The organism is Shewanella ulleungensis, from assembly GCF_014648315.1.
Classification (GTDB): domain Bacteria; phylum Pseudomonadota; class Gammaproteobacteria; order Enterobacterales; family Shewanellaceae; genus Shewanella; species Shewanella ulleungensis.
Genome location: NZ_BMQW01000001.1, coordinates 173014 through 288356, shown reverse-complemented (window position 1 = coordinate 288356; position 115343 = coordinate 173014). Strand labels below are relative to the sequence as shown.

Genomic DNA, 115343 nt, shown 5'->3' with positions numbered 1-115343 from the left:
TTAATCTGGGTTCCAACTCTTTAAGCATAGCTTCGTGAGAAGAACCACTGACGATACCAATTTGATATGGAATTAAATCATTAATGCTTTTTTTACTATTAATGGACTTATGAATATAAAGGTAAGCATTTATCGTAGTAAGAGGTTGTGCAAAATCAAAAACACTAAGACGGTCTGTTGTTTCTGACATACCAATATGAACATCGGCATGCTTTTGCTCAAGTTGTGTTAAGGATGATTGCCAGTCTCGAGCAACAAAACGTATTTTGGTATTGGTCACTGTTGACCACTCACGCCACATATCAACTAATATTCCGGCGGCATTCCCGTGCTCATCTAGATACTCAAAAGGATAAGTGTCTTCTCCCATGACAATCAATAGCGGCTCAGAAGAATACTGCTTTGTATTTTCATCGGTATGTACTGCAAATGCAGGTAAGCACAGCGACATCAACATGAATGTCAGCACCCAAGATATCAATTTCAAGTTTTTTCCCTAATACTTTCAGTTTTGATGATTAACCAAGCTTATCTGTTGTTACTTGCTAAATTTTTTTGTTACTGAGTACATTAAAGTAGCCTATTAACCAAACCAGATCCGATGCCAGATACCCAATTATCTTATTTGAACACTACTGCAACAATCCGATTGTTATTTTTATGTAATACTTAACAAATAATACCATTATTTATTAAGTGTTCGCGCTAGTTTTATCGCGTTATCATGCCCTGCTGTTGCTTTTATAGGCAACAGAGTGTTCAACACAAGCCTTTTTGAAACAACTATGTTGGCAGTTTTGTTGGCTAATAATCAATATTGTTCATATTAACAGCAATATATGTCTGCCTAAACTAAAAGTATTAACACTCTGATGAACTATTTGAAAAAAAACTCACAAAATACCAGTATGATGCTTGCTGCCATTCACCATGATTAGCTAAAATACAGGCTGAATTTTTTCCACATAACAGCTCATGAACTCTCAACAAGATACGATTTACGCTCATGCCGCGGATCAGATAGCAGATTTTCAATTCGATCAGCGTGTTGCAGGTGTATTTAATGACATGATCCGTCGTTCTGTCCCGGGTTACGCACAAATAATCAATACTATTGGTGACTTTGCTGATCGCTTTGTGACCCCAAACAGTAATATCTATGATCTGGGAAGTTCCTTAGGATCTGCAACATTAAGTATTCGTCGACAAATTGATGGGCGAGAATGCCAAATTTACGCCGTTGATAATAGTCAATCGATGATAGATCGCTGTAAAGAAAATCTAGCGGCTTATGTTAGTGACACCCAAGTTAATTTATTATGCGCCGATATAAGAGATATCGACATTCAAAATGCGTCAATGGTGGTGCTTAATTTTACGTTACAATTTTTACCCATCAGCGATCGAGATGCCCTAATCAAGCGTATATATGACGGTATGCTACCGGGTGGCATTTTGGTGATTTCAGAAAAATTGTATTTTGAAGATGATAAAATTCACCGTTTGTTAGACAGCCAACATTTAAATTTTAAGCGTGCTAACGGATACAGTGAACTTGAAATTAGTCAAAAACGCAGTGCCCTTGAAAACGTCATGCGCCCTGACAGTCTAACAGTACATCAACACCGATTAACAAAAAACGGCTTTTCGCATTTTTCAGTATGGTTCCAATGCTTTAATTTTGCATCAATGGTAGCGATTAAATGATTAGTTTTAGCTCATTTTACAAAGACATCGCCGATTCTAACCTGCAGCATTGGTTAGAAAATTTGCCATCCATTCTTGGCCAATGGCAGCGCGACCATAAACACGGCAATTTACCCAAGTGGGAAAAAGTGCTTAATAAGCTCAATTACCCACAACCAGATGCAATTGAATTTACTAGTAGCGTAACCATAGGCACTGGTGAACAACTTAGCCCTGGACAAACAGAAAAGCTCAGTAACTTACTGGCGGTTTTTCAACCTTGGCGTAAAGGTCCGTTTACTGTCCATGGTATTGAAATTGATACAGAATGGCGAAGTGACTGGAAATGGGATAGAGTAAAAGGACATATATCGCCTTTGAAAAACCGCACCGTGCTAGATGTAGGTTGTGGCAGCGGTTATCATATGTGGCGTATGTTGGGACAAGGCGCGGCACGGGTGGTAGGTATTGACCCCTCACCACTATTTTTGTGCCAATTTGAGGCCATTAAACGTCTGGCCGGTAATCAACACCCTGTCCATCTTTTGCCATTAGGCATTGAAGAATTACCGCCACTGGATGCTTTTGATACGGTATTTTCAATGGGCGTGTTATATCATCGCCGTTCACCGATTGATCACTTATTACAACTTCGTGATCAATTAAGAATGGGCGGTGAATTAGTACTTGAAACACTGGTTATTGATGGCGATGAGAACGCAGTTCTTGTCCCCTTAAACAGATACGGCAAAATGAACAATGTGTGGTTTATCCCCTCTGTTGCGGCCTTAATGTTATGGTTAAAGAAATGTGAGTTTACCGATATCCGTTGTGTGGATATTGACGTTACCTCGCTAGATGAACAACGTAGCACCCAATGGATGAAAAATGAATCATTAGTCGATTATCTCGATCCCAATGATGCGAGTTTAACTGTTGAAGGTTATCCCGCTCCCAAACGGGCCATCATTATTGCTACTAAGAATCAACCGAATCACGATTTAGTTTAAATATTACTATTCAACAGGAATTGACATGTTAAAGCAGGTACTTGCTCTATCCGTTGCTGCAGCCTTAATATCAGGTTGTACCACAACTCAAAAACCAATGACCCCACCACTGACTAATGCTGAGTTGAATAGCAGTTTGGTTAACTCACAGACGGTAGTTATCGATGCCATTAACTCTCAATGCGCACAACAAAGTGTAGAGATAAGTGCACTTTCAGCTGAAATGAGAAAATTAAAAACACAAGTCAGTACCGCAATGGCTGAACGTCCAAAAACAGTTGTTATGCCCGCACCACCATTACCAAGACCTATTGCCATTCCAGATCAATGCTCTGAAGCCACAATCGGTGAGAAGTTTATATTAGGTGAAGTTGAAAGCGTCTATGTTGACGAAGTAAAAGCTAAGTTTGCTACCCGTATCGACACCGGTGCAGAGTCGTCTTCTTTAGATGCACGAAATATCGTATTATTTGAACGTGACGGCGTACAATGGGCTCGTTATGACGTAATGACTAATGGTATTGACCAACCAGGCAATACCTTTGAATCAAAAGTCGAAAAATTTGTTCGAATTAAACAAGACGTCGATTCAGAAGATGATCGTCGTCCAGTGATCCATGCGCATTTAAAAATAGGTAAATATTCAGCAGAAACAGACTTAAACCTTGTCGATCGAAGCCACCTAGATTATCCACTATTACTAGGTCGCAAGTTTATGAAAGATATTGCAGTCGTTGATGTAGGCCAAATCTATATCCACGGTAAAGCAAAAGACCAAATAACCACGTTAAATAAGTAGGATCAGTAATGCATTCTCGTAAACCGTTTTACATCTTTGTTGCGCTGCTATTTATCATCGGCATCAGCACAAGTATTTACCGTGGAATTGAGCACAACGTGCCTTTCTTACCTGGCGAACAGGTTCAAAGTTGGGCTGTTGACGCTAAAGTCAGTTTTGTTGGTAGCAATCAACCAGCTGAAGTCAACTTCTCGTTACCGAACGATCCAGCATTTGATGTGCTCGTTGAAAACGCAACATCACCAGGTTACGGCTTGACCATTTCTAACGATGTGGCTAACCGTCGCGCCGTATGGTCAATTCGTGAAGCTTCAGGCCCACAAGCTCTATATTACCGAGTGACACTCGTCCCTACGGGTAAATTAAGCATTGAAGCCACCGAAGAGCCGCTGGCACCTGATGCCTATTTATGGCCAGCAACTGAAAAGTCAGCTGCTGAGCAGATTACTGAAGAAGTGTGGGGCCGTAGCGCCACTAATCTGTCATTTGCCCAACAATTGATGAACTTAATCAATGACACACAACAAAGCCAGAACATGGCATTGTTATTGTCCGCAAACACTTCGACTGATTTGTTTTTACACATGTTGCACTCTAAAGGTGTACCTGCGCGTATAGTCAACGGCTTGCAACTAGAAGATCAACGTCGTCGTCAGCAATTAACGTCTTATGTGCAGGTATACAATAAAGGCGAATGGGTGTTATTTGATGTACCAAATAACAAACAAGGCCGTGACAATACTCTAGTGATTTGGGAATACTCTGGTCATTCAGTATTAGATGTGATGGGCGGTATTAACTCACAAGTTAACTTCTCTATGCTGCAAGACACACGTTCAGCATTAGCGACCTCAATAGACATGATGATGAATGATAACGCGTGGGACTTCTCGCTGTATCAATTACCTCTAGAAGAGCAAAGTCTATTCAAAGGCATTTTACTGATCCCTATCGGTGTCTTAGTCGTTGTGTTTTTACGGGTTATTGTTGGCATTAAAACATCGGGCACCTTTATGCCAGTGTTAATTGCCTTAGCCTTTATTCAAACTACACTGCTCACTGGTTTGATTGGTTTCTTATTAATTGTGGCATTTGGATTAATGATCCGTTCCTATCTGTCCACACTCAATTTACTGCTCATATCCCGAATATCCGCGGTCATTATTGTGGTGATTTTCATTATCGGCTTGTTCACACTGATTTCATTTAAATTAGGCTTAAGCGAAGGATTAACCATTACATTCTTCCCGATGATCATTCTTGCATGGACCATCGAGCGTATGTCCATTCTGTGGGAAGAAGAAGGTCCTAAAAAGGTTTTCGTTTCTGGTGGTGGCAGTTTATTTGTCGCAACCTTAGCCTACTTAGCTATGGATAACCAGTTAGTACAACATTGGGTATTTAACTTCTTAGGTATCCACTTAGTGATTTTGGCTCTTGTATTAGTAATGGGTCAATACACAGGTTATCGCCTAACTGAGTTAAAGCGCTTTAAACCATTGGTTGGAGAGAAATAATGAAGTACGCCTGGCCTTGGGAATTGAGCCGTAGCGGTGTACTGAATATGAACAGGCGCAATATTAGCTATATTGGTCGTTATAATCAGCGTAAATTCTACAAACGCGTTGATGATAAATTGATCACTAAACAACTTGCGCTTGCTAATAACATTGCGGTTCCTGACCTGATTGGTGTTGTTCACGAACAACATAAAATTCAAGAAATTCCAGCCATGGTCAGTGACCGTACTGGTTTTGTTATCAAACCAGCTAAAGGTTCTGGCGGTAAAGGTATCATGGTGATTACCAAAGTGAACAATGGCTGTTATTACAAGCCAAATGGTCACGAGGTCACTCACAGTGAAATTTACCGGCATGTGTCTAATATTCTCAGTGGCTTATTTTCACTGGGTGGCAAGCCTGATGTAGCGATTGTTGAAGGGTTAATTGAATTTGACCCGGTATTTGAAGGCTTCAGCTATGAAGGCGTACCTGACATTCGCTTAATCGTGTTTAAGGGCTTTCCTGTCATGGGGATGCTACGTTTATCGACGGCGGCATCTGACGGTAAAGCTAACTTGCACCAAGGTGCTGTTGGTGTCGGATTAGATATCGCTACGGGTAAAAGTTTACATGCAGTGCAGTTTGACTTACCCGTTGATAAGCATCCCGATACCCACTTTCCACTGTCGAACATGACAGTGCCACATTGGGAAACCTTACTTCATACGGCATCTAGTGCCTATGAAATGTGTGAGCTGGGATATCTTGGTACCGACATGGTATTAGACAAAAATAAAGGACCATTGTTACTTGAATTGAACGCCCGTCCAGGGTTAACCATTCAAATAGCCAATGGTAGAGGAATTTTACCTCGACTTAAACACGTAGAAGCCATGAAAGGTCCTGCGATGTCAGTTGAAGAACGCGTGGCTTATGCTAAAAAGCATTTCTCTAGTAATCCTAAGTTTTAGTTTATTGGCCACAGCAAATGCTGTGGCCAATCCGTTGGCACTGTTTGTAGAGCAGTGCCTTCAATATAAACCTGACTTAAGCAACCTTCAGCAAGATACTCTCTCATCAAGCGCGCACAACGCTGTCGAATTCGAAAAACAAACACTCGCACTGAATAACATTAATGATCGCATTCAATACTACCGCCCTTTTACGACAGACTCTTTAAGCAAACAAGGACTGTTATGGTGCCAATTACATTTAGCTGATGAGCTTTATGTATTAACCACTAACAGCCAAACTCTTCAACTTATTGACTCATTGCAACATCAATCAGCGCCATATAATCAATTGGCCGAACGCCTTGAACGAGTCGAACAAACACAGTGGAAACTAACTGAAAAATCAAAATTGCATAGCGCCCAAGCCACGGTTAATCAAGCCTTATCTGAGCGTGAATTAAATATGCAATTCAATGATGATCAATGCTTATTAAAAACTCAGCCTGTAGTCGATGAAAATAATCGGCAAGTCAGCACCAACATTGATATCCAAATTGCTAAATATTTACTTAAACAACCCAAAGCACAATGTCGTCAACAAGCTTGGTTTGCTTATCAATTGCGCGCTAAATCCAAATTACAAGCAGCTATAGCTTATATTCATGAATTACAACAGAAACGAGCAATAGAACAAGGTTATCAAAATGCGGCAGAACTTGCGTTAAAACCTTATGAACTTACACCATCAATGCTTAATCGATTTTTGGATACGCAGACAGATTCAATCGACATTGCACCATGGGATATAGCACAAGCTTTATTTCTCACTCAAAAAACTGCACCAATTGAACCCGTGTCGAGCCACGACTATTTATCGCAATTATTTGAGCAGTTAATGCCACTAGGCATTCGTAGTGAATATATTGCTCAACAAAACTCAAAAAGTGATGTTCTAGAGCAAGAAAACACCGCTAATAATGAACAAAAAGATAATATCAACATTATCAGAATATGGCATCAGCAGCGTTTATTAGGCGAGATATACACATACCCGCTATCTCAACAACAGTCTCAATCAAAATCAACATTCTCAGTTAATAGTCAGCTCATCAAGCAAACAGTAATAGGTCATCAATTTGGCCAATATGCCCTGAGTTTTCCTGCAACGTTAACTACGCAAAAACAACAACAAAAACTCATTGCTTCGCTAAGCCAAGCAATCGTGTCTTTAGCCCAAGGTGGACAATTTTATTTGCTCGCCCATAAAACTCAAAACAAACAACAGCACTCAATTGCAACTTTATGGTTAAGCAATTATCTGTCCCAATTACAACAATTTGCTTCCTCTTCACAAAGAGAGCAACTTGTAATGAAATATCAACGACAAATGAGAGTGTTTAGATCTAAAGTCACGCTCAACTATTTTCAATATTCAGGCAATCTAGATGATAACAATTGGCTAACATACAACACTGAGTTGTCAGCAGCGTTTCGTGACAGTTTTGGCCAATCTTGGCCGAACGCAACAGATGCAATATATAGCTACCAAGCTATTGCTAATGAAGGAATTAGCTATTATCTTCCTTTATGGCAACAAGCAGTCGCACAATTGATTATTAACCAAAGTACAAGCAGACATTCAAGCCAAGAAATTTTTAATCTTTTGATCGTTAATGAGGAATATTTACCTTTTAACGATCAACTTGAACAACTTATCGGACCACCAATAGACCCGCATTCACTTATCTGGAGATTTAAACATGCTAGAACTGCGCAAGAGTAAAACACTCTCGTATCTAATATTGTCAGCTAGCTTACTAAGTAGTGTGGCCTTTGCGAAACAATCGGTTGATACTATCCCGCATAATTTAAGCGCAGATCAAGTTTATCAAGGTATTAAAACAAACTTAGAAAGTAATCTTTATTCGTTACCTCCTCGAGTGCAAGGACACTATGCGATACGTCAATATCGTATGACCGGTGAAGATAAGTATGCCAATGGTTCATTGATTGACCTGCTTACCATTGCTGAACAACAAGCTTTTTACAATTGTAATTTAGATAAACCCGGTTTTAGTCGGGCTGAGTCTCAAAAAGAAGTGGCAAAAATCAAATCGGGTATACGAGGCGATGCGCGCAAGTTAGCTATTGCCCCCTACCCTGAATTTATGTTTTATAGCGACATTATCCTTCGCTACGCCAGCCGTGTTGATGAGTTTGGTTTCAAAGGACCTTGTCATGATTTAATGATAAAAACCTTGAAAAATGTAGATTTAGCGCCAGCATTAACAGACAAAAAAATGATCAAAGCCTGGGCTGCTCAATTAATTAATTATGTTTTTTGGGCTAAACAAATGGGCGTAGGCGACTATTACTCTGCCTATAAAAATGCCTTCATCAAAGCCTACCCAGATAGTGAAGACGCGACATTGGATAAGAGCCAGTATAAAAACAAAATATACGGCATGACCCACTTTATTTTTGCTGATAGTGGATATTATCAACGCCCAGTTGATGCAAAAAAATATCAATGGATTTTGACCTATTTTGAGCAAAATATTGACCGAATTTTGAAAGATACTACCGAAGATATTATTACTGAAGTGGGAATAGGTTTCTTAATCACAGGCAATGGTAATCACCCTGTCGTTGATAAGGTTAAAAAACACGTTATTGCTGCTTATAATCCGCAGTTTAAAATGATCCCATCACCAAAAGGTGAAGCCATTTTATCTTCTGGTGAGCATAGAAACGTACTAGCGATGATGCTTTTAGATTGGCCAGAGACCTTACACAAAGGACCGTATTTAAACGATATTTCGAGCACAAAACGCTATCTTCCTAAGCTTGTTACACCGAAATCAACTGCAAGCCTAACGAATGCTCATTAATTTGTTACTAACTAAATGGCTTTCTAGCTATTTAGAGTTAAAGAGTTAAGGGCAATAAATCAAAGGCAAATGCACTGCATTTGCCTTTTTTATATGCCAAAATAATCAATCTATTATTCAATTGGAATACACTAATGAGCCAAGCAAAATCAACATTAGAACAATGGCGGATCGTTCAAGCGGTCGTTGATTTTGGCGGTTACGCTCAAGCTGCTGAACAATTGAATAAAAGCCAATCTTCGCTTAACCATGCTGTGGCAAAGTTACAACATCAACTCGGCATTAATTTACTTGAGGTTAAGGGGCGTAAAGCTTATCTCACAGAACAAGGCGAGGTATTGCTTCGACGTTCACGCCACTTAACTCAGTCGGTTGAAGAACTAGAACAACTCGCGACCAATTTAGGTCAAGGCTGGGAACCAAACCTGACCATTGCTCGTGAGATTATCTATCCAATAGACACGCTCGTCGAAGCACTGAATGCATTTTTACCACACAGTCGCGGCACAAGAGTCACCATAATCGATTCGGTCATCACCGGAACCCAGGAACTGATCCAAAATAACCAAGTAGACATTGCTATTTGTGCAGCATTACCTAAAGGCCATATTGCTGAACCTTTATGTGAAGCGGTATTTGAATTGGTCTGTCATCCAGAACACCCTCTTGCTCAACTCGATTACATAGAAGATGACAAACAACTCGCGCAACACCTGCAAATAGTCATTAAAGATACAGGACTAAAATCAAGTAATGATATTGGGTGGCTAAAAGCCGAGCAGCGATGGACAGTGTCTAACTTTCACGAAGCGAAATCTATTTTAGCAAAAAATATCGGTTTTTGTTGGATGCCTAGTTTTGTGATTAAACAGGAACTGGTCAATAAACAACTGACTCGCTTACAATTACGCGGCAGCACTCAACGTAAAGCCATATTAAACCTTGTGGTCCCAAATAGAGATCAACAAGGCCCTGCTTCCAAGTTACTTGAAAATCTCATTTTACAGCAACATAAATTACCAATGAACTAGCTCAGCGATAACACATCTTGTTGTTCCGTTTAAAATCAACTATGTATATACGAGTGCCAGGAATAGACGTAATCACCTGAATTTAATGATTACTTTAGATGTTAGTTTGACATAATTATTGATAATTGAATGATAAGCGGTAAAACGGCTAACAGCACAAATCCATTCACGTCATTATTTGTTAATAATTGTTATTGAGAATTGTTTGCTTAAATTGCTAGGTGATAAAAATAAGTCAATATAAGCAATAGATAATTTTAAACGTAAAACGCAAAACCTTGGTACTTCGAATTGGAAGTATTCTGTTCAGATAGTTGATTTTGATATGGATTATAACGACTTGCTGAATTAGCTTGTTGATTCATATTGCCTGCCGAAACCGATTGGAATTCAACTCCACTCGCAGCAATCCCCGACTCGCGATCATTGGCGGTGAGTGTTGAACTAATAGTGACATTCGGATCAAAGGATGCAGTATTTGCAGACTCAATAGGTTTGGTTTCACTACTTGATATTATTGTTTGAGCTCTTAGTGTATCGTCACTATTAGAATCCTTTTGCATAAAGGAGGCTAATGGATCGCTGCTATCCGGCTGCTTAAAGATATTACCTAGTTCAGTCAAATGCTCACTGTCTTGTACACTCATTACCGACTGTTGGCGCTCTACAACCAAGGCTTGTTTAGCCTCGTTCATATACTGAACCGCTTGCGCAGCAACACGAATGTCGGCCATTGAGGGTTGTACTGGCGCCATTGCCGCTGCATAAACCTTTTGCATTTTACTTATCGTTGCTTGCGGGTCACCACTGATAGGTGCAACATCAATACTGACTTCACCATCAACAGCATAACGACGGCCATCTGGACCTTTCTCATATTCGTAGCTCGGACTTTGCGCAAAGCTTCCACCTACTGCTGCATGGGCTTGTTCGTGGGTTTTTACTTCGATATCACGTTTACTCAACTCGGAGATCTGCTGCGCTTCAGCTTGTTCTATTTGCTGTTGTTTCTGCTCAATTTGTTTATTAATTTGCTCTTTAGCGACTTCGGTATCTTGTTGAGCTTGTGCATTTACGGCTTGTTCTACTGCGGCATCCTCAGATGTTTCATCTGTATCAGTTGCCGAGGCTGAATTACTGAAAGTAGGCTGCTCACTAGCAGGCGTTTCATTTTGGCGGTCAACTGTGGATATAAAACGGTTTTGCGTACTTTGTTCAGTAGTAACATCGGTAAAGACTACAGGTTGAAATGGCGTCGTCTGCTGAGAGTTAGTAGGCTGATAAACGGTTTGTGGTTGAATAGCATTGGCCTTAACATTGGCCGTTTGAGCATTTGTTTGAGGAGACGCTTTCGGTGAATCATTATTTGATACAGACGTTTGTTGCAATACCGCAGCAATATTCATAGGACCACTTTTTAAGCTATAACTTCCAGCCACAGGTTGGATTGATGCGGCAGCAGAAATTGAAAGTGGTGTATCTGAAGTCGATGGGCTAGAAAGTGCAGTACTCGACTGTAATGAATTAACTGAATGAAATGACCGAGTACTTGTTGGAACATTAGCGGATACATGACTTGAGGTCGAATGTGAGCTTATTTGTGTACTGTTGCTATGGCTAATCACGGAAGTGTGGCCACTTCCGCTTTTGTGCGTCGCAGGTGTTGCGACGTTAATTGATGCGGGGCTGATTACCGCGTTCATTTTTACACTTCAATATCAATCAAACTACCAATCGTTTCAGATGCAGCTTCAATCACTTTGACAGAAGCTTGCCCTTGATTAACAGATTCAGTAGCCGAAATTAATGCAGAAGCCTGATCGTTAGGAGCCACCGCTTGAGAACTCAACGTGACAGTATCTTGAGTTGATGTAGGGACTGCTGGTTTTTGTTGATCGGGTATCGCCACTGACGTGGTTGCTTGCGCTAAACCTTGTTGTGCACTTTGCAATCCCTGCATACCTGATGCATACGCTGATTGAACTTGCATAATACGCTCCTGGCTATTAACCGTAATCTAAAGATATATTGCTATGTACAAACTTTAGCTTAAATCATAAATTAAACAGAAAGCTAAAATAAAAGTTAACATACCAAAATAAAGTGTAAAACTAACCTGAATTATTATGGCTTAAACACCCATAAATGTACAGTTTTTAAGCATTACATACCGCTATGGTTATTGATTTATCCAAGCCATTTCCCAATCTTTCCATAAGGGATTGAAACCAAGTTGTTTTAACCGAGAAACAACTTGATCAACTGAACGATCATCACTGATTTCAAATTGATCAAGTTGGGTGCTAGGGTTTAAATACCCTCCTGGCTGCGTTGAGCTTCCTGCACTTAAATGAGTGATCCCTAACGCCCATAAATTATCGCGTAAGCTCGCTAATTCTCTTGTCGACAAACTAATTTCCACTTGTGGATTAAATAATCTAAAGGCGCAGATCAATTGTACTAAGCCAGCATCATTGAGCTCTACTTTTGGGGTAATGCCGCCAGTGCATGGCCGAAGCCTTGGCAGTGAAATACTGTATCGAGTACGCCAATATGTTTTTTCAAGGTATTGTAAATGATGTCCCATAAACAATGCATCGAGTCGCCAATCATCTAATCCTAGTAACACTCCTAGACCAATTTTATCAATACCCGCCTTAGCAATTCGGTCGGCTGTAGCTAAGCGATAATTAAAATCTTGTTTTTTCCCACGAGTATGATGTTTAGCATAAGTGTGCGGCCGGTAAGTTTCTTGGTAAACCATGACCGCATCGAGTCCAAGTTTAGCTAAACGTTGATAGTGCATCGTTTCAAGCGGCTGTACTTCGATAGCTACATGGCTAAATTTGGACTTAACATGAGGTAAAATCGATTCAAAATAGTCGATACCTACTTTAGTTTCATGCTCACCAGATACTAACAATACCGAATCAAATCCCCGCTGTTTTATAATGGCAATCTCTTGATTTAATTCATCTTGATTAAGTGTTTTACGTTTAACTTTGTTACTCATGCTAAAACCGCAATAATCACATTCATTTGCACATAAGTTCGACACATACAGTGGTAAAAACAAACCAAGGTTAGCACCAAAGCGTTGCCGAGTTAACGCTGCTGATTGTTGTGCCATGGGTTCTAGATAGGCTATTGCGGCAGGCGATAACAGTGCCATTAGGCTTGATAAGTTACCGGTAGGGTTCAATAGTGCACGCTCTACATCTTGTGCTGTTGTTGAGTAAAGTTTCAGTGACATTACATCTGCACTCAGTTTTTCAAATTCATCAACAAATGATTTCATACACTCTGACCCAAAAAGCCTGTAAGAGGACTGGTTGCTAAAGCTTGACGATTTACAGGCCCAAGTCCTGCTTCGTATGCTTGTCTACCTGTAATAACGGCCTGAGCAAAGCATTGAGCCATTTTTTCAGGTTGCGCACTGCTTGCAATTGCGGTGTTAACCAACACAGCATCGGCGCCCATCTCCATTGCATGGCACGCCTGTGATGGCGAACCAATTCCAGCATCAATAATCACCGGTACTTGTGCCTGCTCAATAATGATTTTCAAAAAGGTTTCTGTTGCTAGCCCTTGATTACTACCAATCGGGCTACCCAATGGCATTACGGCTGCGCAACCAACATCCTCAAGACGTCTGCATAGCACCGGATCAGCATGAACATAAGGCATTACCACAAACCCTTCATCGCATAACTGCTTTGCTGCAAGTAATGTTTCGATAGGATCAGGCATCAAATATTTGTGATCTGGGTGGATTTCTAATTTAATCCATTTAGTCCCGAGCATTTCATAGGCTAAATGCGCGGCAAAAATGGCTTCTTTTGCATTGCGAGCTCCAGCTGTATTAGGCAGCAATTTTACCCCTAACGATTGCAATGGTGCTAACAGGTTGTCGTGGTTAGTATGTAAATCAATACGTTTCATCGCTAATGTCACCAACTGTGATTGCGACTGTTTGATTGCAGCTAACATCATATCTTGATCGCTAAATTTACCGGTTCCAGTAAATAAGCGTGATGTAAATTGATGATCGGAAATCGTTAACATGGTTACCCTCCTGCCACAGCAGAAAATACATTAATCCGGTCATATTGATGACAAATAACATGGTTCCAGCGACTTCGTGGTAACACTTCATCGTTGACCACGATAGCGATGGCGTTAATCGGCAGTTGCTTTAATATCAGCAGTTCAGATATTGTCACAGTACCCTTTAACGTTTCAGCTGCGCCGTTGAACACCACTTGGATTGATTGAGATGGGTGATTAGCATCCATGTGCGTACTCCTGCAATTGCGGCTGTTGGCATAATGTACATTGCTGATCGCGGTTCATTTTGGCTTGATGCCACTCTAGCGTTAACGCATCAAACCTCAGTAACATGCCGTACTGAGTAAAGGTGTTGCAGATATGCTGCAAACCGATTAATGCTTGCATACTGGCCATAACCCCAACCGCAGGCCCAAGTACACCTTGTTGTGAACAAGTTTGGTTAGTTTCGATGTCTAAAGGGTATAAACAGCGATAACAACCATGTTGCTTTTCATGCGTTATTTTAGCGCCAAAATCGATACAGAATAATTGCCCGTGATACGCACTGATGGCCGCGCTAATAAGGGTTAAGCCTTGGGTCACACAATGCTGATTAATAACATGGCGAGATGCGAAATTATCTGTACAATCAAATATTAATACGTCTTTACTTAACTCATCACTAAGCTCCGAAATGCTTGTTTCTGTTAACATTTCTGGAATTGCATCGAAATAGATATCTGAGTACAAACGCCTCAATGTGCGTTTGGCAGCAGTGACTTTATATTGGCCAATATCGGCCTCGTTGTATAACAATTGCCGTGGTAAATTATCAAGCGCCACCACATCATGGTCGAGTAAAATAAACTGCTTAACGCCTGCTGCAGCAAGATATTGCACTACCAACTGACCTAGTCCACCTAACCCTATAATCGCCACCTGACTATTTATAATTGCCAACTGCCCTGCTTCACCAATGTCGTTAAGTAGCATGGTCCGCGAGTACTGTATATATTGCTTAGCGCTTAAGGTATTCACACAGCCTCCTTAAGCACACCTGGTTCTTGTGATGCTTGACAGCCTCGAGTGAATTGCAACCACCGTTGATGCAATAAACGATATGCCTCACCGGGATCGTCCGCGTGAGTGATAGCTCTGACAACGGCAACATCCCCCACTTTGCTGCTGGCAAGCTGCTCAAGACGGCCAACGTCAACGCCGCCAATAGCTACTGTAGGATAAAATTTGCCCAGTAAACTCACATATTGAGTTAACTTAACCACTCCCTGAGGTGCTGATGGCATTTTCTTGGTAGTTGTTGGATAAATATGACCCAATGCGATATAAGACGGTTTACATTGGTGTGCTAACAATGCTTCAAAGTAGCTATGGCATGATATACCTAAGGCTAAACCGGCATCAGCTATTGCAGTTAGACTTGCACAGGCTAAATCTTCCTGACCAAGGTGCACCCCAAATGCACTGTGTTTTATCGCCAATTGCCAGTGGTCATTGATAAACAATTGCGCGTTAAAATCGCGCCCTATGGCAATAGCATCAATAATCTGTTGCTCCAGTGCCTGTAACGTTAAACCATTTACATGCTCAGAACATTTAACTCTAAACTGAACGGTACGACACCCTGCGGCTAAGACAGCGTTTAACTGTGGTAACGAGTCCAACACGGGATAAACACCTAACGGAGTCGCTACAGGGCGAAAGGCTTTGTTGCCACTATAAGCAGTATTACCCTCAATGCTTGTAATGGTGGGCATAGCACTTAACTCATTAGGCCAGCCTGAACGCGTCAACACACCAGGTCCTTCGCCAATAGGATAACTGCCGCTTAAGCCTTTATTGACATAAGCTTTTGCTAACACAATCGCGTCATGAAGCACAAATTGATGAGCGACAAAACACGCGATTGCCGATGACAAGGTACAACCACTTCCATGATTATTGTTGGTATTAACTCTTGGGCTGGTGAGTTTAAACACTTGATTATCATAAATGTGGCTTGCACCCAGTACACTTCGTGTCACATAAACATCAGTAGCTTGCTGCTGTTGCCAAAGCGCATCGCCGCCTTTAGCAAGCACATGACAATTAAAATGGTTAGCGACCCATTTAGCAGCCATGATCATGCCCAGCTCATCATTATCATTGTTGGTAAAGGTAGTTTGGTTACTTGAATGTGGATTGCCAGACTCTATATTACTAAATTCGGTGTTACTAGACTGGTCATTACTCAATAAGAGTTTCGGGCATAAACGAAACAATTCATGTTGATTTGGTGTAATCAAACTTATTAAGCCTGCTAACGGCTTAAAATCTATCGTTTGTTGACAAAACTGCGCGCCACTGCTGGCCACCATGACGGGGTCGAGTACCACAAAAGGTAATGTGGTAAGCCGGCTTACACGCGATAACCATTTTGCGACAATATCAACTTGTTGTTGATTAGCCAATAAGCCAATTTTAATCGCTATTGGCACTAAATCTGCCCATAAAGCATCTAACTGCCCAATTAACATCTGCTCAGATACTGGCTCAACTAGAGTAACATTCACCGTATTTTGCGCGGTAATACAGCTAATCACGCTGCAACCATGACATTGAAGATCGTTCATTGTCAGCAAGTCGGCTTGTATACCCGCTCCGCCGCTACTGTCGGAACCAGCAATGGTCCATACTATAGGTTTCTTATCGACTTGCGTGTGCATGCTTGTTGTCATAGCTCAAGCCCTTCTTCAGTCTTGGCTAGAGAAACCTCATGATAGATGGCCGAGCCTGATGCTTTAAATTCTGCCGACTTTTGCTTCATTGCTATGGCGTTATAATCATTTGCAGTGGTGAGTTCAATAGGTTGCACTTCGGTATGAATATGAGGATCGTCGAGAGATTTGGCGTATTCACGTACTTCTTGGGTGATTTTCATCGAACAAAATTTAGGCCCACACATAGAACAAAAATGAGCCACTTTTGCAGATTCTTGCGGTAAGGACTCATCGTGATATGCACGTGCAGTATCAGGGTCTAACCCAAGGTTATATTGATCTTCCCATCGAAACTCAAACCGCGCCTTAGATAACGCATTATCACGAACCTGTGCCCCCGGATGTCCTTTGGCAACATCAGCTGCATGCGCTGCAATTTTGTATGCGATTAACCCTTGCTTTACATCGTCTTTATTTGGCAAACCTAAATGCTCTTTTGGGGTGACATAACACAGCATCGCGACGCCATACCACGCCATCATTGCCGCGCCAATACCAGAAGTGAAATGATCGTAACCTGGCGCTATATCGGTAGTTTGCGGACCTAATGTGTAAAATGGCGCTTCATCGCATAGGCTAAGCTGTTTTTCCATATTGACTTTAATCAACTGCATCGGCACATGGCCGGGGCCCTCGATTATAGTTTGCACATCATATTGCCAGGCTATTTTGACTAACTCGCCCAGCGTTGCTAATTCTGCAAATTGTGCTTCATCATTGGCATCGGCAATACAGCCAGGACGCATACCATCACCAAGGGATAACGACACATCGTATTGCGCGCAAATTTGACAAATATCTTCAAAGTGTTCATACAAAAAGCTTTCTTTGTGATGACTTAAGCACCACTTTGCCATAATGGAACCACCACGAGAAACAATGCCTGTAAGACGCTTAGCCGTCATCGGTACATAACGCAATAACACGCCGGCATGGATGGTAAAATAATCAACGCCTTGTTCAGCTTGCTCTATAAGTGTATCTCTAAATATTTGCCAATTAAGATCTTCGGCAACGCCATTTACCTTCTCAAGCGCTTGATAAATCGGCACGGTACCAATCGGAACCGGAGAATTACGAATGATCCACTCGCGGGTTTCATGAATATAACGACCCGTGGATAAATCCATTACAGTGTCGGCCCCCCAACGTGTAGACCACACCAACTTTTCGACCTCTTCTTCAATCGATGAAGTAACCGCTGAATTACCAATATTGGCATTCACTTTTACCAAAAAGTTACGTCCAATAATCATGGGTTCAGCTTCAGGATGGTTAATATTGAGCGGAATGATTGCCCGGCCTCTTGCTACCTCATCTCGAACAAACTCTGGCGTAATGAGTTGGCCAATTTGAGCACCAAACGCTTCACCAGGGGCTTGTTGTGTGAGGACAGTATCATGCACATCTGCGCGGGCCATATTTTCACGAATGGCAATGTATTCCATTTCGGGAGTAATAATACCTTGTCTAGCGTAGTGCATTTGCGTAACTCGTTTACCGACGTTAGCACGTCGTGGTGCATTAAGACCGTCAAATCTCAAATGGTCTAAACCATCATCAGCTAAACGTTGCTGAGTAAAACCAGAACTTGCGTGAGTTAATTGCTCTGTGTCTTGGCGCTCTTCAATCCAAGCTCGACGTAATTGAGTTAAACCACGACGAACATCGATATCAGCATTGGGATCTGAATAAGGTCCTGCGCAGTCATATACCATTACTGCGGGGTTTTCCTCGGTGATAGGATGTTGATCAGTTCCACCAATTCGCGTGCTAGTTTGATGGATTTTCCTCATGGCCACCAGCAGATCGGATCGACTACCTTTGAGATAGACTTTTTCAGAATTAGGGTGTTGTAACGGTTTTAGAGTATCAATAAATTGTTGAGCTTTCGCTCGTGTCTGACGACGGTTTGAATTTGACATTAGCAACCTCATTTATAAGAGTAGAGTTGCTTGTCAGGAGAGGTGTTGATAAAAGCCATGAGCCACAAGTTAAATTGTGATTCATGTAATAATCAATACGTTAAAAATGACACTTTTGTATCTATTTAGGCTCAGATTAAGTTAATAAATTGATGTAACAAATCAATCAACCAGTGCGCTAAATTATCAACATGATGCCGTAATAACAATGATTATTACGCTTGTTTCCTTCGCAGGTTCTAGCCTGATCAGGTTCAACGGATCCCGAATAAACGGTCTCAGCCATAATGGCACTCCGACAAGATGTTAGGCAGTATAAGCAAGCTTACATGAGAAAAACAAGCACTAAATTTGACACACCTTCGACTTTATAATTCCTTAAACTGGAATCTCACACCCCAAATAAATACCCTTATTCTGTATTTGAACTGGTTCATTCATACTGTAAAAAAGAAATACCTTGAGGTGCGGCAATATGTCGCATTCCATCGATTTATTAGTAGGTTATAATTTTCTAATACAAATAAATTGAGATGAAATTTATTCATCCTAATTAATAAAAAAATAGATATGGTGAAAATTTTGACTACAAAAAATGCTCAAGGCATTAAATTTAATAACAATATCAACTTGACTTACTCATCAATTTCTTTGGCTATAATGGTTGCGTTATCGGCACCTGTTGCAGCACAGACCTCAACACAAAACAAAAGCTCTGACATTGAAAGGGTTGAAGTCCACGGTCAACAAAATGACAATAAAGACTTATTAGGTTCAGCAGAGCGCTTGCTATCGAAACAAGGAGTAGAGTTTTCACAGGCTGGTGGTCTATCAGCATTACCTATTTTGAATGGCATGATGGGCGATCGCATTAAAGTGCTTATCGACGGCAGTGACATTACTTCATCATGTGCAAATCACATGAATCCACCACTATCTTACGTGGCAGCAAGCCAAATCACCTCCGCCCAAGTTGTAGCAGGCGTGTCGCCAGTCAGTGCCGGTGGAGACAACATTGCTGGTGTAATTAAAATCGATAGTTTAAATCCAGAATTTACCTTAACTGACCAACTAACATGGTATAGCGGGAATGTGTCCGCGGGTTATAGAAGTGTCAGCGATACGACCTTAGCCAGTGTCAATGCCACTGTGGCCCGTGACAAGTTAAGTTTTAGTTATCAAGGCTCTTTTGAAGATGCTAACAGCTATAAAGATGGCAATGGGGATACCGTTTTAGATACCCTATATCAAGCACAAAATCATGCATTAATTGCAGCCTGGAAAGACGATACGCAACAACTTGCCGTCAAATTGGCTCATCAACATATTCCATATCAGGGTTTCGCTAATCAATATATGGATATGACCAACAATGACAGTTATGGCGCAATACTGCGTTATCAATTAGCTCTTGAAGATGAAGGTCAATTTACTGCACAAACGAATTGGCATAGTGTCGAACATGATATGGGGTTCTTCACGCCAGAAAAAACCGGCATGATGCCGATGAAAACCTCAGGTAAAGATTTTAGCTACCAGTTACATTGGCAACTTCCAATGAGCAATGACAGCACGTTATTGCTTGGACAAGAATATTACCTGTATCAACTTGATGATACCTGGCCTGCTATAGAAGGCTCATCTATGATGGGTCCAAATGATTACGTCAACATTAACGACGGTAAACGTAAACGTGCTGCGGTATACAGCGAATGGCAACAAACGGTAAATGCACGGTGGTGGATATCTGCTGGGGTTCGTTATGAATATGTAACAATCAGTACTGGAGAGGTGCAGCCCTATAACACCATGAGTATGATGGGCATGAGTAACGTCAATGCGTTAGCAGCAGATCAATTTAATCAACTTTATCGCCCACGTCATGATCATATTATTGATGCGACCCTATTAGCTCGATATCAATTAAGCGATAACGAAATCATTGAACTTGGTTTAGCTCAGAAAGGCCGGGCTCCTAATTTATATGAGCGTTATAGCTGGGGCCAAAGTACAATGGCGACAACCATGATAGGTTGGTATGGCGACGCAAATGGCTATGTGGGTAATCCAGATTTAAATCATGAAACCGCACGTACTCTGAGTGCGGCATATACACTAGTGCAAAATGAATTTACAGCCTCTGCTACAGCTTGGTATAGCGATATCAATGACTATATTGATGGAAATGTTATTGGTAGCTTTAACAGCACTAGCAGCGAGCTAAACCGTCGTAATATTTTACAATTTACCAATGTTGACGCGACAATATTTGGCACGCGTTTGGATGCAAGTTACCAGTTAACAGAAAACGATAATGGTAAATGGTCAATTGCAGCTAATGTCAGTGCTACTCATGGCGAAAGAAACGATACCAATACGCCTCTATATCAAATAAAGCCATTACAGAGTGAATTAACACTTCAACATCAACTTGGTGATTGGAACAATAGTATTAGCTGGCAATGGGTGGACACAAAAGACCGGGTCGACAATAATCGCCTAGAAAACAATACCGACAGTTACTCGCTACTGAACATCGCAAGCAGTATTGAATGGCAAGCTGCAACCATGACCGTAGCAGTAAACAACTTGCTTGATGAATATTATCAACTGCCTTTAGGTGGGGTTAATATTGCTCAATACAAGCAAGATAATACCCAAGGCTTTACTCAGATGAATGGCGCCGGCCGTTCCGTAGAACTGAGCGTAAACTATGCGTTTTAACGTAACCTATGCGACTTGGAGTTTGAACCTACACAGAAATTGTTGTTTAAATAGCGCCCTGTAAACCTTATTTGATACGTGTAAAACAATTCATAATCCAATTAAAAGCCTAATTCAAAGCCCTTACATTACTGTAAGGGCTATTTCTTTGGCATTGCCACTCAGAGAGTGATACTAATTCCACTCATTATCTGGTCATTCAGCGGGAGTTATCTGTCTTCTAGGCAAGTAATAGAATGGTAGTCATAGTTTTTCTAGATACTTATATGCCTTGATGCCTTGATGCCTTGATGCCTTGATGCCTTGATGCCTTGATGCCTTGATGCCTTGATGCCTTGGCAGTCTAACTTCCAAGCAATAAAAAAGCCCTTACATTGCTGTAAGGGCTTGTTTATTTGGCGGAGCGGACGGGACTCGAACCCGCGACCCCCGGCGTGACAGGCCGGTATTCTAACCAACTGAACTACCGCTCCAAAACGGTTTGTTTACACTTAATGAAATCAACATTATAACATTACGTTGTTATTGAATTTATTAAATGTAAACAGTCACTTGAATGGCGGAGCGGACGGGACTCGAACCCGCGACCCCCGGCGTGACAGGCCGGTATTCTAACCAACTGAACTACCGCTCCACACAAGTGCGATGAATAATAAAGTTGTGATAATTAATCGTCAACTACTTTTTAACTGTTTTAACTCGTTTAGCTAAAAAACACACAATTATTGTATTTAAGTACAAAATTCAAGCATTAATCGATTAAGTCATTTGCTAGTTAGCTTTTATCATCTGGCATTGTTAAATCAATATCGTCCAAATCTAAGCTTTCAAGCTCAGTTTCTTTTGGTTTTTCTTCCTGAGGTGGATTTTGCTTTAAGCGCTCTTCTGCCGCAGCCATAGCTTTAGCTAAGCTTTGTTTTTTACGCCATACAATTATGCCCACAATACCAAACAGAAACAAAACACCATTGACGGTTACAATCCAAAATATGGCATCATCTTTAGCTATCTGTTCTTCAATAGCCGCTTGAGCTGCTGCTTGCTCTGCGAGTTCTTCCGCTGATGGGCCGGGTTTTGGTGGCTCAATTAAATTGAAAAACATCTCGGGTAAATTGAGTACGATTTCACGCCCCCCCACCGCAGTAGAAACGACAGTCCCCTTGACTCGATAACTACCAAACTCAGTAACTTTAGGCAAATACAACACTTGTTCGGCACTAGTGAGGTCTTGCAAGATGATAGGTAATTGAAGTCCTGCTGGGCCAACGAGTTCAAATTCAAAATGAGTTTCAGCTAACAAGACTTGAGTTTCATCTACAGATAACTGGATTTGCCATATACCTTTTAACGGATCATTATTAGGGGCCATTTCAGCTTTAATGGGTTGTTTAGATAGCTCAAACGGCATCACATATTCACGCTCAAACACATTATTACGTGCAGTAACGTTTAAAATATAATGCCCACTTGGTTGTTCTAAGTTTTGAGCCCCTGTAAATATGCCATCATCAGGAGTTTCATCTAAATCTTCGCCATTATCTTTATAAGCACCAACAATAATGGTACCTGTGGCAAAGTTATCATCCCCCGCGATATGCTGGCTGGTAAAGCGAGATGTCCACTCGACCATGTATTCCAACCCTGGCATTCTCATCGTCAAGTTGTCACCCAACAGGCGTGCAGTCACTTTGAGGCGCTCCCCCTGAAACAGAGGTTGTGGTAAAGGTTGTACTTCAATGTCGAGTTTAGAGACTTTTTGAATAGTAGAGCCTTCGGTAACTTGCCCGAGTAACTGCCATGGACCCGCCATCGGCTTTTCTATATGGATCATGTCAGCAGCAATACCATCAACCCACTTGACGGTTTGTGGATGGCGATTTGAATACCATTTACTGCCATCTGGTAGTACAACGACTACTGGTGCTGAACCATAATCTCGTTGAATAACCAAGGTTAAGTTATCTACCATGTAATCAATACGAAATCGATTCTTAAGCTCTGCAGCTTGCGAGGCTTTAACAGGTGCCGCTAACGCAAAAGATTGCCAAGCCATCAAAGGGCTTAACAATAATAAACAGGTAAGGGCCGCGTAGCGTGAAAGGCTAACAATCATATAGGTGGGTTTACCCTCTCCAAAGACATTTTCCAGACTTGGCAATGAGGTCAAGTCGTTGTTCGTGTATTACTATTTCATCGGCCGATGCCCCGACGACTTTAAGATTAAACGCTGAAGTGTCGATTTTTTTTATGCCACCACCTTCTTGACCCGCTTTTTCATTAGACAAATTAAACTTAATTTGTCCGCCAGTCATAATTAAGTATACGTCGGCTAAGATTTCAGCATCGAGCAATGCGCCATGATAAGTTCGACGGCCATTATCAATACCATAACGACGACATAAGGCATCAAGGTTATTCTTTTGCCCTGGATGTAATCGCTTGGCAATTGCTAAACTGTCTAAAATACTACAAATATCTTTGGTTTTAGGCCCTATGGGGTTGAGCTTTGAAAACTCATGGTCCATGAAGCTCACGTCAAAGTTTGCGTTATGTGCAACAATCTCTGCGCCGTCAATAAAATCGATAAATTCTTGTGCTATTTGATGAAACCGTGGCTCATTTGCCACACGTTCATTCGTAATTCCGTGAACCTCGATGGCTTCAGGATCAATGGCTTGACCAGGATTGATGTATTGATGATAAGTTCGTCCAGTTAAACGGCGGTTAATCACCTCTACACAACCGATTTCGATAATCCTATGCCCAATATAAACAGGGCCACCTGCTTGGTTCATACCTGTGGTTTCGGTATCGAGAATGACTTGACGACTCGCACTTGAAATAATGTTCATAATTTTTACTCTTTAAGCCCTCGCCCCTATCTAAATTGAGTATACTGGCGCGAATATTTTGCTATGGTAACAACTTGATGGCCGAACTCAAACAGCTGTATATTTTTACTGATGGATCTTGTTTAGGCAATCCAGGTCCTGGAGGCTATGGCGTAGTGATGAAATACCAACATCAAACACATGAAATTGCCGATGGCTTTAGCCTCACCACCAATAACCGCATGGAATTACTTGCCCCAATAATCGCACTAGAAGCATTATTTGAACCTTGCAATATTATCTTAACCAGCGACAGCCAATATATGCGCCAAGGTATCACATCTTGGATCCATGGTTGGAAAAAGAAAGGTTGGATAACATCAGCCAAGCAACCGGTTAAAAATGTCGACTTATGGAAACGCTTAGATGCGGTAAGCCAAAAACACAATATCGATTGGCGTTGGGTTAAAGGTCATGCCGGGCATGTTGAGAATGAACGCTGCGATACCTTAGCCAGAAAAGCCGCGGAAGCAAAACCAAAACAAGTTGATGCAGGTTATCAAGCTGAATAAATAGCGAGTACGAATAGAGTCAGTATAAATACTGACTCTATATATCATTTGTTTTTTGACAAACCTGTACGTCCTGCACTAGGCGCTGTAGACCAATTAGGGGCGCTAATTTTAGATTTATCTTTTATAGGTGTTAACGGTACGGTAAGTTTACGAGCAACAATAACGTAGACACTGCCAGTACTCGGTAACCAATGTGCTAAACTTTTTTGCCACCAAGGTTGATGGTCGGCCTGACGACCAACGGGCCCTAATAATGAATGGTGCATTAAACGCTCATCTGCCAACACTTGATATCCTAATAAACCTAGCCAATCCTTTACCCGTGACGGCATAAAAAACTGCCCATTCCACGGCACTTTACTTTGATATTTAGGTAATATTTTACCTGCAAATACTGGACTCACTGGATTAAAACCGACAATAAACACATAGCCACTATTAATCAGAACACGATCAAACTCACGTAAAATTTGATAAGGATTTTGTTCAAACTCGAGTAAAAAGCAACTTACAACAGCGTCAATAGCATTTTGTTGTAATGGTAAATAATGAGGATCTGCTTGTATATTGGCATCAAGGCCATCAAACAATGAAAAGTGGCGAGCAATTGAACAATGCAAACTATTTATTTGGCTACTGAGCGCACCCACTTTTAACAAATGGTAGCCAAATATACGTGGCCACCAAGGAGCGAGTGCCGCTTCAATTTCTGCTTGCAATATTTCGCCAAACGGTAAGTCATGCCAATATTGTGGTACTAACTTTGAGTTTGCCACTTATAACTCCTGCTCCCAATAACCTTAACGACTTTCATGGTGTTGCACTTGATGTGATTCGGTTTTATCCGTTACCCTAACAGATAATTCAATATCACTCGAGTCAGAATATGCTTAGCGTCCATACCATTCCAGCCTTTAACGATAACTATCTTTGGTTAGTGCATCACACTGACAGCCTTGACGCTTATGTCGTTGATCCTGGTTGCGCAACCAGTGTTATTGATTATTTAGCGACCACACAGTTAAATCTGGTCGGTATTTTAATCACTCATCATCATAATGATCACACCGGCGGTATTAAACAACTGCAACAGTATTTTAATCATAAGCTCGATGTATTCGGTCCAAGTAATGAACGTATTGATGGGCTCACTATCCCATTAATCGTAGACTCTGTATCAACAATTAATATCCCTCACTTAGGCGAAACACAAGTGATGGCTGTACCCGGTCATACTTTAGGTCATGTCGCGTATTATATTGATAGCAAATTATTTTGCGGTGACACGTTATTTAGTGGTGGTTGTGGTCGATTATTTGAAGGTTCGCCAAGTCAAATGCTGCAATCATTGAAAATGCTGGCCACATTACCTGACATCACGCAGGTGTTTTGTGCTCACGAATATACCCGTGCAAATCTCGACTTTGCTCAACACGTGACCCCAAACAACCAAAAGTTAAATGAATATGCGGAAAAAGTAGACCAATTACGCTCACAAAACATCCCTACTATCCCTAGCACAATCGCAACAGAAAAAGCCATAAACCCATTCTTACGTTGTCATCTAAATGAGACTCAAGTCGCAATTTCGAATCATCACAACATCGCCAATGTTGATGAAATTCAAACATTTACTTTATTGAGAGAATGGAAAAACCAGTTTTAAATGAACATGAAAACACTTTAATAAGACAAGCCAAATGATTTAATCTACAATGCAAAACTGAACTAAAGCATGACCAAAAGAGTCTCATAGGCATTTGGTGTGTTCGATCCTTATTTTAAGGCCTGAGAACTTGAGGAAGTGTATCTTCAATGAAAGTAAATTTATTTATTATTGCCGGCAGCATATTGGCGGTAGCGGGGTGTCAGACGCTCCAAACTACTGAGCCGCAATCTGACAACGAGCAACACAGTGTTGCTATCAAAGCTAAAAGCAAAAAATCAGCAACGGTTACAATCGATGAAATAGAAGAGCAAGTTGCCGAAGTTAATAATTTGTGGCTGCGGATCAGCAATAAAATGCAGCTTCCCGTTACCGATAATGCTTTGGTTGCCCAATACCGACAATGGTATTTAGACAATCCAAAGCATTTAGAAATTGTTACCCAACGTGCTAGCCCTTTCCTATATTACATTGTTGAACAACTCGAAGCGCGCGACCTCCCTATTGAACTTGCTTTACTGCCTATAGTGGAAAGTGGTTTTGATCCCTTAGCCTATTCAAGCGGCCATGCTTCCGGGTTATGGCAATTAACACCGCCGACAGCAATGTCATTTGGGGTAAAAACCAACTGGTGGTATGACGGGCGTCAAGATGTTGCATCATCAACTAAAGCCGCGCTGGATTTATTACAATACTTATATCCTAAAATGGGCAACAACTGGTTTTATACAATAGCAGCCTACAACTCAGGTGAAGGACGTGTATTAAATGCCGTAAAGCATAATCAAAACCGAGGCAAACCCGAAGATTTTTGGTCTTTATCATTGCCGAAAGAAACAGCACATTATGTGCCGCAGCTACTTGCACTCGCGGATGTGATTAAGCATGCTGATAAGTATGGTATTACGTTAACCCCTATTGATAATTCACCACAAATTGAAGTAGTTAATATCGAAAGTCAGCTTGACATTAACTTAGCAGCAGACTTAGCTCAAATAGACATTGTCGATTTAAAAGCGATTAATCCAGGTTTAAAGCGCTGGGCTACCGCCCCGCAAGGCCCACATCAACTCGTTGTACCGAGTGATAAAGCCGCTAGCTTTAAACGTGCATTAGCCACTGTAGAGCCTGACTCACGGATTAACTGGGTTCGCTATAAAATTAAATCCGGCGACAGTATTAGTAGGATTGCTGATCAATTTGAAACGACAGCTACGTTAATTCGTAGCAGTAACGGCATTAAAGGAAACAATATTATTGCTGGTAGATTTCTTATTATCCCTGTTGCGGCAAAAGATCCTGATTTAGCTACTATGACGGCTGACCAAGTTCTTGCTCGTAAGGCTGTGGTAAAGTCGAGCCCAAATAAACAGGCTTATACCATAAAATCAGGTGATTCATTATGGAAAATAGCTCAATCTCAACAAGTGTCTGTTGCACAATTAATGAAGTGGAACAACCTTAAGCAGCAGTCAACATTGACCGTGGGCAAAAATTTGGTTATTTACCCTAACGAAGTGGCTGTCAACAATGCAAGCAAAGAGAAAACAGTCAACTACCGTGTAAAATCGGGCGACTCTTTAGCACGTATTGCAACGAAATATAATGTGACCGTTACTGAGTTAATTGAATGGAACAGTTTACAAAACAGTAAACTGATTCAACCTGGGCAAATCTTGAAACTGATTGTCACTAATAGTTAATTGCAATTAGCAATAAAAAACGGACAAGTTATTACTTGTCCGTTTTTGTTTGTAGCAATGGTTGTAGTTTAAAAACCTAGAATCCATTCCTCATTTTATCTAATACATTTAAATCACTGCGACTTAAGCATCACGCTTTGAATCACTGGATTAAATACCAAGCTTTTTAAATAAGCCATCTTTCAATTTCTCTTTGGCTTTATCTGCTTCATCTTTAAATTGGCCTTCCAATAACGCTTTAGTATCAATACCAAATTTAGGCTCTTGGAAAGTCCCTTTAATGGTTAATGGTATATCAACCCCTTTTAGTGATTCATCTACCGCTTTGCCTTGCCCCGCGAGCGAACCAACAACACTGGTCGTCAATGTGTAATCTAACGCTTCAGAGGCAATATTTGCAGTCCCCTTGCCTTTTAAACGGATCAAAGGTGCTGCCATAGCTAAATCAGGATTTGTTACTACGGCGTCTTTCATCGTGAAGCTACCCGTTAAACTGGTAAAATCGGTTTTCAGTTCTTCTTTAGTATCGGCAGACAAATCACCTTTCAACTTTTGTTGAGCGCTACGGATCATTTGCGGAATATTAACACCATAAAGTGAACCGTCGGCAACTTCAAATTTACCCACTGCATCAAGATTCTTTTTCAAGTTATCTGGGATCAAACTGGCGCCACTGCCTTTGACTTCAAAACTCGCTAGACCAGAGAGTAAATCAATTTCAGCGGCATCCATTAATAATGGTCTAATGTTTACCCCTATCAATTTTTTATCGAATTGGTAAGTGGGTAAAGCTTTACGACCATCAAGTTTCGCACTCAAAGCCAGCTTACCTTCATACAGATCTGCTGTTAATGACGATAGCGTTAGTAGCCCTTTATTGGCGGTCATGTTTAACTGCCAGTTTTGCGTGAGCATATTACTGACTTTGATCGACTTAGCCGTAAGATTTACGCTTAAATCAATTGTGCTAAGCGCAGATAAATCAGGTTCGGCACTAGGACCGGTTTCTGTGTCTTGCGGGGCGTTTTCTGCTTGTTCTTCTTGTTTTGGAAATAGCGCATCAACATCAATATCACCAACATCTAAGTTCATCGCAATCTTAGGGATACTGTTTGCATAATTGACCTTAATATCACCCGTGGCGGCGATATCCATTGCAGAAAGCGCAGTGAGTTGTAACTCAATGGTTTTAGCATCTAAGGCCATGAGCATTTGGGTCGTTATTTCCGCATTCACCGACTTATTCGGTAAACTGTCACCCTGCGCATTATGACTCATGGTAAAATCATTAATGGTGACAAGCTTTAAGTCCTGATCGATTTTAAGCTTTCCTTGACCCGACGAAGTCACTGTCATATCCGGTAAGGTAGCAGAAAACTCATAAGCAAAATCAGCAAATTTCCCTAAACTAAATTGTCCTAATGTAAAGCTTTTTAAACTGAACGTTTGAGTGGTATTGGTCGCTATATCAATTAAGTTGATATTGGTATTGGTTAATTCTATTCCACCGATATCGAGTGTTTGTAACGCCATTGCTTGTGCGTCACTGTTTTGAGTTGTTGCAGGTGTTTGTGCAGCAACATTAGCATCACCGATTAAGCCATCAAAACTGGTTTTACCATTTTTCTGCGTCACTAAATTTAACGTTAAGCCATCGAGTTTTAATAAATCAACTTCAATATGCTGGCTAAATAATGGCATTAACGCCACATTGGCAACCGCTTCATTGACATTTAACATCGATGCTGGAGCAAAATTTTCTGGGTTGGAAAGTGAAATACCGCCAAGCTTTATGCCTAATGATGGAAATACACTCCAGCTCAGGTCTTCGGTAATTTGTAAGTCACGCCCTGTTTGCTTTTTAACGGCATCGACAATTTGCGGCTTAAAATTATTAAGATCGAAAAACATTGTTAAGTAGACTGTTATGCCTACAACGAGTGTTAGCATAATTGCTAATAACCACTTTACTACTTTCATTTTTGCTTCCTTGTCTGTACTTTTTCTATTGTAAAATAGACAAATCTAACGACTGTTGGCTTAGGGCAATACCATTAAGGTCAGCATAAATCATCATGCCAGGTTTAACGCTTACACCAGCAATATCGATAGTAACATTGACTTCGCCAACATCTTTTTTGTCTGTTTTAATCGGATTGGTACCTAACGCCTGCACACCAATTTGCATTGCACTAATTGCACTCGCATCTCGTATGCATCCATTAATGATTATGCCTTCCCAGCCATTGTTATACGCATTAAGGGCTATCATGTCGCCCAGCAATGCACGCCGAGTTGAACCACCACCATCGACCACTAACACCTTGCCATGCCCGGGCTTTGCGAGCTCAGATTTAACCATTGAATTATCTTCAAAACACTTAACCGTTACTACCTCACCAAAAAAAATTGGCTTTGCCCCAAAGGAGCGCCATGGCGAAGACAATAAAGTCAATTTTTCAGGGTAATGATCAAATAAATCAGGTAATAAATCTAGCATGAGTCCTCCTTGAGAATCAAAATCTTAGGTTACTGATAATTATGCTATTCAACAAGTTTTGTTAATTATCGATAATCTAGTGAATGCTTTTTACACAAATTAACAATACGAAAGGTGACTTAATCGTCAAATATGAATATAATCCCAAAAAATAACGTAGACAATCATACTTATGAGCAACGATTTAAATTTACAACAAATGATGAATGCGTTTGACGAATTAGATTTTGAGCAACGCACAACCTCAAATCTTGAAAATGCCCGTAACAAGCAACAGATGACGGCATACATCAATTCGTTAGATTACAGCTTGCGCCGCTTATTGATTTTACAAGAATCAGTCAATGAGATTGTAGAGCAGAAACAATCCGATCTTGTTAAACAAGAACATATCCAAACCTATAAAACCAAAATCATTAATTTATCTCGTCAATATAATATTTCATATCAAGACGTCATTAATATTATGGTACAGATGTCTCAATAATATTTAACCATAGCTTATATTTGAGATTATTTAAGTCGTCAAATTAGCACCATTGACGACTTAAACCTTATGTTAATACGCAGATAACAACAGCTATCTTCAATATCGTTTTACACCTTAAATTGCTCAATAAGAGTATCAAGACGCTCTGAACCCTGTTCAATAGCCACACTACTTTTATTTATCTGTTCATTTTGAGTTCTGTTCTCTAACGACATATCACTGATGCGAGTTATATTCATATTGAGCTCTGCAATCACTGCATTTTGCTCTTCTGTAGCGGTCGCAATTTGAATGTTCATTTGTGAAATCTGTCCAATGGATAATTTTATATTATTTAAGGCACCAACAACTTGTTGAGTATCATTCACCGTCTCTGTTGATTTGGTTTTAGCACGCGCGACAGATGCATTAACCGTATCAACTGCAGAACGAATCGCATCGATAATTTGGTTAATTTCATTGGTGGATGCTTGGGTGCGACTAGCCAATGTACGGACCTCATCTGCAACAACAGCGAAACCTCGACCAGCTTCACCAGCTCTCGCAGCTTCAATTGCGGCATTTAAAGCCAATAAATTTGTTTGATCAGCAATACCCACTATCACATCTAATATCTGACCTATTTTACTAGAGCTGACTTGCAGCCCTTTTGCCACTTCCTCTGTTGAGATGAGTTCAGTAGAAAGCTCAGTAATTTTCTTCATTGCTTTATCGACGACTTCTGCTGATATATCAGCTTCACTGTCGGCTTCATGTGTGCTGTCTGCAGCTAATTTAGCATTGGATGCAACTTCTGCGGCCGTCATCGACATTTGGTTTATCGCTGTAGCAACATTCTCTGTCTCAGCTTGGACATTAACCGATATTTGATTAGCCTTTTCAGCAACAATAGACATGTCTTTTGCTAATCGACCAGACTCGTTGACTGACTCGCCAACTGATTTAATGACTTTTTGAATTTTGCTGGTAAATACGTTGAAGTGATGCGCTATTTGCTTTAACTCATCATCACCCTCTTCTGACAAACGTAACGTTAAGTCTCCTTCCCCTTTAGCGATGTTTTCAAATGCACTAATAGTTTCTCGCATTGGGACAGAAACACTGCGAACGATAAAATACAGCAGCGCAATAACAGGCAACCAAACCAACACAAGTAATAATAAATAGTCACTAATAAATTGTCGTTTGTCAGTTTGAATATCATCAACATAGATACCTGTACCAATAATCCATCCCCAAGGTCTAAAACGTTTAACTACTGACATTTTAGGACTTGGTTGTTCTTGTTGAGGTTTATTCCACATATAATCTACACGCACAGTGTCTTGGTTTTCAGTCCCTTGTATCATTAATTCAAATAAAGCCACTCCGTCCGGATCTTTCATTCCTCTGACTGAGGTATTCACTAACTGTTTTGCAAATGCATGTTGGATCATGGTGCCTTGGGTATCAATACTAAAATAATATTCATTTCCCGAGTAACGTAGTTTATCTATCGCGGCTAACGCCATCGCTTTAGCAGCGGGTTCAGTTAACAGATTTGATTGGCTGTCTTGGTAAAATTTATCAGCAATAGTTACTGCTGCATCAACAAGCGCATGCAACTTGGCCTCTTTCTCCCCCACTAAAACAGACTCGACTCGATTAAGTGAAAACCAAAAAACAATGACAGTAGCAATAATGGCTAATGCCAACATCCCCATTAACCTATTGGCAATTGTTGTTTTACGGAACAACTGATTAAACGTATTCATACATGCACCATCTCTTTATGATTTATACTTATTTTTATTGATGAATAAACACAATTTTTTCTTTAACACATATTGTTTAAGCATAAATAACTGTTGCGCTTAAGTGCTTATTTGTCAATCAAAGTGGTTAATTTATATCGGATGATTTTTTGATAACTGAACGTGATGTGCTGTATATTTTTTTAAGATGTTAAAGTTTGTATGTAAGGCAGAAGTGATGAAGAGATTCGATTCTAGCGAACATCCAATAATGTAGGCAAAAGATCAGTAACACATGGCAAAGTGATTATTTAAATATTACTGGCTCTGTATAAAAGTAAGATTCGCCTAATCAGCATATACCGCAACTTGATTCTTACCAGCCTGTTTGGCTTGGTACAACGCTAAATCTGCTTGTTTTATTAAATGAAAATCGCCTTTATCTTCGGCATGTTTTGAAGCCAAGCCAACAGACACTGTCACTAATAATTTATTTATTGGCCAAGTTAATTCTGCAATCGCATCACACATATCATGGGCGATTTTGTGACATTGTATTGGAGACAAATCGATGAACAAACACAGAAACTCTTCACCACCATAACGAACACATACTTTATTACGTTCATGACAATGGAGCTTAATGGTGGCGGCAACCCGTAAAATCACTTCATCACCAAATGGGTGTCCGTATGTATCATTAATCATCTTAAAATTATCAATGTCTATCATTAAAACAGACAGTTGTTGAGCACGACTTGAAATTCGCTCCAAATTAGCTGATAAAAATAACCGATTATTTAAGCCCGTCAGCGGATCTGTTTGATTTTGTTTAGACAAAATATGTTGGCTTTTTCTTAGAGACAATTGTTGGTTTCTAATTTGAATAAAACTTAAGAAACTTTTTTGAGATTCGGACTCTCGCCTTAGACATGCCACAACAGCAATAAAGTAAACGGCCAAAAATATCATCAAATTATCTAAACCGTTTACAAAATCTTGGCTAAGTTTTACCGAAGAAATCAGCACGACATGTGTTAACAACATTAATGTCAATAATAGCCAGGCTTTGCTAAAGCCCAAACGGGATAGTGCTCCCACATACACTAATACTAGTAAACCGGCTAATTGATAATGTGAATGACCGAGGTACATAGCGTACTGCGCAACATAAGTGAACGATGAAAACACACTAAACACTAAAACAAACTCGCCAAGTTCTAAGTAATGCGGCGCTCTGTGCCTAAGTAATAACAAAATGCACACACAAGCTAAGGAAAGAAAAATCTTAACGCCGATAACGAGCCAAAGATAAGACTGTATATGGTAAATATCAGACACTATAAAAAATAAATAAATAGGCACCACACACAACGTATACAACGCATATGGCAATAACAAATGATGAATTTGATAATGCCTATAACGTAACTTAGTGAACGGAGCTGCCGCACTTAAGAGGTTAATCTTCAAATATCGCCTCACTTATGAATGAAGGCTGATCGCCATTCTTACATGTGTTAACACTATTGATTGTAGAGTCTTTCGTATGTTTAAATTAAGTATATTTTAATATTCTGTGAGCAAAATAGTATTCACTATATATTTTCAAATCTGACTAAGTTTGACTGTTCTACTGCGATTTTAATTTGTTGCCGAAGCCAGATAAGCGCATGATCTGATTGTGTATTACTATGCCAATATAAATGAGTGTCAATGTCGGTCAAGGTAAATGGCATCGAATATGCTTTTAAATTTGAAACCGAAAACTGCGCAGCAATAGAGCGAGGTAACGTTAGCATCAACTTCGTATTAGTCACAATTTTCGCCGCGGTTTGATAAGTTTGACATCGGTATTTAATATGCCGATTAACCCCTTGCTGTTGTAATAGTAAATCCTCCATTACCCTCCCTGTTGGTCGACTAGATACCGCAATATGTTCAGCTAATAAGTAACTTTGTTGACTGAGTTCAGTGCTACAAGCTTTATGATGCAAGGGATCAATTAATACACAAAATGGATCAGATAACAAAGGACTGTGCATCAATGGAGCATTAACCGCTCTAGCAACATCAATGGCTAAATCAATTTCACCATTAGCAAGTTGGCGTGCAATGTGCTCTCGAGAGAGTGCGATACTGGCAATGTTAGCTTGCGGTATTAACTCAGCAACGTGATTAATGAGCGCTGGCATTATTTGGCTTTCTAATGCTTCATGAATAGCAATAGTGAATGTTTGCTCTGTAGTTAATGGGTCAAACTCACCACATTGTTGCAACACTTCTCTTATACGATTTAACGCATTAATCAACTGAGGTGCCATGCGCTGGCATGCCGCAGTAGGTTGCATTTGCTGACCTTGACGTACAAATAACGCGTCGTTTAACACTAACCGTAAGCGCTTTATGGCGTGACTCACTGCTGATGGCGTAATGAATAACGTTTTAGCCGCCGTTGTCATATTCTGTTCAAAGTACAGAGCTTCAAATATCTTGAGTAAATTTAAATCAAGTTGTTGTATTGCTTTTGTATCTGCCATATTGACCTCAAGAATAAACAACGAATGTGCTGCATAACAACAATGAACTGTATTCATCATAATCTAGCATGTTATTTCATTTCATTCACTTTCATTACTACGTTATGCTGACAACATATGGTTAACAGATCACATTAATCGTGGTTTTTTACGTTTAGGTCACAAAGGTATAAAGATGAATATTTACGCGACAGAAAAATCACAACAATATCTAGCGAAAGTGAAATCATTCATAGATGAACAAATATTGCCTATTGAAGCTGAATTACTCGCGCAAAACAGACGCATTAACCACAGCAGTGATTGGACTCAATGGCAGTTATTACCTCAAATAGAAACGTTAAAATCACAAGCAAAAGCTAAAGGGTTATGGAATCTATTTTTACCAGACGCCACTCTCGGCCAAGGTTTAACTTGTGTTGAATACGCACCATTAGCTGAAGAAATGGGACGATCAATTTTAGCTCCCGAAATTTTTAACTGCAATGCCCCCGACACAGGCAACATGGAGGTGCTCTATCATTTTGGTAATGAACAACAACAAAATCAATGGCTAAATCCGTTGCTTGCGGGAGATATTCGTTCAGTGTTTGCCATGACGGAACCAGATGTAGCGTCCTCGGATGCCACAAACATGCAGGCAACTATCATTGAAGACGGCGACGATGTCATTGTTAATGGCCGTAAATGGTGGTCTACCGGCTTAGGTCACCCAAATAGTAACGTTATGATATTTATGGGCCTATCTCATCCAGACGCACCTAAGCATCAACGCCACAGTATGGTATTAGTGCCTGTTAATACTCCAGGTGTCAACATCACCCGCATGTTAACCGCTTATGGTGACTTTGATGCCCCCTATGGTCATGGTGAAATGGAGCTCATTAATGTCCGTGTACCTAAAAGCAATGTCATTATGGGATTAGGAAAAGGATTTGAAATTGCACAAGGTCGTTTAGGACCAGGCCGAATTCACCACTGTATGCGAGCCATCGGTGCGGCTGAACGCGCTTTAGCCTTAGCAATTGAACGCGGTTTATCTCGCGTTGCCTTCGGCCAGCCCATTATTAAGCTTGGGGGAAATTTAGAGCGAATAGCTCAAGCTCGTATGAGCATTGAACAAGCACGATTATTAACCCTTAATGCCGCGTGGAAAATCGACAATCTGGGTGTAAAACATGCCATGACCGATATATCTGCTATCAAAGTGGTCGTACCCAATATGTTAACCCAAGTGGTTGATATGGCTATTCAACTTTACGGTGGTGCGGGGATGAATCATGACTCTCCATTGGCCGGTTTTGCCACAATGGCACGCAGCTTACGTTTAGCAGACGGACCAGATGAAGTGCACATGGCAATGGTGTCACGTCTTGAATTAGCTAAATACAAATAATGGTGATGGTAATGAAACCAATAAAACAACAGCAACATGTGCTCATTACCGGCGCAGCATCAGGTTTAGGCAAGGCGTTAGCTCTTAAATGGGCCAGTCAGCATGCCGAAGTCTGTGTTGCAGATATCAATCTGCAAGCTGGTGAGCAAGTATGCAATGAAATAGTAGCACTTGGTGGAAAAGCTTTTTTTGTTCCTTGCGATATCACCAAAACAGACAGTATTACCGCATTGCTGGAGACCTTACAATTACGTTGGCAACATATTGACTTATTAGTGAACAACGCCGGTGTTGCCTCCGCAGACAAAATTGATGTTGAACCTATGTTGCAATGGCGCTGGGTAATGGAGATCAACGTGTTTGGTATTGTGAATATGTGCCAGCAATTTATCCCTATTTTTAAACAACAAGGCTATGGCAGTATACTTAACGTAGCCTCGCAAGCAGGCTTAACACCTATTCCATTTATGTCGAGTTATAACGCTTCAAAAGCTGCTGTAGTGTCATTGTCAGAAACAATGCTACTTGAACTTGCTGATCATAATATTAATGTCAGCGTATTATGCCCAGGATTTTTTAAAACTAATCTCGGTAATAGTTTACGTACACAGCTTCCAACCATGGAGAAATTACTGGGTAAACTCTTTGATAAATCTCCTATTAATGCAGCACAAGTCGCCAACATTGCATATAAAGGTGAAGTAAATAAGCAATTTTTATTACTAACACACCAACAAGGCAAGCGTTTATATCTATTAAAACGTTTACTTCCGCTTCACTGGTATTTTAATTTGGTATTAAAGCAAACACTTCGATTGAGACAATTGTTAGGGGATGAGCACACTAAATGAACCAACAGTATTTAGATAAAGCAAAATCCGTTCGCACTGGTGAAGAACTTGACCCTGACGTTATTAGCGCTTGGTTAACACAGCATATTGGCGGACTTGAAGGCGATCTTAAAATAACCCAATACACTGGCGGAGCTTCTAATTGGACTTATTGTCTAACATACGACAATTGTGAACTCATATTACGTAGGGCGCCGATGGGTACAAAAGCCAAAGGCGCTCACGACATGGGCCGCGAGTATCGATTACAACAAGCACTAAAACCTGTTTATCCGTATGTACCAGCCATGCTTGCACATTGCGAAGACGAGAGCGTGTTGGGGACTGAATTTTATGTTATGGAAAAATTAAATGGCATCATTCCAAGACAAAATTTACCCAAAGGGTTAAATGTTGGTACACAACAGGCAAAAACCTTGTGCACCAATGTCATCGACTGTTTAATTGAATTGCATAAAGTGGATGTTGACGCCGCAAACCTCAATCACCTTGGTAAGGGTGAAGGTTACACCCAACGCCAAATTGATGGTTGGAGCCAACGCTATACTCAAGCTAAAACTTGGAATGTTCCATCGGGCAAAAAAGTGATGGCTTGGTTACAAACACATAAACCAACACAAGAAACAATTTGCTTAACCCATAATGATTTTCGCTTTGATAATGTGGTATTAGATCAAGATGACATCAGTACAGTGAATGGCGTACTCGATTGGGAGTTGGCAACGTTAGGTAATCCATTAATGGATTTAGGCAATACTTTGGCCTACTGGGTTGAAGCTGATGATGACTTTTTAGCACAAATGACCAGGCGCCAACCAACACACCTTGATGGTATGTTGACTCGTAAACAAGTGGTTGAATATTATTGTGACAAAATGGACATCACAATCGATGACTTTCGCTTTTATGAAGTGTTTGGTTTGTTCCGTTTAGCTGGCATTGTGCAACAAATTTATTATCGCTATCACCACAAACAAACGCGTAATCCAGCATTTAAACAATTTTGGATTTTCTCACATTACTTAATGTGGCGTTGTCATCGAACAATGAAACAACAGGGATAACCATGGCAAACATATATTTAATCCGCCATGGCCAAGCAAGCTTTGGCAGCGATAATTACGACAATTTGTCGACTCTTGGTCATAGCCAGGCTAGACATTTAGCGGAACACTTTAACCAGCGCAATATACAACCTAGCCATGTTATTTGTGGCAATATGACTCGCCACCAACAAACTCGTAATGCATGTTTAGCGGCATTATCACCTCCGTTATTACACGATTCGTTGCAAATTAGTGCAGCCTGGAATGAATTTAATCATGAAGACGTTATTGCCGTTTACCGACCGGATTTAGCTCACCCAGACACAATGAAACAATACCTTAGCCAGCAACCTTCGCCGACCAGAGCCTTTATTGAGCTTTTTAGCCAAGCAATTAAACAGTGGCAACATGCAGACAATAGCGCTCAATATAGCGAATCATGGCAACAATTTAATCAAAGGATTGCAAACGGATTAACTCAACTTATTGAACAAACCGCTGATGATGACACGGTATTTGTTTACACCTCTGGAGGCGTAATAAGTGCTGCAGTAATGCAAACATTATCGATACCTGAATCACAATTTTTCAACATTAACAAAAAATTAGTTAATTGCAGCGTCACTCAATTACACATTAAACGACAACGATTGAGTGTAATAACGTTAAACGAACATGGTTATTTTGATGGTACACAGAAACATTTATACAGTTTAATTTAACTTTCAAATGAACCACAAGTGATACTCATAACGTTATGAGTATTTAATACCTAAGAATAATAATGAGTAGATAATGAAACGGACTAATATATTAATCACTGGGGCAAGTTCTGGTTTAGGCCGCGGCATGGCAATTGAGTTTGCGAAACAAAATCATAATTTAGCCTTGTGTGCTAGACGACTAGAGCGTCTGGAAGAATTAAAACAACACTTATTGAGTATTAATCCCAATATAACCGTTCTGATTAAATCACTTGATGTAAACGATCATCCGCAAGTATTTGAAGTATTTAGCCAATTTAAGCAAGAAATGGGACAACTTGATCGAGTCATTGTCAATGCGGGTATGGGTAAAGGCGCCTCGATTGGAACAGGTTTCTTTGCTGCCAATTTACAAACAGCACAAACCAACTTTATTGCCGCTATAGCTCAATGTGAAGCGGCAATGGCTATTTTTCGTGAACAAAATAGCGGCCATTTAGTGACGATTTCATCCATTAGTGCCGTACGCGGTTTTAGACGAGCAATGACCGTTTACGCTGCCACGAAAGCAGCCCTCACCTCGCTAACTGAAGGGATTCGAATTGATGTAATGAATACACCAATTAAAGTCACTTGTGTTCATCCGGGCTTTATTCGCAGTGAAATCAATGAAAAAGTTAAAACAGTACCGTTTATAGTCGATACTGAAACAGGCTGTAAAGCCATGGTTAACGCTATACAAAAAGAGAAAGCTAATGCTTTTGTACCTAGTTATCCATGGGCATTATTACACTGGCTCTTACGAATCGCACCCATTAGCATTATTCGAAAAATGAGTTAACTTTACGATAAAGCTTTCACGGGGTAATTTACAAACAGCCGTTATTGCGAGTTATTATTCCTGACGATAACTCGCAATATAAAGTTTAGTTTTTACCTTTAATAGATTCGCTCACTATTAATGTAGAGTTTTGTTCGACGAGTAAAGCTTCAAAATCTGCAACAGAAAGTGGCTTTGCAAACAAATAACCTTGCCCAAAAGTACAGCCAGCCTTGATGAGCAACTGTTTTTGTTGTTCGGTTTCTATCCCTTCAGCGATCACACTCATTTTGAGTTTACTGGCCATCACAATAATCGCTTCACACAGTGCAGTGTCTTTATTATCTGCTGACATATTTTGCACAAACCGTTGATCGATTTTTAAGAAATCAAAATCAAAGTCTTTTAAGTATGCAAAAGAGCTGTAGCCCGTGCCAAAGTCGTCGATGGCGACGGACATCCCATGAAGGCGAACTTTATCAAGAGCCTCAACCGCTTCAAGTTGATTTTCCATTAATAAATGTTCGGTTATTTCAAGCGAAATGGCCTCACAAGGTATGCCGCGCAAGAGAAGTGAATCTGCCCAGGCGTTAATTTGTGCACCATTATTTTTATATTGCACAGGCGAAGTGTTAATACTAATGGTTAATTCAGGACAAAATCGTTTACGCCAGCTATTTACCTGTTGTGACACTTCATTAAAAATCCACTCACTTAGTTCAACAATCAAGCCTATTTCTTCAGCAACATGAATAAACTCCAAAGGCGAGATCATTCCTTTGTGAGGATGTTGCCAACGAATTAATGCTTCAGCTTTACTAATCCGCTGCGTTGATAAATTAACGATAGGTTGATAAACCATATAAAACTGCTTTTGCTCAACGGCTGTGCGTAAGTCACGCATGATTTCCATACGTTTAAGAAAATCAGTACTCATATTCTCTGTAAAATAATGGATACTATTACGGCCGCGAGATTTTGCACGATACAGAGCCTGATCTGCATTTCTGAGTAACTCTTCAATGGTTGTTGCATCATTTGGATAAAATGCCAAACCAATACTGGCTGTACAATAAACATTTTTATGTTCAATGATATAAGGCTGAGCAAGCGTGCTTAAGAGTTTTTGACCAATTTTATTAATATCGTCAGGAACCGTTGTGCCAACAAAAGCAATAATAAACTCATCACCGCCTAAGCGAGCTACAATATCATTTTTTCTAATGGTGCTTTTGATTCGTTTTGCACACTCAATTAATACAGAGTCTCCGGCGCTATGTCCTAAAGAATCATTGACGTCTTTAAAATTATCCAAATCTAACATCGCAATCACTAATTGCTTTTTATCGCGCTCTGCATTATCAACCGCATTCGTTAAATGTTCGTGTAATAAGTGTCTGTTAGGTAAATTGGTTAAATTATCAAAATTGGCTTGATGCCAAATAATGTTATCAGCGGTGTCTCGTTCAATTGCAATTCGGGTAAGGTTGACAAATTGTTCAACCAAACTGATTTCATTATCTGTAGGTTTTGATAGCCTATCAAAATATATCGCAATAGTGCCTAACACGTTGCCAAGATGACTGATAATAGGTTCAGACCAACATGACACTAAGTTAGCTTTGTCGGCTAAATGAGCTAAGGGCCGCCAATTAGGATGACTAGCTATATCCGCAACAATGATTCTTTTGCCTAGTGTGACAGATTGAGCGCAGGTACCTACCCCGTCAGCAACATTGACCACGTCGATAGCGTCATAATAAAACGATGGCAAACTGGGTGCAGCGGCTAATCTTAACTGCTTCGCTGTGTTATCTAATAATGAAATACTGCACATTGCTCGAGGCAGCTCATTTTCAATTCCTTCGACAACCGCAGACAGCACTTTGGATAATTTGCTAGAGCTGGCTATCAACTCCAAAATATTGTTACGTAGCTGACTTATTTTATCTTTTTCTGATAACTGACGGTTTTTACGCTGCATAAATAGTGAAAAAATTAGCGAGAAAATGCCTGTTACAATCAAAGATGCCAAAATAAGCGGCAAGGAAAACTCATTAAATTGCTGATAGGTTAATACTCCGGCAATTGAAATGAGTAAGGCATTGAGTAAACAAGCGATAATCGTCGGTAGTAAATAAAAACTGGCGATAATAATCGGAAACAACCAAAAAATTAAATCGCTGCCGACAATGTAAATACCAAATAAAATATTTACATGAGCAATAATGGCAAATAGCCCGCTGAATAGCTTAACCCTGCTAGTAAACCAAACACCAATAAAAATCACTGAAATGCCACAAACGGCGACAAGATCAACAAGGGTGCGTAAATAATTGTGTTCAAATACACTTTTAATCAAGAATGGCGATAAAATTAATACTGCTGCTGCCGTGACACCCAGTAATATTTTTTCTTCGATTGTACGGTTATCCCATTTTACCGTCATAGTAGATGACTGTCCTATTTACGTTTAGTCACTGGTAGTATTGAGTTAATACCATTTTTTTCACAATGTGCACTACTAAAAATCGATGGAATGAACACCAATTAAAACCATTGTAATAAGCTAACATAGAAATAAAAAAGAAAATGTATCGTGTTAACCGCTTTAAGTAAAATAACGTAAAGTAACCAAGATATACAAGCATTTCCACAAACTTAGTTGATGATATTGTGATAGAGAAAACACAGTTAAATCATGTGAAATCGAGTCTTATGTGAATCGATAACCATGCGTGTTAATAAAACGAGAAACTGACAGATTTAATTGTTTACATGTCATAGTATAATAAAAAATTGTAGTCTTATTGATTAACTGATGAGAATAACAATATATAGATCAATAACGTTCAATAAACCTGCAAAGTCAGTATTGGCAGCAATTTATTAAGCTGCGACGACTTGCCTTGCTTTACGTAAGGGATGTAAGCGGTTATGCATTACTTTAATGATGTCAAATTGGACTAACGATTTACTTTCTGAAAGCTGGCAATGCTGAGATAAAATCATCACAGTGGCAGCTTGCAAGCCATTATCAATCACCAAAGCTAAAACTTTTGAATAGCCACAGTTTAATTGAAATAACTTACCAACTTCGCAATAAACACATTCATCACTCACATCAAAAAACCAAGATTTTGGCATTTGTGATTGTAAAAGAAAGTGGGCGGCTGTGGCATTTAACGCTGTTTGCACAATACCAGCATCTGATATGTGAAGGACTCTAGGAAGGATGTCGAGCATCTTGATATAAAATTTAGCGTGTTCAATGCTGAATTCAGCTGCACTAAGTGCGTCTGGAATTAATAGTTTTGACTTATATGGGGTTAAGAACTCCATCTCGGAACCCAATGAAATACTCAGCTGCTTGCAAGTCTCATTGTATTCCCAATGCCAGTCCTTGTTTGGCATTAATAACATGGCTGTCTGCACCTAAATTAAAATGAACACCAGTGCATAATAGATGAATTTTCACGCAATATCAAAATTTAATTATAAAATATAACATATGTATCATAGTGTTAGCGCGATCGAACGATCTACAATTCGATCGCGGCATGATTTTTGATCAATAACTTAGCCATTTAGCTGCTATTTTACACAATAGGCGTTAACGATCTGATCGATTAATTTTGGGCCTTGGTAAATAAAACCAGAGTATATCTGCACCATGGTTGAGCCTGCGTCGAATTTGGCAAGCGCATCAGCGGCACTATTGATCCCGCCAACACCAATGATCGGGATCTTACCTTGTAAACAGATCGATAATTGTTTGATCACTTGAGTAGATAAGTCAGTCAAAGGTTTACCGCTTAAACCGCCCATCTCCTCAGAATGTAACAATCCTGTCACTGCATCACGACTTAAGGTGGTATTAGTTGCGATAACACCGTCAAATTGATTAGCTATTAATGAGTCTGCAATCGCTTGAATTTCATCTGCCGTTAAATCGGGTGCAATTTTTAACGCGATAGGTACATATTTACCGTATTTTTCGGCTAATTGCGTTTGTTTAGCTTTAATTGAACTGAGCAAATCATCTAACAACTCACCATATTGCATCGCACGTAAACCGGGAGTATTGGGAGAAGAGATATTAACGGCAATGTAGCTAGCATATTGATATACTTTTTCCATGCAAATAAGGTAATCATCTTTACCCTGCTCTACTGGCGTGTCTTTATTTTTACCAATATTGACTCCCACCATAATATCAGATTTTTTTGCGATGAGATTACGGACTAAGTTATCAACACCTTTATTGTTAAAGCCCATGCGGTTAATAATACCTTGAGCGGGCTTTAATCTAAATAATCGTGGCAGGTCATTACCCGGCTGCGGGCGTGGGGTAACGGTACCCACTTCAATGTGACCAAATCCCATCGCATGAAATGCATCCATAGACTCACCGTCTTTATCCATTCCAGCGGCTAACCCTACCGGATTTGGAAAAGTAAGCCCCATACAGGTAACGGGTGCAGACTTAACCTGTTGGCGATAAAAACAATTTAACGGTGTATTTCCCGTCATTCTCAAACTGCCGATAGCCACATTATGGGCTAACTCTGGGTCCATCTGAAACATGACTTTTTGTGCGATTTTGTAAAACATGGTTTCTCCTAGACCTAAAAAAAGCCCCGGCAATCGCCAGGGCTTGTTTACATTATAAAACTACTTCTGACCTTCGCAATGTAAAATCAGTAAGTTCAGTTCTCTTAGGGCGACTGAGAACTTAGCAAATTCATGTGTTTGTGAAACCTTAAAGTCTGAAAGCATGTGATACCATCTTTCAAGCAGTGGCTTGTTTAATGTCATCCATTCATTAATTACACTATCAGCATCACAGGTATCAGTACAGGTACGTAATACTGCAGAACTTAACGCACGTTGTTGCCAATCTAGCTCTTCTCTAAATGCAGCTCGCGCAAGCGCTTGCCAGTGGTTTGCAACAGGTTGAGCGCTTATTTGTTCTAAGAACCAATGTAGTTCAACTTTTGCACCCAATTTAAAGTAGGTTTCAGAAACTAACTCAAGAGTCTTATTCTCAAGTTGAGCTATTTGCGCAATGTCTAACGCAGAAAATAACGTGCTCATTTTTGCCACAACCTGTGCGACAGATTTAGGAACATTCTGGTTAGTAAGCGCAGTGATTTCAGCAGAAATAGCTTTCACTTCTGCAGCAATCATATATTGGTCAACGTTGGCTTTAAGTTGTTCAAATACAGGCTTAAAGAAGGCAACTGTTTGCACAATATCCTGAGCACGATTGCGATGACGAATAAACCAACGACAGGCACGGCGCATATTACGACGTAGCTGATGCAGCATTTCACCTTGTACATGAGCAGGAATAACGCCATTTAAGTCTGTAATTGATGTTGTTAATTCATCAAGACCAAACACTTCACGAGCCATAGTATAACAAATAGCCGCTTCAGCAACTGTTGCACCCGTCTCATCTTGCATACGTTGTACAAAATTAAATCCCATATCGTTAACTAATTCATTGGCTAACGACGTGGCAATGATTTCGCCGCGAAGTGGATGAGCAGTCATTCTGTCAGCATATTTCGCTTGTAACTTCTTAGGGAAATAAGCCACTAATAGTTTACTTAAAAATGCATCTTCAGTGATTTCAGGCGTCACTAATTGCTCTTTCAGCACCATCTTAGCGTAAGCCACTAATACAGACAGTTCAGGACGCGTTAATGCCCGACCGTTAGCTAAACGTTCAGCGAGATCATCATCGGTTGGTAAAAACTCAAGAGCACGATCAAGTTTACCGTCTTTTTCAAGGTACTGAATAAAACGGATTTGCTCTTTAAGTTGTGATACACCATGCACTTGAGTCACTGAAATAGTGCGAGTTTGGTCTTTACAGTCTTGAATAACAATGTCGCTGACTTCGTCAGTCATTTCTTCCAGTAAACGGTTACGTTGTTTAACCGTTAATTCACCTTCTGCAACCAGGGTATTTAAGAAAATCTTAATGTTAACTTCATTGTCTGAGCAGTCAACGCCACCAACGTTATCAACGAAGTCAGTGTTCATGCGGCCACCATTAGCACAGTATTCTATACGGCCTAATTGTGTACAACCTAAGTTACCACCTTCACCAATGATTTTAGCGCGAACTTCTTTACCGTTAACTCGTAATACGTCATTTGCTCGGTCGCCAACTTCTGCATTGGTTTCTTTACTCGACTTAACATAGGTACCGATACCACCGTTCCAAATCAGATCTACTGGCATTTTCAGTAGTTCTTTCATCAGTTCCGTTGGGTTCATGCTATCTTTGTCAGTGTCTAACATCTGTTTGATTTCAGGGGTCAATTTAATTGACTTAGCCGAGCGTAGGAATATTCCGCCGCCTTTAGAAATCAATTTCGCGTTGTAGTCTTCCCAGCTTGAACGGGGTAAGGCGAACAATCGTTGACGTTCAGCATAGCTTTCTGCAATTTTTGGCGTCGGGTCAATAAAGATGTGCATATGGTTAAATGCAGCGACCAATTGAGTCTGCTCAGACAGCAACATACCGTTACCAAACACATCACCAGCCATGTCACCAATAGCGACACAGGTAAATGGTGTAGTTTGACAATCTACGCCAATTTCACGGAAATGACGTTTAACAGATTCCCATGCACCGCGGGCAGTGATCCCCATCTTTTTATGGTCATAACCGTTACTGCCGCCTGATGCAAACGCATCACCGAGCCAGAAGTTATATTCAATCGCAATGGCGTTAGCAATATCAGAGAAGGTTGCAGTCCCTTTGTCTGCTGCGACAACTAGATACGCGTCATCTTCATCGTGGCGAACGACATCAACAGGAGGAACCACCTCACCATTTATAATGTTGTCAGAAATATCTAACAATGCACGGATGAAGATACGGTAACACTCTTGCCCCTCAGTAAAGATCGCCTCGCGGCCACCTTCTGTCGGCAATTGCTTACATACAAAGCCACCTTTTGCACCTACAGGCACAATAACGGTATTTTTCACTTGTTGTGCTTTCACAAGGCCCAATACTTCAGTACGGAAGTCTTCACGACGATCTGACCAACGTAAACCACCACGAGCTACTTTACCGCCGCGTAAATGGACACCTTCTACACGAGGTGAATAAACGAAGATTTCAAACTTAGGCAATGGCTTAGGCATTTCAGGAATTAAGCCAGGTGCAAACTTAAATGAAATGTAATCTTTCGCTACACCATTTGCAGCAGTTTGATAGAAGTTTGTACGTAATGTGGCGTTAATTAAATCTAAGTAACGGCGAATAATACGGTCATCATCTAGACTAGATACGTCATCAAGCTGGATATTGATTTGTTCTAGGAACTTACTCAAAGTACGCGTTTTTAGCTTTGGATTAAATTTACGGATAAACATTTTCACCAGTAAATCAGCTAACTTTGGATAACGACTGAAAGTTTCTTCAATATATGACTGACTAAACGTCGCATCGATTTGACGCATGTACTTGGCGTAAGCGCGTAAAATTGATACTTCACGACCACTTAATCCAGTAGACAACACCATGCGGTTAAAGCCATCATCTTCAAGTTTCTTTTGCCACACTTGTAACAGCGCAGTTTGGAAACGATCTTGACTGTCGGCAAGATTCTCTGTGGCAGCACCTTGTACTGTCATCAAGAAGTCCAAAATCCAGAACGTTGCACCATCATTTGTTTTCACTTCATAAGGGCGTTCATTAATAACGCGTAGACCAAAGTTTTCCAGCATTGGTAATACGTCAGATAAATGAATAGGCTCGTCTTTATGGAATAATTTTAAGCGAACTTTGTTGTCGTTTAACGCTGACTCTTGTGGCTGATAAAACAACATACCTAACTTATGGTCGTCATCTAATGCTTCTAAGTGTTGCATGTCGACTACAGCAGAGCTTGGCAAAACATCATCTTTATAGCTCGGCGGGAACGCATTTAAATAGCGTTTAGTTAATCCAGTACCTGCTTGCTCGCCAAGGGCATTATTTAATGCCGTGTGTAATTTATCATCCCATGAGCGAGCTGCTTCGATAAGATTTCTTTCAATCGCGGCCACATCAACATCCATATCGTTATTATCAACTTTGATAATATAATGAGTTCGAGCCAAAGTAGACTCAGAGAAATACGTGGTGAACTCAACATCTTCATTACTTTTGAAGTGTTGTGCCAAAATACGTTGCGTGTCTTGGCGTAGCTTAGTGTTGTAACGGTCTTTAGATACATAAACTAAGCACGATAAGAAACGACCAAAACCGTCTTTGCGAACAAATAACTTAAGCTTATCTCGATCTTGCATTTCTAATACGCCATGGGCCATATTAGAGAGTTCATGATCCTTAGCTTGGATTAGCTCGTCACGAGGTAAGTTCTCAAGAATGTTCATTAGCGCTTTATAATCGTGTGAGCGCGGTGTTAACCCTGAATTGTCAAGGATACGTTGAACTTTCTCACCCAGTAATGGGATCTCACGAGGGCTGCGGTTATAAAGGTTAGATGCATAAAGACCAATAAAGCGATCTTCACCAATAACGTTGCCCTTTTTATCAAAACGCTTAACGCCAACGTAGTCAACATAAGCAGGTCTGTGTACACGGCTTTTGGCGGAACTCTTAGTCAATACCAATAAGGTTTCATCTAAGGCTTCTTTACGCGCTGAGTCAGACAAGGTTGACAGTAAAAGACCTCGCTCACTGTGAGATGCTTTAGAGCGATTCATTAAACCAAGGCTTGAGTCTAGATCAGGCACAAGCTCCACATCGCCTTCTACCCGTTTTAAATCATAATAACGATAGCCAAGCAAAGTAAAATGATGATTGTTTAAGTAATTTAAAAAATCAATCGACTCTTGTAACTCTGCCTTGTCACCAGGAAATGGGCGCGAAGGTAATTGTTTAATTGTGTCAGTTAATTTATCTGTCATTAACTGCCAGTCATTCACTGACGCTGAAACATCTGCAAGTACCGACTGTATTTCTTTTTCTATAATTTTAATGTCGGCATCGCTGTTTTGCTTATCTATCTCAATTAAAAATACCGCCACACTACCACTGTCTTCGGCTGCGTCGTTTAAAAATGACACATCTGTGACATTGTTTTGCTCGCGGATCACGGCCAATGGCGTATGTAGCATCACATGAGCAGTAATACCCATGCGATTTAGCGCCATTGTTAATGAGTCAACCAAGAAAGGCATATCAGATTGAATAACTTCGATAACGGTATGGGTTGACTGCCAGCCATGTTTTGCTTGGCTTGGATTAAACACTCGGATATGGGTCTTATCTGTTGATGTTTTATTAAGGGCATTCCATAAACTCACAGCTGCACCATATAAATCACTGTCATTACGCGCATTGAGATCGTCTTTTGACATATGGGCGTAGAGGCAATTAGCAAATTGCTCCACTTGTTTTGCTTGAGAATTAGGGATTTTTGTGTGAATTAAATTGACTACATTTTCAAGTAGTACAGAAGGCATTGCATCTTTCAAGGCCATGTTGCAGATTCCTTAAGCGTCTATGGCAGCGCTCTTATCATTATATGGATGCTTCGGCTTGTTGATTCGGTCTGTCCGAGTCATTTGTATTTATCACGTAAACTACTGTTTTGCGTTTTACAAAAGAAACTCATGTCTGAGATCTGGTGCAAAGTTTATTACTTAATTGCTGCTATATCGAGGAAAATTTTAGTGGTACATCCTCTATAAATCCAGTTGTCAGCATAGAATAGCGTTTAAAATGACAATTAAATCGTTTGCATAGAGTAACTATGCAAAATAAAAAAGGGAGCTAAGCTCCCTTTTTTATTTAATCGCATGTTTTATTTACTTTTTTCGCCAAAACATAGCCGCCAGTGCAGGTAGAATAATAATTGCACCTAACATATTTACTAAAAACATAAAGGTGAGCAAAATACCCATGTCCATTTGGAATTTAAGGTCTGAGAAGAACCAAGTACTCACACCGATGGCTAACGTTAATCCAGTAAAGATAACCGCACTACCACGTTCGACTAAGGCTTCAAAATACGCTTGCTGTACTGGCATACCATTGCTCAGTTTATTAGACATGGTCGATAAGATATAAATACCGTAATCCACACCAATACCTACACCAAGGGCAATAACCGGTAACGTACTTACCGCAAGACCAATATCAAGTAATGTCATTAATGCTTGCGCTAATGTTGATACAACATACAAAGGTATAATGACTGCAATTGTAGCTTTGAGTGATTTAAAACTGATTAAACACAATACAAATACAGCACCATAGACATAAATCATCATAGGTAGCTGAGCTTCACTCACAGCCTCATTAGTCGCAGCCATTACGCCAACAGGACCAGAAGCTAGTTTAAACTGTAATGTATCGCTATTAAGTTCAGCAGCAACGGCTTTTACTTTCTTCACCACCACTTCAATAGTTTCAGCCTTGTGATCTTTTAAGAAAAGATACACAGGCATCACTGAACAATTACCGTTTAATAAGCCAGAAGTCGTCGGTACTTGACCAACAGCTTGTACTAAACTGGCGGTAGTACGTGGTAATATTTCCCAGCGAGGATTGCCTTCGTTAAAACCAGCATTCACCTTTTTGGCAACAGAAGCCAAACTTGCCGTTGATTCAACACCAGGTGTATTTGCAACCATCCACTCAAATTGGTCAATTTGAGTCAACACAGAATGATAAGTACAGGCTTCTGGTGTTGCTTCTACAATCACTGTCATTACATCAGTAGTGATAGAAAAATGATCAGTGATAAAGAATGTATCTAAGTTGTAGCGAGAGTCTTGATGAAGTGCAGGCGCCCCACCCTGTAAATCTCCAATTTTCATTTTAGATGATTGCTGAAAACCAATACCGTATAACACCGCAGTTGAAATCAACACAATGACAGCATATTTCGGCGTGGCAAAATTTGATAACCAACGCCACATATTTTCAATCTTCTGGCGTTTTTCTGGATTTTCTTGCTTATTAGGTAATTCAAAATACGAAATCACCAATGGAAGTAAAATAAGGTTGGTTAGAATAATCACTGCCACACCTAACGAGGCAGAAATAGCAAGTTCACGAATTATACCGATATCAATTGCTAGCAAGGTTAAAAAACCAACTGTATCAGATAAAAGTGCTACACCACCTGGCACCAACAAGCTTCGAAATGCTGACGCTGAAGCCGCCTTTGTGGTTTGACCGTCTAGGACACGGCGTCGCACAGCATTAATCATCTGTACCCCGTGACTCACACCAATCGCAAATACCAAAAATGGTACCAGAATCGACATAGGATCTAAGCCAAATCCAACCACAGTGAGTAAGCCTAATTGCCAACAAACTGCGACTAAACTACAGACTAAAGGCAAAATGGTTAACATGATTGATTTAGAGAACAAATAAACCATGACAGCAGTAATAACGATGGCAATTAGGAAAAACAACAGTACGCCTTTGGCGCCTTCTGCAACATCCCCAGCCATTTTAGCAAATCCGATAATATGAATTTTTATCTTATCGTTTTCAAACTTGACACGCAGTTCTTGTTCTAATTGGTTAGCAAACGCAATAGTATCAATGGCTTTACCCGTTTGTGGGTCAAACTCCATCAACTGTGCTGACACCATTGCAGAAGTATAGTCATTGCCGATCAAGCGACCGACAATACCTGCTTTTTCAATATTGTCGCGAACAATTTGTAAACTATAATCATCATTACGAAAATCTGCGGGTATCACAGGGCCACCGGCAAAACCATCTTCAACCACTTCGGTAAAACGTGTAGAGGGTGAAAAAAGTGATTTTACTTGTGAGCGTTCTACGCCCGGAATAAAAAATAATTGATCATGCACGTTTTTTAGCGCATCAAAAAATACCGGGTTAAATATATTGCCACTTGTATCTTCAACGGCAACCATAATGCTATTAGCACCACCAAAATCTTTTTGGTGTTTGGTGTAGGTCTGCATATACGAGTGATTAAGCGGAATATTTTTACTAAAAGCCGCATCCATTTTTAATTGGCTGGCTTGATAACCTAAGAAAAAGGTAATAAAAATAAATGAAATAATGACCCATTTCCGATTACGGAATAAATGAGATTCGAATCCATTGACCAGTTTTTCTAACATCTTATCGGCCCTATTATTGTTGTTTTATAATCCAATCTAACCCTTAGGTTAGTTAAGCTGGAACAGTCCCTTAGAACCGGCAAACCATAACTGGCCTTTACTGTCCTTCGCAATTGCCACAATGTTTTCACCTTGGCGTCGAGTGACGATTTCTGCTTTGGTACCATCAATAGACAATACAACCCCAGCATTTCCTACAAGGTATAACTCATTATTGGCAGTAACAAGCGCCCCATTAATAGATGATTCAACGGGTAACTCAACTTGCTGCCATTCTGATAATGTTAAATCTGATTTGAAGACATGTCCACGCAACCCCATGACGTAGATATTGTCACCCATCTGAATTGCATTAAACATCGAGCCATCATAATCAAAATCGACTTTAGTAAAAGTTTGACCGTTATCTTCTGATACGGCAACCATACCTAATTCACCGACTAATAATAAACGCTGATCGGCTAAACGAATCAAACGATTAAAATGTGGCAATAAGGCAGAGCGTTCAGATAAATAAAGAGCCTCATCCTCAGCTTTTAACTCATTTAAATAAGCAATATCTTCTTCAAAGAGTAACTCTTGGTGGAATTCGTCTTGCCAAGTTTTTCCGCCATCTGCTGTACGATAAAATAACCCGTAAGCACCAACGGCAATACCATCATTAGCGGTATAGAAACGCACATCTAAAAAAGGTTTTTCAATATCAGTTGATTGCATTTGTAACGACCACGTCTCACCACCGTCTTCGGTATGAATAATCGTTGCATCATGACCAACAGCCCAGCCTTTATTCTCATCGAAAAAAAACACTTTAGTTAGCTGAGTTAATACAGGTGTAGCGACTTGTTGCCATTGACCATTTTTAAGTAGTAGCACATTGCCACGCTGCCCTACGGCAACAAGATGGTCGCCAGCATTGGCAATATCAAGCAATAATGAGGATTGAGCTAAAGGTTGAATTTGAACAGTAAGAGGGTCTAATTGGGCATTGACTGAAGCAGTATATAAACATGCACTAATCCCAATCGCCACTGCACTGCGAAGCATGCTAAACGTCATACAAACTTCCTTAACAATGAAGGGGCGCTAAGCGCCCCATTTTTTACGGCTAATTAACGAATACCGGCACGTCTTAGCGCATCTGGGGTAAAGTTAGATTCTGAAAGTGACGCATCAAAGTTGTACATGCGGCCTTCGTTATCCAATCCCATTGCTAAGTAACGACGTGATTGTAAGTCATGGAATACTTCTAACGTACTCCAATTCGTTAATGCATCATAGTAGTTAATCGTATGTGCAACACCGACACGATATAACTCGTCGCGGTTATCGTACATATCAGTTAAAGACACCTGCCATGAATCCTCGTCAATATAAAACACACGAGTTTTATAGATATGACGCATACCGTCTTTCAACGTTGCTTTCACTTCCCAAACACGATGTTTTTCATAACGAGCATATTCAGGGTTGATATGACCAGGTTTTATAATTTGGTCATACTTTAACTTGTCTGAATGTAGCTTGTAATCATTGTAAGGAATATAAACTTCTTTTTTGCCAACAAGTTCCCAGTTGTAACGCGAAGGAGAACCGTTAAACATATCGAAGTCATCTGTGGTTCTTAACCCGTCAGATACTGTGCCTGGTGTATCAAATGCCACGTTAGGAGCTTTACGAACGCGACGCTGTCCGGTGTTGTAAGTCCATGCTTGACGAGGTAAAGCCTCTTGGTCCATGGTTTCTTTTACCAACAAAGCAGTACCAGCTAAACGAGCGGGTTGTGTAACAACTTGTTTAAAATAAAACAAAGTGTTGGTCTCTTTTAGCTTATCTAAGGTCACTTCAGGACGAGTATATTCAAAACGAATCTCTTCCGCATTTTCAACCAAGGTATAAGAACCGCTTGAGGTTGGTGCGGCTTGGCTTCGATAAGTTTCTACATCGACACCACGATAACGTAAAATATGGTTCCAAATGACTTCTAAACCATTAGCAGGAATTGGAAACGGTACACCAATTGTTGCGCCGGAGATACCGTTACCTTGAGAAACTAATTCTGCATTAACGGCATTAACTTTAGTTGCATCGTAAACATACTGAGGTACAGATGCACTGCGACGAGATTGATACACATTCATTTTGTACGTATCAGGATAAAGCTCTAATAGCTTATTCTGGCCTGGCGTTAAAAACTCTGCATATTGTGCTTTGTTAGCATTGGTAATGGTAAATAATATTTTATCTTCAGGGAATGGATCCGGGTGATGCATTCCTTTGGTGTAACCTGCAACAGGCTTAGTAATACCACCGTCCCAAGCTGGGATTGAACCATCGGCATTAGCCGCTTTTTCACCGCCCAAAGGAGTTAACGTCGTGCCTAATGTGTCAGCGTCAGCTTGTGATACTTTCGCCAGCGCAGCAGGTGCACCAAGTGCCATAATCACTGCTGCCGATAATATCGTCAGTTTCTTCATTATAATTATCCTTTTAGATCGAATACTTGACGTTTAAAGAGATGTAATCTCTGTCAGTCATCGCATTTGTTGTTCCTACACCACCAAAGAAGTTGTTGTAAGAAATATCAGCGCCCCAACGACTTTGATAATCAAAGTTTAGACCTATCGCAACTGATTTTCTGCCCTCTGTAAATAAGAACATAGGATCAGGTGTTATACCGTTAACATCATGTGAAAAAATGATGCGTGGATACATGTTTACCCCAGCAAACACGTTATTAAAGTCAGCTTTAGCCACTAGACGATAACCCCAAGCAAAATCGGTTGGGAATGGATTAGTTTCAGGGCCATTGTGTAATGCTTCAATAATACCTGGCATATCAGGGTTACCACCAGAGCGCGCAGTACCAGGACCGCTTAGACGCAACTCATCAAATCCTGGCATGTCATGGATCCAAACACCACCCACTTCAGCAAGCATGGTTAAGTTATCTAACCCTAATGTTGGGCCAAATAAATGAGTAAACGTCATTTGAGCCTGAGTGGTGTCACGAGTGATATACCCATCAACCGTTTCTCCAGGAGAATAAACATCCATTTGAGAAATGCCATCGAGATCTGGACGTAAACCCGCATTCGCTAACTGCTGAGGCATTGCAGCAAACAATAGTTCGACATCATCGATTTGTAATGGTTCGTCAACACGGTGAGCAATTTCACCGGCAACTGAAGTATCACCGACTAATGTGTTAAAGCTAAAACCATATAATTGAATATCTTCAGGATAAACAATTTGTGATTTAGTAAACGTTTCCATGCTGAGTAATAAGTCACGATCAATATTACCGCCGCTAGCCGCTAAACGACCATAATCTCGAGCAATCGCTTCTGATGTGAAGTTAGAGGCTGTACCACTAATAATAGGACGGCGACTGTGGTAATTCATGTAGTACAAACCAAACTCTGTTTCACCTAATTCTGGTGAGTAATAACCAAGTTTAATACCGTATTGACCATCATCACTAGGATCAGCCGCATCTTGAACCAAAGCCACTTTAGTTGAATAAGCCGTCATATAAGCCGCATAAGCAGAGTTAAACCCTGTTGCAGCAGCTGCTTCGTATAAACGGGAATATTCAGAAATTAAGAAGTCTTGATTGATATCAGGGTTAGAGTTAAACCCTAGCTGCGCATTTTGATCGTAGCCACCAAAACCCGCAAAATCGTTAGTTGCAAAGTTAGAACCTGGTGTAGGAACCCAAATGCCCTGCCACTCATATTGATAGAAAGCTTCAACGTTGAGGTTTTCAGTTAACCCTAAAGAAGCCCAAACCATCCCTTGAGGACGAAATGCTTCTTTGAGCTCTGAACCTGGTGCATTAAGGATGTTTAAATCGACAGCGTTAATTTCAGCAATACCATGCGAAATAAGCGCGCTTTCTCCCCAAGAAACAACCTGACTACCCACTCGTACACTTAATGGGTTAGCACCGTCATTTAAATCCCAGTTGCCATAGACAAACGCATCTAATAAGCGAATGTCTTTACATTGCACTTCTGATGCTTCGCCATCTTCACAAGGGTCAAACTTTTGGCCCGTCAACGGGTCATTGAAATCATAACTACCATCATTTAATTTACGATCGTAGAAGTACATTCCACGAAGGAAAAGACCATAGTTTTCGTATTTTAGTGATAACTCATGAAGACCTTTTACAATCTCAGATGTAGTATCACCTTTAGCATACAATAAGTTACTTAAATCATTGTTGCTCGAATATGAACCAGATTGGTCCCAAATTTGAGCAGAAGTGTATTTGGTCGAACCAAAGGCACCACCAAAAGCAGAATAACCAGACCAATCAAATTGAGGTTGGTTTACCTTACCAATTTGACCGCTCCAGTCGCGGTCAGATACTCGCCAACTTGCACCTGCTGTCCATGTAGAGTCAAATGTTCCTTGAACATCACCCCAATCAAACGAAACTGCTGAGGCTGAAGTGCTCATACCCAAACATAATGCCGACACCACCCCCAAAGCGAGAGCCGACTTGTTAAATCTTTTTTTAACAATATTCATTTTAGTTCATCTCCGTAACCTGTTGGATTAGTTGTTATAGGAATTAAAACCAACATCTTGTTAGCCCACAGGCAACACCATTGTTACAGCATTTAACTATATTGAGCAAGGTCAAAAAAAAGAAAATGTTTAAGAAAATTAACGATGTCCAGCTAAATAACATCGAAAAAAACTAGCTTATATTTGAATTGAGAAAATAGAAAAGGTTACAAAGAATGAACCACTAACGAAAAAAGTTTATTTTCATGCACTTATAAATAATCATATTATTAACTTTACCATAACATGAATCAATCAAACGTTTGGAGTATAAACTCTAAACTTTATTAAGTGATTTAAAACTTCCATCATTATTTAACATTAATTTAAACTTACCCCGTATCCCTTGGGGGGTTAAAAATGGTCTAAAATACTTACCATTGATGTGCAACACTCTTCCATGCTGATCACGCACTTCTACTTTTTCAGCAACCCCTTGGTAGTACGGTAAAAAAGCGTCGTAGCTTACATTCAAAGAAAAGTATAATTCCATTGCTTTCTCCACAAAAAAGGAGAGCAAGCTCTCCTTTTTAAATGCCAATTTTGTCATCAGTCAATCTTAATAAGATGACAGTAAAACGACAACTATTAAGCCAACGATTTAGTGACTTTTTCGTATAAATCTTTCGATAAATCTGGCAAGTTTTTGAGCTCTTGCAAACACTGCTTCATCAACTCCTGCCTTGTTGCATCAAATTTTGCAAATTGGATTAATGGAGTAATCATTCGTGAAGCAACTTGGGGGTTGCTTTTATTCAATTTAACTAAAATTTTAGTTAAATAGCGATAACCTTCACCATCAGCACGATGGAATTGATAAGTATTCGCTGCTGCAAACGCACCAATTAATGAACGCACACGATTTGGATTAGAGAAACTAAAACTATTGTGTTTAGTTAATTGTTTAATATTTTCAATTACATCATCACTATTAATAAGTGCTTGCAACGTAAGCCACTTATCCATCACTAATGGTGTAGAATGCCATTTAGACTCAAAGTCACTTAACAAAGCAGGTAAACACGCTAATTGCGCTGTGGCTGCTGCTTTTAATGCCCCAAGACAATCAGTCATGTTTTGCGCTGCATAATATTGTTTTTCAACCAGACTCTCATGCACATCAGATATCTGGCACAATAAACTTAAGGCGATATTTTTAAATGCACGAGCTCCTGCATCATCGATATTAGCAAGTTCGCGATAACGTACTAATAATTCATCTTCACATGCGGTAGCCAACTCTTCAACGACGAATTCCCTGGCTTTGGCAAGGGCATCTAAATCAACAGTATTAACTTGTTCAATTAATGCTGAAGCAGATGGAATAGATAAAATCTCAGCAACAAGGGCTTGGTCTATATTCACATCTAAAATAATGCCCCTAAATGCTTCGATAACTCGACTGTCAACGGTCATTACTTGCTGTTGTTGTAATTGAGCAATGTTAGTCCAAATAGTTTGGCTAACTAATTGAACAGAGGCTTCCCAACGAGCAACCTCACTAGATGCATAGCGCATTAAATGCACAAGTTGTTCAATAGTAAAATCATAAACTAATTTAACAGGGGCAGAGAAATCCTGTAACAACGAAGGTGTTGGCACTGAACTTATCTCGTCAAACACAAATGTTTGAATGGATTTAGTCACATCCAATACTTTATTAACTAACGACGTTCCTGAACTGTCTAACAGCTCAATACTAAAAGGAATATGTAAAGTTTGACCTTTCACTCCTTTAGAGACAACGTGTTGAGCAACAGTTAAATGGTATTCACCTTTGTCGGCATCAAACTTATCGGTAACCGTCACCACAGGCGTTCCTGCTTGACTATACCAGCGCCTAAACAGTGTTAAATCTTTGCCGCTGGCATCTTGCATAGCATTAACGAAATCATCACAAGTTACAGCCTGGCCATCATGGCGCTCAAAATAACACTTCATTCCAGCTTGGAAACCATCTTCACCCAGAATGGTGTGCATCATACGAATAACTTCAGCGCCTTTGTCGTAAACAGTCACAGTGTAAAAATTATTCATTTCAATGACGCTTTCAGGGCGAATGGGGTGCGACATTGGCCCCGCATCTTCAGCAAACTGTTGGTTTTTCATTACACGAATAGCTTGAATACGGTTAACTGCGCGTGAACCAACATCTGAACTGAATTCTTGATCACGAAATACCGTTAGGCCTTCTTTTAAACTTAATTGAAACCAATCGCGGCAAGTAACGCGGTTACCTGTCCAGTTATGAAAATATTCATGGCCTACAACCGACTCAATACCGTGATAATCATCATCCGTTGCACTGGCTTTATCAGCAAGAACATATTTAGTATTAAACACATTCAAGCCTTTATTTTCCATCGCACCCATATTGAAAAAATCAACAGCGACAATCATATAAATATCTAAATCATATTCTAAGCCAAAGCGTGTTTCATCCCACTTCATCGATTTTTTCAATGATGCCATAGCATGATCTGCTTTGTGTAAATTACCTTTATCTACGAAGACTTGTAACTTAACCTCACGACCTGACTGAGTAGTAAAGCTATCATTTAATAAATCGAAATCTCCTGCTACAAGGGCAAACAAGTAACTTGGTTTTGGAAATGGATCGTGCCATTTAACAAAATGTCGTCCAGAGCGAGGCATTTCGCCTTTATCGACCAAATTACCGTTACTGAGTAAGAATGGAAACGCCGATTTATCGGCCTCAATACGCACTGTATAAATGGCTAGCACATCAGGACGATCTAAAAAGTATGTAATTCGGCGAAAACCTTCAGCTTCACATTGAGTGCAATAAGCACCGTCAGACATGTACAAACCTTCAAGACTTGAGTTTGCTTCTGGATCTAACAAGGTAATCACTTCAAGCTCAAACTCCGCGAGATCAGTATTAATAAACAGTTGATTATCGTGCTGTCGATAATTAGCAGACACACCATTTAATTTAACCGAGCTTAATGAAATTTGTTCACCCTCTAATACCAACTCGTGTTGGTGATCTCCGTTACGGATCACTTTGCTTGTCGCTGTAACTTTGGTGTTTTTGCCATCCAAAATGACATTTAGATCAACATGGGTAATCGTGAATGCTGGCTTGGCATAGTTTTTTAGGTGTTTTTCTTGTGCTTGGCTCATACAGGATCCTTTTCGAACAAACTCATTGATGTTGCAGTGTTTATCGTATAGTTAAACAAATATAACCATGCAGTTACACCACTAACTAAATACAGTAAAAACTTAACGATATTAATTTTATTAAGAAAAAACGCGCCTAAGCGCGTTTTTGTAAGTAACGGTGTGACTTATTTAGTACTAGCATTAGCCAGTTTTTCTGCATCAGCCATATCTAATGTGATATATGCTGTTTCATCTAAAAATGCATCAGGTAACTTACTGTCGTCAGTTGTCTCAATGTCATCAAGAGACTTAACCGCTTCTAAACCTTGATGAATACGACGGGCATTCTCACGGTCTAAAGCGCGTTTATCATCAGACTCACGTGAAGCTATGCGTTCACTTTCAACGAGCGAAATCGTTTTATCATCATGATGCTTTTTAAATTCGTTAATATCTTCATAGATATAACTAAATTCAGTATCAGTACTAATACGTGCTTTATGCTTCACGTCTAGATGACTAATTAAGCTCGGCGTTATATTACCTAACGTACTGTATTGGGCTACAGGCACTTTATCCCATGGAAGAGCATTTTTCTCTTCTGACTCACCATATTCACCAGGCTCAAGTGCACTTGGGAAACGAACATCTGGGGTAACACCTTTTAGCTGAGTACTGCCGCCATTGATACGGTAAAATTTAGCGATAGTATACTGTACATGTCCGATTGGTTTTTCGTACATATCATAAATTCTACCTAGGCTCTTGTGCTGTTGCACAGTGCCTTTACCAAATGTTGATTCACCGACAATAAGGGCTCTGTCGTAATCTTGTAACGCTGCTGCAAAAATTTCAGAGGCGGAAGCACTGTAACGGTCAACCATGACAGTCAATGGGCCGTTATAAGCGCTTTTTCCATCGTGATCGCTATTTTGATTTACACCACCATTAGCATCACGGATCTGAACAACTGGTCCCATGTCAATGAATAAACCGGTTAATAACGTGGCTTCGGTGAGAGCTCCACCGCCATTACCACGAAGGTCAATAATGATACCTTCTACGTTATCTTGCTCAAGTTTGGCTATTTCTTTGGCGACATCTTGCGATAAATTCATGTAAAAGCCAGGAATTTGAATCACACCAACCTTGCGGTTCGCATATTGGCCGTCTTTTGGCTCAACCACTTTAGACGTTGCAGCACGATCTTCTAAACGGATTTTGTCTCGTGTAATAGTTACTTCAAAAGGTTTAGCATTTGCGCCACCTTTGTTAGGCAAAATCTGTAATACAACTTCACTGCCCTTTGGGCCTTTAATCAAGTCGACTACATCATCTAAACGCCAGCCAATAACATCAACAATATCTTTGTCTTTTTGACCTACACCGACAATTTTATCTTCTGGAGATAACTTCTCACTATTTGCTGCAGGGCCGCCAGCAACAAGACTTTTAATAACTGTGTAGTCATCGTCCATTTGCAAAACAGCACCAATACCTTCAAGGCTTAAGTTCATTTCCATCTGGAAACGTTCTGCATTGCGAGGCGATAAATAGCTAGTATGAGGTTCTACACTACGGGCAAACGCATTCATTACACTTTGAAATACATCTTCGCTTTGCGTTTGGCTTAATCGTTTAATGGCATTGTTGTAACGCTTCTCTAACACTTCAACAATTTCAGGCCATTTCTTACCCGTTAGCTTTAAATTTAATGCATCATATTTAACGCGTTGACGCCATAATTCGTTAACTTCAGCTTCATTTTTTGGCCATGCAGCATCTTCACGATCAAATTCGTATGCATCACCCGCTTTGGTAAAATCAAATTCTTTGTCTAGAAGGGTTAATGCATAAGCAAAACGTTCATAACGACGTTTTTGTACCAAATCGTACATAGTGAATGCAGGAGTAATATCACCCGAAGTCACCATATTATCAAATTGGTTTTTGTACTCATCAAAACTGGCGATATCTTCGGCTGTGAGCACATTACGACGATAATCTAGTTGCTCTAGAAAACGTCCGTAAATTTGCTCAGAGAAGGCATCGTCAAGATTAAAACGGTGGTAGTGCGAGCGAGTAAATAAAGTCGTTACTCGCTTGCTAGCCACTTTGTGTTGTGGCTCTTGTGCTAGTTTGGGTAACTCGCTGATTTGAATCGTTGGTGATATTGCCCACGCCGAAAAGCCGACAAATAAGCTGGCAATCGACACGGCCAAGGTAAGTTTTCGCATCAACAAGTACTCCTTAAATTTCTATAATAGTATGTGCTCTACACGTACTTTGATGGTCAAGCCAGTGTCTAACTGAACATGCACATCTTCTTTGTTAATATCAGTAACAACACCAGGAACCGGTGTCGCGCCTAACTTAACATTCACTCGTTGCTTTTGTTTTAATTCTTCAAGCTTTGCAGGCTCAAGTTTAACAACAGGCGCAGCGACAGGTGCTGGACGTTCTTTCTTCACTGGTGCACGTTTAGGTGCAGCTTTCTTAACTGGCTTTTTTGGGGCATTTTTAGGTGCTTGAGCCTGACGCTTAGCTTTAGCCTTTTCTTGGCTTTCTTTTAGCGTAGCTTGAGCATGGTCAATATGCTCTTGCTCTAACTCACCACATTCATTGCCATCTAAATCGATACGTTTTGCACCGGCTTTAACACCTTTAAGGTATCGCCAGCTGCTTGTATAACGACGAAGAGCAACACGTAATTGTGTTTTACTGACTTTAGAATCATCAGCTAACCGTTCAGCCAAATCTTGAAACAGACCAATCTTTAATGGCTTAGTTTCACCTTCAGCGATAAAGCATAAAGGAAAGGTTTCATATAAATACGCTAAAATTGCGTTGGTGTCGGTCAACTTGTCTGTTGATTCCATTTTTACTTCCACGTTAATAAAGGGACTGGTTCAGCGGCATTGTAGCCATGCAGTCGTTCATCTTTCGCCAAGCTTCATCGTTAAAGCTCAACGTACAAATTATCACTATCCGCCTGTTTGCTAAAGTCATTGAAACAAACCTTAACAATTTAACCGAACTTACTATCAGCTTAAATCATCGCTAACAATGAAATCCAGTACAAATGCGTGCAGCTGCGTATTATAAAGCCCGCCACAGCGAATGCGACCATGATTTAGCCTTATTTGTTCGCTATTTAAGCAAATAGGCAAGATTCGAAACTTTTTACCATCATTTCTAGGCCAATTTGATCATCTTCATCGAAACGATTCAATAATGGACTGTCGATGTCTAAAACCGCCACAACTTCATCGCCGCGACGAACAGGGATGACAATTTCTGAATTACTCGCCGAATCGCAAGCAATATGACCATCGAATTGATGTACATCTGCAACTCTTTGGGTTTCATTTAAGGCTGCAGCAGTACCACATACGCCCTTCCCCATGTCAATTCGAGTGCAAGCTACTTTACCTTGAAACGGACCTAATACTAATTGGTCAGCACGCTTAATGTAAAATCCGGCCCAATTAAGGTCAGCTAAATTATCATTAAGTAATGCAGAAAAGTTAGCCATGCCCGCAATTAAATCGTCTTCGCCTTCTAACAATGCTTGGGCTTGGCGGTTTAATGTTTGGTAAAATTCGGTTTTCATTCTTGTTCCTTAACTCTGGCATTAACGCTCACTGTTGGCATTAACGTCGTTATTCCGCTGATGTATTTTTTGCAGATGCTTTTTTTACTTTTGTTGCAGCAGGGGTTTTAACCTGTACTGTGCCTTTTAGCAAGTTAGAAAGCTCATCTTTATTGTTTGCTAGATAAAATGCGAGTTGTTCGCACTTATTTTCATCAAGACCTAAATCTGCTTGCGTCAAAAAAGGAAGTAGATTATCGGCAATATCAAGCATCTTATCGTAGGCGTCAGCCTCCTTTTTCGATGTGAATGTCATCTTTTCCACCCCTTCTCTAACCACGACAAATTGGGTAATCACTGCCATGATATTATCCTCACTGTTTTTATATACAGTACATAGAATCTCATACTATTAACTTATGATGCAAGTGTTCTGATTATTCTGATATTATCAAGCAAAGCAGATATATTGCGTGTTGCATTTTATCTGCCGTCATCTGAGTAAAAAAGATGGCTTGGCAAGTGTTTGCTCATTAATAGCACCGTATATTACTATGGATTAAAAACTTTTGATGCATGAACTAGATGACCACGATTCCATCATCTTATGCCGGTCTTGTGATCTGGCCGTCACAAAGCGAGCACTCCCTTCAAGTGCGCGGGCAATCTGTCCGCGTTGTGATACGGTTTTATACGACTCTCCATATTGTTCTATTAATGGCATGTTAGCTTTATGTCTTGCTGCATTAATTATTTTTATACCCGCGAATTTATTACCTGTGCTTGAAATTCATTTTTTAGGCAGTATTCGCACCACCACAGTAATAGAAGCTGCAATAGCGGTATGGGCGCAAGGATATTGGGTAGTGGGACTTGCTGTATTAGTCGCCGCAGTGATTGCGCCAGCTGTGTTAATTTTATCAATTTTAACCCAGGTTATTATCGTAAAATTAAAATTACAGCGTTCTTTTTGGCAGCGAATTTATACAAGCTTGCTCAAAAACCAGGGGTTAATCGCGCAGATGACCATGCTCGAAATTTATGTCATCAGCTTTTTAGTTTCAGCGTTTCAATTATCTGACTTTTCAGATGTATATTTTGGCATGGGCACATTTAGTTTTACCATGTTGTTTGTCATTATTTTATTTTTACAACGAGAATATAATCTTGAACACATGTGGAGCTATGTAGATGAACATTGATCAATCATCCACATCTGAGCTACCCGTTGCTGAAGTGAAACAGCGAAGCACAACTACACCTAAACACTTGCAAGGTAATCAGCTCGGGTTATGTTTATGCTCAGTGTGTAAAAAGCTCAATGTCACTAGCAGTAGTCATTGTCGTCGCTGTTTTAGTCCATTATCAACACGTAATTACGCCAGCGTACAACAAAGTTGGGCATTACTTGTTACCGCTACGATTTTATTGGTGTTAGCCAATATCTACCCTATTACACTATTGACTAATCGTGGGGTGGTCACCAATGACACCATCTTTAGCGGCATAAGTCATTTGGTTCAAACAGGTATGTTTCCGATCGCCATAATTGTTTTTACTGCCAGTATTTTAGTGCCCTGGTTAAAAATTTTTGGTCTAGCAACATACTTAGCAGCCATTAGCTTTAACTTACCTATTTCAAAACGAAAATTAATGGTGGGTTTTCATATTATTGAATGGATTGGCCGTTGGTCGATGCTCGATTTATTTGTTATTTCATTAACCGTTGCACTCGTTAATATGGGGCAATTACTTGATGCTAAACCTGCGCCTGCAGCTACGGCTTTTGCGTTAGTTATTTTGCTAACACAACTGGCCGCTAAAGTGCTTGATACTCGTTTACTCTGGGACCGCTTGGAAAAAAAACATGACACAAATTGAATCACCTAAAGTTGTGAAGAAAAAATTATTCTCGCCAATCTGGTTATTACCCGTGGTCGCGTTAATTTTAGGCGCTTGGCTTGGGGTTAAAAGCATCAAGGAGTCTGGCATTGAGATCGTTATACACTTTCCGAGTGCTGCAGGTATCGACATAGGTAAAACACTTGTGAAATACCAAGGGTTAACTGTGGGTAAAGTGACTGATATTGGCATCGATGACGATTTAAAAGGCGTTAATGTGAAAGTCGTGATGGACTACAGAGCTGATCCATTTTTAAATCAAAACACATTGTTTTGGTTAGTTAAACCTAAGGCTAGCATTACTGGTGTTGAGGGCTTAGACACCTTATTTTCTGGTAACTATATTGCGATTCAACCTGGTGATGGCCGCTCGGCAACTGAGTTTGAAGCACAACGCGAAGCGCCAGCAATTTTACCTGGTAGCGAAGGTATTATGGTGGAGCTCAAAGCGCCTAAACTCGGCTCAATCGATGTAGGTTCACCGTTGTTCTTTCGACAAGTGCCTGTTGGTAGTGTCGTAAGTTACCGTCTTGATGGTAACAAACAAATTATCATTAGTGCTTTTGTGCAAGAGCAATATACGCACTTAGTCCACAAGGATTCACGATTTTGGAATGTGTCTGGATTAAAGATTGATGCATCACTAGCAGGAATTAAAGTAAACACTGAGAGTATCGCTTCCATTTTAGCCGGTGGTATTAGTTTCGACAGTGGTTCAGAAACCACAAAAGCTAGCAATGGCGATACATATCCATTATTTCAAGATGAACAAACCGCTATAGGTGGTGTTATGTTCACTTTGACGGCAGCCAATGCAGAAGATATCAGTGAAGGCACAGCTATTGTTTACCGAGGAATAACCATCGGTAATGTCGATACAAAACAGCTAACAGACAATGGTATTGAATTATCCGTTCGTGTTGAGCATCACTATAAAGAATTAATCACCCCAGATAGCCGTTTCTGGTTGAGCGGAGCAGAATTGTCGCTTAAGGGAATCAAAAATGTCGGCCGATTAATCTCTGGGAGTGTCATTAACGTATTACCTGGCATTAAAGAACCCACTGAACTAATGCAATTTGAACTTGCCTCACAAGCCCCAGACTTACTCAGTGCAGATAAACTGTTATTAACTGTGGTAGCTTCCACCCATACAGGGGTGAGTACTGGCGCGCAAATACGCTATAAACAATTACCAATAGGCCAAGTGGTTAGCGTTAACTTAAGTGATGACTTTGCTAAAGTTGAATATCAGATTGAGATATTACCTGAATTCAAAAAACTCGTCACTCAAGGCAGTTTTTTTGTACCTGAAAGTGCATTAGCTATCGATGCCTCCCTCGATGGCATTAATGTAACTACTCGAGATTTAACGACTATGCTAGAAGGTGCAATTAGCCTTGTGCCAGCTAATAACAAGACTTTGGTTGAAGCTAATAGCACCTTAGCTTTACATGAGTCTTTAGAAACTGCACAGGCTTTATACGCGCAACAACAAATGACGAAGTTAACCTTAAACAGTATCGATGGTGCTGATTTAGTGGAAGGCTCACCTATTTATTACAAAAAGATGCAGATAGGAGCTGTTGCTAAAGTTAATTGGCAAGCTAAAACAGACAAATTCAGTATCGATATAAACATCGATAAAAAGTTTTCTCCGTTAATCAAAACCAATACGGTATTTTGGCGCAACAATGCCGTGTCTATCAATGCAAGCCTAGCAGGTGTAAATATTGATGTTGCTCCACTTAAAGGCGCCATTAATGGCGGTATTACCCTTGGGCATTTAGACAGCAATATAGCAAGTGATACTAAAACCAATTTACGTTTATACGATAATCAGTCATTAGCGTTAATGCAGGCCAAAGTGATTGACCTAACGTTACCAGTCAGCGCTAAAGTCACTCCCAAAGCGGCTATACGTTTCCAAGGCCATCAAATTGGTGAAATATCACAAGTAAAACTTGACCCAAGTTTAACAACACTTAATGCCAAAGCTTATCTTTATGGTGACTATGCATCACATTTCAGCCGTATAGACAGTGAATTTTTTATTGTAGAAGCGCAAATATCACTTGCTGGTATAAACGCACCAGAAACACTATTAACTGGACCATACATAGGCGTTATTCCGGGTAAAGAGGCAGTAACAACTGATACGTTTATAGCGAAAAAACATGCTCGTTTAGATGCTAATATCCCTGCAGATGCTGTTAGGTTTCAGCTCGTAGATACCCAGTTAGGCTCAATCAAGGTCGGAACACCACTATTTTTCCGCGGTATTAATGTCGGTCAAATTGATGGTTATCAATTAGCTGATAGCGGTGTTGATATTACACTGTTTGCCCATGTTAATGCCCAATACGGTCATCTGGTTAATAAAAGCAGTCAATTTTGGGATGCTTCTGGGATCAAGCTAGATGTAGGCTTATTTTCTGGAGCAAAGCTTGAAACCCAGTCACTTGAAACCATTCTGGCAGGCGGAATAGCAATTGCAACACGCGATGTCACAACTGATTCAAACACCTTATCAGCAAATGACCGTATCGTCTTACAACATAACATACTTGAAGAATGGGCTGAGTGGCAGCCAACACAAACTAAATAATCAACAAGAATTGATGTAATCAATAAAAGGCCGATATCACTATCGGCCTTTTATTTTTGTTAGTAACTTACTCGCTATTTGCTATCGATTTCATCAATACCAATTCCACTAATTATCTGGTCATTCAGCGGGAGTCTGTGCCTTTTAGGCAAGTAATAGGTGTTCTGGTCACATAATTAATGGAAATCGTATAAGCTTACTTCAAAATAAGGAGTGCACTATTTCTATTAATAACCAGAGCTTTAACAAGATCAAAGTTAAAAATGTCATTTGTTATACTCGTAAAGTAAATTAACGCATCAATAGCTAACCTATTGTGAATCAACTTTACACTGTTAGCAGAGCAACGTAGCGTATGAAAGGCGTTTATTATCGCGAATTCAGAGCATCACTAGCCATAGAACCAATAACACACACCTATTGCCGCACTAATACCTGCTACATCAGCAGCAAGGCCACAACTAAGCGCATGACGGCCATTACGAATACCAACAGAACCAAAGTATATCGCTAACACATAAAAAGTGGTTTCCGTGCTGCCTTGTAAAATAGCAGCTAAACGTCCCGCAAATGAATCGACGCCATGATGATCCATTGTTTCTAACATCATTGCACGGGCTCCAGATCCACTAAACGGTTTCATGAACGCGGTAGGCATAGCATCAATAAAGCGCGTATCCCAGCCCAAACCACTGACAACTGAAGCCAACATATGTAAGGCATAATCCAATGCGCCAGAAGCCCTTAGCACACCAATCGCTAGTAACATTGCAATAAGGTATGGAATTAAGGTTATCGCCTGATTAAAACCTTGTTTTGCACCTTCAACAAACTCATCGTAAACCGCAATTTTTCGATAACCTGCCGCAAGAATAAAACTGAATATCAAAATAAGTAGAATACCGTTACCAAGTACCATCGACATTTGACCAATAGCGTCTGCAGACAAGGTAACTAAATAGGCAATGCCAGCCATCAATGTGCCGATTATTAGCCCCGCATAAGCTAAAATAACACTGTTAAACAGTGAGATCCTTTGCACAATGGCAACCACCAATAACCCCACAATGGTTGAGGCACTGGTAGCCAATAAAATTGGTAAAAATACATCCGCAGGATTGGCAGCACCTTGTTGAGCTCGATATAAAAAAACTGCAACTGGAACCAATGTCACCGAAGAAGTATTTAGCACTAAAAACAGAATCTGTGCATTGGTGGCGACCGTTTTAACCGGATTTAAACTCTGTAAATCGTGCATCGCTTTTAAACCTAAAGGTGTAGCTGCGTTGTCTAATCCTAAAATATTCGCGGTTAAATTCATGCTAATACTGCCATAAGCCACATGACCGCGCGGCACCTCTGGCATCAGTTTAGACAACAACGGTTCAAATACACGTGCGAATAGGCCGACTACCCCAGCTTTTTCACCAACCTGCATTAAACCCATCCATAATGCTAATACACCTATTAATCCAAGAGATATGTCAGCAGCTAACTTAGCACTGGCAAATAATGCCGTAACCGACTCGCTTAGCACCTGAGTGTTTCCACCAATCAATTGAATAACGATTGAAAGTGCTGCAACTATAAAAAATAAAAGCCAAACTCTATTTAACACACATAACTCCATGACTCAGTAATGAGTTTTTGTTTAATATACAGTAATCATTGCGAAACAGGGGTAACTATTCCGTGGTATGATCGAGCTAATTCTGCAATAAATAATGTAACGTAGTTAATATGGCCCAATTAAATCCAAACTTTATCAGTCACATCGAAAAAGAATTGCCTCCTCACCTGGCTATGGACGAGTTTATCGCCATTTGCGATCTTCCACTGCGTAAGTCAATTAGGATTAATACTTTAAAAATATCTGTCCCAGACTTTGTTCAGATAATGACTCAAGCGGGTTGGATATTGCAGCCAATTCCATGGTGTGCTGAAGGCTTTTGGATTGAAGGTAAAGATGATGTGCAATTGGGTAACGCCATCGAACATATTCAAGGTCTGTTTTATATTCAAGAAGCCAGTTCGATGTTACCACCCACAGCGCTATTTGCTGACGGTACTCAACCTCAATTAGTCTTAGATGTCGCTTCTGCGCCTGGCTCTAAAACAACGCAAATAGCAGCGTTAATGCAAAATACGGGGTTATTGGTAGCCAATGAATACTCTGCTAGCCGCGTAAAAGTACTTCATGCTAATGTACTGCGAATGGGGGCAAGCAATACCGCTCTGACTCATTTTGATGGGCGAGTTTTTGGCGAATATTTGTTTGAATCATTTGATGCCATTTTATTAGATGCGCCTTGCGGTGGTGAAGGTACGGTTCGTAAAGATCCACTGGCGTTAAAACATTGGGATATCGAAGATGTTACCGCGATTGCTGAAACCCAAAAAGCGTTGATAGAATCTGCTTTTTTAGCATTAAAACCTGGTGGTACGTTAGTGTATTCAACCTGTACGTTAAGCCAATTAGAAAACCAACACATTTGCCAACATTTACAGCAAACCTATCCCGATGCCGTAGAGTTTATTCCGCTCACAAACTTGTTTACTGGTGCAGAAAAAGCGTGCACCGAACAAGGGTTCTTGCATGTTTGGCCACAAATTTTCGATAGTGAAGGCTTTTTTGTGGCAAAAATTCGTAAAATGACTTCAGTTGAACGCATAAAAAAACAGCCTAAATTACAAAAAAACTTCCCCTTTATCCATGCTGGCGATAAACAACAGATAGAGTTAAGACAATATTTTAGTGATAGTTTTGCAATCGAATTGCCGGCGGATGACATCATCATGCTTCGCGACGATGAATACTGGTTATTTCCAGCCATGTTTCTGCCATTCATTGGAAAAATGCGTTTTCAACGTATTGGGCTTAAACTCGCCGATGTAATGAAAAAAGGCTATAAAGCTAAACATGAAGCCATTATTGCATTATCAAGCTCTGCGTCACTAGGACCGCGAACCGTGGCGTTATCTTCATCTCAGGCTCAAGACTTTTTAATGGGCAGAGATATTGCAACAAACTCTTTTACTGATGGATTACAGCAACAATTAGCCAATACGGCGCACGGGGAAATGCTGGTCAGTTATCATAACGTGGTATTAGGCGTGGTTAAGCATTTAGGCCATAGACTAAAAAATAATTTGCCAAGAGAACTGGTTCGCGACAAAGTCAATTTAAGCTTATAGCCATGTTAAATTATGAGAGTGTTGGTACTGTTCCAGATAAAAATTGAGAAAATATTTACGTGACTTTTGTGCAAAATAAACAAGCGTGACTATAATTTATTTTATCGACATTGAGAATTTGGCATTTCAATATGTGCAGGTAGAGTAAACCACTTTGAAGTTATTCAATATTGTATGGTTATAGGTTTACGACACACCGCCAATGAAAGGCCTCAACAGTAGCGCAAGGCTCTTAATTGAGCCCTTTCCCTAGGCCCAAAACAATTGGATAGTTTTGGGTCTTTTTTTATCTGCAATAAGTCACTATCGACCGATTAATTTAGCCGCATCTTTAAATAAATTGAAAAAGTTATCTGTAGTGTATTGTGCTAATTCGTCAAATTTTTCACCGCGTAACTCAGCAACAAACTCAGCGACATCACGTACATATGCAGGTTGATTTTCTTGACCACGATGCGGCACTGGCGCTAAATAAGGTGAGTCAGTTTCAACCAATAACCTATCTTTTGGCACTTGGCGGATAACACTACGTAATTCCCCAGCATTTTTGAACGTCACAATACCTGAAACTGAAATATAAAAACCTAAATCGATTGCCGCTTTGGCCATTTCCCAGTTTTCAGTAAAGCAATGTAATACGCCACCGACTTTATCAGCATTACCGGCTTTAAGCATATTAATCGTGTCTTCACGTGCGTCTCGAGTATGGACGATTAATGGTTTACTCACTTCAACGGCTAAGGCAATTTGTTGTTCAAAACATTGCTGTTGCAATGTCTTGGTGTCATTAGAATAGAAATAATCTAAACCAGTTTCACCAATGGCTACTACACGGGGATCGGTTGCAAATCGTTTAATGTCTTCAATAATTAAACCTTCCTGCACATCAAGAGGATGTACGCCCGAAGAGAGAAACACATTATTAAATGCTGCTACTTTGTCTCGCATGGCTTCAAAGCCTTGCTGACGAACGTTAACACATAATAAATAGTCAACGCCTTGGGCTTTAGCGTTATCCATAATAGTGTGAAGGCTTGCTGTATCAGGAGCCGCTTTTAAGCGGTCAAGGTGGCAATGGGAATCAATTAACATGGGTATTCTTTCACAACGATGTCAGTAACTAAATCAGGTGTGCAAGAATACCTAGCTACATGGTGCAGGTCAAATCACTCGAGGACAGTTCGCTCGATAAAAGTTTTTCAATATGGTGTTTATGGCTTTCAACATCAGATTTAATTTTAACACCAATACCCGCAGGACGTCCGCCTGAAGCACCAATGGGGTTAATCCACACCACTGTACCTTTAAATTCATTGGCTTGTGTAGCATTTGGCAACCGATATGAAATTGTTAGCTCTTGTCCTAAAAAATGGCTTTCAGAGGTCGCAATGAATAAGCCAGCCGGTTTAATAAACGGCATATAAGCACGATAAAGCTTGTGTAATGTATCGTAGTTAACTACAAGATCAACCATATATGAATGCATTCTTTCAGTAAAATGTTGATATTAAACTTAGCTAATCAATGTGTTAATTGTTTAAAAGCTAAGACATATTGTTGACACAACGCTTGGGTATTCACACTTGGCATTGTTTCCAGCTTTTGGCACATTTGCATTATGCGCCCTGCAAGTTCTAATAACTTGGCTTGCACCAATGGATTCAATTGCTTCGAGTCACTTGCTTGAGTTTGTAATTGAATCTTACTATTACTTTTTAACACATATTGGCGTAAGTACAAATACAAAACATTAAGTGCATCAACAATTTGTTGTTCCGTCAAGCCTAAGAGACTATTACATAAATGTCCGGTTTTTAGACTTTGAGCCCAATCTTGACGATATGCCAGTAACTGCTGATAATGTTTACTGCGTAAGCTGTTGGCCAAAGACAAAGGACCACCGACAACGTTAATACACCAAGTTACATCATGAATTTTACCTTGTGCATTTGGCGCGGGTAACAAATCTTGCTCTGCTAACCATTGTTGAATATCAGCTTTTTGTGGTTCGATAAATACTAAAGCTTGGCAACGACTAGTAATCGTGGGGAGCAACTGCGATTTACGGTTGGTTTGTAAAATCAGCACCACGCCATCACCGGGCTCTTCTAAGGTTTTTAAAAGTGCGTTAGCTGCCGCAATATTCAATCGCTCTGCATGAGTGATTACAGCCACCCTTGCCCCACCTTGTTGTGCGGTTTGCGTTAGCGATTGACAAAGTTGACGAATTTGATCAACTTTAATTTGATTGCCATCAGGCTCGATAACGTGCAAATCAGGGTGGGTACCTGAGTGTAATAACAAGCAACTCTTACACTGACCACAAGCCCCGACAGGTGTTAATTGTTGACATAACACTGTTTGTGCACAGGAATTAGCAAGCACTATGCCACCTAGGGCACTATCAACACTCAATAAATGAGCGTGGCTGCTTTTACCGCGATAATGCACATCAACAAAACCTTGATGGGCATCAGATAACCACGGTAATTGCGTCAGTTGATAATTGCTCATTTCAGCATAGTCCTTAGTAATATCCGCTAATCTTTATTGTGCAATAAAGGCAAACGCTGTAACAATTGACTGCGAATATCTTGATGAACTTTATCCATGGTTTGGCTTGCATCAATCACCACGATGCTGTCATCTTGCGATGCGAGTTGCAAATAGGTTTGCCTTGCACGCTCAAAAAAGTCGATAGCTTGTTGCTCAATTCTGTCTAACTCGCCACGTTTTGCTGCACGAGTTAAACCAAGTTTCGGCTCGATGTCTAAATACAAGGTTAAATTTGGCGTAAAGCCAGCTAAACAAGCATCACTGACCGCTTTCACTAGCGGCATCAAACCACGGCCGCCACCTTGATAAGCAAGTGACGATAAATTATGGCGATCACCCAGCACCCATTGTCCTTTAGCAAGCGCAGGTTTAATCACATTAGCAATCAGTTGCGAGCGAGCTGCGTAAATGAGTAAACACTCTGCTTCGTCGCACAATGGATCGGTTTCATCTGCAATTTTAACCAGATCACGCATTTTTTCAGCCAATGGCGTACCACCTGGCTCACGGGTACACACAGGCGCATGGCCTGTATGTTGTTTAATTAAATCGTTAACTAACGTGATAGCACTTGACTTCCCAGCACCTTCAAGACCTTCAATAACGATAAACTTACCTGTTTCGCTAATCATTTTTTCTTTCTCTGAAATTCGTTTACTGCGCGGTTATGGGCTTTTAGGGTTGCTGAAAATACATGGCTACCATCATTGCGCGAGACAAAATATAAATAATCCACTTTAGCTGGATTGGCCGCGGCAAATAATGATGCACGACTTGGCGCGGCGATCGGCGTTGGCGGTAATCCGTCTATTTTGTAGGTATTAAATGCGGTTGTTTCCCGTAAATCTTTACGGGTAATATTACCTTTGTAGCGCTCGCCCATACCATAAATTACTGTTGGATCTGTTTGTAAACGCATGCCAATTTTGAGACGATTATTAAACACAGCAGAAACCCAATCTCGCTCTTCTGGCTTGCCGGTTTCTTTTTCGATAATTGAAGCGATGATCAGCAACTCGTAAGGCGACGTTAAGGCAAGATCTTCATCTCGTCCATCCCATGCTTGTTTAAGGCTCATTTTCATCATGTCATAACTACGTTGCAAGATCCCTTGTACATTGTCATCGGCATGGTAATGAAACGTTTCAGGATAGAACTTACCTTCTGGCAAACCTGAATCATCACCGTTGGCTAAAAGCACTTGATTAAAGTCATCGGTTCCTAGCACTAAATGTTCGCTTTTGGCTAATGCTTGTTGCCATTCTTTAATGGATTTACCTTCAATGAGTGTGACAGTAAACACCGCCTCTTGGCCTAATCGTAATCGTTTGAATACACTCTCTAACGTATCCCCGGGAATTAATTGATAATAACCCGTTTTGATACTGGCTAATTTAGGCTCAAGTTTCACTAGGTATTTCACCTTCCAACTGTCAACAATCAGCCCTTGTTGTTCAAGTTGCTGTGCAAGTTTAATCACAGACGTACCAGCGGCGACATCTAAAGGTTGTATCTCACTGATGAGTAATGGCTGCTTTTGAAATGAAAATAAGTCTGTAGCAAACCAATATCCGCTGATACAAAACACCGCAAATAACGGAATTAAACTTGCGAGTAATCTTGTTGTTATTGTTTTTTTCATGATGATAAATTTACACTCAGAACTTGCCTGAATCGCGATGTGTGCGTCCAACGGCTAAATTGAAATTGGTCAATGGTGTTAACATCTACAACACCAAATAAACTGTTTGTAATAAAAATATGATCCGCGCTGCAAATATCGTCATATCGCATCGCTTGTGCGGTAACAGACACGCCCTCTTGTAACAGACGGTCTATCATTTGTTCACGCATAACACCGCTAACGCCTGCATGAGTTATTGCAGGGGTAAAAACCTTGCCTTGCTTGATGGCAAAAATATTCGCCATCGAGGATTCAATGACCCAACCATCAGTGTCACATACCAACCAATCTTGGGTATTAGCGATTAATGGTTGAGACTTTATTAACACTTGCTCAAGCCTATTAAGGTGTTTAACCCCTGCAAGTAAAGGCTGACGAGCAAGTGTAATCGGTGATAATGCCAACGCTATGCCGTGTTGTTGCCAATGAAGATAATGGCTAGGAATTGCGTGTACAGAAACCACTTCGGTGACATTGGCGATATCAGGAGCTTGGTAACCTCTCCCACCTTCACCTCTAGTAAGTAAAAGCTTGATACAGTGATTTGGGTAGGTGGTAGCTAATAAGTTGAGTTGATCAACAAGTGGTTGACTTGCTTGCCATTGAATACCTATTCGCTGACAACTTTGATGTAAGCGTTGTAGGTGATAATCCAAAAACAAAACCGCCGCTGCCTGATGGGCAGAAGCGGTACGCATTGTCGCAAAAACACCATCACCATAAGCCAGTCCTCGGTCAAAAGGACTTATGGTGCCTTGTTTTACTTGGTTAACCCAAACCAACGCCATTATTTGTCCTGGCTGATCCGGCTTGCTATGGCTTCTTGCTGATCTTTATATTTTGCACTCTTGCGAGTGTTATAAGGACGCGCAACTGCAGAGCTTAAGCGTTCAAAATTCAGGGCACCAATAGTCATTCCTGGGCGCAATGCTAATGGTAACTTACCACTGTTATAGCATTCTAAAACGATTTTTCCTTGCCAGCCTGGGTCAATGCGGTGCGCGGTAACATGCACCATTAAACCCAAACGCGCTAAAGAAGAGCGACCATCTAACCAGCCGACGATGTCGGCAGGCAGAGTGACACTTTCTAACGTTACAGCCAGCGCTAGTTCACCAGGATGAAGAAAAAAGGCTTCATTTTCAGCAATCTCAATTTTATCACTCATGACACGATCTAATGCCAATTGCATTTCTGCACTTGGACCACTTAAATCGATATAAGGTGCTGTATGGTCTTTAAATACTCGAAATTGGCTACCTAAACGTACATCAACACTGACACCAGAAATGGCCTCAATGCTAGGGCGAGGTTCAATAACAATGGTGCCATTGTCTAAACACTGTTCAATTTCAATATCAGTTAAACGCATGCAACACCCTCTCCTTGAAACGGTTACTTAGCCAACAAATGCTGAATTCTAGCTTTTAAAATATCAGTCGCAATACGGTTTTTACCGCCACGAGGCACGATAATGTCGGCATATTGTTTTGATGGTTCAATAAATTGTAAAAACATTGGACGAACTGTGCGCTTGTATTGAGAGATAACAGACTCCATGGTTCTGCCGCGCTCTGCGACATCACGTGTCAATCGACGCAAAAAACAAATGTCCAGAGGCGTATCCATAAATACAGTAGCATCCATTAAATCACGTAATTTAGGATCTGTTAATAATAAAATCCCTTCTAAAATAATCACTTTCTTAGGTTGCATGACAAGAGTTTCGCTAGTGCGAGTATGCTCTGTATAGCTATAACAAGGAATATGAACAGCTTCACCTTGTTTGAGTTGCGTTAAATGTGTCGCTAATAACTGATGGTCTAACGCTTTAGGATGGTCATAGTTTGTTTTAACCCGTTCATCCATGGTCATATGACTTTGATCACGATAGTAGGCATCTTCGTTAATCACACCAATTTGATTTGTACCTAGGTCGCTGCACAACTCTTCAAATATGGTTTTGGCAATTAAACTTTTACCCGAAGCCGACGCACCGGCGATCCCAATAATGACACACTGCTGAGAATTCATCTCTTAACCTTACTCGTCGTCTGATATGCTAATTTTTACGGTTGATGTAACTTGTTGAAGTGCTAATTCAGCGCCTAATTTACGGGCAATTTCGCGATATATCCCTGACACTTCACTTTCTGGCTCACTGACTACGCTCGGTGTGCCGTTATCCATAGATTCGCGAATATTGATATGCAGTGGCAATGAACCTAATAATGGCACATTGTACTTTTGGGCGATTTGGCTCCCACCATGAGTACCAAATGGGTGCTCTTTGTGGCCACATTCCGGACAAAGGTGAAAACTCATGTTCTCAATAATACCCAATACTGGGATATTCACTTTACCGAACATGGTAATGCCTTTTTTAGCGTCTGCTAAGGCAATATCTTGTGGAGTAGTAACGATAACAGCACCGCTAACAGGGACCTTTTGCGATAACGTTAGCTGAATATCACCAGTTCCTGGTGGCATATCGATAATCAAATAATCAAGTTCGGGCCATTGTGTTTCATTCAATAATTGCGCTAACGCACCCGCTGCCATAGGGCCGCGCCATACCGCCGCTTCATCGCCACTGAGCATAAATCCAATTGATTGAGCTGAAATGCCGTGAGCTAATGCCGCGGTCATATGCTTACCGTCTGGAGACTGTGGTCTGAAATTAGGAATACCTAACATGAGCGGAATAGAGGGACCGTAGATATCGGCATCGAGTATGCCCACTTCAGCGCCTTCAGCCTTTAGTGCTAACGCTAAATTTACCGCAGTTGTTGATTTGCCCACACCACCTTTACCTGAGGCAATTGCAATAACTTGCTTTACATTTGGAATAGGAGCAATAGAGGGTAAAGCTGAGTAAACTCGGGGCTGGAAGTCAATTTCGCACTCCACTTCATCAATGGCATCTAACACCGCTAAACGGTTCGTGATGGCCATCACTGTATCGCGATATTGGGTCATGCAAGGATAAGGATAAACTAAGCTGAGTTGTAAACGTTTGTCAGATATTGATAGTGCAGTAACGCACTCTGCCGAGACTAAGCCTTTTTTCAAATAAGGATCAACAAAGGCCTCTAAAATATCTAACACTGGTGACAATAATTCGTCACTTAATTGATAATTTGTATGCGATTTAACCAAAACCACGGCTCCGAACATGAAATTTTTACAAGTGTATCAGAACTTGGTAAAAAAATAGTGATTAATACACTTTTTAAGTCATGTTTTGATGAAAAATCTCAGTCAATCAGTTAGGATTGAGCCATATTTTTGGTGTAAATTGATATAGAGACAAAATGACGACATCACAGCGAAAAATACTGGTCACAAGTGCCTTACCGTATGCCAATGGTCCGATCCATTTAGGTCACATGCTTGAATATATCCAAACGGATATCTGGTCGCGATTCCAAAAGTTACGCGGACATGAGTGCTATTACATCTGTGCAGATGACGCCCATGGTACCCCAATCATGCTTAAAGCACAGCAAATGGGTATCACACCAGAAGAAATGATTGCTCAGGTTCAAAAAGAGCATCAACAAGATTTCGCTGACTTCAATATTCAATTTGATAATTTTCACAGCACTCACAGCGACGAAAACCGCGCATTAGCAAACGATATTTATCTTAAGCTACGTGATGGTGGATACATCAAAACCAAAACAATTTCGCAATTGTACGACCCAGAAAAAAACATGTTTTTACCAGACCGTTTTGTTAAAGGCACCTGCCCAAAATGTAAGTCTGAAGACCAATATGGCGACAACTGTGATAATTGCGGTGCAACCTACAGTACAACTGATTTGATTAATCCGAAATCTGCAGTGTCTGGTGCAACACCGATAATGAAAGACACTGAGCATTTCTTTTTTGACCTACCTGCATTTGAAGGCATGTTGAAAGAATGGATCCAATCGGGTTCATTGCAACAAGAAATGGCCAACAAACTAGGTGAATGGTTTGAACAAGGCTTACAGCAATGGGACATCTCGCGAGATGCACCTTACTTTGGTTTTGAAATTCCAGACGCACCAGGTAAATTCTTTTACGTTTGGTTAGATGCGCCTATCGGTTACATGGGGTCGTTTAAGAACTTATGTGACAAACGTGAAGACCTAAACTTTGATGACTTTTGGAGCCTTGACTCTACGGCTGAAGTTTACCATTTCATTGGTAAAGACATTGTTTACTTCCACAGCTTGTTCTGGCCAGCAATGTTAGAAGGCGCAGGTATTCGCAAGCCAACCAGCGTATATGCCCACGGTTATGTCACAGTAAACGGTTCAAAGATGTCAAAATCGAAGGGCACGTTTATTAAAGCGCGTACTTACCTTGATAATTTAGACCCAGAATATTTACGTTATTATTATGCAGCAAAACTTAATAGCCGTATTGATGACTTAGATTTAAACCTAGAAGATTTTGCTCAGCGCGTTAACTCTGACCTAGTCGGTAAACTGGTTAACCTTGCCTCACGTACCGCGGGTTTTATCAGTAAACGCTTTGACGGTAAGCTTGCTAAAGTAGCTGATACCAGCCTAACTGAGACGTTTTTAGCTAAGAGTGAAACCATTGCCGAATTTTACGAAACTCGCGAATTTGGTAAAGCCATGCGCGAAATTATGGCATTAGCCGACATTGCAAACGGTTATGTTGCTGACGCTGCGCCATGGCAGTTAGTTAAGCTAGACGACAAGCAAGAAGAAGCACATCAAGTTTGCAGTAATGCATTAAACTTGTTCCGTATTTTGGTGACCTACCTCAAACCGGTATTACCTAAACTGGCACAAGATGTTGAAGGCTTTTTGCAGCTGACTTTAACGTGGGAAAATCTAGCTCAAGATTTATCTGGCCATGAAATCGCCCCATTCAAAGCTTTAATGCAGCGTATTGACCTGAAAAGTATTGAAGCGATTATTGATTCGTCTAAAGAAAACCTGCAAGTAACTCAAGCGCCGGCGCCAACACAGGCGGTAGATCAGTTAGCAAAAGATCCTATTAGCCCTGAAATCAGCTTCGATGACTTTGCTAAAATTGATTTACGTATTGCGCGGATTAGTAAAGCAGAACACATTGAAAAAGCCAATAAATTGTTACGTCTTGAACTCGATTTAGGCGGCGAGACTAAACAAGTGTTTGCTGGAATAAAATCAGCCTACGCTCCTGAGGATTTAGTCGGCAAATTAACTGTGATGGTCGCTAACCTTGCTCCACGTACAATGAAGTTTGGTGACTCTGAAGGTATGGTATTAGCAGCCGGGCCTGGTGGTAAAGACCTGTTTATTTTAGAGCCACATGAAGGCGCACAGCCTGGTATGCGCGTAAAATAATTTCATTGTAACCATGATCACAGGGTTTCTGTTTCGTTCGTATTACAAAGATATTCGCGGACAAAACCGATAAATAAAAAGACCGCTTCGGCGGTCTTTTTATTAGTATTGCTAACTTAACCTAGCAATTGCGGGCCTGATGTTAACAATAATACCAATGCCACTAATTATCTGCTCATTTAGCGTGAGAGCTTTGTCTTCTAGGCAAATAATAGGATTGTAGGCATAGTTGAACTCGGCAACTGCTCCTGCGTTGCTCTACCTCCTGAGTCCATTCAGTCGTCGGCAACTGCTCCTGCGTTGCTCTACCTCCTGAGTCCATTCAGTCGTCGGCAACTGCTCCTGCATTGATCTGTATCCATGTAGTCGTTCGTCAAAATGTTATTAAGCAGTATAGAAAAAACAGAAAACCGCCTTTCAGGGGGCTCTCAGAGTTGTCACATAATTAATGGAAATGGTATAAGACTCTGACTTATGTGGTTGGTTGAGTATCACTTTTAGTGTCAACATCTTCATTGACTTTCACTTCAGTAATATCATTGAGTGGATCTTTAATATCGGCATCATCTGGATGAGCAGCGTTATCTTCATCCATGGCTTGTTTTAAGCGTTCTTCATACAACATAAATAACTTAATAAAGTCATTACTAAAACGCTCCCCAGCAGATTCTTTTAACCAAAAATCATAAAGGCGTTTAGAGGCTTCTTTTTCTACCCGTTTATAGGTTGCTTTACGCCTCATGGCGTATTCTTCACTGTGTCCGAGTAACTGTAAAGATGACACACTCAATTCTAGTGCAGAGTGATGAGTTTCTGATTCAACTACATCTGCGCCAGCCTCTTTTAATAAATGCCCATGCCCTCTGTCGAATGCTCTGGCCACAATTTTGAGTCTGGGATAGCTGTGATGTAAATATTTCACTAACTCTACACTGCTCTCTCGATTATCAATCGCTACCACAAACAAAGATGCATCTTCAATGCCCGCTGTTTTCAGTAAGTCTGGACGCGTAGCATCACCGTAATAAGCCTTAGTGTTGATCCGTCGTATCGTATCTACTTGCGATGCCTGATAATCCAGCACAACGGTTTTAATATTATTTGAAATGAGGAAGCGGTTTACCACTTGGCCAAAACGGCCAATACCGGCAATAATCACAGTACCGTCATCGTCAATATTATCTTGTTCTCGTTGATTAGTTTTAACTTGAAAACGCGGGTAAATGACTTTATCAAATAAGATGAATAACCCTGGAGTTAAGAACATCGACAAAGCAACAACGATGGATAAGGTTTGTGCTAAGTCTGTCGGGATCACATGCTGTTGCACACTAAAGCTCAATAATACAAAACCAAACTCTCCTGCTTGAGCAAGGCTTAAGGCAAACAACCAACGGTCACTTCCTTTAATCCTAAATATAAGAGCTAATACATATAACACTAATGCCTTTATGAGCATCACGCTTAAGGTAATTAATATTATTTCGCCAAAATCAGCAAACAATACGGCAAAATCGATGCCTGCGCCTACGGTGATAAAAAACAGTCCCAACAGTAATCCTTTAAAAGGCCCAATATTAGCTTCTAATTCATGTTTAAACTCACTGTTTGCTAACACTACGCCAGCTAAAAATGTCCCTAAAGCCGGTGAAATCCCCACCAAACTCATTAATGCCGCGATACCAATCACTAGCATTAATGCTGCTGCGGTTGATATTTCACGTGCACCAGACTCTGCAACCATTTTAAAAAGTGGTCGACTAAGATAGTGTCCACCAAGCACCACAATGCCAATAGCCAGTAAAAGCACAATGCCATAGGCCCAGCCAGGTAAAGATGCAACCAAACTAAGCTGTTCATGCTGCTCGCTCAAGTTACTTGCTGCTACCTGGGCTTTTTCGACTAACTCTGGTAATGCCAACAAAGGAATAAACGCCAGCATTGGAATAACGGCGATATCTTGGAACAGCAAAACCGAAAAGGCATTTTTGCCAGCGTGAGTTTTATTGAGACGCTTTTCTGACAACGTTTGTAATACAATCGCCGTCGACGATAATGAAAAGATTAATCCTATTGTGAGTGCAATACTGCTTTGATAACCGGCATAAATCGCACAAGCCATTACCGCAACCACCGAACCACCGACTTGCAATCCACCTAAGCCTATAAGCCGGTTACGCATCGCCCAAAGCATTTTCGGTTCAAGTTCTAAACCGACTAAAAATAACATCATCACAACACCAAACTCAGCAAAGTGTTGAATGGTATTAGTCTCGCTGCCCACTAAACCTATTATCGGACCAATAACAACACCTGCGATTAAATAACCTAACACTGAACCCAAGCCAAGTTTATTGGCCAGGGGAACGGCAATAACAGCCGCAGTTAAGTAAATAAAAGCCTGTAAAAAGTATTCAGTCATTAACGATCCTTATCAAACAAAAGCATAACGTTGGGCAACTTAATGGTATTACATCATCACTACACAGGATTAGTAATGTCGATAAAGTGGTGGTTTAAATCAAATTTACTGGCTAAATGCTGACCCAATGCCTGAATGCCAAATTGCTCAGTCGCGTGATGTCCTGCTGCAAAATAATGTATTCCTTGCTCCATTGCTGCATGGAATGTACGCTCAGAGACTTCTCCACTAATAAACGCATCAACACCCATTTGTGCGGCTTGATCAATATAATCTTGAGCGCCACCAGTACACCACGCCACCGTTGAAATGGGTTTACTGATGTCACCGATATGCAAAGGTTCACGCTTAAGTACACTACTGAGTAATTGGCTAAACTCACTTGCCGACAAAGGATGCTCTAGGTGGCCATGCCACATTAAATCTTGTGCAACTGGCTCAAACACCCGCGGACTTAAAATTCCAAGTTGGTGCGCTAATTGCGCATTATTACCAATACCGTGATGGGCATCTAATGGTAAATGGTAACCAAATAAACTGATGTCATTATCCATTAAAGCCTTAATACGGCGGTATTTCATTCCAGTAATAATTTCAGGCTCATTTTTCCAAAAAAAACCATGATGAACCAAAATTGCATCAGCATTAACCGCTGCGGCTTGTTCTATTAATGCCTGACATGCCGTTACACCTGTGACTATGGTTCGAATGGTTGACTTACCTTGTACTTGCAAACCATTGGGTGCGTAATCTTTAAACGCAGATACATTTAAAAAGCGGTCTAAATAGGCGGCTAAATCTTGGCGCGTAATCGCTGAATGACCTTGATGATGTGTAGACATAATATTCCTAAAAATGAGACGTAATCGTTTAAAAACATCTGAATGACACCGCACCTAAAAACGGCGATGTTGGTAAAAAACTATAATTAGTACCCAGAAAAATGCATTTTCATATTGTATATCCACAGTAAGAATTAATGTACTCATGCTAGAAAATTTCAATTATTACAGTGATAAATGCTGGTAATTGCAACTTTATGAGCATTAAATAGACAACTAAAGCCACATATTGGACTTTTGTAGTGTTAACACTTTAAAATTAATTACAACCTTCATTTAACATGATAACAAATAGGTTATTAACTATGACAACATTGACTAAAGAAGAGGTCATCAGCCAACTGCAAATCGCCCTTGAAGAACAATCAGGCAAAGCAGTGTTGATTGAGCAAGCTGGTAGCTGGTATAAAATTGACGGTGGCAAATCGGTTCGTTTTAGCGAGCTTGAAAAGATGCATGCAAAACACTGTGCAACACACGTTATTGCAACGGCAAAACCTGTGGCTCAAACAAAGCCAGCTGTAAAAAAACAGCCCGGTAAAAAAGCGACAACAACATCAGGTGGATTGACCCCTAAACAGTTGTGGCGCTTGAAGCTTGAGAATACTGCAGGTCATCAAACATTACCACGTGGATTCTAATTATATACGACGTAATCGTCATCTATAATTAGAATCAAAACAAAAGGAGCCGCGGCTCCTTTTGTTTTAGTTAGTAGCTCATCGGCTAACCACTATAAAAACCTGTTACATTGCAATATCGACACGAACATAACCGCTTAAATAAACCACCCTCACCTCATCACCAGCATTGAAGCTCATACCTGGATCAAGATCTTGAATAACCATCACTTGGCTGCCATCTTCTTGGGTTATCATTAATTCGACGAGTTTATTCTCCAAATAATAAGCAGAACGCCCATGTTGGCTGCCTAAACCACCGCCGATAAGCGCACCAAGGACCGTTGCAACATCTTGACCAGAACCTCCACCAAATTGATGACCAATCACACCGCCGATTAACGCCCCACCAAACGTTTTCCAACCACTGTGGCTATCCTCAACCAATTGTTTTTCGCTCACATACCTAACACTTTCAATTGTGCCATACATGACTTTTTCAACAGGTACTGCTTGATTACGCTCATAGGCAGCTTGTGCCTGGCTATTAAATAAGCAAAATGACAGTAATAGTGCAAAAATACTCTGACTTGTAACAGTTATGATTTTAAACATCGCTATTTTCCGCTAAGTTAACGACAAGGTATGCCAATTAATATACTCAATTGTGAACTCACTGTCTTATTTAAATCAGTCTATAAGCTTTCCGCCGCCAGAACATGCACTCACCGATCCTAACGGTTTATTGGCCATAGGAGGTGACTTGCAACCTGAACGTTTACAGCAAGCTTACTACCAAGGTATTTTCCCGTGGTTTAATGCACAAGACCCCATTTTATGGTGGTCTCCTGATCCTCGCGCAGTATTTATACCTACTCACCCTTTTGGCAGTAAAAGTTTGCTTAAGTTCCTTAAAAAATCGACCTGGCGCTATACAATAAATCATGCGTTTTTAGATGTGTTAGCCGGCTGCGCCGCACCGCGAAATGCTCAAGACGGCACTTGGATTTCAGCTGAGATCCAAATGGCTTATTATGAATTACACCTGCAAGGTAAAGCGCATTCAATTGAAGTGTGGGATGATGAACATCTTGTTGGCGGTTTGTATGGCATCCCTGTCGGAGGCATATTTTGCGGTGAATCAATGTTCCATAGGCAAACTAATGCATCAAAAGCGGCGTTTGCTATACTCAATCAACATGTGGTTAAGCATGGTTATCATTTGATTGACGCACAAGTCATGAACCCGCATTTAATCAGCTTAGGCGCCAAAGCCTTGCCTAGATGTGATTTTTTAACCTTATTACGTCAACATCGAGATCAACCAATAGCCGCATCGATTTGGACTCCACAAGAGGTGTTAATTGAACTCTAAATCCGTCAACGTAGGCATAAGTCATCCCTTTGATTGTAATTATATCGAAGGCAATAAAGAGCAGTTATTAATCATTCAAGAACCGCATATTGATGGGGCATTATTTGAGCAATTACTGGGTATGGGCTTTCGTCGTAATGGAAATTCAATTTATAAACCACGTTGCCCAAGCTGTAATGCTTGCCAATCTATACGTCTAAACGTGCGCGATTTTGTGCTTTCTAAGCGCCAAAAAAGAACGTTAAAGAATAACCAAGATCTACACTGGAAAGTAAACTATCAGACACGACCTGAGCACTTTGAGCTTTATCAGCGATACATAACTGAGCGCCATTACGATGGCCCTATGTATCCAGCCTCACAGAGCCAGTATGATGACTTTTTATTATCTGATTGGTTACCGCCGATGTTTATCGAAGTCTTTGATAAAGACCAATTGATAGGGGTTGCGGTTACCGACAATATGGCGCACAGCTTCTCAGCCATTTACAGTTACTTTGATCCTGACTATGCCGATAGATCATTAGGTTCCTTGATGATCTTAATCCAATGCCAATTAGCAAAATCGATGGGTAAACGATTTTTGTATTTAGGCTATCAAATTGATCAAAATCGGAAAATGCGTTACAAGCGCCAATATCGACCTTATCAAATCTTAACACCACAAGGTTGGCAAATTGGTGAAGAACTTGAACCTCTTTCTTGCTAACGGCCTTTACAGCTAGGCGATTTTGGGGCATGATACGCCCGATTTTTCAAATTTGAAGGCTAATGGGATAACTTATTAATGGCGAAAGAAGACAACATTGAAATGCAGGGCACTATCCTTGAGACCTTGCCAAACACAATGTTCCGCGTAGAGCTGGAAAATGGACATGTGGTGATAGCCCACATCTCTGGCAAAATGCGCAAAAACTACATCCGTATTTTAACGGGTGACAAAGTCACGGTTCAGCTGACTCCTTATGACTTATCAAAAGGTCGTATCGTCTTCCGCGCACGTTAATCGCTAGCCTCAACATTGTAAAAGCCGACTGTAAGTCGGTTTTTTTGTTGTTGAGTCTAAGTATATGCTACCAATCGTATTCATTATCTAGTCAAGCAGCAAACATCCAACAGGATCTCATGCCGCGAAAAGAAACGCTTAACGCTCTTTATGGATTACATAATTAATGTGATGGGTATCATTACCGTCGGTATACATCGCGGACAAAATGCACGTGAATAAAAAAAGATGACCAATCGGTCATCTTTTTATTGTCTATTTGCACAGAGCGACTGAAAACTAAGACACTTTTTCAGTGGCCTCACAATCAATGTTAATCTCACCATCTTTCACATCAATGTGAGCAATGCCACCACGTTCAAGTACACCGAATAATATTTCATCGGCAAGTGGACGCTTAATAAGCTCGGTAACAACGCGCGACATAGGACGTGCGCCCATTGACTTGTCATAACCCTTTTCAGCTAACAAGGTACGAGCTTCGTCAGTAACATCTAACGTTACACGTTTATCATCAAGCTGTGCTTGCAGTTCAACTAAGAACTTATCAACCACTTTCGCTATCACTGTCATGTCTAAATGGTTAAACCACACAATCGAATCTAAACGATTGCGGAACTCTGGTGAAAACATTTTATTGATTTCAGCTAATGCATCTTGAGTATGATCTTGTTGTCTAAAACCAATCGACTTACGGATCGTTTCTTGAACGCCCGCATTGGTGGTCATAACTAAGGTGACATTTCTAAAATCAGCTTTGCGACCATTGTTGTCAGTCAATGTACCGTGATCCATCACTTGTAATAGTAAATTAAACACATCAGGATGCGCTTTTTCAATTTCATCAAGTAATACAACACAATGCGGGTTTTTAATCACAGCGTCAGTTAACAATCCACCTTGGTCATAACCTACATAACCTGGAGGCGCACCAATTAAACGAGAAACCGTATGGCGCTCCATGTACTCAGACATATCAAAACGAATGAGTTTGAGGTTTAAACACGTAGCTAATTGATTGGTCACTTCTGTTTTACCCACACCAGTGGGGCCAGCAAACATAAAGCTACCAACAGGCCTTTTTTCAGAACCTAGACCACTACGAGATAAGCGAATAGCTGCGCTAAGGCTCTCTATCGCCTTATCCTGACCAAATACTACCATCTTAAGGTTACGTTCAAGGTTACGTAACATATCCTTGTCAGTAGACGATACCGACTTCTCAGGAATACGTGCTAATTTAGCAATGATCGCTTCAATCTCAGCCTGACCAATGGTTTTTTTACGTTTACTTTGCGGCATCATCACCATACGAGCGCCCGCTTCGTCAATCACGTCAATGGCTTTGTCAGGTAAGTGACGGTCGTTGATGTGCTTAGCAGACAAGCTGGCTGCGCTGCTAATTGCTGCTTGGGTATAACGCACGCCATGATATTCTTCATATTTCGATTTTAAACCCATCAAAATTTTAGTGGTTTCAGCTACTGAAGGCTCGTTAATATCAATTTTTTGGAAACGACGTGCTAAAGCTCGGTCTTTCTCAAAAATGCTTTGATACTCTTGGAATGTAGTTGACCCCATGCAACGTAACTTGCCGCTAGACAACAATGGTTTAAGTAAATTAGAAGCGTCCATTACGCCACCAGACGCGGCTCCTGCACCAATAATCGTGTGGATTTCATCAATAAATAAAATCGCATGCTCATCGGCAGACAATTCTTTTAATAAACTCTTAAAACGTTTTTCAAAATCACCGCGGTATTTAGTACCCGCTAACAATGAACCTAAATCTAATGAATAAACAGTTGCATTAGCCATTACATCTGGTACTTGTTCAGTGACAATTCTGTACGCTAAACCTTCAGCAATAGCGGTTTTACCCACACCGGCTTCACCGACTAACAACGGATTGTTTTTACGACGACGACAGAGAGTTTGAATCGCACGTTCGATTTCAGCATCGCGCCCAATCAAAGGGTCAATCGAACCTTCTTTGGCAAGTTGATTGAGGTTAGAAGCAAATTGCGCCAACATACTTCGCTCTTCACTACTTTCAGATTGATCATCAATGCGCTCTTGATCTGGCGACTCGCCAGCATCTTCATCTTTACTCATATCGTGTGAAATGAAATTAACCACATCAAGACGAGTAATTTCACTGCGGCGCAACAGATATACCGCTTGGGACTCTTGCTCACTGAATATGGCCACAAGGACATTAGCCCCCGTGACCTCATTGCGACCAGAAGATTGCACATGAAATACCGCACGTTGAAGTACGCGTTGAAATCCTAATGTTGGCTGGGTTTCACGCTCTTCAGAAGATTCGGCAATAATGGGTGTGGTTTGTTGAATGAAATTAGCCACTTCTTCACGGAGACGATTGACATCCGCACCACAAGCAATAAGTGCCTCGTATGCCGCAGGATTATCAATAAGCGCTAATAATAAATGTTCTACCGTCATGTATTCATGACGTGAATCTCTAGCTTGCTGAAACGCTAGGTTCAAGGTGACTTCCAGATCTTTGTTCAGCATAAGCACCCCCTAAATTTAACCACAGACTGTAAGAAAACGATTTTATGCTTTCTCTAATGTACACAGTAACGGATGTTGGTTTTCTCTTGCAAACTGATTTACTTGAAAAACTTTTGTTTCGGCTATCCCAAAAGGGAAAACACCACACAATCCTTTGCCCTGGTGATGTATCGCCAACATGATATCAACAGCTTGCTGCTCGTTTTTCTCAAAGAAGCGTTGTAACACTTCAACTACAAAATCCATCGGGGTGTAATCATCATTGTTTAGCACCACTTTATACATATGGGGTGGTTGTAGCTCAGATTCAACCTTTTCTTCAATATGTTCTACACTGCCTAATTTTGCCATTGTTTAATACTAGCCTCTCGTTTGGTTCCCGACCACTTGATATTATTAAATTAATTAAATGTTGTCTTTTTGTTAATTTCCGCTTGACATCTTTTCGTACAAATTTCATTCTGTTTGTTAGGCGGCGAATACTAGACCGCTGGATAATAAGTTTTACTATCTTACTGGTAAGTAGACAACAGAAGGAAGTGGAAGTATGGCAAACGGAACTGTAAAGTGGTTCAACAACGCCAAAGGATTCGGGTTTATTTGCCCTGATCAGGGTGGCGAAGATGTATTTGCGCATTATTCAACAATCGAAATGGAAGGTTATCGTACCTTAAAAGCAGGTCAACCTGTTTGCTTCGAAGTTGAAGAAGGTCCCAAAGGAATGCATGCTTCAGCCATCTCTCCTACAAAATAGTAGGTGAGACTATAAAACAAAAAGACAGGGATTTTAATCCCTGTCTTTTTTATTGTGTCAAATAACCTGATAAACATACTTCACAACGCTATTTATGAGCCATTACATGATCGTAATGACCCATTTACAGGCAAATTAACCAATAATAAATTGGTTTAATGTTGCACTTGGACGCATCGCTTTTTCAGCTTTAACAGCATCTAAACGGTAATAACCGCCTAAATCAACTGCAGGGCCTTGTGAACCATTTAACTCAGCTAAGATAACCGCTTCATTAGTTGCTAACGATTGTGCAAGAGGCGCAAAATGCTCAGCCAATTGAGTATCTACAGTTTGGTTAACTAATGCATTTGCCCAGTAAAGACCTAAGTAGAAGTGACTACCACGGTTATCTAATTCACCAACGCGACGTGATGGCGATTTGTTGCTGTCTAAGAACTGGCCAATTGCGACATCTAACGTGTCAGCTAGTACTTGTGCTTTAGGATTGTTAGCCGTTTGGCTTAAATGCTCTAAAGATGCAGCAAGCGCTAAAAACTCACCAAGAGAGTCCCAACGTAAGTGACCTTCTTTCTCTACCTGTTGAACGTGCTTAGGTGCACTACCACCCGCGCCAGTCTCAAATAATCCACCGCCATTCATTAACGGTACGATTGATAGCATTTTAGCACTTGTGCCTAATTCAAGAATTGGGAACAAGTCGGTTAAGTAATCACGTAAAACGTTACCAGTAACAGAAATAGTATCTTCGCCTTTAATGATACGCTCTAAGGTTACGCGTGTTGCATCAACAGGTGACATGATTTGAATATCTAAGCCTGAAGTATCTTCTTCTGCTAAATACTTAGTCACTTTTTTGATTAATTCTGCATCGTGGGCACGAGCGCTGTCTAACCAGAAAATAGCTGGCGTATTGCTTAAACGTGAACGTCTAACCGCTAGCTTAACCCAATCAAGGATAGGTGCGTCTTTAACTTGGCACATACGGTAGATATCGCCAGCTTCAACGCTGTGGCTCATTAGCACATCGCCTGCTTGGTTAATCACATTCACAGTACCAGCGGCGCCGATCTCAAATGTTTTATCGTGGCTACCGTATTCTTCAGCTTTTTGAGCCATAAGGCCCACGTTTGGTACGCTGCCCATTGTAGTTGGGTCAAATGCACCATGCTTTTTACAAAATGCGATAGTTTCTTGATACACGCCAGCATAACAACGATCAGGGATCATCGCTTTAGTATCTTGTAGTTGACCATCTGGTCCCCACATTTTACCAGATGAACGAATAGCAGCAGGCATAGAAGCATCAATGATGATGTCACTCGGTACGTGTAAGTTAGTAATACCTTTGTCTGAATCAACCATAGCTAATGCAGGGCGTGCAGCATATACCGCAGCGATATCGGCTTCAATTTCATTACGTTTGGCATCTGGAAGTGACTTAATTTTGGCATACACATCACCAAAACCGTTGTTTACGTCAACACCTAACTCGGCAAATAATGCACCGTGCTTAGCAAATACATCTTTAAAGAACACTTTAACCGCATGACCAAAGAATATTGGGTCAGACACTTTCATCATGGTCGCTTTTAAGTGAAGTGATAATAAAACATCTTCAGACTTAGCCGCTTCGATCTCACGAGCATAAAAATCAACTAATGCTTTTTTGCTCATAACTGCTGAGTCAATCACTTCATCAGCAAGTAGTGCTAGGCCACTTTTAAGTACGACTTCTTTACCGTCAGCCTGGGTTAAAACGATGTTCACTTTATCTGCAGCAGGTAATGTTACAGACTGCTCGCTACCGTAAAAATCGCCTTCATTCATGTGTGCTACGTGAGATTTTGAATCACTTGCCCATTTGCCCATTGAATGTGGGTTTTTCTTTGCATAGTTTTTAACAGAAGTAGGTGCACGACGGTCAGAGTTACCTTCACGCAATACTGGGTTTACCGCACTGCCTTTGATTTTGTCGTAACGCGACTTAGTTTCGGTTTCAGCATCGGTCTTTGGCTCATCCGGGTAGTTAGGGATGTCATAACCTTTGGCTTGTAATTCAGCAATACATGCTTTTAGTTGCGGAACTGACGCACTGATATTAGGTAATTTAATGATGTTGGCTTCTGGCTGGTTAGCCAACTCGCCTAATTCTGTTAACGCATCGGCAATTTTTTGTTCCGCGGTTAAATTTTCAGGGAAGTTAGCAATAACACGACCTGACAAAGAAATATCACGAGTTTCTACTTTTACGCCTGCTGCGTTAGTAAAGGTACGGATTATAGGTAATAAAGATAGAGTAGCTAGTGCTGGGGCTTCATCAGTTTCTGTGTATATGATCGTTGGAGTGTTATCTTTCATTTTTTTTCCTACATTATTGTAAATTAATAATTTATTAGAATAAATTGTGTAAGCATTTGACGGGCTTTGGTGGATAACACTCACCGGAGTGAACCTTGATTTGCAACTACAGCACACACCCTGTGTGCACTAAGTATGTGAAATCCCCTATCCCATTTTTTATTATATTTTGACGCCATCGCCCCGCTTGCTTTGATTAAAAACAACCGCCACGAATGATAAATTAGGTACAGATCACAATTTTTAGGCGGACATCATAGATCATTCTGGGCAATTTTCAAATTCCACTAATGGCGAATACACAGTAAACTAGGATTAAATATTTTAAAATCGCTCAGTAATTGCTCTCTCGTATTCAGCAAAGGATAATATTTAAACCTTTATGTCAAATGCCGGTAAATTCAACTCGTTCAAAAAAAACACTTCAAAAACCAACGGTTCTGTGGCTACTACCCACTCTAAAAATCGCACAGTACAACGTAAAGTAAATACTAAACCTGCGGCCAAACACCCTATTATCGTGTTATTTAATAAACCCTTTGATGTATTGTGCCAATTTACTGATGAAGCAGGCCGGCAGACTCTCAAAGATTTTATTCCGATCCCAGATGTGTATGCTGCTGGACGACTAGATCGCGACAGTGAAGGATTATTACTGCTCACAAACGATGGTAAGCTTCAAGCTAAATTAACTCAGCCAAATAAAAAAACCTTTAAAACCTATTGGGTACAAGTGGAAGGCGAACCAACAGATGAAGCAATCAAAGCATTGTGTGATGGCGTTGAACTTAAAGATGGTATGACCCTGCCCGCAAAGGTTAATAGAATGGACTCACCCGATATTTGGCCACGAGTCCCACCGGTGCGTGAACGCAAATCAATCCCAACAACCTGGCTTGAAGTGCAAATTTGTGAAGGCCGTAATCGACAAGTCAGGCGGATGACTGCCCATATTGGTTATCCCACGTTAAGACTAATACGTTATAAAATAGGTCAATGGTGTCTAGATGATTTGCCGAATGGACAATATTCACAAATCAGTCAGTAAGCGACTATGCTCGGCGCTAATCGCATAAAATAAGGATTGGTATAAATGACTCAACGTTATAAACCTAATACCACTGTGGCTTGTATAATTTACAGCCAAGACCAATTTTTACTGGTAGAGGAAAACATTGATGGACAGGTTAAATTTAACCAACCAGCGGGTCATTTAGAAGCAAATGAGTCGCTTATTGATGCCTGTGCTCGAGAGATAGTAGAAGAAACTGGACTTGCAATTGAACCGCAAGCCCTTGTCGGTATTTATCAATTTAGTGCCAGCCCTGAGCTTGCCTTTGTTCGTTACACTTTTTGTATCGAGCTTGATAATCCCATCGACGCAATTCCACAAGACAGTGCAATAGTTCGAACACATTGGCTTTCATATGCGCAAATTGTTCAATTAACGGCACAACTACGAAGCCCACTGGTACTCAAAAGCATCGATGATTTTATCGCTCAAGCGGGATTATTAGATGAGTTACCTCCTGCAACGAGAGACACTAGCTCGCAAACATACGTCAAACGAGTTAGCCATCATTTTCCATTATCGCTACTTAATGCCGATTATTTACACACCAATAAGTCAGTCGGTTAAGCCTAAATGGCGGCGGTTCAAGATAGCCCAATGCTCGAATGCATGGTAGAATATGCGCCGCACAAATGTCATGTTTACACATCAAGATAAACGTTAAAGCTTATCTATTTTAATTTATGGCTGTATTTAAAGGCTAGTAAGGTTGAGTCATTGGTCTCATTGGCTTGAAACCACAGCATGACGTCACCATATACTTACTCTCTATATTCAATGGTTTTAGGATTTATGACATCAATCAACCCAACTTCTAATGGTAAAAAAGTCATTGTCGGCATGTCCGGCGGTGTGGACTCTTCAGTTTCGGCCTATTTGCTTATGCAGCAAGGCTATGAGGTTGAAGGTCTATTTATGAAGAACTGGGAAGAAGACGACACCGACGAATATTGCGCTGCAGCAGATGATTTAAAAGATGCGCAAGCGGTATGTGACAAGCTTGGTATTAAAATGCATACCGTCAACTTTGCAGCCGAATACTGGGACAACGTGTTCGAGTATTTCTTAGCTGAATACAAAGCCGGCCGTACGCCTAATCCAGATATCATGTGCAACAAAGAAATCAAATTCAAAGCATTCCTAGAATTTGCCGACGAGATTTTAGACGCCGACTATATCGCCATGGGCCATTATGTTCGTCGTCGTGACAACAGCGATGGCAGTGTTGAAATGCTCCGCGGTGTTGATGGCAATAAAGACCAAAGCTATTTTTTATATACACTAAGCCATGAGCAAGTGGCGCGCAGTTTGTTCCCTGTCGGTGAGCTTGAAAAACACGAAGTACGCGAAATAGCAAAAAAAATGGGCTTAATCACTCACGACAAAAAAGACAGCACCGGCATTTGTTTTATTGGTGAGCGCAAGTTTACTGATTTCTTAGCCACCTATTTACCGGCTCAACCAGGTGATATTGAAACCGCTGAAGGCGAAGTCATAGGCACTCACCAAGGATTGATGTATCACACCCTTGGTCAACGAAAAGGCTTAGGCATTGGTGGGCTAAAAAACAGCAGCGAAGATCCATGGTACGTAGTTGAAAAAGACTTATTGCGTAATGTCTTAGTGGTTGCACAAGGTGCAGAACACCCGCGCCTAATGTCACAGGGAATGACCGTAAACCAATTACATTGGGTTGATCGCAAAGGACCTGCTAATAATAGTAAAATCACAGTAAAAACCCGTTATCGTCAACGTGATGTTATCTGCACATTAGTCTACAACGACCCTGATAATATTACTGTAATGTTCGATGCACCTGTTGCCGCTGTCACGCCTGGACAATCCGCAGTATTTTATGATGGCGATATTTGTTTAGGTGGCGGCATTATCGATACCTTAGTTCGAGGATAAACCGTGAGTCAAACTCCAGACAGTCTGCTGTTCGAACGTACAATGGCTTTTGCCGGTATTTTACAGGCAATTGGTCAGGTTCAGTACTTAGCGCGTCACGGCGAAAGTGATAAAGAAGCGTTAGCTGCGACCCTCAATACTATTTTGGTGACAGAACCAGAAGCCACTGCCGATGTGTATCAAGACAAAGACATCTTAAATAAAGGCTATCAACTTATCCAAAATCAATTGGGTGATGGCAGTAATAAAGATGTCGAAACCACTCGCTACTTAGTCGGTATATTGGCGCTAGAACGAAAGCTTGCGCGCTCACCAAATGGTTTAGGCATGCTTGCTGAACGTATCAATCAAATACATCGCCAGTTGAACCATTTTGAGATTACCGATGAGCAAGTCGTGTCTAACTTTGCCAGCATATACAGTGACATAATCAGTGAATTAGGTCCAAAATTACAAATTTCGGGCAACCCAGACTGCTTAAAGCAGCCCCTGGTTCAACATAAAATTCGAGCTTTATTACTCGCTGCTATGCGCAGTGCGGTATTATGGCGCCAATTAGGCGGTAAACGTCGCCATTTAGTGTTTGCCCGTAAAGCAATATTTGATACCGCAAGAAAAAGCCAAAATAACAATTAATCGAATCACCCTACAACAAAGTTCATCAAGGAGCTTCAAATGGATCTTTCCGCACTAACTGCTATCTCTCCGGTAGACGGTCGTTATGGTAGTAAAACCGCCTCATTAAGAGGGATTTTCAGCGAGTTCGGTCTTACTAAGTACCGTGTTCAAGTTGAAATTAACTGGTTAAAGCTATTATCTAGCTGCCCTGAGATTGAAGAAGTTCCCCCGTTTAGCGAAACAGCTCTTGCCTTGTTAGACAGCATAAAAAACAACTTTAGCGAACAAGATGCATTGCGCGTTAAAGCGATTGAAAGTACCACCAACCACGATGTGAAAGCCGTTGAATACTTTATTAAAGAGCAAATTGCCGACAACGCTGAATTAGTCGCGATTGACGAATTTGTGCACTTTGCTTGTACCTCAGAAGACATCAACAACTTATCACACGGTTTAATGCTTAAAGAAGCGCGTGAGCAAGTATTGGTACCACATTGCCAGCAAATTATTGATGCAATTAAAAAGTTAGCACATGACAATAAAAGCGTACCATTAATGTCACGTACTCATGGCCAACCTGCATCACCGTCTACGTTAGGCAAAGAAATGGCCAACGTTGCCGTACGTCTTGAACGTCAATTAAACCAAATCAACGCTGTTGAAATCATGGGTAAAATTAACGGCGCGGTGGGCAACTACAACGCTCACATCTCTGCTTACCCTGAAGTGAACTGGCATGAACTGTCACAACGTTTTGTGACCAGCCTTGGCATTAATTGGAACGCTTACACAACGCAAATTGAACCGCATGATTATATCGCTGAATTGTTTGATGCAATTGCGCGTTTCAACACAATCCTAATCGATTTCGATCGTGACATATGGGGTTACGTTGCATTAGGACACTTTAAACAGCGTACGATCGCAGGCGAAATTGGTTCATCAACCATGCCGCACAAAGTGAATCCTATCGACTTTGAAAACTCTGAAGGAAACTTAGGTATTGCTAACGCATTAATGCAACACCTTGCCGCTAAATTACCAGTATCAAGATGGCAGCGTGATTTAACTGACTCAACAGTTTTACGTAACCTTGGTGTTGGTATGGCGCACTCATTAATTGCTTACCAAGCAACACTTAAAGGTATTAGCAAATTAGAAGTTAACGAAGCGCAACTCCTTGCAGAGCTTGATAACAACTGGGAAGTATTGGCCGAGCCAGTGCAAACCGTTATGCGTCGTTATGGCATCGAAAAACCATATGAAAAACTTAAAGAACTGACCCGTGGTAAGCGTATTGATGCTGCACAACTTGCGACATTTATCGATGGACTTGAATTGCCTGCACACGTTAAAGTTGAACTGAAAAAAATGACTCCAGCAAACTACATCGGCCGTGCAGAAGCCTTTGTTGATGAGCTAAAATAGTCTTATAAGCTTATACATACCATTAGCGGTCGCATCTGTGACCGCTTTTTTATTGGACAAACATTCTCACGACCTGAGGTCAATGATGTACACATTAAATATTGATACCCAAGCCTTTATTAAACAGCATTGGCAACAGAAACCGCTTGTGATCAAACAGGCATTTGCCGATTTTGAAGACCCTATCGCAGCAGACGAGCTTGCTGGCTTAGCCTGCGAAGAAGAAATTTCATCACGCGTGGTTGTTACTAAAGGCGATGATTGGGACGTGGTACAAGGTCCATTTGAAGACTACGACCAATTTGGCGAAGATAACTGGCAATTATTAGTCCAGGCCGTTAACCATTGGTATCCAGCTTCACAGCCACTGGTCGAAGCATTTCGCTTTTTACCCGACTGGCGTTTTGACGACCTAATGGTGTCATTTGCCACGCCAGGTGGTGGCGTAGGACCACATATCGATAACTATGATGTATTTATTATTCAAGGTGATGGCGAACGTCGCTGGAAGGTTGGTGATAAAGGCCAGCATAAGCGCCGTGGCGATAATCCTAACTCACCGTTAGTTGACGACTTTGAACCTATTATCGATGTGGTATTACAAAAAGGCGATGTATTGTATATTCCGCCAGGTTACCCGCATTGCGGCGAAACAGTAACCTTAGCCATGTCATACTCAATTGGGTTTAGAGCGCCAAGCCAACAAGAATTATTAACTGAATTAGCCGACAGCCTTATCGACAACAATTTAGGTAATAAACGCTTTACCTCGGTTGATGAACCAGATGCGCCAGGCATCATTAGCCAAACTCATCAACAAGGCATCATGAATTTACTTGTACAATTAGCACAAGACCCTAAAGCCTATCAAACTATGTTAGGTAAGTTGCTAAGCCAAAATCGTTTTGAGTTGGATATCTGTGAAGATGAAGAACCATTAACAACAGATGATTTATTGGATGCCATTGAACAAGGCGCCATTATCCAACGCATTGGTGGTTTAAAAGTATTGCGTCTTGAACAAGACACAGAGTCAAGATTGTTTATCAACGGTGAAGTGTTCCTATTACCTCAAGTCACCGAGTTGGTATTACAACTATTAGCTAATCAAGTCAGCATACAGCCTGAACAAGCCAGTGAACTAACACAAGAGCCTGTATTGCTTGAGACATTAACTCAACTGATTAACCAAGGCTTCTATTACCTCGCAGAAGATGAATGTTAATCACTACAAGCATGAAACACCAAATAGACTAACAAAAAAGGCACCTAGGTGCCTTTTTTGTTAGTCTTGAAGCATAAACCATGATGGTTATGTCTTTATACACTAACCCCACAGCTTCTCATCTTGGTGCATTTTATATAAGCTTTCTGCACGAGAGACTAATAGCTGAGCAAATTTCATCTGCGTTGCGTCTTTAGTCGCTCCAGATTTATGCAAGTTTTCAGCTTTTAACTGCCACATCATTGAAAAATGACGAATGGCATCGCGAGCAGTCGCTGCAACTTTCACGTCGACATAATCAGACGGTAAATCACCCGACATCACCCAAAAAGTTTGTTTTTTAGGTTGTTTCGACTCCATCTTCCAAATGGCTAAATAAGGCGCAAGATAACGACTTTCGTTGGCAAGCACATTACTTGGGATCACGCCCTTTTCAGCTAAAAAGCGATTAGCTTTTTGAAACTGAGTACGTACCCACTCTTGTCTTAGTGCTTCTTGGTCTGGTGTTGGCTGTGCAACCTGCTCTGCAACTTCTTCAGTCATAATACTTCCTATCTTATTGTTATGTTACAGGTTAGAACAAAAACTCACCTGTTATCAAATCTCAAAAACATCGATGCAACATACGTTACTTTACGTTTACGTAAAGTGGCAAGCTAAATTGCCACATCAATCACAAAAATAACTAAATCATGCTTTGTTGAGAGTATCGCTAAATGCTATCGTGCTGCAATAAATATAACAAGCAGTCGTTTGTGTCTTGGATACTCAATTATAACAAGATACAAGAACTTTACTTTAACATGCTAGTAAGCGGAGATAACAACGTGGCAGTTTTTAATCATGTTTCGTTCGATGAACACGAACAAGTGGTATTTTGTCATGACAAGCAAAGTGGCTTAAAAGCCATCATTGCAGTTCACAATACTAACCTTGGATCGGCTGTAGGTGGTTGCCGTATGTGGAACTATCAATCAGATGACGAAGCGTTAACTGACGTATTGCGTCTCTCTCGCGGCATGACATATAAAAATGCCCTTGCCGGTTTAACAATGGGCGGCGGTAAAGCCGTTATTATAGCCGATCCTAAAACGACCGATCGCGAAGCGTTATTCCTAGCATTTGGCCGTTTTGTTAATAGCCTAGGCGGTAAATACTATTCGGCAGAAGATGTTGGCGTCTCAACATCCGACATTATGATAGCCAGTCGAGAAACTGAATTTGTAGCAGGCCTAGAAGGCAAATCTGGCGACCCATCGCCGTTAACGGCATTAGGCACTTATTTAGGTATCAAAGCAGCGGTTAAGCATCAGCGTGGTATTGATAGCTTAAAAGGCATTAAAATCTCAATACAAGGCGTAGGACACGTTGGCTATTACCTGTGTAAACATTTACACGAAGAAGGTGCTGAGCTGATTGTTACTGACATTCATCAAGCGTCACTTGACCGTGTAGCGACTGAGTTTGGCGCTACCGTTGTTGCCCCTCAAGATATCTATACCCAAGATGTTGATGTGTATGCGCCTTGTGCATTAGGCGCCACCTTAAATGACTCTACCTTACCGTTACTAAAAGCAACTATTGTTGCAGGTTGTGCTAACAACCAATTAGCAGAAGTTCGCCATGGTGAAAAACTTAAACAAATGGGTATTTTATACGCTCCTGACTATGTCATTAACGCAGGTGGTATTATCAACGTCTCATTTGAGAAAAACTATGACGCTGCTGCATCTAAGGCAAAGGTAGAGCAAATTTACAATACCTTGCTTACTATATTCAGCCGTGCTGACAGCGAAAACCGCACCACAGGTTCAGTTGCCGATGAAATGGCCAAAGCCATTATTGATGCAGCGAGATAGGTGACATAGGCTCATAACAGGCTTCATTTTGCTAGCTTGTAATTCAACACTATCGTGTTAACAAAAAGGGAAATGCATTAGCATCTCCCTTTTTTATTGCTTCTACACCAGTATAAATCACTGATTTGTAATAAATCGTTCACCTAACTGTAAAATCGCTGCCCTACCCTAAATTAACACTGACTCAACTTATGTATTGAGGCTAGGCAGATGATCAAAAACAGTCATAAAAACACCCAAAATCTCACACAGCGTCAACCATTATCACACCTAACTCTTCCCAATAAGATTCAACATTTTAATGCGTTGTGGATTTCCGATGTACACCTTGGCAGTGTTGATTGTAAAGCTGAGTTTTTACTGCATTTTCTAAATCATAGCCAATGCGATTATCTGTATCTTGTGGGTGATATTGTGGATGTGTGGGCACTTAAAAAAAGAGTGTACTGGCCTGACAGTCACGACCGTGTCATCAAAAAAATTTTAGACATTGCCAGCAATGGCACTCAAGTATTTTTTATTCCAGGTAATCACGATGAAGCCTTTAAAGCCTATGCAGACAGCCACTTCAGAGGCGTCACGCTAGCAAAGCAACACATTCATGAATCTATCAATGGTCAACGCATTCTGATGCTGCATGGCGACCAATTTGACTCACAAGTTTGTATCAGTCGCGCTTACGCTAAATTAGGCGATCACCTTTACGACATACTGCTGTGGTTAAACAGACAACTGCATGCAGTAAGAAGCGCTATGGGCTATCCCTATTGGTCTCTGGCCAGTTACATCAAATTACGTGTAAATAAAGCTCAACAAGCGATTAACCAATACCGTGATGCAGTATTGCGTTACGCCGCAAAAAAACACGTCGACATGGTGGTTTGCGGCCATATCCACCAGCCAGAATTGTCGCAGCACACCATTAATCAACACCCGTTAATTTATGCAAATGACGGTGATTGGGTTGAAAACTGCACCCTCATTGCAGAATCCCTTACTGGCAGCGTACAACTGCTTAAATGGAATGAACAAACCTTGCAGGCAGAAACGGTCGCAAGTATCGAGCTAGTTAATCAACATAGCGATAAATACAACAAACCTCAAAAACAACATGTCGCATAAGTAAGGGCAATATTATGATATTTACCGTTGATAATGTGGTAGAAAAAAATCTGCCGAACGTACACAACAAACCCTGGTTAGCCACGCCAACCAAAGCCATGTTGCGTTATTTACTTCACGAAAAACAATGCAATGATATTGCCAATGAGCACGCTCATTTATCCGGTGTCGATTTTGTCGAACAAATCTTAGCCTGCTTAAATTTTACCTATAGCGTACCCAATAACGAGATTGAAAATATTCCGCATGAAGGTCGTGTCGTGATTTACGCCAATCACCCCATCGGCTCACTCGATGCACTAGCCTTAATCAAACTCATTAGTCAGGTCCGTCCTGACATCAAAGTGGTTGCTAATGAATTATTAATGGCCATCAAACCACTTCATTCCATTTTATTGCCGGTGCGCAACATGACAGGTGGAACACCAAAGCAACATTTAGACGAAATACACCATCACCTTAAAAATGAGGGCGCTGTGCTCATTTTTCCATCGGGTGAAGTGTCGCGCTTACGTCCAACTGGCGTCACAGATCTACATTGGCACAGTGGCTTTTTAAAAATGGCGCGCGCCTGTAATGCACCGTTATTACCCGTATATGTTGACGCTAAAAACTCCGCCACCTTCTATGGCGCCTCAATGATTTACAAGCCCTTAGCCACTTTACTATTAGTCAAAGAAATGTTTAAACAAGTGGATCAAGTTATGCCTGTTCGTATTGGGCAACTGATTGCCAAAGAAGTGGTTAGTAATCAAGACTTCCCCTTAAAAACTAAAGTAAAACTGCTTAAAAATCATTTGTACCGCATCGGTAAAAATCGCAGCCCGTTATTCACCACCCAGAACGCCATCGCTCACCCAGAAAAACGCAGTGAACTACAAAGCGCACTATCACAATGTGAGTTACTCGGGCAAACCCAGGACAACAAACTAATCTATCTTTATAAACATCACCAAAGTAACCCGATAATGCGTGAAATTGGCCGTTTACGTGAAATTGCATTTCGTGCTGTGGGCGAAGGAACAGGCAAGAGGCGCGACACAGACAAGTACGACAATCATTATTTACACCTTGTACTGTGGGATAAAGATGATTTAGAAATTGTCGGTGCTTATCGTTTTGCCAGTGCCAAAAATCTCCATGCAACCCTAGGAAAAGATTCACTCTATAGCGAGTCATTATTCGATTATAAACAAGCGTTCCACCCTTATTTCGATCAAGGTTTGGAACTTGGGCGCAGCTTCGTACAACCTAAATACTGGGGGCGACGCAGTTTAGAATATCTATGGCAAGGGATTGGCGCATATTTAGTGAGTAACCCACAGTACCGCTATTTATTCGGCCCCGTATCATTAAGCGATAGCCTGCCATTGCAAGCAAAAGAAATGTTGGTTTTTTTCTATCAACATCACTTCGCTAGCGCGGAAGTATTAGCCTGCTCTTTTAACTCCTATCAATTTACTCAAGATAAAATAAAGCAACTTGAGCAGTTATTTAATGGTTGTGATTACGCAGAGAATTTTAAAATACTCAAAAGGACACTAGCAAATATGGCCGTATCTGTACCCACTTTATTTAAGCAATATGGTGAACTTTGCGACAACCAAGGAGTTAAGTTTTTGGATTTTGGTATCGACCCTGAATTTGGCGATTGCATCGATGGTTTGGTCTTAGTGGATATCCATCAACTCAAACCACTTAAATACCAAAAGTACCTGGCAGGTCATTTACTTCAGGAGCACGCGGCATCATAAAGCAAACCTCAAGGTATTCATTTTGATATTGTTATTGGTTGTTATTTGATTGTTACGCTAATATTTATCTGATATAAAAGAATAAATGAGTGGAGAATCATCTATGCCAGCATCGACAGACACATCGAACGAAACATTGAAAGCAACCTTAAATGCTACATTAGAGGACACGCTCAATGAAACAGAAGATCAATCATCACACCGCCACATCAAGGTCACTGATATTATGATCACCCGTGTTGTCACTATTGAAATGGATGACAGGCTTTCAGTTGCCAAAGAAATATTCGACAATGTCAGCTTTCACCATTTACTGGTTATCGATGAAGATAACAACCTAGCCGGCATTCTGTCTCACCGTGACTTTTTAAGGGCGCTTAGCCCCAATATAGGCACTGCGGCAGAGTTAATAAGAGATACCGAAACACTTCAAAAACGCGTTCATCAAGTGATGAGCCATAATCCAATCACTATAGCACCACACTGCGACATTAATCTTGCCAGTAAACTGATTTTAGAGCATGACATTGGCTGTCTTCCTGTATTAGAAAACAACCACATCGTGGGTATTATTACTTGGAAAGACTTATTAAAGGCCTATTACACTGCCTAAAAGGCCAGCAACCGACAAATGATATAACTATGGTCTATAAGCTATTTGGCTTTACCTACGTCTAATGGTGATCTTCACTCATACCAACATCGATTCAATCTACAACATTCACATCCATGCTATTGCCAATAAACGCAATCATACGCAAAGCTTAATCATTAAAATTTTGCAATAAAAAATATAAAAATAAATATTCTCATAGCTAGCAACAACATAGCTTTAATTCTTAAATCGTTCATATTTCTGTACTGGAAATTGTCACATTGCTCTGCTTTATTAGTACTTAATGCAACTATATTTTACAGTTGTATGTCTGCCGATAAATAGTTTCAAAGAAGAATACGCTAAGGCAGTGTTGAGTGATGGGTATAGTAAACACGCGGTTATCATTTGAAAGGATGAGCATTATGATTAAATTCTCTTACCACCTCAATCAAGACAATATCGAATTACAAGCCAGTAATTGGTGTGGTCTAGAACGAGTCTTTATCAACGGTAAAGTGGTGTCGCGCAAATTTAACTTTGGTTTACAAAGTATGCACGATGTATTACTCGATAACGGCAAAAAGTGTCGTTTCCAACTAATTGCCGATCCACAAACCTCATTAATCTCTTGCCGCATATACAAGCAAAACCAATTGGTAACCATTTTAAAGCAAGGTAAAAAACAGCTACAAAAAAGCCAGTTCATGATTGAATCTGGCTTTGTGATTGTTTGTGTAGGCATGCTGAGTATGTATTTACTCAGTTAATCATATCTAATAACTTCTAACCAAGGCTAAAATCAATTTGAACGGTTGAAGTAGCTTTGATTGGCTTACCATCCACAAATTTAGGCGCATAACGCCACTGGCTTAGCGCCTCAATTGACTCTTTCTCAAACTGACTACCGCCTTTAGAGTCCAATACTTGTGGTGATTGTACAAAACCTTGCTCATCAACGGTAAATTCTAATTGTACCCAACCACTTTTACCCCGCTTTGCATAAGACTGAGGGTAATCAGGTGGCGTTCTAAATAACGGCGTTTGTTCTTGATGTTCATTCCATGGCGTCATTTTACCAATAGCAATACAATGCTCAGTGGCTTGGTCACCCTGACCTCGCTTTTGATAAATATCAACGAGCAAAGCATGAGCACGCAGTTCATGCGGATGGCTGTAGGGCAATGCCTGATATTGTTTTATCACCTCAACTAGCGCATCAACGGCTTTAGTGTGCTTACCCATAGCCTCATTTAATGCACCATAAAGGTATGTTGCATTAACACGTTTTATCGCGTTTTCAGGTAGCTTGCTGACATAAATATCATAAGCATCAAAAGCGAAACTTCTAACGGCTCGGGTATAAAAGTCCGTACCTGTAAGGCGATAAAAAGCCAAGGTTTTCACTTCAGCAACAGTGAGTTCATTATCAGACTCTTGGGCTACATCGATTGCCTCAAACAACACTTTTTTTGCATAGGCATCATCAGCTGTGGTTTCTGCTAACCCCACTAGTGGATCAACAAAGGCAATATCGTTTTCAGGTAATTTTTGACGATACACTGTTAAAGCTGACTCAAATAATTGTTGTGCTTTCATCACCGAGTCATCTTGAACAACTCGGCCATTATTATTTTGCTTTGACTGCTCAACAATAGCATTAGCCCAATTCATCGCTAACTTTGCACTATCAATACTATCTGCGCCAAATTTTGTTGCTCCAAGATCATAAGCTTGCTTGGCATAGGTAATGATATCGACTTGATTATTAGCCTCAACAGCCTGGTTGTACTGCTGATATGCCTGTGAGAAATCAACCGTATCCGTGTCAGTAGATTCAGCGTAAGCCATGTGGCTGGCACATGCTGCGATAATTGATAAGCGTAAAAGTGTTTTTTTCATTGTTAAAGTCCTTTTTATTTATAACCCAACCCCTATTTTTGCGTGGCGCGTAAATAAGCAGTTAAAGATTTATGACACAGTTTGCCTGATTTTTATGACGTGAGTCAATTTAATGAAAATCCATGTAAACAATATGTTGCGAATTTACTATCGACAGTCACACTCAATAAAGGGCTTATTATTTCTATTAATCAGAATGACTGCCAAACCGTATCACAATCAATGACCTTAGGAGTATAGATGTCTGCCATCGTCAAATTGCTCCAATCCATGTTCAGTAGCTTTAAAGACCTTGTCCCTATCATCTTAGTGGTCAGTTTTTTTGAAATATTTGTCCTTCATCAAGCCCCAGCAGAACTAGGTTCTATCCTTATTGGTTTAGTCTTTATTGTTTTGGGGTTAACATTTTTTGTGTTTGGTTTAGAAATGGGCTTATTTCCCATAGGTGAATCATTAGCAGAAGCATTAGCACGTAAAGGCAGCGTATTTTGGTTAGTGATTTTCTCATTCTCATTGGGGTTTGGTACCACATTAGCTGAACCTGCACTAACCGCTGTGGCCAACGAAGCGGCTAAAGTTGCCGCTAATGCGGGGGCGATTGAAGCCAATGAGCAGGCCATGAGTGCTTACGCGATGGGATTGCGAATAACAGTTGCGATTTCGGTCGGTTTAGCCATTTTACTTGGCGTGATCCGGATTCTTAAAGGTTGGCCTATTCATTACATCATTATTGCTGGTTATGTATTAGTGATGATTCTCACCAGCTTTGCGCCTGCCAATATTATTGGTATTGCCTACGACTCTGGCGGTGTCACCACATCAACCATTACCGTGCCCTTAGTGACAGCATTAGGTGTTGGTCTTGCCAGTGTAATTAAAGGCAGAAACCCGATGTTAGATGGTTTTGGATTGATAGCTTTTGCCAGCCTTAGCCCAATGATATTTGTATTAATCTACGGCATGGTGTTTTTAAACTGATGCTAACTATAAGGAGCCAATTTGTTTACTGAGCTGATTAGCACATTTTTGCTTACTGCCCGCGATGTGATCCCTATTGCGGTGATTTTGTTTGGCTTTCAGCTTGGGGTACTCAAACGCCCTGTTACCCAGTGGCGCAAAGTGTTACTAGGGTTTGTGTATGTGATTATAGGGTTAACCTTTTTCCTAGTCGGTTTACAACTCGCGCTCTTCCCTATTGGGGAAAGCATGGCAAACCAATTAACCACCAGCGAGTTTTTACACCCGGATGGCAGCAAAGCACCTTTTATATGGCAAGATTATTTTTGGGTATATGTTTTTGCAGCGGCCATTGGCTTTAGCACCACCATTGCCGAGCCTTCGTTAATAGCGGTGGCAATTAAAGCCAATCAAGTGTCTGCTGGCACCATAAGTATCCAAGGGTTGCGTATTTCTGTCGCGTTTGGGGTGGCCATTGGAATTACCTTGGGATGTTTTCGAATTGTGGTTGGCGATCCCATCCATTATTACATTATGGCTGGCTATGTCATTGTGGTAGTTCAAACCTTTTATGCTCCCAAAATGATTGTGCCCCTTGCTTATGACTCTGGCGGCGTGACCACCTCCACCGTGACGGTTCCGTTGGTGGCGGCTTTAGGTCTTGGGTTAGCCACTAATGTTGAAGGACGTAATCCATTAATAGATGGCTTTGGTCTAATCGCCTTTGCCAGCTTATTTCCGATGATCACCGTAATGGGTTATGCCCAAATCGTTGACTATTTATCCAAACGAAAAGCGATTAAGGAGTAACTATGCGTTTTAAATTAATTGTCGCCTTTGTTGACGAAGATTGTACCGACAAAGTACTCGATGCCGCACGCCTTGCTGGAGCCACTGGCGCCACGGTAATAAACCATGCTCGCGGTGAAGGATTAGAAAAAAAGAAAACCTTTATGGGCCTCACCTTAGATGTACAACGTGATGTTATTTTATGGCTAGTTGAAGAGCATATGTGTCGCTGCATTTTAGAAACCATTGCTAAAGTGGGTGAGTTTGATACTAACTCAGGTAAAGGCATTGCGATTCAAATCGATGTTGAAGATGCCGTAGGTGTAGCGCATCAGGTTGAAAAGTTGAGTAAAGACATTGAGGATCAAATATGACCATTAACAATCCTACTCTCAACCGTGATGTGATGAATAAGCGTTACGCCATGGTTGACGGAATGCACACAGTGGCAGAGGCTATCCAAGTGGCCATTAATAAAAATGTCAGTATTCTAGTGGTCAATAAGCGCAATGAACATGACGAGTACGGCATGGTATTAATGAGTGATATTGCCCGTAAAGTACTCGCTAAAGACAAGTCGCCCGAACGCACCAATATTTATGAAATCATGATAAAACCGGTATTTTCAGTACCTGCCGATATGGATGTACGCTATACCGCAAGACTATTTGAACGCTTTAATATTAACAAAGCACCCGTGGTCGAAAGCGGTAACATTTTAGGCTTTGTCACTTATGATGACATCGTACTAAAAGGTATGATTAAGTGCTAAATATTCTTTATTGTTCAAAAATTTGCTTAACAATGTACTCAATTAACGAGCGCGTTTTTAACGGCAAATTTTTATCTTTATATAATAAATGGATCGGCATGGCCTCAGGCGGAGTTAAACTCGCAATATTAACCAGGAGGCCAGCATCTATTGCTTCTTTAACGACAATACTTGGTTGTAACACGACACCTAAACCATCTATGGCAGCTTGAGTTAGTACCACGCCACTATTTGACGACAGCCTAAACTGACGCTTGCCAAATATTTGCTGGTGCGCCACAGACAGCGAGCCATTGCTTGAGTAACTAAACCCAAGACAGTGATGGTCACGAAGGTCGGCGTTCGATCGTATCTCTGAGTGTTGGGCTAAATATTGCGTCGATGCACAAAACTGCATGTGATAATTCATAATATGACGACCAATCAAGGCTGAGTCGCTAAGTTCACCAATCCTAACCAATAAATCGACACTGTCTAACATCGGGTCAACAAGGTTATTGTCTAAGCGTAAATCAACATTGACTTGCGGATACGCTAATAAAAAACGATTCACAATCGGCGCCAGTACTGCATTACCAAAGCTCACGGGAGCGTTAATTTTGATGCTACCACTGACGGTGCCAGTCATGGATTGTAAAGTGTTTTCAGCGGCAGAGATTGCGGCCAAAATGGATTTACATTCAAGATAATAGAGATGACCAGATTCGCTTAACGCTTGTTGGCGAGTAGTGCGATTAATTAACTTAACGCCTAAATACCCTTCTAACTGATTAATATGCTTGCTTACCATGGTACGGCTGATATTAAATTGATGCGCAGCCGCAGCATAGTTGCCCTGCTCTGCTACGCAGCTAAATACTTGCATAGCGGTTAATTTATCCATAATGACTCCCACACATTTATGCCACCATTATAAACCCATAGTGTTTTCTGTAAACACCAGCGATTAGTGTTACGGCTACGAAAACTGGTTTACGATGAGCCATCATTATTGAGGAGTTGTTATGGATTACAAATTAGATCAAGCAGGCATATTTATTACCGCTGAAATTCACATTAAAGATAACGTTTCGTTAGCACAAGGCCTTGCTGCAATCCGCCAATTTTGTGCCGACATGAATAGCGAACCAGGCTGTTCACTTGCAATGGCAACTCAACATAAAACCAATCCTAAACAATTTGTATTTTGGGAGCGTTATGATGACCAAGCCGCCTTTGACGCCCACTTTGCAGCACCTCACACTCAAGCCTTTATTAACGCTGGATTAACCGAGCTAAAACAAGCCTTCGACTATCAACGCCTGGCCACTGAGGAATAACCATGAGTAAAATCATTAACTGGGGTATTTTAGGCACCAGCTTTATTTCTGGTGTCATGGCTGATGCAATAAAAGCACAAGGTCAAAGCACAATTTATGGCGTAGCAGGACGCAACACGACAACATTGGCTGAGTTTGCCACCCAATATCAAATACCACATCAATTTACTGATTTTGATTTGTTAATCAATCACCCTGAAGTTGATGTTATTTATATTGCTCTGCCTAATCACCTACACCATGAATACATCATAAAAGCGGCCAATGCGGGTAAAGCGATTTTATGTGAAAAGTCTCTCTCAGTAGATATGCCATCTACCATTGCAAGCCTTGATGCTGTTCAGCAAAACAAGGTGTTCTTTTTAGAAGGGTTAATGTACCTTGCGCATCCATTTATGCAGCAATTATCTCAAACATTAGCATCTGGTATTATTGGTGAAGTAAAAAGCATTCGTGGTCAGTATTGCGCCGCCATCAGCCAATTTGTAAATCCTGCCAGTCTTGGCGCGCTGTTTAATCTTGGTTGCTACCCAGCATCTCTAATGCAGTTAGTCATGCAGCAACAGTTTGGCAATAGCATCAGCCAGCATTATCAATTGCAAGCCACGGGCCGACGTGGAGAAGATGGCAATATTTGTGAATCTACGGCTATTGTGACTTATGCTAACGGTGTGCAATGCCATTTACACACAGCTGAAGACTATGGCTTACACGCCGGATTTACTATTTTAGGCAGCTTGGGCAGTATTGAGTTCACCTCAAATCCCTGGTTACCAGAAGCTCAGGGTAATCATTTCTCGGTTAGGTTATATGAGCAAGATGCCGAAATTGTGAACGTTACGGCCAAAGGTAATGGGTTTTACTACCAAGTAGAAGCGTTATTAGCTGCTCTAGACAGTAAGCAATACACAGTACCAAGACCATTAGCACAATTGCAAGACTCACAAGATATCATGAACATGTTAACCGTTTGGCATCACGCCGCGTTAGAAAGCAGCGCTGAAAACCTGACCGTTAAAAGCTAGACAATCGTTAATTCGTTGTTGCTGCACCGCTGACAGGTCAGCAACAGCGAAAAACGCATAATCGCTGTGTTCATCACTTAAGTTAATGACCGCTTCTTTGGTTAACTCACAACGAAAAATAAACGCTTGTGATTGATAAGCAGAGTGAAAATACACCCCAGATAAATAGTTAACCTTCACCTCACAGCCTAACTCCTCCTGGCATTCTCGTAATAATGCCTGATGAATGGTTTCATTAGGGTCAAGGCCGCCACCTGGCAAGCCCCAATGCTTATCACCGTAATTAGCTTTTAATAACAAAACCTCCCCTACAGCATTGGTTATCACCGCATGCGAGCTCAATCTAAATAAGTCATTAAATGCCATAGAGTTGTACCTAAAAGTGGGCTTAAAATTGAAATGAACAGCTTTATAAAAATGAGTTAACGCGTGGCAATACCACTGCAGAAGGCGTAAATATAAGCCAACTGCAATAGTATAAATAAGTAGCGACTACCGTTCTAGGGGCTTATCACATCCATTTAAACGCTGATATGAGCAAGCACACAAACGATAGATATGAATCGTTCATTGTGAGCTACTTTCGCCCCAAAATTCTGAGTATACGTAAAAATAAATTGATAATGTCCATATACAGGGCTGCAGCGCTATCGACGGCATTATCAAATGTTTTAGGGATCGCATTAGCACGTGCCCAGTCATAGCCAATATAGCCACAAAAAATCAGCGCAACAATCCAGTCCAAAATACCGTGATGGGTATCAAAAATAAATATTTCTATAAGCTCAACAACAATCACACAAATCAACGCAATGGTTAACCCGCCCGCTATCTTATTAAAAAATGCCGGATACATCGAGCCTAACAACATCATCACAAACGTTACCATCCCAGTAACCCTAATGGCCTCTTGCACAATATCGGGATTATATTGACTCACCACAAGATTAATAATCAGCCCAAAAGGTACCACCACAAAGTTATAGCCAATAAAGCTCACAATAGGCTTCTCTGATTTTTTAAAAAGATAAATACCGAAAAAGCACGATGCAAAATACCCAATAAAGAAAATAATAGGATTAATGCTACTGATTGATTCAACTGAAATATTCAGCACCATAAGCCAATTGATGGCAAAACCCCAAATCAGCGTTAAGCCAATGACAAAATTGTAAGTAGACCCACTGATTATTTTGTCATTAGTGTGCGTTCTATTGAATACATCGACGTCCATTTTACATCCTTATAAATTGAGATTTTATGTTGAATTAAAGCATTTTTGATTTTAAGGGAGGGTTACACAATAACGTGTTATTGGACAAAATATTACTACTTTCTCGTCGTCCCAACTCTCACGTCGTCCCGGTAATACTTTTAAGCCGGGACCCAGGTGTTTGTGCTTTTTATTGCTTCGCCTGCACCAGAGCAAGAGTGGTCAACGAAAATAGGTCACTACTTTAGAAGCTATCTAGCTCAGGTTAAATTAAGGTGCTAGGTAACGATACTCAATGAAATCACTTCTATGACACGCGGTAAACCCATCCATGGGCGCTCTGCGAAAACATCCATGTTTTCGAAGGTCATAGCAGCGATTACATCCGTCGTATAGCTATCTTCGATTCAACCTTATTTGAAATTGGAAGAACTAACGCATTTTTGGACAAAAATGCTTTAGGACTATGACTCTAATCATGCTTGTTTGGGTTAGAGGAAGTATGGCTGTTTTAAAATTTAGTAAAGCTTAATTCTAAAGTCCAGACGTCCTTTTTAGATGGATATTTTGCAATTTATTGATAGTTATTTCTTCAAGCCAAAACTCAACTTCCACTTGTGACTTAAGTATTTCATCTTCTGACAACAACGTCTTAATGTAAGATAGGTATTTATCTACAGAAGTATTACCTAGTTCTTTCGATACGATTAAGAGACTATAGGCTTTCATTATATTTTTCTCAACGCCCCATCCTCTATAGAAATGATTGGCTAATCTTTGCGTTGCTTCCGCATTACCATTTATAGATGCTCGCCTACAATACTCAAACGATTTTTTGTAGTCTATTTTCGTTCCCCAACCATTTATATAATAATCACAGACTTTGAGCTGTTCTATATCGTCATCTTGTGCGGCGGTCAAATGCCACTTAAGAGCTTCTTTAAGTTAATCTTAACGCCTTCTCCAGTTTCATATGCTGATGCCAAAAAGATTTGCGAAGGGCGATCTCCTAAACTAGCTCCAGAAGAAAAAGCTTTAAATGCTTGTATAAAATCACTCTTACCGGCTATCAAGCCATCTTTATACATAATTCCGATATGAAAATGTGCACTACCAATGTCATGTTTTGCAGCAAAAGAAAAAAGTTCAAACGCTGCTTGATAGTTTTTCTGTACTCCCTTCTCATATAAATAGAAAACCCCTAAAGATAATGAACAATAAGGATTTGTTCCCGCACAGACTTTTAATTTATCAATATCTACCAGCTTGGAAGCAGCCTCAACAGTAACCGAAGCTGTGCTTCCTTGACTGGACTCTTCAGCAGGAGGTTTATAGTTCGCTTCAACAACAGCGCTAAAAATGACTAAAGATAAAATAATATTTAAAACTTTGATTTTATTGTCTCCTCACGAAGTTAACAGGCTATCATTCAGCTTATTGAATAAATATCTACTTCACTTGTATTAAATGTATCAATGTAACCTATTGATGTAAATAGACTAAGCCATCATCATCTAAGAATTTCAGGTTAGTCATTCCACAAAGTTGGACAAGAATATTTATAGGGTTTATTACTACTACACATGAAAAGCTAAGCTGTTGAAATATAAGCTTTATATTTTTACACGCTAATTTATCGATGCCATTTGAGCTGATTTTTTCATCGCTAATGGATTTGCTGTGGGAGGCTCTGTTTTACCAATGGGCAACGATACTCAATGAAATCACTTCTATGACACGCGGTAAACCCATCCATGGGCGCTCTGCGAAAACATCCATGTTTTCGAAGGTCATAGCCGCGATTACATCCGTCGTATGGATATCTTCGATTCAACCTTCTTTGTAATTGAACGATCTAACGCATTTATGGACAGAAGTTTGTTAGATTTTTAGCCCTAATTCGTGAGTTTCGGATTAAAATCTCTGTGGATTAACCGCCCTAATAATGGGCAAAAAATTGTTGGCTAAAATGTTGAGGAATGAAAACAGCCAACTGTTTTTTATCCATATTTATTAGTTCTGTGTTGCTTCTCTACCACCAACGATAGAAAACCAAAAAAATGAGACTCCAACCAATATTACAGCCAATGCAGAACCTAAACCACCTTCACTTTCAATTGACCGCAAGTAAATAAATGGGCCCGCTCCCATGCTTATAGATAAAATAAAATAGCTAACCCTTTGTGCTTTAGAGTATGGACTCATGCGTTTTCTAAAGTAGTTTAGGAAATATGTTCCTATCGGAATAAATAGGATCATAAAAAGATTAAATATACTCATATATCCTTAAACACATAACGTTTGTATAGTGCGCATGCGCGTTTACCTCATTAGACCAATGAAATCGCGCACAATTAACTATCTGTATGCAATGAACTTAACAGCTTTTCATCAAATACACCATCCGGAAAAACGCGCAAACTAATGAGTTTAAAAACACTCAAAAGCATCTCAATTTAAATACGACTGTATCCCCATGCATTTTTAGTCGCTTTACGGTAGAGCCAAACATTAGCCAAATAGATGAGTTTTATTAGGGTAACTCGTTCGTCAGTTTTCGATTAACTAAACAAGTGCTAGCAAACTTTAGGGCATAAATGAGTTAAAGCAGTCAATCTAGTTAGCCTGACATAAATTAGAAAAAGTATCGTAGTTAATCCGATGGATTCAATTCGCATCGCTTTTAATTTGAAAATACAAATGATCACCTCGAAACAAACCTAAGCATCTTAACTTTTCATAAAATATTAAATAACTACAATTGCTTCCATCAAAACCATTGCAAAGAAAGGGCTATTCGTTGTCAAATACAATCAATACTTTTTGTCTAGGCCAAATGCTGATGTATATCGAACTAAACAGAACATTCCGTAAGTTAACTGAAAGTGATGACGATACTGGAATAGATTTGGA

101 protein-coding genes, 2 tRNA genes, 1 pseudogene and 1 riboswitch (2 of these 105 only partly in view) are annotated in these 115343 nt (G+C 40.5%); of the genes and pseudogenes, 47 read left to right on the top strand and 57 right to left on the bottom strand.

The genetic code is table 11. The features are described 5' to 3' along the window. Positions 1-487, bottom strand: the 5' portion of a protein-coding gene (locus tag IEY40_RS01265; RefSeq protein WP_229776972.1) for a transporter substrate-binding domain-containing protein. It extends 2339 nt beyond the left edge of the window; the window shows 487 of its 2826 coding nt (coding positions 1-487); the start codon lies at positions 485-487; its stop codon lies beyond the left edge, outside the window. Positions 488-975: 488 nt separating this feature from the next. Between IEY40_RS01265 and cmoA the strand changes: the two genes are divergently transcribed. The 8 genes from cmoA (at position 976) to IEY40_RS01225 (ending at position 9872) form a co-directional block, all read left to right on the top strand. Next, the gene (gene cmoA / locus IEY40_RS01260) at positions 976-1707 is read left to right on the top strand and encodes a carboxy-S-adenosyl-L-methionine synthase CmoA (protein WP_188952587.1); all 732 of its coding nucleotides are present in this window, start codon (positions 976-978) and stop codon (positions 1705-1707) included. Beyond that, the gene (cmoB, locus tag IEY40_RS01255; protein WP_188952585.1) at positions 1704-2696 is read left to right on the top strand and encodes a tRNA 5-methoxyuridine(34)/uridine 5-oxyacetic acid(34) synthase CmoB; all 993 of its coding nucleotides are present in this window, start codon (positions 1704-1706) and stop codon (positions 2694-2696) included. Before cmoA ends, cmoB begins: the two co-directional genes overlap by 4 nt. A gap of 25 nt (positions 2697-2721) precedes the next feature. Further along, positions 2722-3495, top strand: a complete 774-nt coding sequence (locus tag IEY40_RS01250) for an ATP-dependent zinc protease family protein (protein ID WP_188952583.1) — start codon at positions 2722-2724, stop codon at positions 3493-3495. 8 nt (positions 3496-3503) lie between these two features. Continuing rightward, on the top strand, positions 3504-5012 hold the full coding sequence (locus IEY40_RS01245; RefSeq protein ID WP_188952581.1) for an inactive transglutaminase family protein: 1509 nt from the start codon (positions 3504-3506) through the stop codon (positions 5010-5012). Continuing rightward, positions 5012-5968, top strand: coding sequence for an alpha-L-glutamate ligase-like protein (locus IEY40_RS01240; RefSeq protein ID WP_188952579.1), 957 nt, complete (start codon positions 5012-5014; stop codon positions 5966-5968). The genes IEY40_RS01245 and IEY40_RS01240 overlap by 1 nt, the downstream gene beginning before the upstream one ends. After that, positions 5931-7733: a hypothetical protein gene (locus IEY40_RS01235; protein ID WP_188952576.1), complete on the top strand. Its 1803-nt coding sequence runs from the start codon at positions 5931-5933 to the stop codon at positions 7731-7733. The genes IEY40_RS01240 and IEY40_RS01235 overlap by 38 nt, the downstream gene beginning before the upstream one ends. Next, entirely contained in the window at positions 7711-8841 is a 1131-nt protein-coding gene (locus tag IEY40_RS01230) for a DUF3541 domain-containing protein (protein WP_188952575.1), read from the top strand. Before IEY40_RS01235 ends, IEY40_RS01230 begins: the two co-directional genes overlap by 23 nt. A gap of 134 nt (positions 8842-8975) precedes the next feature. Further along, the gene (locus IEY40_RS01225; RefSeq protein WP_188952573.1) at positions 8976-9872 is read left to right on the top strand and encodes a LysR family transcriptional regulator; all 897 of its coding nucleotides are present in this window, start codon (positions 8976-8978) and stop codon (positions 9870-9872) included. Between the two features lie 257 nt (positions 9873-10129). Here the strand turns inward: IEY40_RS01225 and IEY40_RS01220 are convergent, their stop codons facing one another. The 8 genes from IEY40_RS01220 to thiC form a co-directional block, all read right to left on the bottom strand. Further along, a complete protein-coding gene (locus IEY40_RS01220; protein WP_188952571.1) occupies positions 10130-11575 on the bottom strand; it encodes a putative metalloprotease CJM1_0395 family protein in 1446 nt (481 codons plus the stop codon). 2 nt (positions 11576-11577) lie between these two features. After that, positions 11578-11862, bottom strand: coding sequence for a chemotaxis protein (locus tag IEY40_RS01215; protein ID WP_160052849.1), 285 nt, complete (start codon positions 11860-11862; stop codon positions 11578-11580). Positions 11863-12051: 189 nt separating this feature from the next. Further along, entirely contained in the window at positions 12052-13170 is a 1119-nt protein-coding gene (gene thiH / locus IEY40_RS01210) for a 2-iminoacetate synthase ThiH (RefSeq protein WP_188952569.1), read from the bottom strand. Continuing rightward, entirely contained in the window at positions 13167-13937 is a 771-nt protein-coding gene (locus IEY40_RS01205) for a thiazole synthase (RefSeq protein WP_188952566.1), read from the bottom strand. The genes thiH and IEY40_RS01205 overlap by 4 nt, the downstream gene beginning before the upstream one ends. Before the next feature lie 2 nt (positions 13938-13939). Continuing rightward, positions 13940-14167: a sulfur carrier protein ThiS gene (gene thiS / locus IEY40_RS01200; protein WP_188952564.1), complete on the bottom strand. Its 228-nt coding sequence runs from the start codon at positions 14165-14167 to the stop codon at positions 13940-13942. Continuing rightward, on the bottom strand, positions 14157-14960 hold the full coding sequence (locus tag IEY40_RS01195) for a HesA/MoeB/ThiF family protein (protein WP_188952562.1): 804 nt from the start codon (positions 14958-14960) through the stop codon (positions 14157-14159). Before IEY40_RS01195 ends, thiS begins: the two co-directional genes overlap by 11 nt. Continuing rightward, positions 14957-16657 (bottom strand): thiamine phosphate synthase, encoded by a 1701-nt coding sequence (gene thiE, locus IEY40_RS01190; RefSeq protein ID WP_188952560.1) that lies wholly within the window; start codon positions 16655-16657, stop codon positions 14957-14959. The genes IEY40_RS01195 and thiE overlap by 4 nt, the downstream gene beginning before the upstream one ends. After that, positions 16654-18624 carry a phosphomethylpyrimidine synthase ThiC gene (thiC, locus tag IEY40_RS01185; RefSeq protein ID WP_188952558.1) on the bottom strand — a complete coding sequence of 657 codons (1971 nt, stop codon included), beginning with the start codon at positions 18622-18624 and terminating at the stop codon, positions 16654-16656. Before thiC ends, thiE begins: the two co-directional genes overlap by 4 nt. Positions 18625-18832: 208 nt before the next feature. Continuing rightward, positions 18833-18932, bottom strand: a riboswitch (TPP riboswitch). A 352-nt stretch (positions 18933-19284) separates the two neighbouring features. Here thiC and IEY40_RS01180 point away from each other — a divergent pair. Beyond that, positions 19285-21348, top strand: coding sequence for a TonB-dependent receptor plug domain-containing protein (locus tag IEY40_RS01180; RefSeq protein ID WP_428848132.1), 2064 nt, complete (start codon positions 19285-19287; stop codon positions 21346-21348). A gap of 396 nt (positions 21349-21744) precedes the next feature. Here IEY40_RS01180 and IEY40_RS01175 read toward each other — a convergent pair. The 4 genes from IEY40_RS01175 to dnaQ form a co-directional block, all read right to left on the bottom strand. Beyond that, positions 21745-21821, bottom strand: a tRNA-Asp gene (locus IEY40_RS01175). Between the two features lie 84 nt (positions 21822-21905). Then, positions 21906-21982, bottom strand: a tRNA-Asp gene (locus tag IEY40_RS01170). Positions 21983-22123: 141 nt separating this feature from the next. Then, positions 22124-23401, bottom strand: coding sequence for a TIGR03503 family protein (locus IEY40_RS01165; protein ID WP_229776970.1), 1278 nt, complete (start codon positions 23399-23401; stop codon positions 22124-22126). Between the two features lie 70 nt (positions 23402-23471). Then, positions 23472-24200 (bottom strand): DNA polymerase III subunit epsilon, encoded by a 729-nt coding sequence (dnaQ, locus tag IEY40_RS01160; protein WP_188952553.1) that lies wholly within the window; start codon positions 24198-24200, stop codon positions 23472-23474. Positions 24201-24277: 77 nt separating this feature from the next. On the opposite strand from dnaQ, the gene rnhA reads away from it, so the two are divergent. Then, entirely contained in the window at positions 24278-24751 is a 474-nt protein-coding gene (gene rnhA, locus IEY40_RS01155) for a ribonuclease HI (protein ID WP_188952551.1), read from the top strand. A gap of 44 nt (positions 24752-24795) precedes the next feature. Here rnhA and IEY40_RS01150 read toward each other — a convergent pair whose 3' ends face one another. Beyond that, positions 24796-25530 (bottom strand): methyltransferase domain-containing protein, encoded by a 735-nt coding sequence (locus IEY40_RS01150; RefSeq protein WP_188952549.1) that lies wholly within the window; start codon positions 25528-25530, stop codon positions 24796-24798. A 110-nt stretch (positions 25531-25640) separates the two neighbouring features. Between IEY40_RS01150 and gloB the strand changes: the two genes are divergently transcribed. Then, positions 25641-26420, top strand: coding sequence for a hydroxyacylglutathione hydrolase (gene gloB, locus IEY40_RS01145; protein WP_188952547.1), 780 nt, complete (start codon positions 25641-25643; stop codon positions 26418-26420). Between the two features lie 149 nt (positions 26421-26569). Beyond that, positions 26570-28123 carry a lytic transglycosylase gene (locus tag IEY40_RS01140; protein WP_188952545.1) on the top strand — a complete coding sequence of 518 codons (1554 nt, stop codon included), beginning with the start codon at positions 26570-26572 and terminating at the stop codon, positions 28121-28123. 150 nt (positions 28124-28273) lie between these two features. On the opposite strand, the gene IEY40_RS01135 is transcribed toward IEY40_RS01140, so the two are convergent. Beyond that, positions 28274-30103 carry an AsmA family protein gene (locus IEY40_RS01135; RefSeq protein WP_188952543.1) on the bottom strand — a complete coding sequence of 610 codons (1830 nt, stop codon included), beginning with the start codon at positions 30101-30103 and terminating at the stop codon, positions 28274-28276. A 25-nt stretch (positions 30104-30128) separates the two neighbouring features. Continuing rightward, a complete protein-coding gene (locus IEY40_RS01130) occupies positions 30129-30623 on the bottom strand; it encodes a putative 4-hydroxy-4-methyl-2-oxoglutarate aldolase (protein ID WP_188952541.1) in 495 nt (164 codons plus the stop codon). Between the two features lie 172 nt (positions 30624-30795). Between IEY40_RS01130 and IEY40_RS01125 the strand changes: the two genes are divergently transcribed. Next, on the top strand, positions 30796-31110 hold the full coding sequence (locus IEY40_RS01125) for a hypothetical protein (protein WP_188952539.1): 315 nt from the start codon (positions 30796-30798) through the stop codon (positions 31108-31110). A 110-nt stretch (positions 31111-31220) separates the two neighbouring features. On the opposite strand, the gene IEY40_RS01120 is transcribed toward IEY40_RS01125, so the two are convergent. The 3 genes from IEY40_RS01120 to IEY40_RS01110 all read right to left on the bottom strand — a co-directional run bounded on the left by IEY40_RS01120 (position 31221) and on the right by IEY40_RS01110 (position 35386). Beyond that, positions 31221-32867 carry a methyl-accepting chemotaxis protein gene (locus IEY40_RS01120; RefSeq protein WP_188952537.1) on the bottom strand — a complete coding sequence of 549 codons (1647 nt, stop codon included), beginning with the start codon at positions 32865-32867 and terminating at the stop codon, positions 31221-31223. A gap of 327 nt (positions 32868-33194) precedes the next feature. Beyond that, a complete protein-coding gene (locus IEY40_RS01115) occupies positions 33195-34319 on the bottom strand; it encodes a GGDEF domain-containing protein (protein WP_188952535.1) in 1125 nt (374 codons plus the stop codon). A gap of 125 nt (positions 34320-34444) precedes the next feature. Then, complete coding sequence (locus tag IEY40_RS01110) at positions 34445-35386, bottom strand: LysR family transcriptional regulator (protein WP_188952533.1); 942 nt, start codon at positions 35384-35386, stop codon at positions 34445-34447. Positions 35387-35561: 175 nt separating this feature from the next. Here IEY40_RS01110 and IEY40_RS01105 point away from each other — a divergent pair, with 175 nt between their 5' ends. The 5 genes from IEY40_RS01105 to IEY40_RS01085 all read left to right on the top strand — a co-directional run bounded on the left by IEY40_RS01105 (position 35562) and on the right by IEY40_RS01085 (position 40224). Next, complete coding sequence (locus tag IEY40_RS01105) at positions 35562-36782, top strand: acyl-CoA dehydrogenase family protein (protein WP_188952531.1); 1221 nt, start codon at positions 35562-35564, stop codon at positions 36780-36782. Positions 36783-36793: 11 nt separating this feature from the next. Continuing rightward, complete coding sequence (locus tag IEY40_RS01100; protein ID WP_188952528.1) at positions 36794-37633, top strand: SDR family oxidoreductase; 840 nt, start codon at positions 36794-36796, stop codon at positions 37631-37633. Next, entirely contained in the window at positions 37630-38697 is a 1068-nt protein-coding gene (locus tag IEY40_RS01095; RefSeq protein ID WP_188952526.1) for a phosphotransferase family protein, read from the top strand. The genes IEY40_RS01100 and IEY40_RS01095 overlap by 4 nt, the downstream gene beginning before the upstream one ends. Positions 38698-38699: 2 nt before the next feature. Then, positions 38700-39401 carry a histidine phosphatase family protein gene (locus tag IEY40_RS01090; protein ID WP_188952524.1) on the top strand — a complete coding sequence of 234 codons (702 nt, stop codon included), beginning with the start codon at positions 38700-38702 and terminating at the stop codon, positions 39399-39401. Positions 39402-39474: 73 nt separating this feature from the next. Then, positions 39475-40224, top strand: a complete 750-nt coding sequence (locus IEY40_RS01085) for an SDR family oxidoreductase (protein WP_188952522.1) — start codon at positions 39475-39477, stop codon at positions 40222-40224. An 85-nt stretch (positions 40225-40309) separates the two neighbouring features. Here the strand turns inward: IEY40_RS01085 and IEY40_RS01080 are convergent, their stop codons facing one another. The 12 genes from IEY40_RS01080 to proQ all read right to left on the bottom strand — a co-directional run bounded on the left by IEY40_RS01080 (position 40310) and on the right by proQ (position 62942). Next, complete coding sequence (locus IEY40_RS01080; RefSeq protein ID WP_229776969.1) at positions 40310-42652, bottom strand: putative bifunctional diguanylate cyclase/phosphodiesterase; 2343 nt, start codon at positions 42650-42652, stop codon at positions 40310-40312. A 440-nt stretch (positions 42653-43092) separates the two neighbouring features. Beyond that, positions 43093-43626 (bottom strand): cell division protein ZapC, encoded by a 534-nt coding sequence (locus tag IEY40_RS01075; protein WP_188952520.1) that lies wholly within the window; start codon positions 43624-43626, stop codon positions 43093-43095. Between the two features lie 171 nt (positions 43627-43797). Next, entirely contained in the window at positions 43798-44817 is a 1020-nt protein-coding gene (gene pyrD, locus IEY40_RS01070) for a quinone-dependent dihydroorotate dehydrogenase (protein ID WP_188952518.1), read from the bottom strand. A 60-nt stretch (positions 44818-44877) separates the two neighbouring features. Continuing rightward, entirely contained in the window at positions 44878-49722 is a 4845-nt protein-coding gene (locus IEY40_RS01065) for an NAD-glutamate dehydrogenase (protein WP_188952516.1), read from the bottom strand. Positions 49723-50049: 327 nt separating this feature from the next. Next, positions 50050-52356, bottom strand: a complete 2307-nt coding sequence (locus IEY40_RS01060) for an efflux RND transporter permease subunit (RefSeq protein WP_188952513.1) — start codon at positions 52354-52356, stop codon at positions 50050-50052. A gap of 48 nt (positions 52357-52404) precedes the next feature. Beyond that, complete coding sequence (locus IEY40_RS01055) at positions 52405-53415, bottom strand: WD40/YVTN/BNR-like repeat-containing protein (protein ID WP_188952511.1); 1011 nt, start codon at positions 53413-53415, stop codon at positions 52405-52407. A gap of 53 nt (positions 53416-53468) precedes the next feature. After that, positions 53469-54833 (bottom strand): DUF1329 domain-containing protein, encoded by a 1365-nt coding sequence (locus IEY40_RS01050; RefSeq protein ID WP_188952510.1) that lies wholly within the window; start codon positions 54831-54833, stop codon positions 53469-53471. Between the two features lie 13 nt (positions 54834-54846). Next, positions 54847-56895: a DUF1302 domain-containing protein gene (locus IEY40_RS01045; protein WP_188952509.1), complete on the bottom strand. Its 2049-nt coding sequence runs from the start codon at positions 56893-56895 to the stop codon at positions 54847-54849. A 316-nt stretch (positions 56896-57211) separates the two neighbouring features. After that, the gene (locus IEY40_RS01040) at positions 57212-57484 is read right to left on the bottom strand and encodes a DUF2835 domain-containing protein (RefSeq protein ID WP_428848130.1); all 273 of its coding nucleotides are present in this window, start codon (positions 57482-57484) and stop codon (positions 57212-57214) included. 38 nt (positions 57485-57522) lie between these two features. Beyond that, positions 57523-60081 carry an aminopeptidase N gene (pepN, locus tag IEY40_RS01035; RefSeq protein ID WP_188952508.1) on the bottom strand — a complete coding sequence of 853 codons (2559 nt, stop codon included), beginning with the start codon at positions 60079-60081 and terminating at the stop codon, positions 57523-57525. A 167-nt stretch (positions 60082-60248) separates the two neighbouring features. Then, entirely contained in the window at positions 60249-62300 is a 2052-nt protein-coding gene (gene prc, locus IEY40_RS01030) for a carboxy terminal-processing peptidase (protein WP_188952507.1), read from the bottom strand. A gap of 21 nt (positions 62301-62321) precedes the next feature. After that, positions 62322-62942: an RNA chaperone ProQ gene (gene proQ, locus IEY40_RS01025; protein ID WP_188952506.1), complete on the bottom strand. Its 621-nt coding sequence runs from the start codon at positions 62940-62942 to the stop codon at positions 62322-62324. Between the two features lie 47 nt (positions 62943-62989). On the opposite strand from proQ, the gene IEY40_RS01020 reads away from it, so the two are divergent. Continuing rightward, complete coding sequence (locus IEY40_RS01020; RefSeq protein WP_188952505.1) at positions 62990-63127, top strand: hypothetical protein; 138 nt, start codon at positions 62990-62992, stop codon at positions 63125-63127. Between the two features lie 90 nt (positions 63128-63217). Here IEY40_RS01020 and IEY40_RS01015 read toward each other — a convergent pair whose 3' ends face one another. Further along, positions 63218-63676 carry a free L-methionine (R)-S-oxide reductase MsrC gene (locus IEY40_RS01015; protein WP_188952504.1) on the bottom strand — a complete coding sequence of 153 codons (459 nt, stop codon included), beginning with the start codon at positions 63674-63676 and terminating at the stop codon, positions 63218-63220. 49 nt (positions 63677-63725) lie between these two features. Further along, entirely contained in the window at positions 63726-64019 is a 294-nt protein-coding gene (locus IEY40_RS01010) for a YebG family protein (protein ID WP_188952502.1), read from the bottom strand. Between the two features lie 208 nt (positions 64020-64227). Between IEY40_RS01010 and IEY40_RS01005 the strand changes: the two genes are divergently transcribed. From IEY40_RS01005 to IEY40_RS00995, 3 genes are read left to right on the top strand one after another with little or no spacing between them, the layout of a single operon-like run. Continuing rightward, positions 64228-64857: a paraquat-inducible protein A gene (locus IEY40_RS01005; protein WP_188953440.1), complete on the top strand. Its 630-nt coding sequence runs from the start codon at positions 64228-64230 to the stop codon at positions 64855-64857. Continuing rightward, entirely contained in the window at positions 64847-65536 is a 690-nt protein-coding gene (locus tag IEY40_RS01000) for a paraquat-inducible protein A (RefSeq protein ID WP_188952500.1), read from the top strand. Before IEY40_RS01005 ends, IEY40_RS01000 begins: the two co-directional genes overlap by 11 nt. Next, positions 65523-68165: a PqiB family protein gene (locus tag IEY40_RS00995; RefSeq protein WP_188952498.1), complete on the top strand. Its 2643-nt coding sequence runs from the start codon at positions 65523-65525 to the stop codon at positions 68163-68165. The genes IEY40_RS01000 and IEY40_RS00995 overlap by 14 nt, the downstream gene beginning before the upstream one ends. A gap of 391 nt (positions 68166-68556) precedes the next feature. Here the strand turns inward: IEY40_RS00995 and IEY40_RS00990 are convergent, their stop codons facing one another. Further along, positions 68557-69783 (bottom strand): nucleoside recognition domain-containing protein, encoded by a 1227-nt coding sequence (locus IEY40_RS00990; protein ID WP_188952496.1) that lies wholly within the window; start codon positions 69781-69783, stop codon positions 68557-68559. A 122-nt stretch (positions 69784-69905) separates the two neighbouring features. On the opposite strand from IEY40_RS00990, the gene rsmF reads away from it, so the two are divergent. Continuing rightward, complete coding sequence (gene rsmF / locus IEY40_RS00985; protein ID WP_188952494.1) at positions 69906-71360, top strand: 16S rRNA (cytosine(1407)-C(5))-methyltransferase RsmF; 1455 nt, start codon at positions 69906-69908, stop codon at positions 71358-71360. Positions 71361-71663: 303 nt separating this feature from the next. Here the strand turns inward: rsmF and IEY40_RS00980 are convergent, their stop codons facing one another. The 9 genes from IEY40_RS00980 to apbC are packed head-to-tail and all read right to left on the bottom strand — an operon-like array spanning position 71664 to position 78777. Beyond that, entirely contained in the window at positions 71664-72452 is a 789-nt protein-coding gene (locus IEY40_RS00980; RefSeq protein WP_188952492.1) for a TatD family hydrolase, read from the bottom strand. Positions 72453-72507: 55 nt separating this feature from the next. After that, the gene (locus tag IEY40_RS00975; RefSeq protein WP_188952490.1) at positions 72508-72834 is read right to left on the bottom strand and encodes a PilZ domain-containing protein; all 327 of its coding nucleotides are present in this window, start codon (positions 72832-72834) and stop codon (positions 72508-72510) included. A gap of 47 nt (positions 72835-72881) precedes the next feature. Beyond that, positions 72882-73874 (bottom strand): DNA polymerase III subunit delta', encoded by a 993-nt coding sequence (holB, locus tag IEY40_RS00970; protein WP_188952488.1) that lies wholly within the window; start codon positions 73872-73874, stop codon positions 72882-72884. A gap of 26 nt (positions 73875-73900) precedes the next feature. Then, positions 73901-74548, bottom strand: a complete 648-nt coding sequence (gene tmk, locus IEY40_RS00965; RefSeq protein WP_188952486.1) for a dTMP kinase — start codon at positions 74546-74548, stop codon at positions 73901-73903. Beyond that, a complete protein-coding gene (gene mltG / locus IEY40_RS00960; RefSeq protein WP_188952484.1) occupies positions 74545-75558 on the bottom strand; it encodes an endolytic transglycosylase MltG in 1014 nt (337 codons plus the stop codon). Before mltG ends, tmk begins: the two co-directional genes overlap by 4 nt. Further along, positions 75555-76382, bottom strand: a complete 828-nt coding sequence (gene pabC / locus IEY40_RS00955) for an aminodeoxychorismate lyase (RefSeq protein WP_188953438.1) — start codon at positions 76380-76382, stop codon at positions 75555-75557. Before pabC ends, mltG begins: the two co-directional genes overlap by 4 nt. A 5-nt stretch (positions 76383-76387) precedes the next feature. Further along, the gene (gene dcd / locus IEY40_RS00950; RefSeq protein ID WP_188952482.1) at positions 76388-76972 is read right to left on the bottom strand and encodes a dCTP deaminase; all 585 of its coding nucleotides are present in this window, start codon (positions 76970-76972) and stop codon (positions 76388-76390) included. Positions 76973-76995: 23 nt separating this feature from the next. Next, positions 76996-77634 carry a uridine kinase gene (gene udk, locus IEY40_RS00945; RefSeq protein WP_188952480.1) on the bottom strand — a complete coding sequence of 213 codons (639 nt, stop codon included), beginning with the start codon at positions 77632-77634 and terminating at the stop codon, positions 76996-76998. A gap of 9 nt (positions 77635-77643) precedes the next feature. Next, positions 77644-78777 (bottom strand): iron-sulfur cluster carrier protein ApbC, encoded by a 1134-nt coding sequence (apbC, locus tag IEY40_RS00940; RefSeq protein WP_438811062.1) that lies wholly within the window; start codon positions 78775-78777, stop codon positions 77644-77646. A 137-nt stretch (positions 78778-78914) separates the two neighbouring features. Here apbC and metG point away from each other — a divergent pair, with 137 nt between their 5' ends. Continuing rightward, the gene (gene metG / locus IEY40_RS00935) at positions 78915-80951 is read left to right on the top strand and encodes a methionine--tRNA ligase (protein WP_188952476.1); all 2037 of its coding nucleotides are present in this window, start codon (positions 78915-78917) and stop codon (positions 80949-80951) included. Positions 80952-81423: 472 nt separating this feature from the next. On the opposite strand, the gene IEY40_RS00930 is transcribed toward metG, so the two are convergent. Together IEY40_RS00930 and IEY40_RS00925 are read right to left on the bottom strand one after the other, a co-directional pair. Beyond that, a complete protein-coding gene (locus IEY40_RS00930; RefSeq protein ID WP_229776967.1) occupies positions 81424-83373 on the bottom strand; it encodes a monovalent cation:proton antiporter-2 (CPA2) family protein in 1950 nt (649 codons plus the stop codon). A gap of 59 nt (positions 83374-83432) precedes the next feature. Beyond that, positions 83433-84185 carry a Nif3-like dinuclear metal center hexameric protein gene (locus IEY40_RS00925; protein WP_188953436.1) on the bottom strand — a complete coding sequence of 251 codons (753 nt, stop codon included), beginning with the start codon at positions 84183-84185 and terminating at the stop codon, positions 83433-83435. 335 nt (positions 84186-84520) lie between these two features. On the opposite strand from IEY40_RS00925, the gene IEY40_RS00920 reads away from it, so the two are divergent. Beyond that, the gene (locus tag IEY40_RS00920) at positions 84521-84856 is read left to right on the top strand and encodes a hypothetical protein (protein WP_188952474.1); all 336 of its coding nucleotides are present in this window, start codon (positions 84521-84523) and stop codon (positions 84854-84856) included. Between the two features lie 105 nt (positions 84857-84961). Here IEY40_RS00920 and IEY40_RS00915 read toward each other — a convergent pair whose 3' ends face one another. After that, positions 84962-85450, bottom strand: coding sequence for an outer membrane lipoprotein (locus IEY40_RS00915; protein ID WP_188952472.1), 489 nt, complete (start codon positions 85448-85450; stop codon positions 84962-84964). A gap of 52 nt (positions 85451-85502) precedes the next feature. Between IEY40_RS00915 and aat the strand changes: the two genes are divergently transcribed. The 3 genes from aat (at position 85503) to infA (ending at position 87216) form a co-directional block, all read left to right on the top strand. Continuing rightward, positions 85503-86210 carry a leucyl/phenylalanyl-tRNA--protein transferase gene (gene aat, locus IEY40_RS00910; protein WP_188952469.1) on the top strand — a complete coding sequence of 236 codons (708 nt, stop codon included), beginning with the start codon at positions 85503-85505 and terminating at the stop codon, positions 86208-86210. Further along, positions 86200-86919, top strand: a complete 720-nt coding sequence (locus IEY40_RS00905) for an arginyltransferase (protein ID WP_188952468.1) — start codon at positions 86200-86202, stop codon at positions 86917-86919. The genes aat and IEY40_RS00905 overlap by 11 nt, the downstream gene beginning before the upstream one ends. A 78-nt stretch (positions 86920-86997) precedes the next feature. Further along, positions 86998-87216, top strand: a complete 219-nt coding sequence (gene infA / locus IEY40_RS00900) for a translation initiation factor IF-1 (RefSeq protein WP_011496276.1) — start codon at positions 86998-87000, stop codon at positions 87214-87216. A gap of 279 nt (positions 87217-87495) precedes the next feature. On the opposite strand, the gene clpA is transcribed toward infA, so the two are convergent. Continuing rightward, positions 87496-89754 carry an ATP-dependent Clp protease ATP-binding subunit ClpA gene (gene clpA, locus IEY40_RS00895; protein WP_188952466.1) on the bottom strand — a complete coding sequence of 753 codons (2259 nt, stop codon included), beginning with the start codon at positions 89752-89754 and terminating at the stop codon, positions 87496-87498. A 42-nt stretch (positions 89755-89796) separates the two neighbouring features. Beyond that, positions 89797-90105, bottom strand: coding sequence for an ATP-dependent Clp protease adapter ClpS (gene clpS / locus IEY40_RS00890; protein ID WP_188952464.1), 309 nt, complete (start codon positions 90103-90105; stop codon positions 89797-89799). A 196-nt stretch (positions 90106-90301) separates the two neighbouring features. On the opposite strand from clpS, the gene cspD reads away from it, so the two are divergent. Then, the gene (gene cspD, locus IEY40_RS00885; protein ID WP_160052900.1) at positions 90302-90508 is read left to right on the top strand and encodes a cold shock domain-containing protein CspD; all 207 of its coding nucleotides are present in this window, start codon (positions 90302-90304) and stop codon (positions 90506-90508) included. A gap of 135 nt (positions 90509-90643) precedes the next feature. On the opposite strand, the gene IEY40_RS00880 is transcribed toward cspD, so the two are convergent. Then, positions 90644-92869: an NADP-dependent isocitrate dehydrogenase gene (locus IEY40_RS00880; RefSeq protein ID WP_188952462.1), complete on the bottom strand. Its 2226-nt coding sequence runs from the start codon at positions 92867-92869 to the stop codon at positions 90644-90646. A 382-nt stretch (positions 92870-93251) separates the two neighbouring features. On the opposite strand from IEY40_RS00880, the gene IEY40_RS00875 reads away from it, so the two are divergent. The 6 genes from IEY40_RS00875 (at position 93252) to IEY40_RS00850 (ending at position 99123) form a co-directional block, all read left to right on the top strand. After that, positions 93252-93917 (top strand): rRNA large subunit pseudouridine synthase E, encoded by a 666-nt coding sequence (locus tag IEY40_RS00875; RefSeq protein ID WP_188952460.1) that lies wholly within the window; start codon positions 93252-93254, stop codon positions 93915-93917. Between the two features lie 45 nt (positions 93918-93962). Beyond that, positions 93963-94508 carry an NUDIX hydrolase gene (locus IEY40_RS00870; protein ID WP_188952458.1) on the top strand — a complete coding sequence of 182 codons (546 nt, stop codon included), beginning with the start codon at positions 93963-93965 and terminating at the stop codon, positions 94506-94508. Positions 94509-94733: 225 nt separating this feature from the next. Then, entirely contained in the window at positions 94734-95852 is a 1119-nt protein-coding gene (gene mnmA / locus IEY40_RS00865) for a tRNA 2-thiouridine(34) synthase MnmA (RefSeq protein ID WP_188952456.1), read from the top strand. 3 nt (positions 95853-95855) lie between these two features. Next, positions 95856-96488 (top strand): high frequency lysogenization protein HflD, encoded by a 633-nt coding sequence (gene hflD / locus IEY40_RS00860; RefSeq protein ID WP_268244189.1) that lies wholly within the window; start codon positions 95856-95858, stop codon positions 96486-96488. A 39-nt stretch (positions 96489-96527) separates the two neighbouring features. After that, a complete protein-coding gene (gene purB / locus IEY40_RS00855) occupies positions 96528-97898 on the top strand; it encodes an adenylosuccinate lyase (RefSeq protein ID WP_188952454.1) in 1371 nt (456 codons plus the stop codon). Positions 97899-97983: 85 nt separating this feature from the next. Further along, positions 97984-99123, top strand: coding sequence for a ribosomal protein uL16 3-hydroxylase (locus IEY40_RS00850; protein ID WP_188953433.1), 1140 nt, complete (start codon positions 97984-97986; stop codon positions 99121-99123). A gap of 102 nt (positions 99124-99225) precedes the next feature. On the opposite strand, the gene IEY40_RS00845 is transcribed toward IEY40_RS00850, so the two are convergent. Then, positions 99226-99666 (bottom strand): DUF4826 family protein, encoded by a 441-nt coding sequence (locus tag IEY40_RS00845; RefSeq protein ID WP_188952452.1) that lies wholly within the window; start codon positions 99664-99666, stop codon positions 99226-99228. A gap of 284 nt (positions 99667-99950) precedes the next feature. Here IEY40_RS00845 and IEY40_RS00840 point away from each other — a divergent pair, with 284 nt between their 5' ends. The 5 genes from IEY40_RS00840 (at position 99951) to IEY40_RS00820 (ending at position 105223) form a co-directional block, all read left to right on the top strand. Further along, positions 99951-100982, top strand: a complete 1032-nt coding sequence (locus tag IEY40_RS00840; RefSeq protein WP_188952450.1) for a Glu/Leu/Phe/Val dehydrogenase dimerization domain-containing protein — start codon at positions 99951-99953, stop codon at positions 100980-100982. Between the two features lie 210 nt (positions 100983-101192). Beyond that, a complete protein-coding gene (locus IEY40_RS00835; RefSeq protein WP_188952448.1) occupies positions 101193-102104 on the top strand; it encodes a UDP-2,3-diacylglucosamine diphosphatase in 912 nt (303 codons plus the stop codon). A gap of 14 nt (positions 102105-102118) precedes the next feature. Further along, positions 102119-103858 carry a bifunctional ornithine lipid synthase OlsF gene (olsF, locus tag IEY40_RS00830; protein ID WP_188952446.1) on the top strand — a complete coding sequence of 580 codons (1740 nt, stop codon included), beginning with the start codon at positions 102119-102121 and terminating at the stop codon, positions 103856-103858. 226 nt (positions 103859-104084) lie between these two features. Beyond that, positions 104085-104471, top strand: coding sequence for a CBS domain-containing protein (locus IEY40_RS00825; protein ID WP_188953431.1), 387 nt, complete (start codon positions 104085-104087; stop codon positions 104469-104471). 407 nt (positions 104472-104878) lie between these two features. Further along, entirely contained in the window at positions 104879-105223 is a 345-nt protein-coding gene (locus IEY40_RS00820) for a hypothetical protein (RefSeq protein WP_188952444.1), read from the top strand. Between the two features lie 16 nt (positions 105224-105239). Here the strand turns inward: IEY40_RS00820 and IEY40_RS00815 are convergent, their stop codons facing one another. Beyond that, positions 105240-106355 (bottom strand): energy transducer TonB, encoded by a 1116-nt coding sequence (locus IEY40_RS00815; RefSeq protein WP_188952442.1) that lies wholly within the window; start codon positions 106353-106355, stop codon positions 105240-105242. A gap of 240 nt (positions 106356-106595) precedes the next feature. On the opposite strand from IEY40_RS00815, the gene IEY40_RS00810 reads away from it, so the two are divergent. Genes IEY40_RS00810 through IEY40_RS00795 form a run of 4 tightly spaced genes read left to right on the top strand, consistent with a single transcriptional unit; the run spans position 106596 to position 108873 of the window. Continuing rightward, positions 106596-107333 carry a DUF1538 domain-containing protein gene (locus IEY40_RS00810; RefSeq protein ID WP_188952440.1) on the top strand — a complete coding sequence of 246 codons (738 nt, stop codon included), beginning with the start codon at positions 106596-106598 and terminating at the stop codon, positions 107331-107333. 21 nt (positions 107334-107354) lie between these two features. Beyond that, positions 107355-108122: a DUF1538 domain-containing protein gene (locus tag IEY40_RS00805; protein WP_188952438.1), complete on the top strand. Its 768-nt coding sequence runs from the start codon at positions 107355-107357 to the stop codon at positions 108120-108122. A gap of 2 nt (positions 108123-108124) precedes the next feature. Further along, on the top strand, positions 108125-108475 hold the full coding sequence (locus IEY40_RS00800; RefSeq protein ID WP_188952436.1) for a P-II family nitrogen regulator: 351 nt from the start codon (positions 108125-108127) through the stop codon (positions 108473-108475). Then, a complete protein-coding gene (locus tag IEY40_RS00795) occupies positions 108472-108873 on the top strand; it encodes a CBS domain-containing protein (protein ID WP_188952434.1) in 402 nt (133 codons plus the stop codon). Before IEY40_RS00800 ends, IEY40_RS00795 begins: the two co-directional genes overlap by 4 nt. Positions 108874-108880: 7 nt before the next feature. Here IEY40_RS00795 and IEY40_RS00790 read toward each other — a convergent pair whose 3' ends face one another. After that, positions 108881-109756, bottom strand: coding sequence for a LysR family transcriptional regulator (locus IEY40_RS00790; protein WP_188952432.1), 876 nt, complete (start codon positions 109754-109756; stop codon positions 108881-108883). Between the two features lie 121 nt (positions 109757-109877). Between IEY40_RS00790 and IEY40_RS00785 the strand changes: the two genes are divergently transcribed. Beyond that, positions 109878-110192 (top strand): putative quinol monooxygenase, encoded by a 315-nt coding sequence (locus tag IEY40_RS00785; RefSeq protein WP_188952430.1) that lies wholly within the window; start codon positions 109878-109880, stop codon positions 110190-110192. Positions 110193-110194: 2 nt separating this feature from the next. Continuing rightward, positions 110195-111217 (top strand): Gfo/Idh/MocA family protein, encoded by a 1023-nt coding sequence (locus IEY40_RS00780; RefSeq protein WP_229776965.1) that lies wholly within the window; start codon positions 110195-110197, stop codon positions 111215-111217. Here IEY40_RS00780 and IEY40_RS00775 read toward each other — a convergent pair. The 5 genes and pseudogenes from IEY40_RS00775 to IEY40_RS20285 form a co-directional block, all read right to left on the bottom strand. Continuing rightward, complete coding sequence (locus IEY40_RS00775; RefSeq protein ID WP_188952428.1) at positions 111179-111583, bottom strand: NUDIX hydrolase; 405 nt, start codon at positions 111581-111583, stop codon at positions 111179-111181. The two genes, IEY40_RS00780 and IEY40_RS00775, sit on opposite strands and share 39 nt — an antisense overlap. 211 nt (positions 111584-111794) lie before the next feature. Next, positions 111795-112451 (bottom strand): Bax inhibitor-1 family protein, encoded by a 657-nt coding sequence (locus IEY40_RS00770; protein WP_188952426.1) that lies wholly within the window; start codon positions 112449-112451, stop codon positions 111795-111797. 513 nt (positions 112452-112964) lie between these two features. Beyond that, entirely contained in the window at positions 112965-113351 is a 387-nt protein-coding gene (locus IEY40_RS00765) for a tetratricopeptide repeat protein (protein WP_188952424.1), read from the bottom strand. Next, entirely contained in the window at positions 113348-113518 is a 171-nt protein-coding gene (locus tag IEY40_RS20150) for an SEL1-like repeat protein (RefSeq protein ID WP_229776964.1), read from the bottom strand. Before IEY40_RS20150 ends, IEY40_RS00765 begins: the two co-directional genes overlap by 4 nt. Before the next feature lie 45 nt (positions 113519-113563). Further along, positions 113564-113686, bottom strand: a pseudogene (locus IEY40_RS20285) (hypothetical protein); the annotation flags it as partial. A gap of 1544 nt (positions 113687-115230) precedes the next feature. Here IEY40_RS20285 and hyoA point away from each other — a divergent pair. Next, positions 115231-115343, top strand: the beginning of a protein-coding gene (hyoA, locus tag IEY40_RS00755) for an NACHT domain-containing antiphage protein HyoA (protein ID WP_188952422.1). It continues 4207 nt past the right edge of the window; only the first 113 of its 4320 coding nucleotides appear in the window; the start codon lies at positions 115231-115233; its stop codon lies off the right edge, out of view.

What these genes read in the sequence shown, in the direction of transcription:
- IEY40_RS00820 (WP_188952444.1), top strand. Translation starts at nt 104,879, where the DNA reads ATGATTAAATTCTCTTACCACCTCAATCAAGACAATATCGAATTACAA.
- IEY40_RS01075 (WP_188952520.1), bottom strand. Translation starts at nt 43,626, where the DNA reads ATGTTATTAATGCCAAACAAGGACTGGCATTGGGAATACAATGAGACT.
- IEY40_RS01140 (WP_188952545.1), top strand. Translation starts at nt 26,570, where the DNA reads ATGAAAGTAAATTTATTTATTATTGCCGGCAGCATATTGGCGGTAGCG.
- mnmA (WP_188952456.1), top strand. Translation starts at nt 94,734, where the DNA reads ATGACATCAATCAACCCAACTTCTAATGGTAAAAAAGTCATTGTCGGC.
- metG (WP_188952476.1), top strand. Translation starts at nt 78,915, where the DNA reads ATGACGACATCACAGCGAAAAATACTGGTCACAAGTGCCTTACCGTAT.
- IEY40_RS01235 (WP_188952576.1), top strand. Translation starts at nt 5,931, where the DNA reads ATGCTAAAAAGCATTTCTCTAGTAATCCTAAGTTTTAGTTTATTGGCC.
- IEY40_RS01165 (WP_229776970.1), bottom strand. Translation starts at nt 23,401, where the DNA reads ATGGCTTGGCAATCTTTTGCGTTAGCGGCACCTGTTAAAGCCTCGCAA.
- proQ (WP_188952506.1), bottom strand. Translation starts at nt 62,942, where the DNA reads ATGGAATCAACAGACAAGTTGACCGACACCAACGCAATTTTAGCGTAT.
- IEY40_RS00815 (WP_188952442.1), bottom strand. Translation starts at nt 106,355, where the DNA reads ATGAAAAAAACACTTTTACGCTTATCAATTATCGCAGCATGTGCCAGC.
- dcd (WP_188952482.1), bottom strand. Translation starts at nt 76,972, where the DNA reads ATGCGTTTAACTGATATTGAAATTGAACAGTGTTTAGACAATGGCACC.
- IEY40_RS01100 (WP_188952528.1), top strand. Translation starts at nt 36,794, where the DNA reads ATGAAACCAATAAAACAACAGCAACATGTGCTCATTACCGGCGCAGCA.
- clpS (WP_188952464.1), bottom strand. Translation starts at nt 90,105, where the DNA reads ATGGCAAAATTAGGCAGTGTAGAACATATTGAAGAAAAGGTTGAATCT.
- IEY40_RS01180 (WP_428848132.1), top strand. Translation starts at nt 19,285, where the DNA reads ATGGTTGCGTTATCGGCACCTGTTGCAGCACAGACCTCAACACAAAAC.
- tmk (WP_188952486.1), bottom strand. Translation starts at nt 74,548, where the DNA reads ATGATTAGCGAAACAGGTAAGTTTATCGTTATTGAAGGTCTTGAAGGT.
- IEY40_RS01125 (WP_188952539.1), top strand. Translation starts at nt 30,796, where the DNA reads ATGAGCAACGATTTAAATTTACAACAAATGATGAATGCGTTTGACGAA.
- IEY40_RS01040 (WP_428848130.1), bottom strand. Translation starts at nt 57,484, where the DNA reads ATGACAAAATTGGCATTTAAAAAGGAGAGCTTGCTCTCCTTTTTTGTG.
- IEY40_RS00795 (WP_188952434.1), top strand. Translation starts at nt 108,472, where the DNA reads ATGACCATTAACAATCCTACTCTCAACCGTGATGTGATGAATAAGCGT.
- IEY40_RS00915 (WP_188952472.1), bottom strand. Translation starts at nt 85,450, where the DNA reads ATGTTTAAAATCATAACTGTTACAAGTCAGAGTATTTTTGCACTATTA.
- IEY40_RS01135 (WP_188952543.1), bottom strand. Translation starts at nt 30,103, where the DNA reads ATGAAAGTAGTAAAGTGGTTATTAGCAATTATGCTAACACTCGTTGTA.
- thiH (WP_188952569.1), bottom strand. Translation starts at nt 13,170, where the DNA reads ATGAAATCATTTGTTGATGAATTTGAAAAACTGAGTGCAGATGTAATG.
- thiS (WP_188952564.1), bottom strand. Translation starts at nt 14,167, where the DNA reads ATGGATGCTAATCACCCATCTCAATCAATCCAAGTGGTGTTCAACGGC.
- clpA (WP_188952466.1), bottom strand. Translation starts at nt 89,754, where the DNA reads ATGCTGAACAAAGATCTGGAAGTCACCTTGAACCTAGCGTTTCAGCAA.
- rsmF (WP_188952494.1), top strand. Translation starts at nt 69,906, where the DNA reads ATGGCCCAATTAAATCCAAACTTTATCAGTCACATCGAAAAAGAATTG.
- infA (WP_011496276.1), top strand. Translation starts at nt 86,998, where the DNA reads ATGGCGAAAGAAGACAACATTGAAATGCAGGGCACTATCCTTGAGACC.
- IEY40_RS01120 (WP_188952537.1), bottom strand. Translation starts at nt 32,867, where the DNA reads ATGAATACGTTTAATCAGTTGTTCCGTAAAACAACAATTGCCAATAGG.
- IEY40_RS01240 (WP_188952579.1), top strand. Translation starts at nt 5,012, where the DNA reads ATGAAGTACGCCTGGCCTTGGGAATTGAGCCGTAGCGGTGTACTGAAT.
- thiE (WP_188952560.1), bottom strand. Translation starts at nt 16,657, where the DNA reads ATGACAACAAGCATGCACACGCAAGTCGATAAGAAACCTATAGTATGG.
- thiC (WP_188952558.1), bottom strand. Translation starts at nt 18,624, where the DNA reads ATGTCAAATTCAAACCGTCGTCAGACACGAGCGAAAGCTCAACAATTT.
- IEY40_RS01045 (WP_188952509.1), bottom strand. Translation starts at nt 56,895, where the DNA reads ATGAATATTGTTAAAAAAAGATTTAACAAGTCGGCTCTCGCTTTGGGG.
- mltG (WP_188952484.1), bottom strand. Translation starts at nt 75,558, where the DNA reads ATGAAAAAAACAATAACAACAAGATTACTCGCAAGTTTAATTCCGTTA.
- pepN (WP_188952508.1), bottom strand. Translation starts at nt 60,081, where the DNA reads ATGAGCCAAGCACAAGAAAAACACCTAAAAAACTATGCCAAGCCAGCA.
- IEY40_RS01250 (WP_188952583.1), top strand. Translation starts at nt 2,722, where the DNA reads ATGTTAAAGCAGGTACTTGCTCTATCCGTTGCTGCAGCCTTAATATCA.
- IEY40_RS00780 (WP_229776965.1), top strand. Translation starts at nt 110,195, where the DNA reads ATGAGTAAAATCATTAACTGGGGTATTTTAGGCACCAGCTTTATTTCT.
- gloB (WP_188952547.1), top strand. Translation starts at nt 25,641, where the DNA reads ATGCTTAGCGTCCATACCATTCCAGCCTTTAACGATAACTATCTTTGG.
- IEY40_RS01225 (WP_188952573.1), top strand. Translation starts at nt 8,976, where the DNA reads ATGAGCCAAGCAAAATCAACATTAGAACAATGGCGGATCGTTCAAGCG.
- prc (WP_188952507.1), bottom strand. Translation starts at nt 62,300, where the DNA reads ATGCGAAAACTTACCTTGGCCGTGTCGATTGCCAGCTTATTTGTCGGC.
- IEY40_RS20150 (WP_229776964.1), bottom strand. Translation starts at nt 113,518, where the DNA reads ATGTATAAAGATGGCTTGATAGCCGGTAAGAGTGATTTTATACAAGCA.
- IEY40_RS01000 (WP_188952500.1), top strand. Translation starts at nt 64,847, where the DNA reads ATGAACATTGATCAATCATCCACATCTGAGCTACCCGTTGCTGAAGTG.
- IEY40_RS00800 (WP_188952436.1), top strand. Translation starts at nt 108,125, where the DNA reads ATGCGTTTTAAATTAATTGTCGCCTTTGTTGACGAAGATTGTACCGAC.
- cmoA (WP_188952587.1), top strand. Translation starts at nt 976, where the DNA reads ATGAACTCTCAACAAGATACGATTTACGCTCATGCCGCGGATCAGATA.
- apbC (WP_438811062.1), bottom strand. Translation starts at nt 78,777, where the DNA reads ATGTTCGGAGCCGTGGTTTTGGTTAAATCGCATACAAATTATCAATTA.
- IEY40_RS01060 (WP_188952513.1), bottom strand. Translation starts at nt 52,356, where the DNA reads ATGTTAGAAAAACTGGTCAATGGATTCGAATCTCATTTATTCCGTAAT.
- IEY40_RS01110 (WP_188952533.1), bottom strand. Translation starts at nt 35,386, where the DNA reads ATGGCAGATACAAAAGCAATACAACAACTTGATTTAAATTTACTCAAG.
- IEY40_RS01080 (WP_229776969.1), bottom strand. Translation starts at nt 42,652, where the DNA reads ATGACGGTAAAATGGGATAACCGTACAATCGAAGAAAAAATATTACTG.
- IEY40_RS01130 (WP_188952541.1), bottom strand. Translation starts at nt 30,623, where the DNA reads ATGCTAGATTTATTACCTGATTTATTTGATCATTACCCTGAAAAATTG.
- IEY40_RS01090 (WP_188952524.1), top strand. Translation starts at nt 38,700, where the DNA reads ATGGCAAACATATATTTAATCCGCCATGGCCAAGCAAGCTTTGGCAGC.
- IEY40_RS00835 (WP_188952448.1), top strand. Translation starts at nt 101,193, where the DNA reads ATGATCAAAAACAGTCATAAAAACACCCAAAATCTCACACAGCGTCAA.
- purB (WP_188952454.1), top strand. Translation starts at nt 96,528, where the DNA reads ATGGATCTTTCCGCACTAACTGCTATCTCTCCGGTAGACGGTCGTTAT.
- IEY40_RS01220 (WP_188952571.1), bottom strand. Translation starts at nt 11,575, where the DNA reads ATGAACGCGGTAATCAGCCCCGCATCAATTAACGTCGCAACACCTGCG.
- pyrD (WP_188952518.1), bottom strand. Translation starts at nt 44,817, where the DNA reads ATGTTTTACAAAATCGCACAAAAAGTCATGTTTCAGATGGACCCAGAG.
- IEY40_RS01020 (WP_188952505.1), top strand. Translation starts at nt 62,990, where the DNA reads ATGCAGTCGTTCATCTTTCGCCAAGCTTCATCGTTAAAGCTCAACGTA.
- IEY40_RS00920 (WP_188952474.1), top strand. Translation starts at nt 84,521, where the DNA reads ATGACAACATTGACTAAAGAAGAGGTCATCAGCCAACTGCAAATCGCC.
- IEY40_RS01050 (WP_188952510.1), bottom strand. Translation starts at nt 54,833, where the DNA reads ATGAAGAAACTGACGATATTATCGGCAGCAGTGATTATGGCACTTGGT.
- udk (WP_188952480.1), bottom strand. Translation starts at nt 77,634, where the DNA reads ATGAATTCTCAGCAGTGTGTCATTATTGGGATCGCCGGTGCGTCGGCT.
- IEY40_RS00930 (WP_229776967.1), bottom strand. Translation starts at nt 83,373, where the DNA reads ATGACTGAATACTTTTTACAGGCTTTTATTTACTTAACTGCGGCTGTT.
- IEY40_RS01055 (WP_188952511.1), bottom strand. Translation starts at nt 53,415, where the DNA reads ATGACGTTTAGCATGCTTCGCAGTGCAGTGGCGATTGGGATTAGTGCA.
- cmoB (WP_188952585.1), top strand. Translation starts at nt 1,704, where the DNA reads ATGATTAGTTTTAGCTCATTTTACAAAGACATCGCCGATTCTAACCTG.
- IEY40_RS01085 (WP_188952522.1), top strand. Translation starts at nt 39,475, where the DNA reads ATGAAACGGACTAATATATTAATCACTGGGGCAAGTTCTGGTTTAGGC.
- rnhA (WP_188952551.1), top strand. Translation starts at nt 24,278, where the DNA reads ATGGCCGAACTCAAACAGCTGTATATTTTTACTGATGGATCTTGTTTA.
- IEY40_RS00790 (WP_188952432.1), bottom strand. Translation starts at nt 109,756, where the DNA reads ATGGATAAATTAACCGCTATGCAAGTATTTAGCTGCGTAGCAGAGCAG.
- IEY40_RS01215 (WP_160052849.1), bottom strand. Translation starts at nt 11,862, where the DNA reads ATGCAAGTTCAATCAGCGTATGCATCAGGTATGCAGGGATTGCAAAGT.
- IEY40_RS01015 (WP_188952504.1), bottom strand. Translation starts at nt 63,676, where the DNA reads ATGAAAACCGAATTTTACCAAACATTAAACCGCCAAGCCCAAGCATTG.
- IEY40_RS00995 (WP_188952498.1), top strand. Translation starts at nt 65,523, where the DNA reads ATGACACAAATTGAATCACCTAAAGTTGTGAAGAAAAAATTATTCTCG.
- IEY40_RS01105 (WP_188952531.1), top strand. Translation starts at nt 35,562, where the DNA reads ATGAATATTTACGCGACAGAAAAATCACAACAATATCTAGCGAAAGTG.
- cspD (WP_160052900.1), top strand. Translation starts at nt 90,302, where the DNA reads ATGGCAAACGGAACTGTAAAGTGGTTCAACAACGCCAAAGGATTCGGG.
- IEY40_RS01010 (WP_188952502.1), bottom strand. Translation starts at nt 64,019, where the DNA reads ATGGCAGTGATTACCCAATTTGTCGTGGTTAGAGAAGGGGTGGAAAAG.
- IEY40_RS00845 (WP_188952452.1), bottom strand. Translation starts at nt 99,666, where the DNA reads ATGACTGAAGAAGTTGCAGAGCAGGTTGCACAGCCAACACCAGACCAA.
- IEY40_RS00975 (WP_188952490.1), bottom strand. Translation starts at nt 72,834, where the DNA reads ATGGTTGATCTTGTAGTTAACTACGATACATTACACAAGCTTTATCGT.
- IEY40_RS00980 (WP_188952492.1), bottom strand. Translation starts at nt 72,452, where the DNA reads ATGTTAATTGATTCCCATTGCCACCTTGACCGCTTAAAAGCGGCTCCT.
- IEY40_RS00875 (WP_188952460.1), top strand. Translation starts at nt 93,252, where the DNA reads ATGTCAAATGCCGGTAAATTCAACTCGTTCAAAAAAAACACTTCAAAA.
- IEY40_RS00880 (WP_188952462.1), bottom strand. Translation starts at nt 92,869, where the DNA reads ATGAAAGATAACACTCCAACGATCATATACACAGAAACTGATGAAGCC.
- IEY40_RS01005 (WP_188953440.1), top strand. Translation starts at nt 64,228, where the DNA reads ATGCATGAACTAGATGACCACGATTCCATCATCTTATGCCGGTCTTGT.
- IEY40_RS01205 (WP_188952566.1), bottom strand. Translation starts at nt 13,937, where the DNA reads ATGTTAACGATTTCCGATCATCAATTTACATCACGCTTATTTACTGGA.
- IEY40_RS01095 (WP_188952526.1), top strand. Translation starts at nt 37,630, where the DNA reads ATGAACCAACAGTATTTAGATAAAGCAAAATCCGTTCGCACTGGTGAA.
- IEY40_RS00850 (WP_188953433.1), top strand. Translation starts at nt 97,984, where the DNA reads ATGTACACATTAAATATTGATACCCAAGCCTTTATTAAACAGCATTGG.
- holB (WP_188952488.1), bottom strand. Translation starts at nt 73,874, where the DNA reads ATGAGCAATTATCAACTGACGCAATTACCGTGGTTATCTGATGCCCAT.
- dnaQ (WP_188952553.1), bottom strand. Translation starts at nt 24,200, where the DNA reads ATGAACATTATTTCAAGTGCGAGTCGTCAAGTCATTCTCGATACCGAA.
- IEY40_RS01245 (WP_188952581.1), top strand. Translation starts at nt 3,504, where the DNA reads ATGCATTCTCGTAAACCGTTTTACATCTTTGTTGCGCTGCTATTTATC.
- IEY40_RS00870 (WP_188952458.1), top strand. Translation starts at nt 93,963, where the DNA reads ATGACTCAACGTTATAAACCTAATACCACTGTGGCTTGTATAATTTAC.
- IEY40_RS00825 (WP_188953431.1), top strand. Translation starts at nt 104,085, where the DNA reads ATGATCACCCGTGTTGTCACTATTGAAATGGATGACAGGCTTTCAGTT.
- olsF (WP_188952446.1), top strand. Translation starts at nt 102,119, where the DNA reads ATGATATTTACCGTTGATAATGTGGTAGAAAAAAATCTGCCGAACGTA.
- IEY40_RS00810 (WP_188952440.1), top strand. Translation starts at nt 106,596, where the DNA reads ATGTCTGCCATCGTCAAATTGCTCCAATCCATGTTCAGTAGCTTTAAA.
- IEY40_RS00775 (WP_188952428.1), bottom strand. Translation starts at nt 111,583, where the DNA reads ATGGCATTTAATGACTTATTTAGATTGAGCTCGCATGCGGTGATAACC.
- IEY40_RS00785 (WP_188952430.1), top strand. Translation starts at nt 109,878, where the DNA reads ATGGATTACAAATTAGATCAAGCAGGCATATTTATTACCGCTGAAATT.
- IEY40_RS01065 (WP_188952516.1), bottom strand. Translation starts at nt 49,722, where the DNA reads ATGGCCTTGAAAGATGCAATGCCTTCTGTACTACTTGAAAATGTAGTC.
- IEY40_RS01230 (WP_188952575.1), top strand. Translation starts at nt 7,711, where the DNA reads ATGCTAGAACTGCGCAAGAGTAAAACACTCTCGTATCTAATATTGTCA.
- IEY40_RS00770 (WP_188952426.1), bottom strand. Translation starts at nt 112,451, where the DNA reads ATGGACGTCGATGTATTCAATAGAACGCACACTAATGACAAAATAATC.